Origin of the sequence: Oceanihabitans sediminis, assembly GCF_003337215.1 — a bacterium.
GTDB classification, from domain to species: domain Bacteria; phylum Bacteroidota; class Bacteroidia; order Flavobacteriales; family Flavobacteriaceae; genus Oceanihabitans; species Oceanihabitans sediminis.
Map to the genome: position 1 here is coordinate 173,015 of NZ_QPIG01000002.1, position 115,343 is coordinate 288,357.

At 33.1% G+C, this 115,343-nt stretch carries 120 protein-coding genes (2 of these 120 running past the window's edge); 43 read left to right on the plus strand and 77 right to left on the minus strand.

Annotated elements, in window-relative coordinates:
- A protein-coding gene (gene aroB / locus DU428_RS06515) for a 3-dehydroquinate synthase (RefSeq protein ID WP_113966113.1) crosses the window boundary here: on the plus strand, nt 1–30 show its 3' portion. 1,038 nt of this gene lie to the left of the window's left edge; the window shows 30 of its 1,068 coding nt (coding positions 1,039–1,068); its start codon lies off the left edge, out of view; it ends in the stop codon at nt 28–30.
- A gap of 134 nt (nt 31–164) precedes the next feature.
- Nucleotides 165–437, plus strand: coding sequence for a hypothetical protein (locus DU428_RS06520; RefSeq protein WP_072349185.1), 273 nt, complete (start codon nt 165–167; stop codon nt 435–437).
- On the opposite strand, the gene DU428_RS06525 is transcribed toward DU428_RS06520, so the two are convergent.
- From DU428_RS06525 to DU428_RS06535, 3 genes are all read right to left on the minus strand, one after another.
- Complete coding sequence (locus DU428_RS06525) at nt 438–953, minus strand: DinB family protein (RefSeq protein WP_113966112.1); 516 nt, start codon at nt 951–953, stop codon at nt 438–440.
- Nucleotides 954–1,030: 77 nt separating this feature from the next.
- Nucleotides 1,031–1,510, minus strand: a complete 480-nt coding sequence (locus DU428_RS06530) for an Lrp/AsnC family transcriptional regulator (protein ID WP_072349189.1) — start codon at nt 1,508–1,510, stop codon at nt 1,031–1,033.
- Nucleotides 1,511–1,572: 62 nt separating this feature from the next.
- Nucleotides 1,573–2,730 (minus strand): M14 family zinc carboxypeptidase, encoded by a 1,158-nt coding sequence (locus tag DU428_RS06535; protein WP_113966111.1) that lies wholly within the window; start codon nt 2,728–2,730, stop codon nt 1,573–1,575.
- A 305-nt stretch (nt 2,731–3,035) separates the two neighbouring features.
- On the opposite strand from DU428_RS06535, the gene DU428_RS06540 reads away from it, so the two are divergent.
- Entirely contained in the window at nt 3,036–3,431 is a 396-nt protein-coding gene (locus DU428_RS06540) for a helix-turn-helix domain-containing protein (RefSeq protein ID WP_113966110.1), read from the plus strand.
- A 100-nt stretch (nt 3,432–3,531) separates the two neighbouring features.
- Complete coding sequence (locus DU428_RS06545) at nt 3,532–3,897, plus strand: DNA topoisomerase IV (RefSeq protein ID WP_072349196.1); 366 nt, start codon at nt 3,532–3,534, stop codon at nt 3,895–3,897.
- A gap of 183 nt (nt 3,898–4,080) precedes the next feature.
- Here the strand turns inward: DU428_RS06545 and DU428_RS06550 are convergent, their stop codons facing one another.
- The 5 genes from DU428_RS06550 to DU428_RS06570 form a co-directional block, all read right to left on the minus strand.
- Nucleotides 4,081–6,774, minus strand: coding sequence for a DNA gyrase/topoisomerase IV subunit A (locus tag DU428_RS06550; protein ID WP_113966109.1), 2,694 nt, complete (start codon nt 6,772–6,774; stop codon nt 4,081–4,083).
- A gap of 12 nt (nt 6,775–6,786) precedes the next feature.
- Nucleotides 6,787–7,257 carry a hypothetical protein gene (locus DU428_RS06555; protein WP_113966108.1) on the minus strand — a complete coding sequence of 157 codons (471 nt, stop codon included), beginning with the start codon at nt 7,255–7,257 and terminating at the stop codon, nt 6,787–6,789.
- 239 nt (nt 7,258–7,496) lie between these two features.
- On the minus strand, nt 7,497–9,347 hold the full coding sequence (locus DU428_RS06560) for a DNA topoisomerase IV subunit B (RefSeq protein ID WP_113966107.1): 1,851 nt from the start codon (nt 9,345–9,347) through the stop codon (nt 7,497–7,499).
- 267 nt (nt 9,348–9,614) lie between these two features.
- Nucleotides 9,615–10,709, minus strand: coding sequence for a redox-regulated ATPase YchF (ychF, locus tag DU428_RS06565; RefSeq protein ID WP_113966106.1), 1,095 nt, complete (start codon nt 10,707–10,709; stop codon nt 9,615–9,617).
- Nucleotides 10,710–10,997: 288 nt separating this feature from the next.
- Nucleotides 10,998–11,351 carry a 4Fe-4S dicluster domain-containing protein gene (locus tag DU428_RS06570; protein WP_072349206.1) on the minus strand — a complete coding sequence of 118 codons (354 nt, stop codon included), beginning with the start codon at nt 11,349–11,351 and terminating at the stop codon, nt 10,998–11,000.
- Nucleotides 11,352–11,533: 182 nt separating this feature from the next.
- Between DU428_RS06570 and DU428_RS06575 the strand changes: the two genes are divergently transcribed.
- The 8 genes from DU428_RS06575 (at nt 11,534) to DU428_RS06610 (ending at nt 19,056) form a co-directional block, all read left to right on the plus strand.
- The gene (locus tag DU428_RS06575) at nt 11,534–12,592 is read left to right on the plus strand and encodes an acyl-CoA reductase (protein ID WP_113966105.1); all 1,059 of its coding nucleotides are present in this window, start codon (nt 11,534–11,536) and stop codon (nt 12,590–12,592) included.
- 159 nt (nt 12,593–12,751) lie between these two features.
- On the plus strand, nt 12,752–13,816 hold the full coding sequence (gene serC / locus DU428_RS06580; RefSeq protein ID WP_113966104.1) for a 3-phosphoserine/phosphohydroxythreonine transaminase: 1,065 nt from the start codon (nt 12,752–12,754) through the stop codon (nt 13,814–13,816).
- A 60-nt stretch (nt 13,817–13,876) separates the two neighbouring features.
- A complete protein-coding gene (locus DU428_RS06585) occupies nt 13,877–14,839 on the plus strand; it encodes a D-2-hydroxyacid dehydrogenase (protein ID WP_113966103.1) in 963 nt (320 codons plus the stop codon).
- Nucleotides 14,840–14,970: 131 nt separating this feature from the next.
- A complete protein-coding gene (locus tag DU428_RS06590) occupies nt 14,971–15,609 on the plus strand; it encodes a DUF937 domain-containing protein (RefSeq protein ID WP_113966102.1) in 639 nt (212 codons plus the stop codon).
- Nucleotides 15,610–15,673: 64 nt separating this feature from the next.
- Nucleotides 15,674–16,105, plus strand: coding sequence for a DUF6146 family protein (locus DU428_RS06595; RefSeq protein WP_072349215.1), 432 nt, complete (start codon nt 15,674–15,676; stop codon nt 16,103–16,105).
- Between the two features lie 35 nt (nt 16,106–16,140).
- Entirely contained in the window at nt 16,141–16,446 is a 306-nt protein-coding gene (locus DU428_RS06600; RefSeq protein ID WP_113966101.1) for a DUF6787 family protein, read from the plus strand.
- Nucleotides 16,443–16,778 (plus strand): hypothetical protein, encoded by a 336-nt coding sequence (locus DU428_RS06605; RefSeq protein ID WP_072349219.1) that lies wholly within the window; start codon nt 16,443–16,445, stop codon nt 16,776–16,778. Before DU428_RS06600 ends, DU428_RS06605 begins: the two co-directional genes overlap by 4 nt.
- A 58-nt stretch (nt 16,779–16,836) precedes the next feature.
- Nucleotides 16,837–19,056, plus strand: coding sequence for a TonB-dependent receptor (locus DU428_RS06610; protein ID WP_113966100.1), 2,220 nt, complete (start codon nt 16,837–16,839; stop codon nt 19,054–19,056).
- A gap of 74 nt (nt 19,057–19,130) precedes the next feature.
- Here DU428_RS06610 and DU428_RS06615 read toward each other — a convergent pair whose 3' ends face one another.
- Nucleotides 19,131–20,273, minus strand: coding sequence for a cysteine desulfurase family protein (locus DU428_RS06615; RefSeq protein ID WP_113966099.1), 1,143 nt, complete (start codon nt 20,271–20,273; stop codon nt 19,131–19,133).
- Between the two features lie 110 nt (nt 20,274–20,383).
- On the opposite strand from DU428_RS06615, the gene DU428_RS06620 reads away from it, so the two are divergent.
- The gene (locus tag DU428_RS06620) at nt 20,384–21,307 is read left to right on the plus strand and encodes a hypothetical protein (RefSeq protein ID WP_113966098.1); all 924 of its coding nucleotides are present in this window, start codon (nt 20,384–20,386) and stop codon (nt 21,305–21,307) included.
- On the opposite strand, the gene DU428_RS06625 is transcribed toward DU428_RS06620, so the two are convergent.
- Nucleotides 21,304–21,873, minus strand: coding sequence for a KOW domain-containing RNA-binding protein (locus DU428_RS06625; protein ID WP_113966097.1), 570 nt, complete (start codon nt 21,871–21,873; stop codon nt 21,304–21,306). The two genes, DU428_RS06620 and DU428_RS06625, sit on opposite strands and share 4 nt — an antisense overlap.
- Nucleotides 21,860–22,051 carry a hypothetical protein gene (locus DU428_RS06630; RefSeq protein ID WP_072349228.1) on the minus strand — a complete coding sequence of 64 codons (192 nt, stop codon included), beginning with the start codon at nt 22,049–22,051 and terminating at the stop codon, nt 21,860–21,862. The genes DU428_RS06625 and DU428_RS06630 overlap by 14 nt, the downstream gene beginning before the upstream one ends.
- A gap of 151 nt (nt 22,052–22,202) precedes the next feature.
- On the opposite strand from DU428_RS06630, the gene DU428_RS06635 reads away from it, so the two are divergent.
- Both DU428_RS06635 and DU428_RS06640 read left to right on the plus strand, forming a co-directional pair.
- The gene (locus tag DU428_RS06635) at nt 22,203–22,484 is read left to right on the plus strand and encodes a DUF2752 domain-containing protein (RefSeq protein WP_072349230.1); all 282 of its coding nucleotides are present in this window, start codon (nt 22,203–22,205) and stop codon (nt 22,482–22,484) included.
- A gap of 25 nt (nt 22,485–22,509) precedes the next feature.
- Nucleotides 22,510–22,845 (plus strand): CCC motif membrane protein, encoded by a 336-nt coding sequence (locus DU428_RS06640; protein WP_072349232.1) that lies wholly within the window; start codon nt 22,510–22,512, stop codon nt 22,843–22,845.
- Between the two features lie 87 nt (nt 22,846–22,932).
- Here DU428_RS06640 and rocD read toward each other — a convergent pair whose 3' ends face one another.
- Entirely contained in the window at nt 22,933–24,177 is a 1,245-nt protein-coding gene (rocD, locus tag DU428_RS06645) for an ornithine--oxo-acid transaminase (protein WP_113966096.1), read from the minus strand.
- A 252-nt stretch (nt 24,178–24,429) separates the two neighbouring features.
- Between rocD and rlmD the strand changes: the two genes are divergently transcribed.
- Genes rlmD through DU428_RS06660 form a run of 3 tightly spaced genes read left to right on the plus strand, consistent with a single transcriptional unit; the run spans nt 24,430 to nt 27,102 of the window.
- Nucleotides 24,430–25,839 (plus strand): 23S rRNA (uracil(1939)-C(5))-methyltransferase RlmD, encoded by a 1,410-nt coding sequence (rlmD, locus tag DU428_RS06650; protein WP_113966095.1) that lies wholly within the window; start codon nt 24,430–24,432, stop codon nt 25,837–25,839.
- A 26-nt stretch (nt 25,840–25,865) separates the two neighbouring features.
- Nucleotides 25,866–26,405, plus strand: coding sequence for a DUF6452 family protein (locus tag DU428_RS06655; RefSeq protein ID WP_113966094.1), 540 nt, complete (start codon nt 25,866–25,868; stop codon nt 26,403–26,405).
- Entirely contained in the window at nt 26,377–27,102 is a 726-nt protein-coding gene (locus DU428_RS06660) for a DUF6048 family protein (RefSeq protein ID WP_243633458.1), read from the plus strand. Before DU428_RS06655 ends, DU428_RS06660 begins: the two co-directional genes overlap by 29 nt.
- Nucleotides 27,103–27,142: 40 nt before the next feature.
- Here DU428_RS06660 and DU428_RS06665 read toward each other — a convergent pair whose 3' ends face one another.
- On the minus strand, nt 27,143–28,309 hold the full coding sequence (locus tag DU428_RS06665) for a THUMP domain-containing class I SAM-dependent RNA methyltransferase (RefSeq protein WP_113966092.1): 1,167 nt from the start codon (nt 28,307–28,309) through the stop codon (nt 27,143–27,145).
- 58 nt (nt 28,310–28,367) lie between these two features.
- Between DU428_RS06665 and DU428_RS06670 the strand changes: the two genes are divergently transcribed.
- The 5 genes from DU428_RS06670 to DU428_RS06690 all read left to right on the plus strand — a co-directional run bounded on the left by DU428_RS06670 (nt 28,368) and on the right by DU428_RS06690 (nt 31,365).
- Nucleotides 28,368–29,099, plus strand: coding sequence for a class I SAM-dependent methyltransferase (locus tag DU428_RS06670; RefSeq protein ID WP_113966091.1), 732 nt, complete (start codon nt 28,368–28,370; stop codon nt 29,097–29,099).
- Between the two features lie 45 nt (nt 29,100–29,144).
- Entirely contained in the window at nt 29,145–29,816 is a 672-nt protein-coding gene (locus tag DU428_RS06675) for a ZIP family metal transporter (protein WP_113966090.1), read from the plus strand.
- A gap of 20 nt (nt 29,817–29,836) precedes the next feature.
- Nucleotides 29,837–30,265: a DUF4268 domain-containing protein gene (locus tag DU428_RS06680; RefSeq protein WP_072349248.1), complete on the plus strand. Its 429-nt coding sequence runs from the start codon at nt 29,837–29,839 to the stop codon at nt 30,263–30,265.
- Between the two features lie 20 nt (nt 30,266–30,285).
- Nucleotides 30,286–30,708 carry a PH domain-containing protein gene (locus DU428_RS06685; protein ID WP_072349250.1) on the plus strand — a complete coding sequence of 141 codons (423 nt, stop codon included), beginning with the start codon at nt 30,286–30,288 and terminating at the stop codon, nt 30,706–30,708.
- Nucleotides 30,709–30,798: 90 nt separating this feature from the next.
- Nucleotides 30,799–31,365, plus strand: coding sequence for a hypothetical protein (locus DU428_RS06690; RefSeq protein WP_113966089.1), 567 nt, complete (start codon nt 30,799–30,801; stop codon nt 31,363–31,365).
- 73 nt (nt 31,366–31,438) lie between these two features.
- On the opposite strand, the gene trhA is transcribed toward DU428_RS06690, so the two are convergent.
- Entirely contained in the window at nt 31,439–32,065 is a 627-nt protein-coding gene (trhA, locus tag DU428_RS06695; RefSeq protein WP_072349254.1) for a PAQR family membrane homeostasis protein TrhA, read from the minus strand.
- A gap of 6 nt (nt 32,066–32,071) precedes the next feature.
- Entirely contained in the window at nt 32,072–32,743 is a 672-nt protein-coding gene (locus DU428_RS06700; protein WP_113966088.1) for a DUF4294 domain-containing protein, read from the minus strand.
- A gap of 167 nt (nt 32,744–32,910) precedes the next feature.
- Between DU428_RS06700 and DU428_RS06705 the strand changes: the two genes are divergently transcribed.
- Nucleotides 32,911–33,999, plus strand: a complete 1,089-nt coding sequence (locus tag DU428_RS06705) for a M42 family metallopeptidase (protein WP_072349258.1) — start codon at nt 32,911–32,913, stop codon at nt 33,997–33,999.
- A 59-nt stretch (nt 34,000–34,058) separates the two neighbouring features.
- The gene (locus DU428_RS06710) at nt 34,059–34,616 is read left to right on the plus strand and encodes an NUDIX hydrolase (RefSeq protein ID WP_072349260.1); all 558 of its coding nucleotides are present in this window, start codon (nt 34,059–34,061) and stop codon (nt 34,614–34,616) included.
- Nucleotides 34,617–34,679: 63 nt separating this feature from the next.
- On the opposite strand, the gene DU428_RS06715 is transcribed toward DU428_RS06710, so the two are convergent.
- The gene (locus tag DU428_RS06715) at nt 34,680–35,585 is read right to left on the minus strand and encodes a helix-turn-helix transcriptional regulator (RefSeq protein ID WP_113966087.1); all 906 of its coding nucleotides are present in this window, start codon (nt 35,583–35,585) and stop codon (nt 34,680–34,682) included.
- A gap of 76 nt (nt 35,586–35,661) precedes the next feature.
- Here DU428_RS06715 and DU428_RS13385 point away from each other — a divergent pair, with 76 nt between their 5' ends.
- Entirely contained in the window at nt 35,662–35,814 is a 153-nt protein-coding gene (locus DU428_RS13385) for a hypothetical protein (RefSeq protein WP_165839148.1), read from the plus strand.
- A 92-nt stretch (nt 35,815–35,906) separates the two neighbouring features.
- On the opposite strand, the gene DU428_RS06720 is transcribed toward DU428_RS13385, so the two are convergent.
- The 7 genes from DU428_RS06720 to DU428_RS06745 all read right to left on the minus strand — a co-directional run bounded on the left by DU428_RS06720 (nt 35,907) and on the right by DU428_RS06745 (nt 40,920).
- Nucleotides 35,907–36,278, minus strand: coding sequence for a hypothetical protein (locus DU428_RS06720; RefSeq protein ID WP_207802363.1), 372 nt, complete (start codon nt 36,276–36,278; stop codon nt 35,907–35,909).
- A 92-nt stretch (nt 36,279–36,370) separates the two neighbouring features.
- Entirely contained in the window at nt 36,371–36,685 is a 315-nt protein-coding gene (locus DU428_RS06725; protein ID WP_113966085.1) for a hypothetical protein, read from the minus strand.
- Between the two features lie 4 nt (nt 36,686–36,689).
- Nucleotides 36,690–37,313 (minus strand): hypothetical protein, encoded by a 624-nt coding sequence (locus DU428_RS06730; protein WP_113966084.1) that lies wholly within the window; start codon nt 37,311–37,313, stop codon nt 36,690–36,692.
- Entirely contained in the window at nt 37,310–39,085 is a 1,776-nt protein-coding gene (locus tag DU428_RS06735) for a hypothetical protein (RefSeq protein ID WP_113966083.1), read from the minus strand. Before DU428_RS06735 ends, DU428_RS06730 begins: the two co-directional genes overlap by 4 nt.
- A gap of 96 nt (nt 39,086–39,181) precedes the next feature.
- The gene (locus DU428_RS06740) at nt 39,182–39,391 is read right to left on the minus strand and encodes a DUF6140 family protein (protein ID WP_113966082.1); all 210 of its coding nucleotides are present in this window, start codon (nt 39,389–39,391) and stop codon (nt 39,182–39,184) included.
- 134 nt (nt 39,392–39,525) lie between these two features.
- Complete coding sequence (locus tag DU428_RS13390) at nt 39,526–39,684, minus strand: hypothetical protein (RefSeq protein WP_165839149.1); 159 nt, start codon at nt 39,682–39,684, stop codon at nt 39,526–39,528.
- 210 nt (nt 39,685–39,894) lie between these two features.
- The gene (locus DU428_RS06745; RefSeq protein ID WP_113966081.1) at nt 39,895–40,920 is read right to left on the minus strand and encodes a helix-turn-helix transcriptional regulator; all 1,026 of its coding nucleotides are present in this window, start codon (nt 40,918–40,920) and stop codon (nt 39,895–39,897) included.
- Between the two features lie 45 nt (nt 40,921–40,965).
- Between DU428_RS06745 and DU428_RS06750 the strand changes: the two genes are divergently transcribed.
- From DU428_RS06750 to DU428_RS06770, 5 genes are read left to right on the plus strand one after another with little or no spacing between them, the layout of a single operon-like run.
- Entirely contained in the window at nt 40,966–42,222 is a 1,257-nt protein-coding gene (locus tag DU428_RS06750) for a flippase (RefSeq protein ID WP_113966080.1), read from the plus strand.
- A gap of 13 nt (nt 42,223–42,235) precedes the next feature.
- Entirely contained in the window at nt 42,236–42,919 is a 684-nt protein-coding gene (locus DU428_RS06755; RefSeq protein WP_113966079.1) for a PrsW family intramembrane metalloprotease, read from the plus strand.
- Between the two features lie 46 nt (nt 42,920–42,965).
- A complete protein-coding gene (locus DU428_RS06760; RefSeq protein ID WP_113966078.1) occupies nt 42,966–43,451 on the plus strand; it encodes an acetyl-CoA carboxylase biotin carboxyl carrier protein subunit in 486 nt (161 codons plus the stop codon).
- A 57-nt stretch (nt 43,452–43,508) separates the two neighbouring features.
- The gene (accC, locus tag DU428_RS06765) at nt 43,509–44,951 is read left to right on the plus strand and encodes an acetyl-CoA carboxylase biotin carboxylase subunit (protein ID WP_113966185.1); all 1,443 of its coding nucleotides are present in this window, start codon (nt 43,509–43,511) and stop codon (nt 44,949–44,951) included.
- Between the two features lie 59 nt (nt 44,952–45,010).
- Complete coding sequence (locus DU428_RS06770) at nt 45,011–46,552, plus strand: acyl-CoA carboxylase subunit beta (protein ID WP_113966077.1); 1,542 nt, start codon at nt 45,011–45,013, stop codon at nt 46,550–46,552.
- A 76-nt stretch (nt 46,553–46,628) separates the two neighbouring features.
- Here the strand turns inward: DU428_RS06770 and DU428_RS06775 are convergent, their stop codons facing one another.
- From DU428_RS06775 to DU428_RS06800, 6 genes are all read right to left on the minus strand, one after another.
- On the minus strand, nt 46,629–47,006 hold the full coding sequence (locus DU428_RS06775) for a hypothetical protein (protein WP_072349278.1): 378 nt from the start codon (nt 47,004–47,006) through the stop codon (nt 46,629–46,631).
- A 13-nt stretch (nt 47,007–47,019) separates the two neighbouring features.
- Nucleotides 47,020–47,421: a GreA/GreB family elongation factor gene (locus tag DU428_RS06780; protein WP_072349280.1), complete on the minus strand. Its 402-nt coding sequence runs from the start codon at nt 47,419–47,421 to the stop codon at nt 47,020–47,022.
- Nucleotides 47,422–47,442: 21 nt separating this feature from the next.
- The gene (locus tag DU428_RS06785; protein ID WP_113966076.1) at nt 47,443–48,744 is read right to left on the minus strand and encodes a Glu/Leu/Phe/Val family dehydrogenase; all 1,302 of its coding nucleotides are present in this window, start codon (nt 48,742–48,744) and stop codon (nt 47,443–47,445) included.
- 10 nt (nt 48,745–48,754) lie between these two features.
- Nucleotides 48,755–48,943, minus strand: coding sequence for a hypothetical protein (locus DU428_RS06790; protein ID WP_113966075.1), 189 nt, complete (start codon nt 48,941–48,943; stop codon nt 48,755–48,757).
- 175 nt (nt 48,944–49,118) lie between these two features.
- A complete protein-coding gene (locus DU428_RS06795) occupies nt 49,119–50,459 on the minus strand; it encodes a sigma-54-dependent transcriptional regulator (RefSeq protein WP_113966074.1) in 1,341 nt (446 codons plus the stop codon).
- 2 nt (nt 50,460–50,461) lie between these two features.
- Nucleotides 50,462–51,562: a sensor histidine kinase gene (locus DU428_RS06800; protein ID WP_072349286.1), complete on the minus strand. Its 1,101-nt coding sequence runs from the start codon at nt 51,560–51,562 to the stop codon at nt 50,462–50,464.
- Between the two features lie 110 nt (nt 51,563–51,672).
- On the opposite strand from DU428_RS06800, the gene DU428_RS06805 reads away from it, so the two are divergent.
- The gene (locus tag DU428_RS06805; RefSeq protein WP_113966073.1) at nt 51,673–52,884 is read left to right on the plus strand and encodes a multidrug effflux MFS transporter; all 1,212 of its coding nucleotides are present in this window, start codon (nt 51,673–51,675) and stop codon (nt 52,882–52,884) included.
- 91 nt (nt 52,885–52,975) lie between these two features.
- Here DU428_RS06805 and DU428_RS06810 read toward each other — a convergent pair whose 3' ends face one another.
- The 7 genes from DU428_RS06810 to DU428_RS06840 form a co-directional block, all read right to left on the minus strand.
- The gene (locus DU428_RS06810) at nt 52,976–53,737 is read right to left on the minus strand and encodes an NYN domain-containing protein (protein ID WP_072349290.1); all 762 of its coding nucleotides are present in this window, start codon (nt 53,735–53,737) and stop codon (nt 52,976–52,978) included.
- Nucleotides 53,738–53,843: 106 nt separating this feature from the next.
- Nucleotides 53,844–54,578 carry an acyl-CoA desaturase gene (locus DU428_RS06815; RefSeq protein ID WP_113966072.1) on the minus strand — a complete coding sequence of 245 codons (735 nt, stop codon included), beginning with the start codon at nt 54,576–54,578 and terminating at the stop codon, nt 53,844–53,846.
- A gap of 57 nt (nt 54,579–54,635) precedes the next feature.
- Complete coding sequence (locus DU428_RS06820; RefSeq protein ID WP_072349294.1) at nt 54,636–55,208, minus strand: Crp/Fnr family transcriptional regulator; 573 nt, start codon at nt 55,206–55,208, stop codon at nt 54,636–54,638.
- A 97-nt stretch (nt 55,209–55,305) separates the two neighbouring features.
- On the minus strand, nt 55,306–57,213 hold the full coding sequence (gene acs, locus DU428_RS06825) for an acetate--CoA ligase (RefSeq protein WP_072349296.1): 1,908 nt from the start codon (nt 57,211–57,213) through the stop codon (nt 55,306–55,308).
- A 109-nt stretch (nt 57,214–57,322) separates the two neighbouring features.
- Entirely contained in the window at nt 57,323–58,711 is a 1,389-nt protein-coding gene (locus tag DU428_RS06830; RefSeq protein WP_113966071.1) for an alanine/glycine:cation symporter family protein, read from the minus strand.
- A gap of 107 nt (nt 58,712–58,818) precedes the next feature.
- Entirely contained in the window at nt 58,819–59,772 is a 954-nt protein-coding gene (locus DU428_RS06835) for a phosphoribosylaminoimidazolesuccinocarboxamide synthase (protein WP_072349300.1), read from the minus strand.
- A 53-nt stretch (nt 59,773–59,825) separates the two neighbouring features.
- Nucleotides 59,826–60,779 (minus strand): PhoH family protein, encoded by a 954-nt coding sequence (locus DU428_RS06840; protein WP_072349302.1) that lies wholly within the window; start codon nt 60,777–60,779, stop codon nt 59,826–59,828.
- Between the two features lie 124 nt (nt 60,780–60,903).
- Between DU428_RS06840 and DU428_RS06845 the strand changes: the two genes are divergently transcribed.
- The 5 genes from DU428_RS06845 to DU428_RS06865 all read left to right on the plus strand — a co-directional run bounded on the left by DU428_RS06845 (nt 60,904) and on the right by DU428_RS06865 (nt 66,086).
- Nucleotides 60,904–61,737: an SAM hydrolase/SAM-dependent halogenase family protein gene (locus DU428_RS06845; protein ID WP_072349304.1), complete on the plus strand. Its 834-nt coding sequence runs from the start codon at nt 60,904–60,906 to the stop codon at nt 61,735–61,737.
- Between the two features lie 32 nt (nt 61,738–61,769).
- Entirely contained in the window at nt 61,770–62,066 is a 297-nt protein-coding gene (locus DU428_RS06850; RefSeq protein ID WP_072349306.1) for a putative quinol monooxygenase, read from the plus strand.
- Nucleotides 62,067–62,107: 41 nt separating this feature from the next.
- The gene (gldG, locus tag DU428_RS06855; RefSeq protein ID WP_113966070.1) at nt 62,108–64,495 is read left to right on the plus strand and encodes a gliding motility-associated ABC transporter substrate-binding protein GldG; all 2,388 of its coding nucleotides are present in this window, start codon (nt 62,108–62,110) and stop codon (nt 64,493–64,495) included.
- Nucleotides 64,496–64,623: 128 nt separating this feature from the next.
- Nucleotides 64,624–65,742: a DNA polymerase III subunit beta gene (gene dnaN, locus DU428_RS06860; RefSeq protein ID WP_113966069.1), complete on the plus strand. Its 1,119-nt coding sequence runs from the start codon at nt 64,624–64,626 to the stop codon at nt 65,740–65,742.
- 140 nt (nt 65,743–65,882) lie between these two features.
- Nucleotides 65,883–66,086, plus strand: a complete 204-nt coding sequence (locus tag DU428_RS06865; protein WP_113966068.1) for a hypothetical protein — start codon at nt 65,883–65,885, stop codon at nt 66,084–66,086.
- Nucleotides 66,087–66,180: 94 nt separating this feature from the next.
- On the opposite strand, the gene DU428_RS06870 is transcribed toward DU428_RS06865, so the two are convergent.
- The 3 genes from DU428_RS06870 to DU428_RS06880 all read right to left on the minus strand — a co-directional run bounded on the left by DU428_RS06870 (nt 66,181) and on the right by DU428_RS06880 (nt 67,582).
- Complete coding sequence (locus DU428_RS06870) at nt 66,181–66,522, minus strand: DUF4870 domain-containing protein (protein WP_113966067.1); 342 nt, start codon at nt 66,520–66,522, stop codon at nt 66,181–66,183.
- 90 nt (nt 66,523–66,612) lie between these two features.
- Nucleotides 66,613–67,026 (minus strand): DUF6691 family protein, encoded by a 414-nt coding sequence (locus DU428_RS06875; protein WP_113966066.1) that lies wholly within the window; start codon nt 67,024–67,026, stop codon nt 66,613–66,615.
- A gap of 1 nt (nt 67,027) precedes the next feature.
- Nucleotides 67,028–67,582: a YeeE/YedE family protein gene (locus tag DU428_RS06880; protein ID WP_113966065.1), complete on the minus strand. Its 555-nt coding sequence runs from the start codon at nt 67,580–67,582 to the stop codon at nt 67,028–67,030.
- Between the two features lie 234 nt (nt 67,583–67,816).
- On the opposite strand from DU428_RS06880, the gene DU428_RS06885 reads away from it, so the two are divergent.
- Complete coding sequence (locus DU428_RS06885) at nt 67,817–68,815, plus strand: metal-dependent hydrolase (RefSeq protein WP_113966064.1); 999 nt, start codon at nt 67,817–67,819, stop codon at nt 68,813–68,815.
- Between the two features lie 358 nt (nt 68,816–69,173).
- Here DU428_RS06885 and DU428_RS06890 read toward each other — a convergent pair whose 3' ends face one another.
- From DU428_RS06890 to DU428_RS06920, 7 genes are all read right to left on the minus strand, one after another.
- Nucleotides 69,174–69,752: a methyltransferase domain-containing protein gene (locus DU428_RS06890; RefSeq protein ID WP_113966063.1), complete on the minus strand. Its 579-nt coding sequence runs from the start codon at nt 69,750–69,752 to the stop codon at nt 69,174–69,176.
- Nucleotides 69,752–70,048, minus strand: a complete 297-nt coding sequence (trxA, locus tag DU428_RS06895) for a thioredoxin (RefSeq protein ID WP_113966062.1) — start codon at nt 70,046–70,048, stop codon at nt 69,752–69,754. Before trxA ends, DU428_RS06890 begins: the two co-directional genes overlap by 1 nt.
- A gap of 120 nt (nt 70,049–70,168) precedes the next feature.
- On the minus strand, nt 70,169–70,438 hold the full coding sequence (locus tag DU428_RS06900) for a heavy-metal-associated domain-containing protein (protein WP_113966061.1): 270 nt from the start codon (nt 70,436–70,438) through the stop codon (nt 70,169–70,171).
- Nucleotides 70,439–70,801 (minus strand): rhodanese-like domain-containing protein, encoded by a 363-nt coding sequence (locus tag DU428_RS06905; protein WP_113966060.1) that lies wholly within the window; start codon nt 70,799–70,801, stop codon nt 70,439–70,441.
- Nucleotides 70,802–70,924: 123 nt separating this feature from the next.
- Entirely contained in the window at nt 70,925–72,340 is a 1,416-nt protein-coding gene (locus tag DU428_RS06910) for an MBL fold metallo-hydrolase (protein ID WP_113966059.1), read from the minus strand.
- A 121-nt stretch (nt 72,341–72,461) separates the two neighbouring features.
- Entirely contained in the window at nt 72,462–73,259 is a 798-nt protein-coding gene (locus DU428_RS06915) for a sulfite exporter TauE/SafE family protein (RefSeq protein ID WP_113966058.1), read from the minus strand.
- A gap of 68 nt (nt 73,260–73,327) precedes the next feature.
- Entirely contained in the window at nt 73,328–73,960 is a 633-nt protein-coding gene (locus DU428_RS06920; RefSeq protein ID WP_113966057.1) for a Crp/Fnr family transcriptional regulator, read from the minus strand.
- A 211-nt stretch (nt 73,961–74,171) separates the two neighbouring features.
- On the opposite strand from DU428_RS06920, the gene DU428_RS06925 reads away from it, so the two are divergent.
- Nucleotides 74,172–74,831 carry an HAD family hydrolase gene (locus DU428_RS06925; RefSeq protein WP_113966056.1) on the plus strand — a complete coding sequence of 220 codons (660 nt, stop codon included), beginning with the start codon at nt 74,172–74,174 and terminating at the stop codon, nt 74,829–74,831.
- Nucleotides 74,832–75,067: 236 nt separating this feature from the next.
- On the opposite strand, the gene DU428_RS06930 is transcribed toward DU428_RS06925, so the two are convergent.
- From DU428_RS06930 to mnmE, 26 genes are all read right to left on the minus strand, one after another.
- Nucleotides 75,068–75,505 (minus strand): heavy-metal-associated domain-containing protein, encoded by a 438-nt coding sequence (locus DU428_RS06930; RefSeq protein ID WP_113966055.1) that lies wholly within the window; start codon nt 75,503–75,505, stop codon nt 75,068–75,070.
- A gap of 34 nt (nt 75,506–75,539) precedes the next feature.
- Nucleotides 75,540–77,273 (minus strand): efflux RND transporter periplasmic adaptor subunit, encoded by a 1,734-nt coding sequence (locus DU428_RS06935; protein WP_113966054.1) that lies wholly within the window; start codon nt 77,271–77,273, stop codon nt 75,540–75,542.
- A complete protein-coding gene (locus tag DU428_RS06940) occupies nt 77,263–77,754 on the minus strand; it encodes a DUF305 domain-containing protein (RefSeq protein ID WP_113966053.1) in 492 nt (163 codons plus the stop codon). The genes DU428_RS06935 and DU428_RS06940 overlap by 11 nt, the downstream gene beginning before the upstream one ends.
- A 12-nt stretch (nt 77,755–77,766) precedes the next feature.
- The gene (locus DU428_RS06945) at nt 77,767–80,484 is read right to left on the minus strand and encodes a heavy metal translocating P-type ATPase (RefSeq protein WP_113966052.1); all 2,718 of its coding nucleotides are present in this window, start codon (nt 80,482–80,484) and stop codon (nt 77,767–77,769) included.
- 83 nt (nt 80,485–80,567) lie between these two features.
- Nucleotides 80,568–81,797 carry a TolC family protein gene (locus tag DU428_RS06950; RefSeq protein WP_113966051.1) on the minus strand — a complete coding sequence of 410 codons (1,230 nt, stop codon included), beginning with the start codon at nt 81,795–81,797 and terminating at the stop codon, nt 80,568–80,570.
- A complete protein-coding gene (locus DU428_RS06955) occupies nt 81,794–85,534 on the minus strand; it encodes an efflux RND transporter permease subunit (protein WP_113966050.1) in 3,741 nt (1,246 codons plus the stop codon). The genes DU428_RS06950 and DU428_RS06955 overlap by 4 nt, the downstream gene beginning before the upstream one ends.
- A gap of 107 nt (nt 85,535–85,641) precedes the next feature.
- Nucleotides 85,642–86,055 carry an HYC_CC_PP family protein gene (locus DU428_RS06960; RefSeq protein ID WP_110475319.1) on the minus strand — a complete coding sequence of 138 codons (414 nt, stop codon included), beginning with the start codon at nt 86,053–86,055 and terminating at the stop codon, nt 85,642–85,644.
- 253 nt (nt 86,056–86,308) lie between these two features.
- Nucleotides 86,309–86,950 (minus strand): DUF6266 family protein, encoded by a 642-nt coding sequence (locus tag DU428_RS06965; RefSeq protein WP_072349409.1) that lies wholly within the window; start codon nt 86,948–86,950, stop codon nt 86,309–86,311.
- Nucleotides 86,951–87,038: 88 nt separating this feature from the next.
- Nucleotides 87,039–87,512: a DUF6943 family protein gene (locus DU428_RS06970; RefSeq protein ID WP_113966049.1), complete on the minus strand. Its 474-nt coding sequence runs from the start codon at nt 87,510–87,512 to the stop codon at nt 87,039–87,041.
- Between the two features lie 1,039 nt (nt 87,513–88,551).
- The gene (locus DU428_RS06975) at nt 88,552–90,498 is read right to left on the minus strand and encodes a heavy metal translocating P-type ATPase (protein WP_113966048.1); all 1,947 of its coding nucleotides are present in this window, start codon (nt 90,496–90,498) and stop codon (nt 88,552–88,554) included.
- Nucleotides 90,495–90,857, minus strand: a complete 363-nt coding sequence (locus DU428_RS06980) for a DUF3703 domain-containing protein (RefSeq protein WP_113966184.1) — start codon at nt 90,855–90,857, stop codon at nt 90,495–90,497. The genes DU428_RS06975 and DU428_RS06980 overlap by 4 nt, the downstream gene beginning before the upstream one ends.
- Nucleotides 90,858–90,913: 56 nt before the next feature.
- Nucleotides 90,914–91,327: a Fur family transcriptional regulator gene (locus tag DU428_RS06985; RefSeq protein ID WP_113966047.1), complete on the minus strand. Its 414-nt coding sequence runs from the start codon at nt 91,325–91,327 to the stop codon at nt 90,914–90,916.
- A gap of 20 nt (nt 91,328–91,347) precedes the next feature.
- Complete coding sequence (locus DU428_RS06990; protein WP_113966046.1) at nt 91,348–91,677, minus strand: P-II family nitrogen regulator; 330 nt, start codon at nt 91,675–91,677, stop codon at nt 91,348–91,350.
- A gap of 107 nt (nt 91,678–91,784) precedes the next feature.
- Nucleotides 91,785–92,993 (minus strand): efflux RND transporter periplasmic adaptor subunit, encoded by a 1,209-nt coding sequence (locus DU428_RS06995; protein ID WP_113966183.1) that lies wholly within the window; start codon nt 92,991–92,993, stop codon nt 91,785–91,787.
- A 16-nt stretch (nt 92,994–93,009) separates the two neighbouring features.
- A complete protein-coding gene (locus DU428_RS07000) occupies nt 93,010–97,425 on the minus strand; it encodes a CusA/CzcA family heavy metal efflux RND transporter (protein ID WP_113966045.1) in 4,416 nt (1,471 codons plus the stop codon).
- A 118-nt stretch (nt 97,426–97,543) separates the two neighbouring features.
- A complete protein-coding gene (locus DU428_RS07005) occupies nt 97,544–97,939 on the minus strand; it encodes a hypothetical protein (protein ID WP_243633460.1) in 396 nt (131 codons plus the stop codon).
- 62 nt (nt 97,940–98,001) lie between these two features.
- Nucleotides 98,002–100,065 carry a Piwi domain-containing protein gene (locus DU428_RS07010; protein WP_113966043.1) on the minus strand — a complete coding sequence of 688 codons (2,064 nt, stop codon included), beginning with the start codon at nt 100,063–100,065 and terminating at the stop codon, nt 98,002–98,004.
- 20 nt (nt 100,066–100,085) lie between these two features.
- Nucleotides 100,086–100,379, minus strand: coding sequence for a helix-turn-helix domain-containing protein (locus DU428_RS07015; protein ID WP_113966042.1), 294 nt, complete (start codon nt 100,377–100,379; stop codon nt 100,086–100,088).
- 163 nt (nt 100,380–100,542) lie between these two features.
- Complete coding sequence (locus DU428_RS07020) at nt 100,543–102,282, minus strand: DUF3987 domain-containing protein (RefSeq protein ID WP_113966041.1); 1,740 nt, start codon at nt 102,280–102,282, stop codon at nt 100,543–100,545.
- On the minus strand, nt 102,279–103,187 hold the full coding sequence (locus DU428_RS07025; RefSeq protein WP_113966040.1) for a BT4734/BF3469 family protein: 909 nt from the start codon (nt 103,185–103,187) through the stop codon (nt 102,279–102,281). The genes DU428_RS07020 and DU428_RS07025 overlap by 4 nt, the downstream gene beginning before the upstream one ends.
- Nucleotides 103,174–103,470, minus strand: coding sequence for a helix-turn-helix domain-containing protein (locus tag DU428_RS07030; protein ID WP_113966039.1), 297 nt, complete (start codon nt 103,468–103,470; stop codon nt 103,174–103,176). Before DU428_RS07030 ends, DU428_RS07025 begins: the two co-directional genes overlap by 14 nt.
- Nucleotides 103,467–103,769, minus strand: coding sequence for a helix-turn-helix domain-containing protein (locus tag DU428_RS07035; protein ID WP_113966038.1), 303 nt, complete (start codon nt 103,767–103,769; stop codon nt 103,467–103,469). Before DU428_RS07035 ends, DU428_RS07030 begins: the two co-directional genes overlap by 4 nt.
- A 156-nt stretch (nt 103,770–103,925) precedes the next feature.
- Nucleotides 103,926–104,873, minus strand: a complete 948-nt coding sequence (locus tag DU428_RS07040) for a DUF6617 family protein (RefSeq protein ID WP_113966037.1) — start codon at nt 104,871–104,873, stop codon at nt 103,926–103,928.
- Nucleotides 104,873–105,967: a site-specific integrase gene (locus tag DU428_RS07045; RefSeq protein ID WP_113966036.1), complete on the minus strand. Its 1,095-nt coding sequence runs from the start codon at nt 105,965–105,967 to the stop codon at nt 104,873–104,875. The genes DU428_RS07040 and DU428_RS07045 overlap by 1 nt, the downstream gene beginning before the upstream one ends.
- 6 nt (nt 105,968–105,973) lie before the next feature.
- Nucleotides 105,974–106,393, minus strand: a complete 420-nt coding sequence (locus tag DU428_RS07050) for a helix-turn-helix domain-containing protein (protein WP_243633461.1) — start codon at nt 106,391–106,393, stop codon at nt 105,974–105,976.
- Nucleotides 106,394–106,547: 154 nt separating this feature from the next.
- Nucleotides 106,548–107,936 carry a tRNA uridine-5-carboxymethylaminomethyl(34) synthesis GTPase MnmE gene (mnmE, locus tag DU428_RS07055; RefSeq protein WP_113966035.1) on the minus strand — a complete coding sequence of 463 codons (1,389 nt, stop codon included), beginning with the start codon at nt 107,934–107,936 and terminating at the stop codon, nt 106,548–106,550.
- Nucleotides 107,937–108,033: 97 nt separating this feature from the next.
- On the opposite strand from mnmE, the gene DU428_RS07060 reads away from it, so the two are divergent.
- On the plus strand, nt 108,034–109,158 hold the full coding sequence (locus DU428_RS07060) for a TlpA disulfide reductase family protein (RefSeq protein ID WP_113966034.1): 1,125 nt from the start codon (nt 108,034–108,036) through the stop codon (nt 109,156–109,158).
- A gap of 56 nt (nt 109,159–109,214) precedes the next feature.
- On the opposite strand, the gene DU428_RS07065 is transcribed toward DU428_RS07060, so the two are convergent.
- Nucleotides 109,215–109,865, minus strand: coding sequence for a rhomboid family intramembrane serine protease (locus DU428_RS07065; RefSeq protein ID WP_072349431.1), 651 nt, complete (start codon nt 109,863–109,865; stop codon nt 109,215–109,217).
- Between the two features lie 63 nt (nt 109,866–109,928).
- On the opposite strand from DU428_RS07065, the gene DU428_RS07070 reads away from it, so the two are divergent.
- Entirely contained in the window at nt 109,929–110,819 is an 891-nt protein-coding gene (locus tag DU428_RS07070; RefSeq protein ID WP_072349432.1) for a lysophospholipid acyltransferase family protein, read from the plus strand.
- 43 nt (nt 110,820–110,862) lie between these two features.
- Here the strand turns inward: DU428_RS07070 and DU428_RS07075 are convergent, their stop codons facing one another.
- Nucleotides 110,863–111,147: a hypothetical protein gene (locus DU428_RS07075; protein WP_113966033.1), complete on the minus strand. Its 285-nt coding sequence runs from the start codon at nt 111,145–111,147 to the stop codon at nt 110,863–110,865.
- An 88-nt stretch (nt 111,148–111,235) separates the two neighbouring features.
- Nucleotides 111,236–111,832, minus strand: coding sequence for a GTP cyclohydrolase I FolE (gene folE / locus DU428_RS07080; protein WP_072349434.1), 597 nt, complete (start codon nt 111,830–111,832; stop codon nt 111,236–111,238).
- A gap of 185 nt (nt 111,833–112,017) precedes the next feature.
- Here folE and DU428_RS07085 point away from each other — a divergent pair, with 185 nt between their 5' ends.
- Nucleotides 112,018–112,680, plus strand: a complete 663-nt coding sequence (locus DU428_RS07085) for an ABC transporter ATP-binding protein (RefSeq protein ID WP_072349435.1) — start codon at nt 112,018–112,020, stop codon at nt 112,678–112,680.
- Between the two features lie 17 nt (nt 112,681–112,697).
- Nucleotides 112,698–113,471 carry a TIGR02757 family protein gene (locus tag DU428_RS07090; RefSeq protein ID WP_072349436.1) on the plus strand — a complete coding sequence of 258 codons (774 nt, stop codon included), beginning with the start codon at nt 112,698–112,700 and terminating at the stop codon, nt 113,469–113,471.
- A 6-nt stretch (nt 113,472–113,477) separates the two neighbouring features.
- On the opposite strand, the gene DU428_RS07095 is transcribed toward DU428_RS07090, so the two are convergent.
- Together DU428_RS07095 and DU428_RS07100 are read right to left on the minus strand one after the other, a co-directional pair.
- Nucleotides 113,478–113,810, minus strand: a complete 333-nt coding sequence (locus DU428_RS07095) for a DUF6799 domain-containing protein (protein ID WP_072349437.1) — start codon at nt 113,808–113,810, stop codon at nt 113,478–113,480.
- A 139-nt stretch (nt 113,811–113,949) separates the two neighbouring features.
- A protein-coding gene (locus tag DU428_RS07100) for a M61 family metallopeptidase (RefSeq protein ID WP_113966032.1) crosses the window boundary here: on the minus strand, nt 113,950–115,343 show its 3' portion. 502 nt of this gene lie beyond the right edge of the window; the window shows 1,394 of its 1,896 coding nt (coding positions 503–1,896); its start codon lies off the right edge, out of view — the gene reads right to left on this strand; the stop codon is at nt 113,950–113,952.

The window sequence follows — 115,343 nt, forward strand, 5'->3', positions numbered from 1 at the left end:
CTTGAAGCTTTCGAATTCTACGAATCATAACTCGCTGACCCAAAACACAATACATATGTATTTTTCTAAATATAACTAATAATAATCCAACAGTTTATTTAAAAATATTGTAACTTTAAATCGCTAACCTAAGATTCTTATTATTTCACCTAAACACTTTGGCTATGCGAAAACTAATTGTTGACTACAAAAAACTAACTCCTGAGGTTCTAGAGTTATTAACCGAAAAATTCCCAGATGGCTATTCGGACAGTGATATTATAGTTTTTGATAACCATAAAAATGAAACTATTGAAGCTGTTGAAGTAAAAACAGAAGACACTACTTACTTAGTAAAAGTTAGCAGCAAACTACATTATACCATGACAAACTTTGACAGTGCAGATGAAGTACTTTTAAATAACGATGGTCATATTATAATTAATGAAGAAGATTAGCTACAAATATCTTTCTGCAACAACCATACAGTGATGTTTTTCATGCCCAACAAGGATAAACCCTATCGCTCTCACTGTGATATTTACATCACTTGCTACGCCATTTTGAAACAGCATATCATCACTGAAACTTCTAAATAAACTTATTGTAGATTTTCTAACATTTACATATTCTTCTAACAAATCATCTTTGGTCCTTCTATTCGCAAAACTACAATCGGCATAATCATCCTCATTAAAACCCGGTAATACCGCTCTCTCTTTTCTCGCGAAACACAAGGCTCTATAAGCAAACACTCTTTCTGTATCTATAATATGCTGAAGCAGTTCTTTAATTGTCCATTTACCTTCAGCATAAGCGTAATCATAAACCTCATTCGGTATAGATTCAAAAAGTTCTAAAGTTTCCTTAAATCCAAACTCTAAACCTTCAAGTAAATCTAAATCTCCAGCCTTATCTATATACGTTTGATAAAATGTATGATATTCTTCTTTTTGCAGTTGTGACACCTTCATTTTGAGCGAAATTTTCAATAAATGTACAAAAAAAGCCCTCTAAAAAGGGCTTCTCAAATTATTTATGTAAGTTATGATTACATTTCATTAAATATAGAATGCATCAAACGCTTTTTATCATTTATGCTTTCTTCTAAAGAAATCATTGTTTCTGTTCTATAAATACCATCAATATCATCTAACTGAAAAATAACATCCTTAGCATGTTCTGTGTTTTTAGCTCGTATTTTACAGAAAATATTGAATTTTCCTGTAGTAATATGCGCTACAGTAACATTTGGTATTTCATTTATACGCTCTAAAACAAATTTTGTTTGTGAAGTATTTTGTAAATATATGCCCACATAAGCAATAAACGAATAACCTAACTTTTTATAATCTAATGTTATAGAAGATCCTTTTATAATACCTGCATCTTCCATCTTTTTGACTCTAACATGTACTGTTCCAGCAGAAATTAATAGTTTTTTAGCAATATCTGTAAAAGGAACTCTTGTGTTCTCAATCAACATGTCAAGAATCTGGTGATCTATTTCGTCTAACTTAAATTTAGCCATAATTATTTAATTAAATTAAATGCAAAAATAAAACATTTTCACAGATTTTAATTTAAAATAAATTAATCTTTTGTTAATTTTAATGATAATTCTTCATCATTCATTATGACTACATCATTTTGATATCCTTCAAAAACTGCTTCATTTTCAACAGTGTAAACAAAAGCTCCATTCGCTTTAATCTCTTTATGCGCATAAAAAGCATTGGTTTCTGTTAATTTTTCTACTTTCGGAATAAATTCAATTTTATCCAAAACTAAGCGCTCTTCATACTGAATAGCTATATCCACAAACCAAGAAATCCCTTCTACCCTAGCTTTTCTAATTATAATATCATAAAAAAGCTTTTGATTTTCCGGGATATCTAAATAAGAAGCGTACAAGTCGCCTGAAACAGCATTTTCCGCTATATACTTTAAAGAAATAAGCAATGACTGAAAGATATACTCTCTTGTAATTTCTCTCGCGTAATCATCCTTAAAATGACCTGCTTCAAAAAGCATTGTTGGTACATTATGCGACTGAAAAGTATCTCCCACACAATTAATATTAAAGGAGTCATCATAAACCCCAACCTGATCAGGAATTTGCTGTTGTAAATTGTTATTCATTACCGAAATAAGCTCCATCGCACGCTTTCTATTAGGAGTTATTGAGCCATTTGCATCCTGAGCAGGTGCCAAAAACGAAACTGTAGCTGATTTATTAGCTTTTCCTGCACTAAAAATAGTACGCTGACCATGTAAATTATAACAGAAATCTGGATTAAAACGCTTAAAACACTCGTTTAATACCACACTTTCTGGCTGAGTCAAATTTTGAGCATCTCTATTTAAATCTACATCATTAGCATTTAAACGTGTATATGCTTTGGCTCCATCTGGATTTAAAATCGGTATAATCTGAATAGTACATGTCTTTAAAATAGCTTGTACTTCGTCATTAGCACTTATTAAAAAGTTTAATAAATCAAAAACAGCCTTAGTAGTTGTGCTTTCATTTCCATGCATCTGAGACCACATCAACACTTTTTTTTCTCCAGATCCGATGCTTATAGAATAAATATTTTTGTGTAGCACCGACTTCCCAATCTCCAAAACCTGACACTTTAACGCCAAATTATTTAACAATGGCTCTATGTTTTCTAGAGTAATATATCTATTAAAAAGAGACTCTTCTTTATGCTCTTTAAATAATGTTTTTAAGGTTTCTATTTGCATCTCTAAATGTTGTTGGTTACAAAGGTAAACAATTGAATTTTTACATTTGTAAACAGTAAGTTTTATCATTGACGATTACATTAGTAAACAATAAACAATAATATAATTGAGAATTCTACGCTTCTCTCGCAAAACTTTAACATTCAGGGATTTACAAAACTTAATATGTTGTATTTCAGTTAGTTAAATTACTTCATGTAAAGCTTTTAATTAACACATAAACATGTATTTGATACATACTTGTGTATATTAAGTTATTATTGTTTACATTTGTAGCAATGAATTCAACTTATTAATTGTTTACAATGATAAACAACGAAGCATTTGCAAAAAGACTGCAAAAAATCATAGAATACTACGGTGAAAGCGCCTCTTCTTTTTCTGAAAAAGTAGGAGTGCAACGCTCCACTATTTCACATATACTTTCTGGAAGAAATAAACCTAGTTTGGATTTTGTAATGAAGGTCCTCTCCCAATTTCCTGAGGTAGATTTATATTGGTTGATGAATGGAAAAGGAAGTTTTCCGTCGGAAAGCAAAAAAGTAGAAAAACCAGTTTCAGTAGAAAAAAAAGAAATTTCTACTAATAAAGAAAAAATTGAAATCCCTACTTCTATTTCAAATTCTTCGAACGGAAAAAAAATTGAAAGGATTGTTATTTTTTATTCAGATGGTAGTTTTCAAAATTTTGAAAATTCATAAATTCTAATAGAAATTTCTAGAATATACAATTCTCATGACTTTTTAGAAAAAGCATAGCTATACCAGAAAAGATTCCTAATTTTGCATAAAATTTAAATACATGAGAGTTTTATTCCTTTTAGCCTTATTAAGCCTTAGTAGCTGTTACCAAGTAGAAAGAAATTGTACCGATTATAAGACCGGTTCCTTTTATAGTGAAGTTACTATTGATGATGTAGTTTACACCTCTGATTTTACTAGAACCAATGACTTACAGGTAGAAGTATATAACGGTAAAAAAGATTCTGCACAAGTACGTTGGATTAACGATTGCGAAATGATCTTTAAAACCATCAACCCGAAGAGTATGGCAGAACGTAAGGATGTGCATTTAAAAATACTTACCACTACGGATTCTACTTATACTTTTGAATATTCATACGTTGGTGAAAAAATAAAACAGAAAGGTATTGCATACAAGAGGTAACGTCAGTTTTAAAACGATTTACGGCTCCTATTTGCTTTCCTAAGCCATTGGCTTATAAAACACTAAATCATTAGTATGGTAAGCGGTATTTTGCTTTTAAGAATTTATATAATACAAAATAGGGTGTATTTTTCAACACACCCTTTTATTTTGAATTTACGTTAAAATGTAATTACCATGTTTCTAAAACAAAGTAATTTGTCCGTCTTCCCCTTTCTCATATTTATCATCAGGTGAATTAGAGGTATCATCAGACGAAGATTTAGGTGCTTCCTTTGTTTTATCTTCATTTTCAGCCTTTTCCTCTGGCTTTACATCCTCTTCATCTACTACTTCAATTTCGTTTGCAGAAGTTTCCTCTGGAGCTTCATAAGGCAAAGGGTCTAGTAGGCTTATCTGGTTTACTTTATCTTTTGTTAACTGATTACCTAAAGCTGTAATTCCTTTTATAGCAATAAACTCTTCTAGGTTTACTTCCATATTTTCTTTTCTATCCTTACCACGCTCCTTTTTAAATTCTACATCAACCATTGGAATCCAATCTGTAGAAACAATTTCTAATTGTGATTTAGGATGGTCTGAAATGAAGCTTTCTTCTTTCCCTTCAGTTTCAATCAAAAAGCGCTTTACATAGTAACGCTCTTTTTCTCCATCAAAATAAATTGCTGATATAGGCTTGTTAGGAATCCATTTTTCTAAAATGATCATATCATCATCAAAATGCGTTGTTAATTCTGGTAAAATAGTTTTCACCATTCCAGATTGATTGATTACTAGTAACCTATCTTCTCCTTTAAATTCACCAATCAATTCCCCTCTTCCGTCTACATTCAAACGTTGCACCGCATCGTCAAACCATATTTTACGAGGTTTTAGGGTAGAAACTCCTTTTTCTTTAAGCTCCACTCTTTTTATTGGGTGCTTGGTAACTCTGTTTCCTTTAGAATTTCTTCCTTTGATTAAAATTTCAGAAAAATCTAAATCCCACTTCAGTTTTTTAACACTTCCTACCTGACGTAATAAGATGGAAACTATTTCCGCTTCGCCATTTGGATTTGCTGAAAAATACCAAACAACAGAATTACTATTTCCATTGGTTAAATCGTACTCTTTATCACGTGTCATACTAGTTACAGCAAAACGTTTCACGTATGAAGGCCCGCCTTTTCCATCGCGATAAATCATATTATAAATAGTTCGCTTGTCTTTCTTTTTAAAGACTGCAACATGAATAATATCTTTTCCGATAAATATTTTGGCATCTACTTTTACAACCATCATTTTACCTGTTTTGGTAAAAACGATTATATCATCTATATCACTACAATCGCAAACATATTCATCCTTACGAAGCGAAGTTCCTATAAAGCCTTCCTCTCTATTTACGTATAGCTTTGTGTTACGAATAACTACTTTGGTTGCATCTACATCGTCAAAAACTCTAATTTCTGTTTTACGCTCTCTTCCTTCTCCATACTCTTTCTTCAAGCGTGTAAAATAAGCTACTGCATAATCAATAATATGCGCAAGATGATGCTTTACCTCTGCTATTTGCGCTTCAAGAGCATCAATTTTTTGCTGTGCTTTATCTATATCGAATTTTGAAATACGTTTAATTCGAATTTCTGTTAGACGAGTAATATCTTCTTCGGTTATAGCTCGTTTTAAATGCTTGATATGCGGCTGTAATCCTTTATCAATTGCTTGAATTACACCTTCCCAAGTTTCTTCTTCCTCAATATCACGATAAATTCTGTTTTCAATAAAAATTCGCTCTAAGGAAGCAAAATGCCATTGTTCTTGGAATTCGCCAAGTTTTATTTCTAATTCTTGCTTTAATAAGTCTACCGTATTATCTGTGCTTCGGCGTAACATTTCTGTAACACCAATAAATAACGGCTTATTGTCTTCAATAACACAACCTAGCGGTGAAATAGAAGTTTCGCAATTAGTAAACGCATATAAAGCATCGATTGTTTTGTCTGGTGAAATTCCAGAAGGAAGATGCACCAATATCTCTACATTTGCTGCAGTATTATCTTCAATTTTCTTGATCTTGATTTTCCCTTTATCATTCGCTTTAAGAATAGAATCGATTAAAGAGGAAGTGTTTGTTCCAAAAGGAATTTCTGTAATTACAAGAGTGTTTTTATCGTATTGTGAAATTTTTGCACGAACACGAACCTTCCCTCCTCGCAATCCGTCGTTATATCCTGTAACATCTGCAATTCCTGCTGTTGGAAAATCTGGCAATAAGGAGAAACGCTTTCCTTGTAAATGTTTTATAGAAGCATCAATAAGCTCTATAAAATTGTGAGGAAGAATTTTGGTTGACAAACCTACCGCAATACCTTCACCTCCTTGTGCTAATAGTAACGGGAACATTACCGGAAGGTTTACCGGCTCTTTTCGTCTTCCATCATAAGAAGCTTGCCATTCGGTAATTTTAGGATTAAACACCACATCTAATCCGAATTTAGAAATACGAGCTTCAATATAACGTGAAGCTGCAGCACTATCTCCTGTTAAGATATTACCCCAGTTTCCCTGGGTATCTATAAGTAAATCTTTCTGACCAATCTGCACCATAGCATCTGCAATACTTGCATCTCCATGTGGGTGATACTGCATGGTGTGCCCAACAATATTTGCTACTTTGTTGTAACGTCCATCATCAAGGTCTTTCATAGAGTGCATAATCCTACGTTGCACTGGTTTAAAACCATCTTCAATTGCAGGTACAGCACGTTCTAAAATCACATAAGAGGCGTAATCTAGAAACCACTCTTTATACATTCCAGTAACCCTGGTAATGGTTTCTTGTGGTTCTATCTTTTCATTTTGCTCATTTGTCAAATCGTCATTTTCTTCTATCATGAACTAGCTGTTTTATCTATTTTGTTTAATCATTTTACTTAAAGACTGTCTAATGTATTTTCGCTTTTTTCGAGAAACTAAAGTGACATTAAATCGTTCTTTATTTGTGTTTCCACGTTTGTCTTTAATAAGCAATACTAATGTAGTATAAACTCCATAATTATGAAGTTTAAATCCGGATAAATCTTTTTTATGAAACTCAACTGTGTGCTCTCTATAATTAAATCTATCTGACAGTAATAATCCCTTATTGGTAACTACTACCTTCATACCATCACTATCATATTCGAAATATTTAGCAATGGCGTGAACTATAAAAAACACAGCTCCGAAACACAAGGATATAACCAAGAAAACCACCACAGGATCATCGCTTATACCACTAAACATCCTAAACATAATAGCAGCAACAATTGCCAAAAGCGCAAGTACAAAATAAACCGAAATGATTAAATTTTTTACGTTGTTATTATTGGTTCTCATTTTATAATTTATTTATAAAAAACTAGCCTAGATCTCTAGTTTGCTTCTTGCATTTCAATTGCTTCTGATAAACTTAAGTACTCATCACACTAAGTATCAATGCAAATCTCTATATATTCATCCTTATCATTGGAATTATTCAAATTTCAAAAGTAATTCTAAGCTTCTCTAAATCTACTTTATACCTATACATATTTATGGAAACAGAACCTATATTGGATTCTTCTTTATATAATATCCTATTCTATAATATCTAATTCAACTTTAAGGTTATCTATAATAAACTCTTGTCTTGTTGGTGTATTTTTACCCATATAGAAACTTAACAATTCTTCAATAGACATGTCTTTATCAAGCATTACAGGGTCTAAACGAATATCTTGACCAATAAAATGCACAAATTCGTCTGGAGAAATCTCACCAAGTCCTTTAAATCGAGTAATTTCAGGTTTAGGTTTTAATTTTTCTATAGCTGCTTTTCTTTCTTCTTCCGAATAACAGTAAATAGTTTCCTTTTTATTTCGAACTCTAAATAGTGGGGTTTGTAAAATATACAAATGCCCTTCTTTTATAATTTCAGGAAAAAACTGCAAGAAGAAGGTTATTAATAATAATCGAATATGCATACCATCTACATCGGCATCGGTAGCAATAACAATATTATTATAACGCAAATCTTCTATTGATTCTTCTATATTTAAAGCTGCTTGCAGAAGGTTAAATTCTTCGTTTTCATAAACGATTTTTTTGGATAAGCCATAACAGTTTAATGGTTTTCCTTTTAAACTAAATACTGCTTGTGTATTTACATCACGTGATTTTGTAATACTACCAGAAGCCGAATCCCCCTCGGTAATAAACAGGGTACTTTCTAGGTTTCTTTCATTTTTAATATCACCAAAATGCACTCGACAGTCACGAAGTTTTTTATTGTGTAAACTCGCTTTCTTAGCTCTGTCTTTTGCCAGCTTACGAATTCCAGACAATTCTTTACGTTCTCGTTCTGCTTGAAGAATTTTACGCTGAATACTATCTGCTACATCTGTATTTTTATGTAAGAAGTTATCTAACTGCGTCTTTAGGAAATCGTTAATATAGGTTCTTACCGTTGGAAGATCACCTCCCATATCTGTTGAACCTAATTTGGTTTTTGTCTGACTCTCAAAAACCGGTTCCATTACTTTAATAGCAATAGCTGAAACTACAGATTTTCTAATATCTGAAGCGTCGTAATTCTTTCCAAAATGTTCTCTTAAGGTTTTCACTAATGCTTCTCTAAAAGCCGCTAGGTGCGTTCCTCCTTGAGTGGTGTTTTGTCCGTTAACAAACGAATGATATTCTTCACTATACTGTGTTTTACTATGTGTTAACGCAACTTCAATATCGTCTCCTCGCAAATGAATTATCGGGTAAGCCATATCAGACTCGTTGATATTTTCCGCCAGTAAATCCTTTAACCCGTTTTCACTGTAGAATTTTTCTCCGTTATAAACTATTGTTAACCCTGGATTTAGGTACACATAGTTTTTAAGCATCTTTTCTACATACTCGCTACGATACTTATAATTTTTGAAGATTCCTTCGTCTGGTACGAAAGAAACTTTTGTTCCTTTTCGTCTTGAAGTATCTTCTAAAAGTTCTTGATTTATTAAGTTTCCTTGCTCAAATTCCGCGGAAGCGCTTTTACTATCTCTTGTAGATTCTACTCTAAAGTAAGAAGACAAAGCGTTTACTGCTTTTGTACCAACCCCATTTAAACCTACAGATTTTTTGAAGGCTTTAGAGTCGTACTTACCTCCGGTATTCATTTTAGAAACTACATCTACGACTTTTCCTAAAGGAATACCACGACCGTAATCGCGTACAATCACTTTATTTCCGTGAGTAGAGATTTCAATGGTTTTACCCGCTCCCATCACATACTCATCGATAGAGTTGTCTAAGACTTCCTTTAGAAGAATGTATATTCCATCATCTGGTGAAGATCCATCACCAAGTTTACCAATATACATTCCTGGTCGCATACGGATATGTTCTTTCCAGTCTAATGAGCGTATATTATCTTCGGTATATTTGGTTTCTTGAGACATAAAATAAATAGAGGTTGTGATAAGACGCTAATATAAGACATAACTGCAAAAAATAAAACACAACTAGCAAAGTAATTAACAATAAAAAATTAGTTGTTACGCACAACAATTACTTTTGGTTAGTTTTACTTCTTTTATTTCTAGATTATTTAAATCTGCAGCTAATTTCATTGCGATCTATAATGAGATAATATAAAAAAACCTTCTCTAAAGTGTAGAGAAGGTTTTTGTTTGTTTTAATTTTCTAAAACTAGATTTTCATAAATGTTATACGTTGAATAAGAAATGCATAATATCGCCATCCTTAACAACGTAGTTCTTTCCTTCTACACGCATCTTACCAGCTTCTTTCACTTTAGCTTCACTACCATAAGTAATAAAATCTTCATAAGCTATAACTTCTGCTCTAATGAATCCTTTTTCAAAATCTGTATGAATAACTCCAGCTGCTTGTGGTCCAGTTGCTCCTACATTAATTGTCCAAGCTCTCACCTCTTTCACTCCTGCAGTAAAGTATGTTTGTTGGTTTAATAATTTATAAGCAGATCTAATTAGTTTTGCAGATCCAGCCTCGTCTAAACCAATATCCTGAAGAAACATTTGTCTTTCTTCGTAATCATCTAATTCATTGATATCTGCTTCAGTACCAACTGCAAGCACTAAAACTTCAGCATTTTCGTCTTTTACAGCCTCTCTTACCTGATCTACATAAGCATTTCCGCTTACTGCAGAACCTTCATCCACATTACAAACATACATAACCGGCTTATCTGTAATTAACTGACTAGGCTTTACAAATTCTAAATAAACCTCTTCACTAAACTCGATGGCACGAACAGAAATTCCTGCTTCTAGGTTTTGTTTTATTTTTAGTAAAACAGCTTCTTCTTTCTGTGCTTCTTTGTTTCCTGTTTTTGCAGCTCTTTTTACTTTATCTAACTTTTTGTCTACAGTTTCTAAGTCTTTTAACTGTAGCTCCATATCGATAGTTTCCTTATCTCTAATAGGGTTTACATTTCCATCAACATGCACAATATTATCATTATCAAAACAACGTAAAACATGTAAAATAGCATCTGTTTCTCTAATATTTGCTAGGAATTGATTCCCTAAACCTTCACCTTTACTTGCTCCTTTTACTAATCCAGCGATATCTACAATCTCTACAGTTGCAGGTAAAACTCTTTCTGGTTTCACTAAGCTTTCTAATTTTTCTAACCTTGGGTCTGGAACGTTTACCACTCCAATATTAGGTTCTATGGTACAAAACGGAAAGTTTGCACTTTGCGCTTTAGCATTAGATAAACAATTAAATAATGTTGATTTTCCAACATTTGGTAATCCTACAATTCCTGCTTTCATATTTCAATCCCGAACCTTTTTATAAAAAAGGTAGCTAATGGGCTTTTTAAGTTATACTTAATTCCTGCTTTCGCAAGAATCTATTTTAATAAGTTGAATTATTTTTCAAGCTGCAAATGTAGTTAATTCCTTGAAAAGTTTGAATATGCTTTTCGGAAATTGTTAACTATACTATTTTCTTTATTTAAACAGCAGCTTTATTTGTAAACAATAAGAATCAACTAACTTCATCCCATAAAAAAATCCCAAGTAAAAACTTGGGATTTTATATACTTTTATAACCAGAGGCTAGTCTTCCGGGTGCATAAATTTTTGTTTTGCCAGTAATGTTTCATCCGACTCTACATGATTATCATCAGGAACACAACAGTCTACAGGACATACAGCTGCACATTGAGGTTCTTCGTGAAAACCAACACATTCTGTACATTTATCTGGAACTATATAGTAAATTTCATCACTTATTGGTTCCTGAGCTTCCTCTGCATCTACTTCCTTTCCGTTGTTTAAAACTATTTTTCCGCTTAAACTTGTTCCATCTTTATATCTCCAATCATCAGCACCTTCATAAATTGCTGTATTAGGACATTCTGGCTCACAAGCTCCACAGTTTATACATTCGTCTGTTATTATAATTGCCATAGCTTATTTCTATTTGAATATTTTGAAAATTAGAAAGGTGACTAAATCACTTAACTTTTAAAGAAACCATTCGTGTTTTTTGAAAAGCTTTTAATAAAATTTTGCTTAAAAAAATTTGGTTCATTTCATTTTTCTAACTTTGTGCAAAAATAAAGCCAAAAGTTTTCATAACCAAATAGAAGATGAATTTAGATCAAAGAATTAATGCATTTGTAAAATTAGGAAATTTCCTTAGTCAGTTTACTTCTGAAGGTATTCAGAAAAAAGACAATATAGAACACAACGATTTGTTTTTTGATGTTTTTAATAGCCAAATAAAACTTGCTCAAGAACACAATGGATGGTTTACCAAAAATAATATTTTATTCACTTTAGAGAACTGGTCTAAATCCCTAGAAAACAAAAATCTTACGGAGTGGTTATTAAAGTATAACTTTAACAATGTTAACTCTCAAAAAGTTGCTATTGTTATGGCTGGAAATATACCTTTGGTAGGTTTTCACGACTTTCTTTCTGTATTAATTTCCGGGCATGAAGTTTTAGTAAAACAATCTAGTAACGACAAACATTTACTTCCTATTTTGGCTAAATACTTAGAACATGTAGAACCAGGATTTAAAGGAAAAATCACCTTTACAGAAGGTAAACTTGAAAATTTCGATGCCGTGATTGCTACTGGTAGCGACAATACAGCTCGTTATTTTGAATATTATTTTAAGAATAAACCTTCGGTAATTAGAAAAAACCGTAATTCTGTTGCCATTCTTACCGGAAAAGAAACTGAAGAACAACTTAAAGCTTTATCTGAAGATATTTTTAGATACTATGGCTTAGGATGCAGAAATGTTTCTAAACTGTATGTTCCTAAAGAATATAATTTTGAAGCCTTTTTTAAAGCAATGTATCATTGGAACCCAATTATAAACGAAAACAAATACGCTAACAATTACGACTACAATAAAGCAGTTTATTTAATGAGTGAGTTTGACATGTTAGAAAATGGTTTTTTAATGATTAAAGAAGATACTAGTTTCTCCTCTCCTATTGCTACTGTTTTTTACGAATATTACGAGAACCAAGATGAGCTAAAAAAACTAATAGACACTAACGCAGAAAACATTCAATGTGTTGTTGCAGATGGATTTAGCAAAGAAGAAGTTCCTTTCGGAAAAACCCAACACCCGCAACTTCATGATTATGCAGATGGTGTGGATACCATTGAATTTTTGTTAAAAATTTAGTTGATAATTTATGATTTTATTCATGAATTTCCTTTTAAAAATAACCACCTTTGTAAACTAAATTTAAATACAAATTTCCAAGGAATTGGATCTCATACATATATAAAAGTTTGTTTGAAAAACACATCAAACTACAAAGAATACAATAAACAATTTTAGATGAAAAAACATAATTTTAGCGCAGGACCATGTATTTTACCACAAGAGGTATTTCAAAAAGCTTCTGAAGCTGTAATAGAATATAATAACGAAGGACTTTCTTTATTAGAAATATCACACAGAAGTAAATCTTTTGTAGATATCATGGAAAAAGCAAGATACTTAGCACTAGAACTTTTAGGTCTTGAAGGTAAAGGCTATAAAGCTTTATTTTTACAAGGAGGAGCTAGCACACAGTTTTTAATGGTAGCACTAAACCTTTTAGAAAAAAGAGCAGCTTACTTAAATACAGGTACTTGGAGCGACAAGGCTATTAAAGAAGCTAAAATTTACGATGACATTTTAGAAGTTGCATCATCTAAAGACGCAGGTTATAATTATATACCAAAAGGTTTCGAAATACCAAGTGACCATGATTATTTTCACTGTACTTCAAACAACACTATTTATGGTACACAAATGAAATCTTTTCCTAAGTCTCCTATTCCTGTTGCTTGCGACATGAGTAGCGATATATTCTCTAGACAACTAGATTTCACGCAATTCGACATAATTTACGCCGGAGCTCAAAAAAATATTGGTCCAGCAGGAACTACACTTGTCGTTGTTAAAGAAGATGTTCTAGGGAAAGTTTCTCGTAAGATCCCTTCTATGATGGATTATAAAGTACATATTAGCAAAAGCAGTATGTTTAATACGCCACCTGTATTTTCAATATATACTTCTATGCTAAACTTAGAATGGTTGAAAAACCTTGGAGGAATTAAAGCAATTGAAGAAATTAACGAAATGAAAGCTCGTGTAATGTATTCTGAAATTGACTTAAACCCTTTATTTAAAGGATATGCTGCAAAAGAAGATCGTTCAAATATGAATGCTACATTTAACTTGATTAATGAAGATTTAAAAGAAACTTTTGAAACCATGCTTAAAGAAGCAGGGATTAGTGGTTTAAGTGGTCATAGAAGCGTTGGAGGTTACAGAGCATCTATGTATAACGCAATGCCTCTAGATAGCGTAAAAGCACTTGTAGAAGTTATGAGTGAATTAGAACTGAAAGCATAAAATTAAAATTTATAATTAATTAAAATTTTCGCTTTAGCGGAAAAAATAAATTTACTTTTCATGATAGTATTAGCAAATGATGGAATTTCTCAAAGCGGAATTCAAGCATTAGAAAAAGCAGGTTTTCAAGTACTAACTACTACAGTAGCACAAGAGCAACTTGCCAACTACATTAATAAAAATAACGTAAACGTTTTATTAGTAAGAAGCGCTACAACCGTACGCAAAGAAGTAATTGATGCTTGCCCTACCCTTAAAGTTATTGGTCGTGGTGGTGTTGGAATGGATAATATAGATGTAGAGTACGCAAAGAGCAAAAATATTCACGTAATAAATACGCCTGCAGCTTCATCACAATCTGTTGCAGAGCTTGTATTTGCACACCTTTTTGGCGGAGTTCGTTTTTTACATGATTCAAACAGAAACATGCCTTTAGATGGCGACACGCGTTTTAAAGCACTTAAAAAGAATTACGCCAATGGAATGGAATTACGAGGAAAAACCCTAGGTATTGTTGGTTTTGGACGTATTGGACAAGAAGTTGCTAAAATTGCTTTAGGTGTAGGAATGAAAGTTGTTGCTTGCGATAAACTTATAGAAAATGCAGAAATCAAAGTAAGCTTTTTCGATGGACAATCTGTGAGTTTTAAAATTACAACACAGTCTATAGACGAAGTTTTCAAACAATCAGATTTCATTTCATTACATATTCCTGCTCAAAAGGATTATATCATAGGCAAAGAACAATTTGAAAAAATGAAAGACGGTGTTGGTATCGTAAACGCAGCACGTGGTGGTGTTATCAACGAAGTTCACCTTGTTGACGCTCTAGAATCTGGTAAAGTTTCATTTGCTGGTTTAGACACTTTTGAAAACGAACCTACTCCTGCAATTCAAGTTTTAATGAATGGACGCGTTTCTTTAACTCCGCATATCGGAGCTGCTACCCAAGAAGCTCAAAATAGAATTGGTGTTGAATTAGCAGAACAAATAAAAAGTTTACTTTTTACCGATAAAAACTAACCGTTTATAGATAGAATTTTAAAACTTTAAAGTTTCAAAGTCTTAACTCATACGTTAAGGCTTTTTTTGTGTAAATTAGAACTAAATCTTATTTTAAATAAGATTCGTATTAATTTAAATTTTTAATAAAAATGTCAGGAATTTTAGACTTATTAAACAGTGATCTAGGAAAAACTATTATTAGTGGAGTATCTGGATCTACAGGAACAGATCAAAACAAAACAAGTAGCGTATTAACAATGGCTCTGCCTGTTTTAATGAAAGCTATGGAACGTAATGCTGCATCTCCTCAAGGAGCCGAAGGATTAATGGGAGCACTTAGCAATAAACATGACGGAAGTATTTTAGATAATCTTGGCGGATTATTTAGTGGTGGTGTTAATGAAGAAGTCGTAAATGATGGTGATAAAATCTTAAATCATGTACTAGGAAGCAAAAAACAAGGAGTAGAAAAAATCATTGGTCAAAAATCAGGACTAGATGCAGATTCTGTTGCTAATATACTAAAAGTTGCTGCTCCTATTTTAATGGGTGTTGTAGGAAAACAAGCGAAACAAAATAACGTAAGTAGCGGTGCTGATTTAAGCGGACTACTAGGTGGTTTATTAGGTGGTAGCAACGCAAAAGAAGAACAAAGTTTCCTAGAGAAAATATTAGATGCAGACGGTGATGGTAGTATTATTGACGATGTTGCTGGAATGGTTCTTGGTAAAGCAGATAAAAAAGGAGGAATTGGCGGAATGCTAGGAAATCTTTTTGGAGGAAAATAATCTCCCTCTTTATATTTTAACAGAAATGCCAAACAAATGTTTGGCATTTTTTGTATTTTAGGATATGAAATCTATTTTTTATTACATATTAATTTTTTGCGCTCTTGCTGCTTGTAATACAACAAAAAACAAATCTGTTACAGAAGAAAAGCAACCTGTTACCGTTAATGATACCATTAAAATTAATAATGAAGAATTAGAGTACGAAGTAATTACAATAGAATCAGGTTTTAGTAATTGGCTTGCTTCACAAGCAAAACCAGAAGGCTTCTATTCTCAACATTATTTAGAAAGCAAAAACGTACTTTATGTTAACGAATGGAATGCACGTGTTTTAAATCCTAATAAATACGATCCTAACTTATATGAAATGCAAATCAACTATAATCGGAATGTAGATTATGGTTATGACGTTAACTATAAACTCTACAACTATTTCATTTACTTCCAATTAAAGTACAAACAACAATTATCCGGATTTATTCCTCAAAATTAAACTGTGTTATGTATTTTTGCAGAGAAATATAAAACATGGAAAAGTTAAAAAAACGTTGGGGAATTGATTCAAATAAGCAAGTAATTATAATCTTGTTTGTTTTTGCAGTTACAGGTTCTACAGCTTCTTTTATTGGGAAACCAATTTTGGCTTTTTTAGATATAACTCCCGAAACCCTAAACACTATATTATATTGGGTGATTAGAATCGTTATGCTATTTGTTATGTACCAATTCTTATTGATTTTCTTCGGATGGCTTTTTGGGCAATTCAACTTTTTCTGGAACTTTGAGAAAAAAATGCTTACTAGAATAGGTCTAGGTAGGTTTTTAAAAGAATGAATCTAGAAAAATCACATATTATTTTTAAAGTATTAACGGTAATTCTCGTAATAACCATCCTTACTCCTAGCCTAGTAAAGTTTGGTCATGTTTTCGAAAATCACCAACACGATTTCTGTGTAGATAATCTAGAGCAAACACATTTACATAGCTTAGATATAGATTGTGAATTTTATAAATTTAAAATAAACAATCCTTTTACTATCAATACAATAGCTTATGATTTAGTTTCTATTGAAAACAATCATAAAGTTTATACTTCACAATATCAATTCATTTCCGATTTTCAACGCCTACCATTTGCGTTGCGTGGTCCTCCACGATTAGTTTAATACTTAGAAACCTAAGCAGAAAATATTTCAGCAAAAATTCACATTAAACTAATTAAAAATGAAACAATTCATAAACGTATTGTTGCTATTTCTAGCAACAAACCTTACTGCACAAAATAATATCGAAGGCGTGGTATTTGATAGCCAAACAAACGAAAGCATAGCATATGCAAACATCTTTATACCTCAATTAGAAAAAGGAACCACCACCAACGATGATGGAGAGTTTATTATCAAGAATTTACCTTCTGGAAACTATAAGATTTTAATATCCTATATTGGTTTTGAAACTTTTTCAAAGACCGTAAATATCCCATTAAAAGAAAATTTACAAATCGCTTTAATTCCTTCATTTATTGAAATGAAAGAAGTTATTATCTCTACCCCTTTTCACAAATTACAAAGTGAAAACGTAATGAAAGTAGAGCAACGAAAAATTTCAGACTTAAAAGCAAAAGGAGCAATCAATCTAGCAGAAGGAATCACTAATATACCAGGTGTTGCAGGTGTTTCAACAGGAATAAGCATTTCTAAACCAGTAATTCGCGGACTAAGTTCCAATCGTGTATTAGTTTACACACAAGGAATTAGATTAGAAAACCAACAATTTGGCGATGAACACGGACTAGGAATTAACGACGCTGGAATTGAAAGTGTAGAAGTTATAAAAGGTCCTGCCTCTTTACTTTATGGTAGCGACGCACTTGGAGGGGTTTTATACATTAATCCAGAGCGATTTGCACTAGAAAATGAAAACGAAACCAATGTAAATCTACAGTATTTCTCAAATACCGAAGGTCTAAGCACCAATGTAGGATACAAAACCTCTGGTGAACAATTTAAGTTCTTAATTAGAGGTAGCTTTGCAGAACACGCAGACTATAATACCGATAGTTACAGAGTTACAAACACTCGTTTTAATGAAAAAGATTTAAAAGCAGCACTAGGATATCAATCTTTACAATTCAAAACCGAATTACGATATAACCTTAATGCTTCAAAATTAGGAATTCCTGAAGAAATTGGTGTTCAGAATTTAAATAAGTCTCCTTTACTTCCATATCAAAGCATTCATAATCATATTTTCAGTTCTAAATCTAAATTTTATTTTGAAGATTCTAGCTTAGATGTGGATTTAGGTTTTACCTATAATGATAGAAAAGAATTTGAAGAGCACCATCACCACCATGGGGAGCATCATGAAGAAGAAGCGCATGAGGAAGAGGAAGTTTTAGATCCTGCATTACAAATGAAGCTTAAAACTTTTAATTACGATATAAAATACCACTTGCCTGTTCTTGGCAAATTTGAAACTATCGTAGGTGTTCAAGGAATGCATCAGGTAAATTCTAATTATGGTGAAGAACAATTAATCCCGAATGCTACTACAAATGATTTTGGTGTTTTAGCAACATCGCATATTCATTTTGAAAAAGCGGATATTCAACTTGGTGCTAGATTTGACACACGCAGCTTAAAGGTTGTTGGAGGTTTAGAAAAAGATTTTACTAGTTTTAATGGGGCATTAGGTATAAAAACTAATCTTGCTAATAATCTAGTCGCTAGACTAAATTTAGCAACCGGATTTAGAGCTCCTAACCTTGCTGAGCTAACTTCCTATGGTTCTCATGAAGGAACCAACCGTTTTGAAATTGGAAATGAAAACCTTCTAAACGAACAAAATTTCCAAACAGACTTAGCTATAGAATATAAAACAGATCATTTAGAAATTTTTGCTAATGGTTTTTATAATGTAATTAATGATTATATCTATCTTTCTCCTAATGGTGAAATAATAAACGATAATCCTGTTTATTTATATCTTCAAGAGGATGCAACTTTATATGGTGGAGAAGTTGGTATACATATTCACCCACATCCTTTAGATTGGTTACATTTTGAGAGTAGTTTTGAAACGGTTACAGGAAATAGAAGCAATAATGAGTTTTTACCTTTAATTCCAGCAAACAAATTTAAAAACACACTACGAGCAGAGTTTCATTTAGAATCGGTAAAAAAAGGATTTGCTTTTGTAAGTTTAAACACTACTTTAAAACAAAATAATATAAGTGATTTTGAAACTAACACTTCTGGATACAACCTACTGAGTGCAGGATTTGGTGGAGAGTTAAAACTATTTAAGAATTCTTTACACCTTCAGGTTACTGGAAACAACCTAACCAACAAGAAGTATATAAATCATTTATCAAGACTAAAATCTGATGGTATTTATGATATTGGAAGAAATATTAGTGTATCTGTAAGCTATACTTTATAATACATTAGAAACTTCAGAATAAAAAACTCCTCTTAAATAAGAGGAGTTTTTTTGTTATTATGTAAGAGTGTCAATTATACAAACTCCTTTAAAACATCTATAACATAGTCAATCTCTTCTTTGGTATTAAATTTAGAGAAAGAAAAACGAATAGAAGGTTTTTGTAAATCTTCATCGCTTAAAATCTGTGCTAAAACGTGTGAACCTTTTCCGCTTCCACTTTGACAAGCAGAACCTTTTGAACAAGCAATTCCTTTTAAATCCAATTGAAATTGAAGCGTTAAGGCTTTTTCAGCACTCATTGGTAAACATACATTTAATAAAGTATATGTACTCATAGTAGTGTCTTCGCAGTTACCGTTGTATTTTACTTCAGGAATAGCTTCCTTTAAAGTTGCTTTAAAATAATCTTTTAATCCTTGCACATAAGCACGTTCTTCTTCAAGATTATTATAAGCCATCATAAAAGCTGTTTCCAACCCTTTTATATTATGCACAGGCTCTGTTCCTGCTCTATAACCACGTTCTTGAGAACCTCCAAAAATAAGTGGCTTAAAGTTGCTGTTTTTACGAATATATGCAAAACCAACTCCTTTTGGTCCGTGGAATTTATGAGCTGCAGCAGTCATAAAATCTATTGGAGTTTCTTCTACATTCCAAGAAAAATGCCCAATAGATTGTACCGTATCACTATGGAAAAGCGCATTGTTTGCCTGACATAAATCGGCTACTTTTTGAACATCTAAAATATTCCCTATTTCATTATTAACGTGCATTAAACTTACTAGTTTACGCTCGTCGTTAGCTTTAAGCAAACGCTCTAAATCTTCATAATCTGGAGTTCCGCAATCTTTAAGCTTTACATATTCAACAACAATATTATATTCGTTTCTTAATTCTTCTACCGTATGTAAAACAGCGTGATGCTCTATAGGTGAAGTAATAATCGTCGATACGTTTCCATCTCTAACAGCACAACGTAAAATCATATTATCTGCCTCTGTTCCTCCAGAAGTAAAAATAATTTCTTGTGGTTGCGCGTGTAATACTTTAGCTATATTTTTTCTTGCAGTCTCGATTATAGTTTTAGACGCTCGTCCAAAAGCGTGTGTAGATGATGGGTTTCCGTAATTTTCTGCAAGAACTTTTTGCATATCTTTAATTACTTCGTCTCGTACTTGCGTGGTTGCAGCACTATCAAAATAAACAGTTTTCATATATAATTTGGTGTATTAGGAGCACAAAAATAGTGTATTTAAAATTATTTAGAAGAAGCTTCGCTATAAGTTTATTAAATCTCTTATTTTTGTTTCAAAATTAGCATTTTATGAAAAGGTTATTATATATATTTTTATCTGTTTCTTTATTCTCATCTTGTGATGACGGAGATATTATTACCGAAGAATTAGATTTTGGAGATACTTTTAATGCTTGTGGTGAGCTAGTTTTTTATAAAACAAAAGAAAGCCCAGCAGAATCTCTTTCATTAAAAATTACTTCTTCCTCTTTAACTTTAGAAGATTTATTAGCATTAGATGCGAATGGAAACTTAGTTACTACCGAAGAAACTTTCACTATCAACGGAACCACAAACCAATTTAACTACAGAAGATACAATACAACACCAACTAACTTCTTTTGTAACGATGTGCCTTCTTCCGATATTATTATTACTAATGATGACGAAAGTACTAGCGGTACAGCGAAAGTGAATATCTTTTTATTAGAAGATGATAACGATGGTATACCTGCAGAATTAGAAGATATAAATGGCAACGGTGATCTTACAGATGATGATACAGATGGAGACGGAATACCAAACTATTTAGATGAAGATGATGATGGCGATAACGTGCTTACAAGATTAGAATTAGACACCGAAAATTTAGATGGTGATGACAACCCGTTTACAAATCCATTAGATACCGATGGTGACGGAATTCCTAATTATTTAGATAATGATGATGATGGAGATGGCGTTTTAACAATAAATGAAGAAAATGCTTCGCAAGACCAAGATCCTTCAAACGATTTTACTAATCCGGCAATTCCAGATTATTTAAATCCTTTGGTAAATACAACGGTTCCTGCTACAGCTTACAGAGATCATACTATTAAGCAGTTTTTCAAAGTAACATTAGAGTTATTTAGCTTAACACTATCAACAATAACTTATGATTATTTAGATTTTGGGACTTTAGAAGATGCTAGCCTAAATAAAACAAGAGTGGAAGAAATTCCTTTTCCTTAGGATTTTACGTTTTGATAGATATAAACTTCTGTAGCTCCTAAACCATATTTTTGATAATTGGCTGCGTAAAACTTCACTGGATACCTTCCAAATAGGTATTCTAATTCTAGTTTTAAAACACCTTCACCTACACCGTGAATAAAAACAACTTTCTGAATACGCTTTTTAATAGCAAATTCAAGTTGTCTTCTAGCTGTATCTAACTGTAAGGTAAGCATGTCGTGACTACTCATTCCCTTATAAGAATCTGTAAGTTGATGAATATGCAAATCGATTTCCATGGTAGGTTCATAACGCTCTTTAGCTTTTCTTTTATTAGCAGCGGCTAGAGCATGTCTGGATTTTGCTTCCTTTTCTGAAATAATAGATCGCACAGAAGCATCTTGAAAAACATTCCTATCTAAATCGGAAGCATCACCTATAAGTATGAGTTCCTTTTTATGAAAATCTAAATCAAAACCGTCTTCGGTTTTAATAGTTATATTATCTCCTGAAATAGCTGTGATTTTACCAGAAAAATCTTCATCTAAAACCTGAACCTTATCTCCTATCTTAAAATGTATCATGATCTTCTTTTTCTTTTTTACTAGGAATAGTGCTAGAAATTCGAAACAATCCAAACATTAAAATCACAATTCCTACAACCAATATTATGGTGTTTTGCTCCTCCTCTGCTTGCGCATAAATAGCGATAACTGAGCCAATAATTATTAAAAGGAAGTTTATGTATTTATTGAAAACCATTTAATTGTCGTTCTATTTTTATAGCTTTCGAAATTAGTCAATAAAAACAAAAAAATAATTATTTCGTAGAAAAAATAGTTTTATAAAATTTAAAAGCTAATGAAATTGCTTTGGCTTTTTATACATTTGTTTTTCAATAAAAAAGAAAAATATGTCTTCATTTGAAGCTTATATGCTTCCTTGTTTAAACAAAAAGATATTCGGAATAGACTGTCCGGGCTGTGGCATGCAGCGTTCTGTGTCTTTACTTATTCAAGGAGATGTTAACGGAGCATACAATATGTACCCTGCTATATTTACAATAATCATCATGCTTATAATTCTTGTATTGCATATTAAATACAAGTTTAAAAACGGACACAAAGTACTTTTAGCCTTCTTTTTTCTTAATCTCTTTATTATTACATTTAACTATATTAACAAATTCATTTAAAACTACTAACTAAAAACAATTATCAATGGAAAAACAAAACTTACCTAATTCTACACTTATTCTAGTATTCGGAATATTATCTATCGTAACCTGCTGGTGTTACGGTTTTATAGGTTTAATTTTAGGAATTATAGCCATAGTTTTAGCAAGTAAATCTGCAAAACTATACCAAGCGGAACCTGATTTATATTCTGGCTATGGAAATGTACAAGCAGGAAAAATAATGGCTTTTATTGGTATTATTTTATCTGTAGCAACAATCGTAGGAATGATCATGGTTATGAACATGATAGGATGGGATGCTTTACAAGACCCAGAACTTATGCAGCAAAAACTAGAGGAATTACAACAAAATAAATAGAAATAGTTTCAAAGTAAAAAAGCGACTGCACTCTATAAGTGACAGCCGCTTTTTTTATGTTTCAATTTAAAGTTTTACGATAGTAAACTATGCTTCAAATTGCTTTAGTGTTTTAACAATAATAGAAACACAATCTAATAATTGCTCTTCAGTCATTACTAAAGGTGGTGCAAAACGAATAATATTTCCGTGCGTAGGCTTCGCTAATAATCCGTTGTCACGTAAAGCTAAACAGATATTCCAAGCTGTTTCACTTTCTTCGTCATCGTTAATTACAATAGCATTTAATAAACCTTTACCTCTAACTAGAGAAACTAAATCACTAGTTTCAATATATTTATTTAATTCGCCTCTAAAAAGCTTTCCTAATTTTTCTGCATTTTCTGCTAGTTTTTCATCTCTAACAACTTCTAAAGCTGCAATTGCAACTGCTGCTGCTATTGGGTTACCACCAAAAGTAGATCCGTGATTACCTGGAGTAATAACCTTCATGATATCATCATTAGCTAAAACTGCAGAAACAGGATATGCTCCACCACTTAATGCTTTACCAAGAATTAATAAATCTGGTTTTACATTTTCATGATCTACAGCTAATAATTGACCGGTTCTTGCAATACCAGTTTGTACTTCATCTGCAATAAATAACACATTGTATTTTTCACATAAAGCTTTTGCTTTAGTTAAGTAACCTTCACTCGGCACATAAACTCCGGCCTCTCCTTGGATAGGCTCTGCTAAGAATCCTGCAATATTCGGATTGCTTTTTAATTCTGCTTCTAATGCTTCTAAATTATCATATTCTATCTTAATGAATCCTTTTGTATAAGGTCCAAAGTTTTTTCTTGCAACAGGATCGTTAGAAAAAGAGATGATAGTTGTAGTTCTTCCGTGGAAGTTATTTTCACAAACAACTATTTCTGCTTCATTTTCATCAATTCCTTTAACTTCATAAGCCCATTTTCTACAGATTTTTAAAGCCGTTTCAACAGCTTCAGCTCCTGTATTCATTGGTAATAACTTATCAAATCCGAAAAATTCGCAAGCAAACTTTTCATATTTCCCAAGCATATCGTTATAAAAAGCTCTAGAAGTAAGAGTTAATGTTTTTGCCTGGCTTACCATGGCATCTACAATTTTTGGGTGACAGTGACCTTGGTTTACTGCTGAATATGCAGAAAGGAAATCGTAATATTTTTTTCCTTCAACGTCCCATACATACACACCTTCTCCTTTACTTAAAACTACAGGAAGTGGGTGGTAATTATGCGCTCCATACTTATTTTCTAAATCTATTGCTTGTTGTGATGTTAATTGGTCTAAAACAGCCATTTTATAATATATTTTTAATGTTTATGCCCAAGAATTTGAGCGTTAAAATAACCATTCCTCTTCTACCTTTATCTTTTCGAAGCTATATTGAAGTTGCGATTCGAAAACTCAGCGTGGGAAAGAAATCATCCCTAAAAGGCTTGCAAATTACTAAATAATAGTTGCTTTTTAAAATATTTCTATTTCAATTTAGTTTGAAAAAATCACAAATCAATATTCGTAAATCGTAAATCCTTTGCTTACTTTTGCAGTATGTCAAGAAGAAACAAAAAACAAGTTTTCACTAATGTGGAAGTTATAGATGCAGCTGCCAAAGGTAAAACGGTAGCTAAAGCACCAGACGGAAAAGTAATTTTCTTACCAAATGCTGTTCCTGGTGATGTAGTAGATGTACAAACATTTAAAAAGCGTAAAGCCTACTACGAGGGTAAGGCTACGGTTTTTCATAAACTATCTGATAAACGTACAGTACCTGCCTGCGAGCATTTTGGTACTTGCGGTGGTTGTAAGTGGCAAGATATGGCCTACGAGCATCAATTGTTTTATAAACAAAAAGAAGTGCTTAACAACCTAACTAGAATTGGTCATATAGAATTACCTGAGGTTACTCCTATTTTAGGTTCTGCAGAACAGTATTTCTACAGAAACAAAATGGAATTCTCTTTTAGTGATTCTCGTTGGTTAACTATAGAAGAAGTACAATCTGACAAAGATTTAGGAGACAGAAATGCGCTAGGATTTCATATTCCAGGAATGTGGGATAAAATCCTTGACATTAAAAAATGCCATTTACAAGCAGATCCTTCAAACGCAATTCGAAATGCGGTAAAAAAGTTTGCTCTAGATAATGATATGGAATTCTTTAATACAAGAAACCAAACCGGCTTACTGCGTACCTTAATGATTAGAACTTCTTCTACTGGAGATATTATGGTTGTGGTTCAGTTTTTTAAAGATGATAAAGAAAAACGTGAGTTATTATTAAATTTCCTTTCGGAAGAATTTCATCAAATATCTTCATTACAATATATCATCAACGAAAAAGCAAACGATACCATTTACGATCAAGAAGTAATTTGCTATAAAGGAGAAGATCATATTTTTGAAGAAATGGAAGGCTTGAAATTTAAAATCAATGCCAAATCTTTCTATCAAACAAACTCTGCTCAAGCATACGAATTATATAAAATAACACGCGACTTTGCTGGTTTAACAGGAAATGAATTAGTGTACGATTTATATACGGGAACCGGAACTATTGCACAATTTGTTGCTAAAAAAGCAAAAAAAGTTGTTGGTGTTGAAGCTGTGCCAGATGCTATTCTTGCAGCTAAAGAAAATGCAGAATTAAATAAAATTGATAATGTTTCGTTTTTTGTTGGGGACATGAAAAATGTTTTCAACGAAAGTTTTATTGCTACCCATGGTAAACCAGATGTGATTATTACAGATCCGCCACGTGATGGGATGCATAAAGATGTTGTTAATCAAATTATCAATATTGCTCCAGATAAAATAGTTTATGTAAGTTGCAATAGCGCAACCCAGGCTAGAGATTTAGAAATATTAGATGAAATGTATAAAGTTACCAAACTACAGCCAGTAGATATGTTTCCACAAACATTTCATGTAGAAAATGTTGTTCTTTTAGAAAAACGTTAAATTCCCGCTTTCGCGGAAAATCAAATATGAGAAAACCATTTATAATCATTCCTATTCTCCTTCTTTTTGTAGCTCTTACAAGCTGTGAGAAGGATGATATTTGTCCGGGAGACTCCTCTACTACTGCAAGATTGTATATAAATTTTTACAGTAGTACGAATCCTGAAAATCCTAAAAACGTTTTTAAGTTTCGTGTACAAGGAATTGGTAATGATCAAGTTTTAGCTGATTATAATGCGGTTACTTCTAACAAGGTTTACTTACCATTAAAAACCACCGAAAATCAGACACAGTTTAGATTACATAATGATTATGCGGTAAACAATAATGGAACTCCTGAAGATACTTCCGATGATTATATCACCGGAAATGAAGACATAATCACCATTTCTTATAATACGAAGTTAGAATATGTTTCTAAAGCTTGTGGTTATAAAACCGTTTTTGAAAATGTAACTATTACGGTAGAAGATGATGGCGACAAATGGATTAATTATATACTAAGTACTACAGATAACGAACCAATTAGCGATGAAAATGAAGCACACTTCAATCTTTTCCATTAAGTTATTCGCTTTATTGATGCTTCTTTGTGTATCTGTACAGGCACAAAATAACAGTATCAAACAGAATAAAAAAGACTCTTTAAAACAAGTTCAAAAGTACGGACTTCGTCTTGGAGGGGATATAAGTAAACTAATAAGAACAGCTATAGAAGATGATTATAAAGGTTTTGAGATTATGGGTGACTTCCGACTTTCAAAACGAATATATCTTGCTGGAGAATTAGGAACCGAAGAAAAAACACTAGGAAACGACTATATAAATGCCACAGCTACTGGATCGTATTTTAAAGCTGGAGTAGATTATAATTCTTATACCAATTGGTACGGAATGCACAATATGATTTACGGAGGTTTACGTGTTGGAGCAAGTACTTTTAGTCAAACTAGAAATAGTTATACGGTTTATACTCAAAATCAATATTGGGAACCACAATTTACTTCTAACGAAGCAGAAAAATTTAGTGGATTAACAGCTCTTTGGGCAGAGTTAATTATTGGAGTTAAAGCGGAAGTTCTTCCTAACTTATATCTAGGATTAAACGCGCAACTAAAGAGTTTAATTAGTCAAGACCAACCAGATAATTTCGAAAACTTATACATTCCTGGCTATAACAAAACCTATGATGGTAGTAAGTTTGGAGTTGGGTACAGCTATAATATCTCTTATCTTATTCCTTTATTTAAAAAAGGGAAGTAACTATTGTGAGAATATAAAAACTAGTAATGGATAAAGAATATTATTCCTTACCCATATACTTTGCTTTCTTGCTTCCTTCGTAAATTTCATATTTAACCAAACGAGCTTCAAGCTTTGCGTTAAATACTTTTATTTTTCTTGAAGGGCGTAAACCAACAAACTTTAAAGCTTCTAAATTAGAAGTAATTAACCAAGCTTCTGTTCCTGGGTAGCCTTGTTTTAAGGTATCCCCTATATTTTTATAGAAATCTTCCACATCTAAATTCTCTAAACGCTCTCCGTATGGCGGATTAAAAACCATATGCAGTTTTTCGTTTCCTCCCTTTTGAGTTTTAAAGAAATCTTCGTGTTTTATTGTGGCAAATTCATCTAAATGGGCATTTTTTAAATTCTCTTTTGCTTTTGCTACTGCACTCGGTGATTTATCGAAGCCTAATAGTCTATGATGAAAATCTCTGGTTTTACTTAATAGAGATTCTTCAATTTTTTCAAAAAGTTCTACATCCCAATCTTGCCATCTTTCAAAAGCAAATTCTTTACGCATTAAGTTTGGCGGAATATTACATGCAATCATAGCTGCTTCGACTAGCATCGTTCCAGATCCACACATTGGGTCCATAAAATCTGTTTGTCCATCCCAACCAGACATCATAATCAGTCCGGCTGCAAGAACTTCGTTAATTGGTGCAATATTGGTAGCAGATTTGTATCCACGTCTGTGAAGCGATTCTCCAGAAGTATCTAAAGAAATCGTACACATTTGTCTATCTATATGCACATTCACCTTTAAATCAGGAAAACGTAAATCGATATTAGGTCTTTCACCCGCAGTATCTCTAAATTTATCTACAATAGCATCTTTGGTTTTTAATGCGATGTATTTAGAATGTGTAAATTGAGTTGAATGCACAGTAGCATCAATCGCTAAAGTCCCCGATGGCTTTAGGTATTGCGACCAATCCATTTTATAAACCTGTTTATACAGATCCTCTTCATTGGCTATTCTAAAAGTTTTTATTGGCTTTAAAATCTTAATTGCCGTACGTAAAGCTAAATTCACTTTATACATAAAACCTTTATCTCCAACAAAAGTAACGTTACGCACACCTTTTTTTACCTGTTGTGCGCCAAGTTGCGTTAACTCCTTTGCTAATAAATCTTCAAAGCCAAATAATGTTTTGGCTAGCATTTTAAAATTATTCTCCATGTTTTACTTCAAATAGATTGCAAAAATAGATTATTTTTGTCCTGATATATAACAATACATGATAAAAAGCAAAAAAGAATGGTTCGCCTCTTGGTTTGACTCACCATTTTACCATATTCTATATAAAGACAGAGATTATGCCGAAGCGCAACTCTTCATGGATAATTTAACCAATTATCTTAACCTTCCGGAAGGTGGAAAAATATTAGACCTTGCCTGCGGTAAAGGTAGACACTCTATTTACTTAAACTCTGTAGGTTTCGATGTAACTGGTGTAGATTTATCTGAAAATAGTATAGCGCACGCAAAGAAATTTGAAAACGAAACGCTTCATTTTGAGGTACATGACATGTGTAAGCCATACTCGCAACAATTTGATGCAGTTTTTAACCTTTTTACAAGTTTTGGCTACTTTAAAAATGAAGAAGATAATCTAAAAACTATTGAAGCAATAAAATCTAACCTAAACGAATACGGTTTTGGTGTTATAGATTTTATGAATAGTGAATACGTGATAGATAATCTTGTTCCTGAAGATGTAAAAGTCGTAGATGGAATTGCTTTCCACCAAAAAAGAAGAGTACAAGACGGTTATATTATTAAAGACATTTCTTTTTCGGTAGACGATGAAGATTATAGCTTTCAAGAACGTGTAAGAGGTTTTACCCTGGCGGAATTTGAAGAACTTTTTGAAAAAGCCGGAGTGTACTTATTAGATGTTTTTGGCGATTATAAATTAGGAAAGTTTCATGCAAACAAGAGTGAACGTCTAATCATGATTTTTAAATAGTCGTTTTTTAGCATCGACATAAAATTATTCAGCTATTAAATTTTTATGCAAAATATAATACTTCCAATTCTAAGTGTATTTTTAGGTTATGCAATTGTAATGGTCTTAAAACCATCACAAAGAAAAAACCTAAAACTACTACTAGCATTTAGTGGTGCTTTCCTCCTATCTATAACCGTATTTAACTTTTTACCGGAAGTATACGAACATAAAGGCAAATCTGTAGGATTGTTTATTATGATTGGTATTCTACTACAAATTGTATTAGAATTTTTCTCTAAAGGTGCAGAACATGGTCATATTCACTTAGATAAAAACGCTACTGAATTCCCATGGTTATTATTTATAAGTTTAAGTATTCACAGTGTTTTAGAAGGAATACCTATACATAATCACACAAGTTTACTTTTAGGAATCATCATTCATAAGTTACCTGTGGCAATCATATTATGCACCTTCTTTTTTGCTTCAAAATTACCTAAAGCTAAAATTGCGTTTTTCTTAATTCTGTTTGCTTTAATGACACCTTTTGGCGTTTTATTATCAGAGAATTTTCAGAGTATACAAAACTATTATTATGAAATTTCAGCAATTGTAATTGGTATCTTTTTACATATTTCAACTACTATTTTATTTGAAAGTAATGAAGACCATAAATTCAACATAACCAAACTATTAACTATAGTTGTTGCTATTGCTATTGCTTATTTTGTATAGAAAAAACTTAGAATAACACTATGTTCAGTAAAGAAGAATCTAGACGACTTAAACAAGAATTTTGGACCAGCTTCGGGAAGTCATTTCCTAGAAAATGGATTTTATACAATACCAAAATGAAAGGCTTTAGCTTCAAATTTCATTTTGACACAAAAAAAGCTTTAGTTGCTTTAGATATTGAAGATGATCTTGAAAACAGAATAACCTATTGGGAAAAGCTTGAATCTTTAAAATCTATTTTACACAACGATTATTTACCTGAAGCTATTTTTGAAGAAACGTATTTTCTTGAAAACGGAAAGGAAATTTCTAGGATTTATATTCCATTAGAGCAAAAGGTTTCTATTCATAATAAAAACACCTGGCAGGAAGTAATGGTTTTCTTTAATACGAACATGCAGTTATTTGAAGCTTTTTTCGAAGAATATAAAGATATTATAAAAGGTTAATTTTAATACTTTCGATGTGTATGAAAACGTATAAAGCCAATAAAAAAGGGTTTGTCCTATATTTAATAATAGGATTTCTGTTATTGCCTTTAATAGTTTTTCTTTTAGATAGAAATATTTTCATTGAAAAACCTTTCACCATCATCCCATTAATTCTTCCATTAGCATTATTCCTATGGGTATATGTAGACACTTCTTATACAATAGATAAAGGTGTACTAAAATATCGATCTGCTTTTTTAAAAGGAAGTATAGATATTTCTTCTATAGTTGATATAACCAAAGGAAAAACCATGTGGGTAGGCTTGAAACCAGCTCTAACTACAAAAGGTTTAATCATTAAACACAGTAAGTATGATGAAATTTATATTGCTCCTAAAGATAACGAGGAATTAATTGCAGACATACTTAAAATAAATCCGAATATTAAAATAATAGCTTAATTGCTACAGGATTGCCTTTTCAGTTGAAGTATATCTTATTTTTTGTATGTTTAGCTCCTTTATAAACATACAATTTTAAAAACTTAATATATGAAAACATTACTTTGTATAATACTATTATTGCCTTTTACTTTTTTTTCACAAGAACAGACAAGTTCTGAAAAATTCTGGGAACAACTTCAAGCACATTGTGGCAAAGCTTATGAAGGTGAAATCACAGCTGGTGGCGTTGCAGGAGATGGCTTTACAGGAAAGAAATTAGTAATGCACGTACGTGCCTGTGACACTAATGATATTCGAATTCCGTTTTTTGTAGGAGAAGATAAATCACGTACTTGGGTTTTACACTTAAATGAGGAAAAAATCATAAGTTTAAAACATGATCACCGTCACGAAGATGGTTCTGAAGAAGAAATCACCCAATACGGTGGAACAAATTCAAACGTAGGTTTGGCTAACTTGCAAATGTTTCCAGCAGATCCGCATACTTCTAACCTAATACCTGCTGCTTCAACCAACCTTTGGTGGTTTACTATAGATGAAAAAAACTTCACATATAACCTACGCCGTATAGGAAGTGAACGAGTTTTTTCTGTTCGTTTTGATTTAACCAATGAAATTGAAACACCTAGCGCTCCTTGGGGAACGGAAGAGTAAATTCTAAATAAAATATATCCAAATAATAATCTACCCTTAAGAAATTCTTAAGGGTATTTTTTATTTTCACCTTTTAGATGATATAGAAGAATACCATAAAAAAATGAAAAATAGCACCTGCCAAAACAAAGAAATGCCAGATTACGTGGTTGTATGGAATTTTATCATTTGCATAAAAAATAATCCCTCCCGTATAAGCCAATCCACCAGCAAATAGCAGTAAAATTCCGTTACTATCCAATAACTCGTTAAGTTCACTAAAGTCAAAAACTATCAACCAACCCATAACGAGGTATAATATCACTGAAAAAGCTTCAAACTTCCCTGTGAAGAATACTTTTAAAATCACACCAAAAGCTGCTATTCCCCAAACTATCCAAAAGAGTTCCCAACCAAAACTATCCCGTAAAGTGATAAGCAGAACAGGCGTGTAAGTTCCTGCAATTAACAGGTAGATACTAATATGGTCTATGATTCTAAAATAGTGTTTTCTTTTTTCATTTTGTACCCAATGATACAAGGTAGAAGCTGTAAATAAAATGAGTATAGAAATACCATAAACAATAACACTAAATTGGCTCCATTCTGTCTTATTGCTATTAAAATAGATTAGCAAAAATAAGCCGGCAACCCCTAAAACAGAACCTATACCATGCGATATAGCATTTAGTTTTTCTTCAAAAGCTGTTTGAACTCGCATTAGTTATTAGTTTTTTGTTGAGGACCATTTATCTGTTAATTCATAAAAATTGAAATATACAGCAGGTTCTTGAGGTTCTAAAACACCATTTTGAAAATTACGTTGTAAAATATCTTCTATATAATAATCTTCTTTTACATTTTCTGGGTCGAATTCTCTTTTTAAAGAAATATTAAACAAGCTCGCGGTACTGTTAAACCAAAAGGCTCTCCAGCCGCTTCGTAACTCTTTTATTAAATCAAAAGTAGTTGTTCCTGTTTGTCTATGAATTAGTTTTACTAGTATTTGCCCTTCGGTTCTTGTTAATTTTTTTAATTCATCTGAAAATTCTTCTTCAATATATCTTTGAACCCGTCTAGCGTATTTTCGTTTTAAGCTTTTACGTTGAATAGCATCCATTCGCTCTTGCATGGTCTGTAGTCGCTCTGCAGCTAATTTCGCATAAGGGTACACTTTGATGGTTTTTCGCCTTAATATTAGGTACTCTTTATTTTCTGCGTAGCTTTCAAAAGAAAGTTTATTCAATAGCATCACTTCTTCTAAATCTATAGAAGATCTTGCAATAGAATCTCCTTCAATGATAATATAATCATAGTCGGTTGAATCCTGCACAACTTCTTTCTTTTGAGCAAAAAACAACATAGGAAAAAGTAAAAATAAAGCTAGTAGTTTTTTCATTTTGACATTCCATTCATGGTCCAAAAATCACTTCGGTAAACGGAAATATTTTATTTAATAAGTTTCGTACTAAAATCGTTCCAAATTATATCTCAAAATTAATAATTTACACTGCTTAAACTCTTAAAATCCTATTAATATTATTATTTTAGTAAAAAATTTAAAACATGGCAAAAAAGAGCATACTCAACAAAAAATCACTAGACTTTTTAGAAAAATATTTGAATAATGCATCTCCTACTGGTTATGAATGGGAAGGACAGAAAATTTGGATGGAATACCTAAAGCCTTATGTAGATGAATTTATTACAGACACTTATGGTTCTGCTGTTGGTGTTATTAATCCGGAAGCAAAGTATAAAGTTGTTATTGAAGGACATGCAGACGAAATTTCGTGGTATGTAAACTATATTAGTGATGACGGACTGATTTATGTTATTAGAAACGGGGGTTCAGATCACCAAATTGCACCAAGTAAGGTTGTAAATATTCATACTAAAAACGGAATCGTAAAAGGTGTTTTTGGATGGCCAGCAATTCATACAAGAAATAAGGCTAAAGAAGAAGCGCCAAAACCAGATAATATTTTTATTGACTGTGGATGCACCACAAAAGAAGAAGTTGAAAAACTTGGTGTGCATGTTGGTTGTGTAATCACTTACCCAGATGAGTTCCATATTCTAAACGAAGACAAATTTGTTTGTCGCGCATTAGATAACAGAATGGGAGGATTTATGATTGCAGAAGTAGCGCGCTTACTTAAGGAAAATAAAAAGGAACTTCCTTTTGGGTTATATATTACCAACTCTGTACAAGAGGAAATTGGCTTACGTGGTGCCGAAATGATTACGCAAACCATCAAACCTAATGTTGCAATTGTAACAGATGTAACGCATGATACCACTACTCCAATGATCGACAAAAAGAAAGAAGGTCATTTAGAGTTAGGTAAAGGTCCTGTTATTGCATACGCACCAGCAGTACAACAAAAATTACGTGATTTAATCACAGAAACTGCAGAGGAAAAGAAAATTCCGTTTCAACGATCTGCCTTATCTAGAGCAACGGGAACAGATACAGATGCTTTTGCATATAGCAATGGTGGTGTAGCTTCTGCGTTAATTTCATTACCTTTACGTTACATGCATACCACTGTAGAAATGGTGCATAGAGACGATGTAGAAAATGTTATTAAAATGATTTACGAAACATTACTTAAAATTGAAGAAGGCGAAACATTCTCCTATTTTAAATAATTCGTAAACCGATATACAAACAAATAATTACAGAGCCTCTTTTTAGAGGCTCTTTTACTATGGAAGAAGAACTTATAGATATTGTAACAAAGGAAGGAAAACCTACCGGTAAAACAGCTTTAAAATCTGAAATACACCGTAAAGGTTATTATCATAATACGGCACATGTTTGGTTTTATACTTCAAAGGGAGAAGTGCTTTTGGCACAAAGAGCAGCCACAAAAGCTATTTATCCATTATTATGGGATGTATCGGTTGCTGGTCATGTAGATGCAGGTGAAACAGTAGAAGAAGCAGCAATACGAGAAACAAAAGAAGAAATAGGATTGACTATTACGGAAAAAGATTTATATAAAATTGGTGTATTCGAATGTTTCCAGTCTTACCCAAACGGTATGGTAGATAATGAGTTTCATCATACCTTTCTAGCAGAATTAAAGGTACCTATAGAAAACTTAAAACCCCAACCTGGTGAGGTTGAGGCCTTAGAGCTAGTCACAGTTGAAGCCTATAAGCCCCTCTTGGCCAATAGCTATACCAATTCTTATTTTGTGGCTTCAAACCGTGATTATTACGAGTTGGTTATCAAAGAAGTTTATAAAAAACTTTCTTGCTGATTTTAACACTGCGAAAATACTTGCAAGATGGACAAAATGTGTCTGTTTGAAAAAATGTTATATTTATTTTTGATATAAATTATTTGCTTGTTGAAGTTCTTGTTTAATATCCTGTCTAACAAACTCAGGCTCTAGGACTTCCACAAATTTTCCGTATTTTAAGATTTGTTGTTTTAATTCAAAATTATAGCTTACAAATAAACTAATGGTATAAAAACCATCTATACTATTATCTAAATCTTCTTTTTGTGTGTGATGCAACTTTAGAGATTCTAAATATCGTTTCTGACTAATATCAAAACGCAAAACTATTTTGGTAGGCTCATAATCGCTAAAGTTTAGACCAACGGTATGGTAGAACTTTTCATTTGCTTGTTCCGTTTTATTTTTAAAAGGTTTGTTGTTTAGTACTTCTAAATTATCTATTCTATCTAAACCATAAACCCTAAATTCATTATCAACCTCCCCTACTACATACCACCTATTCTGATATTCTTTTAGTAAATGCGGTTTTACAGTATGTACCTTAGGAGCTTCTCTTTCTATATGGTAGAAACTGCTATGATGGAAACGAATTTCTTTTTTAAATTTTATAGCGTCTAGAATTATATCGAAGTAGCTAAAGTTTTTAACTAAACTAGTATCATCAAGAGACAGGTATTTATGTGTGTCCTTTTCTAATGTGATAGTTTTATTTAAAATATTGGAAAAAGCAATACGTTTAAATAGATTAGTTAACATGGTAAAGGCTTCTGAATCTTCTATATCTAATTTATAGCCTTTTGTTTTAACGTTGTGAATTTTAAAACCAATGTCAACTAAAAACTTATAATCTCTATTTAGGGAGGAGGATGAAAAACTAAGTCCCTTTTTCTTTAATTCCGATTCAAGTTGTGCGGAAGTTACTAAACCTTCCGCTTTTTCTAGTAACTCTAAAAACACTAAATATCTTCTAATATCTTTACTCATAATTATATTTTTTAATTTCCCACTATTCGGGAAAGTTAGTAAATAACTTTGTTTTGAACAATAAAAACAATGTATTATGGATTTACAGAAATCACAATTGGACCAGTTAAGTCGTTTATTACAAAGTAGTATGACCACTTCAAAAGAAATATCAGATATCTCTGGAGAAGACAAAATAACGGTAACATTACTTACTGTTGGATGTACTTTAGCGGTTGCAGGTTTATAACGTTCTTTAAATAGTTAACATAAAACTTGAAGAAAATAAAACTAAAAAAACCAGAGCTCTCACTCTGGTTTTTTTATAGTTTTTGGAAAGGACTACCTCCTTGACATTATTTCTTTAACCTTTTTTTGAATGCCTTTATCTGCATTAACAAGTGCGTTTTTCGTTAATGTTTCATTAATATTATAATTTAAAACATTACAAGGATTAGCTAGCCAATTTTCCATTCTCATTTTACCTTTGGACTGGTTGATTGTTCGTAAAGTGACTGCAACATTTTCGGGGCAGTTTACCACTTCTGCTATTTCAGCATTGCTTAATTGATCTCGATAGGTCATAAACACCTCTTCAGAGGAGCGTATATGCTCATAATCATATCTATCACCTCCACGTAAGGTTTCTCCGGTATAACAGTCTGTATAGAGTGCTACGCCATCACCACCCCTCACCAAAGCTTCTTGATGCATTTGTGCTTTGACTTTGGTGAAGAGTAACTCTATTTCTGTGCGGTGATATGGGCGGGTTGGATTAATTTTCTTTAATATTTGAATAATTGATGTTAATCATCAAATCCTCTAATCTGTTTAAACAATTCTATATTATAACGTTTTACACGGTTTTTTAAATGTAATGCATGACAAATCGGCTTATACCAAACGAAAGTAAAGATTAGAAATAAAAAACTTTCTGGTATGAAAAAACCTCCAAAAATTAAAACCACAAACAAATAATAATTATACTTATAAAGACGAAGCCTTAAATCCTCAAAACTATGATGGACTTTCTCATAATTTCTATAATTCGTTTTATCTTTCCCTAATAAATAGCCTTTCCATGCAGCTTTCATTGTTAATCCAAAATTTTCTTTATCCATAATTTTATAATATCAAGTCGCCACCATTAAGAAAGTCATCAATTTCTTGTTCTAGACTATCATTGTAGTTTTTGGCATTGGGGTTTATTAATTTTGCAGCTTTACTTAGTCCATCAAGACTATTATCAGACAAGGCTTCATTTACTTCTTTATGATTTGCCTTATTTAATTCAATATTCCTTTTTAAATCTTCAGCATAATTTAAAATTTTCTCTGCTAATTGATCAATATTTAACTGATTATGCTTTTTAAGTGCTTTAGTTTCTTGATTGATATTAAACACTTTTAGCTCTACTCGCAATGTCTCTAAACCTATTTTTGCTAAATCCTTTTTAAATTTATTTGCTTTATCTGAATCCATACCTTTAGGTAAAGGCAATCCTGACAAATATGTTTCTATCTTTGATATTATTTTAGCTTCTGCATTTGGATCTTCGTTTAAATATACATTAAATACATTTTCTAGTTTAGAAGACACGTTATGAAGTTTACCATTTTCAAATTCTGTTTCAAAATCTGTATAAGCAGAAATAACACTTTTTGATAATTCAGCTCTAGTTTGTAAGTCTTTCACAACTATTTTAATCTCTTCACCAACCTTATTAAGTTCTTTATTTGTTATATTCATACCACCGCTTTTTTCTGTAAATCACTTTCTAGTTCTACCTCTAAAACTCCTCTACTAGCATTAATAATTTTTTTAACGACTGTTAAAAGTTTAATCATTTCTTCATCTGTAAAAGGAGATTTTTCATATTCTGATTTAATCACTTCAGAATTTGAACTAATTTTCTGGTTAATTGAATTTAGCTCATTTTCACACTTTAAAATTTCATTATTTATCGATTCGCGACGAGGGGCCTCTTCTTTTTGTAGACCTTGTAAATAGTGATAGTCTTCTACTACTGGCTTACAGTAAGTACTCCATTGTTGAAAAGTTTCATTATATATTTTACCTGACCTTCCGAAGGTCAATATATCTATTAATATGAACGGTTTTTTAGGCTTTAAAGAACTGACCAACTCATATTCTTCTTTTTTAAAATCTAAAATCTCCCCAAGTCGTATTTCTTCTTCTTTAGAATATTCTATATTGCTTTTAAAATCTATAATTTTTTGTTCTAAAAACCTTTTTCTTTCAAATAGCTCGTTATTTTCAGTTTTAGCTCCATTTATAATGGGATTTTGCATAATTCTATCATAAAATGGCTTTAAGTCAGATACTATTGTTTTCGAATTTCCTTCAATAAAGCTTTGGTAATTGGGCAGTAGAGAATCAGTTAGTTTAGAATAAACTTTACCCAATCGAAAAATATCTGCAACAATACGTTCATTATCTTCGGTCATTTTTAACTTAAGAATCTCTACATCTCGTTTAATAGTTGCTACAACCTCTTTCGATTTATTTCTTGTTTCGATACCTCCTAAAATCGCTGCTGTTCCAGCTGCAATTGCTACTTGAACTCCTGCTCCAATAAGGTCTCCTTTATTCAAGTCCCTTTTTCTTGAAGTTGAACTTAATTTTTTCCATACCTCACTAGATTCACTAGCGATGGAGTTCCCAAAATTATTTAAAGCTCTATCTGCAGCATCTAAAAACTCTTGATGTTCTTCATTAATTTTGTTATAACTTAAATTTAATTCTTCCCAAGAATTTTCAAAATCCAACCACTCAATTTGAGTAAAATCAAATAATTCAGGATATTGTTGTTTTGCACGGCTTCCTAATAAGTCAATCAATAACTGAATAACGTCTTCTCTTTCGCTTTTTAGTTCGTTACGTAGAATATGGAAATCATTTGCTAGGTTCAGTATAACGTTTTTTATTTTGTCATATTCCCATATCATCATTTCATATCCAGACAATACATCTTGAGCATATTTTTTAGCATTATCAGCATTACCTATACCTAGAAACACTTTTTTAAATTCTAGGTTTTGGGTTTTAACCAGTGTAGTTTCTATTTTAGACTTAGCGTTTTTACTGTCTATCTCTGTAGAATTTGCTTTCAGTAAATTAACTTTAGTCGTTAAAATACTATTTTCATTTTCAGAAAACTGAGAAACATGATTTGATGGATATAAACGATGAGGATTGTATACGGAATCATTTCCAATATTCGCTTTAATTGTCTTTACTATAGCTTCTTGAACTATCCCTATGCTCATTTCATAACTTAACCTTACTAATTGATTAAATTCAATAGAGTCGGCTAAATTCAGGTTTTCATGTTTTCTGTTTAGTATGCTTACTAATTCTCGCCTTGAAATTCTTAATGGCTCATTAGTTATTGGATGCTTGTTAGCAAAATTTTCTCTTGCGATTTTCCCTATTGATGCAGCTATTTCTTCATTAGAATAATTGTTAGAAAATCTTGTTGTTACTTCAAATTCATTCATAGGTTTTAGATTATTTAGTTGTCAAACAGTTTTATTTAACCAAGAATCATTTAACCCCAGAAACGGTCTTACTGTATTGACAAATATTCATTAATATTATACTTCTCTATAATCTAGATATCCTAAGTTCAAATATCCCTCTGGTTTTAAATCTATACCGTGAACTCTAATAAATGCCTTATGAATTTTATCAACCTCATCAAATGGGTTTGACCACATACTACTTACCTGTACAGATAACCCCGCGTCTACATATTCTCCTTGAACATTCATTGATCGTTTAGTTTTAATTTCAAATGTTGCCATAATTTTCTCTTATTTAGTTTTATTTAGTTTATATATAAAAATATTTTATCGTAATTAAGTTAAACTCGATAATTTCAGTTAAAATATCTGCCTTAATTCTTTTCTATTTATTATTAATCGAATGTCAATAAAAATTAACCACACACCAAATCCTCTTCCGAAATCATTTTCCATTTATGGAAACTTAACTCCGAATCGTTTTCAGAAACGTTACAAGTGGTACTGGTATTTAATTGTGAGGAGAGCGTATCGTTTTTTTGAATACCGCATTTTTCACACTTATAGGTAGCCATAGGTTTAATTAATTTTTGGGACTTTTACTTTATAAAGTTCAAATCTACACATCAAAGAGACAAAATGTGTCCGTTTAAAAATCTGTTAAAATATTTATTATAACAATAATGCAAATATAAAAGGTAGTATTCCCAAATAGCGGGAATTTAAATTTGAAGAAATAAAATGGGCTTATAGTAGTATACTATTATCTAAGGGAAAGATTTACATTAATTATAATAAGCTAGCATACTTTCTATATGTTCTTTTACATAATCTTTAATATGGAGAGGGCTCACAACCTTGACCCAAAGATTATATTTCAAAACCTCCATTAAAAACTCATAATTAGGTTCTACAAAAATCTTTATCTCTCCCCATATATCGGGGTTGTCATAGTCTAAAGACTCTGTGTCTAATTGTTTAGGCTGAACAACAACCTGCTGAGAATGGTGCATTGGATTACTCTCCAAATACTTGAAGTGGTGGTTTGCAACTTGAATATGAATCCACTCTGGTTTTATGTTCGCTTTTAATATCCCTATTACATTTTTAAAATGTGTTTTAGGATGGAAAGCAATTGGCTTTTTAGCTTTATGCTTACTAACAGTCAAGGATTTAATACGTTTATCTAAACAAAACTCATAAATTCCGTACTTGGTATTATGAGCTATTAAATACCATGCTTTATTTACTTCCTTAATGTGTAATGGTTGAAAAAAACCTTCAATGGTTTCAAAACCATTATCATCATACCATCCACTATAAGATATTTCTACCAAAATCTGTTGTTCTATGGCTTGAATTAAGGGTACTAAATCTACGTTCGGACTTAAAGAACTTCTAGCAGTAGTAACATGTTCTTTCCAGGAATGTGCATGATGCTGTAATAAGTACAGTTCTGTTTTTTCATACACCTCTTTTAAAGCATCACTTAATTCGTATTCCTCTAGATGATAGCCATAATTACGCTTATGTAAAATAACCGTTTTATAGTACGATTTTATCTTGTTTAAATCTCGCTTAATCGTTTTTTGAGAAAACTGATTTAACTTTTCATAAAGCGGATCATCAATATTATCTGCTCGTAATTGATCTAAAGCTCTTTGTAAATCTTCTAAAGGAACATATCCGTTTTTTTCTATTCCATAAACTTTTGGATTAGAAACAATTCGTAATATATAGTAACGACGAAGAAACTCTGGAGTCATAGTATGCTTGAAAAAAAACGAAAGTAATAATAATCTTTCAAACATCTAAAAGGATTCTGTTTTTATATATTTGAAAATTAAACAATATTCATGGCATCGGTTTTCAGTAAAAAAGATTTTATTGCAACAAATTGGTTTACACTTGAAAAAATCATTCAGCTGATTGTTGGTGCATTTATAATTCCTAAAATTTTTAGCTCACTTGGCACTGTAGATATAGGGAAACTGAAATTCGTAGAGTCGGTACTAGGAATGCTTACTCCCCTATTCTTTCTTGGATTATCTGCTATTTGCATCAGAGAAATTGTATTTAAACCCAAACAAAGTCAAAAAATATTAGCAACTGCTTTTTATCTTCGCTTAATAAGTTGGCTAGTCATTTTCACTGGGGTTGTTATCTATTTTAATATCGTTAAAGAAAGCCCATTAACAAGCCTATACCTTATAATTGCTTTCAGCTATTTGTTTAAATTAACAGATGTTTTTGAATATTATTTACTTGCGAAAAAATGGACGAAAATCATTTTTATTAGTAAAATCACCAGTCTAAGTATTATTGTTTCTCTACAGTATTACGGCGTCATAAAACAACTAGATGTTTACTATTTTGCGAAGTTGATAATTTTAGATTTTCTGCTGCAAGGATTGATTTATATTTTCATTTTAAAATATAAAAAGAAATTCACTTTTAAAGAATGGAAGTTCTCCTGGCCTCTTGGAAAATCTTTACTCAAAATGTCTTTTCCGTTATTGTTATCTAATGGAATAATTATGTTTTACATCACTATTGATGAGCTTTTTTTAAAATATTATATAGGCGACCACGCAAATGGCATATTCGCCACGGTACAGTTTCTTGTTATAGGTCTAAGTTGGAATATAGGATTTTCTATTATTAATGCATTATATCCTTCTTTGGCAGAATCTTATATAGATGACGAAAAATCCTACTTTCATAAAATGAAAAAACTCACTATAATTATGTGTGGAGTTGGACTTTTCATTGGCTTGTTTTATACTTTTTTCGGAAATAGCATTCTAGATGCTTTTTTTACCGAAAGCTATTCTGATGCAAAGACACCTTTATTGATTTTCTGCTGGGCTCCACTAATTATCTTTCTAGGAATGATTTACGAAAAACACCTTATCAATTCTAACGATATTCAAAAAAACGTATACAGATTCGTATCAGGTTGTGTTTCTAATATTCTTCTATGCTATTTATTAATTCCTGTTTTACAGGTTACCGGAGCTGCAATTGCCGTATTAGCAAGCCATTTTATCACCAATATTGTTTATATATTTTTAGATAATAAAAGTAGAAAAGAACTATTATCCTTTTTTTAATTATTTTTGAATTATGAAGTTACTCTCACTAGCCATAGCTCCTGTATTTTTAATCATTTTATACATTTACTACAAGGACAAATACGACAAAGAACCTAAACGCCTATTACTATTTAGTTTTTTACTTGGCGCCATAATTAGCGTTATTGTAACAACTATCCTATATATTATAACAGATTACACCTTCCCTATTCCCATTGCTGGAAACACTAGCGTTCTTCAAATATTTATAAAAGCTTTTTTAATAGTTGGTTTTATTGAAGAATTCAGCAAATACATAATCGTAAGATACTATGCGCAAACCAAAAAAGAGTTTAATGAGCGTTTTGACGGAATTGTATATGCCGTAATGGTTTCTATGGGTTTTGCTGCAACCGAAAACATCATGTATGTGCTTGAAGGCGGTTATGAAGTAGCACTTTTAAGAGCTTTTACTGCCATTCCCGCTCATGCAAGTTTTGGTGTACTAATGGGATATTTCATGGGGAAAGCCAAGTTTTCAAACAACAGAGTAGCTCTTAATTTACTAGGCCTTTTCCTAGCGATTGTATTTCATGGGGCTTACGACTTTTTCCTATTCTTAGAGTTTATTCCTGGTATTTGGGTTGGTGCATTTATTTCCCTATTTATTGGCTTATACCTTTCTAATAAGGCTATAAAAAAACATTCCAACAACTCTAGATTCAAAGTCTCTTAGATTTTAAAACTTATAATAATTATATTTACGCTTTAATACATAAATAATGACGAATAACTATAAAGTAAGTGTCAATAATGCAGAAGCATTAGAGATCTCTTCCGAAGAAGTTTCAAAGCTAGATGCTATCAAAATCGCAGCATCTAAGTTTCATATACTTCAAGACAATATTTCCTATAAAGCTGAAATAACAGAAGCTAATTTCAACAACAAAACATATCAAGTAAAAGTAAACAACAACACCTATAATGTTGCTATTTTTAATGAATTAGATTCCCTTATTAAAGAAATGGGATTTGAGATTGGAACTGCTAAAAAGGTAAACGAAATTAAAGCTCCTATGCCTGGCTTAATCCTAGAGATTAATGTAAAAGTTGGGCAAGAAGTAAAAGAAGACGATGCGCTTTTAATTTTAGAAGCAATGAAAATGGAAAACGTTTTAAGCTCTCCTAGAGATGGGATTATAAAATCTATTTCTGTTTCTAAAAACGACACGGTAGATAAAGGCGAATTATTAATTGAATTTGAATAAGATTTCCGTTTTCACGGAATGAAATGATAAATAAACACCTGCCTAGCGGGAATGATTATGAAAAAAATATTAGTAGCAAACCGAGGAGAAATTGCAATTCGAGTAATGAAAACTGCAAAGAAAATGGGTATTAAAACCGTTGCTGTTTTCTCTACTGCAGACCGAAATGCTCCTCATGTAAAATATGCAGACGAAGCTGTTTTAATTGGTGAAGCACCTTCCAACCAATCCTATTTATTAGGAGACAAAATTATTGAAGTAGCAAAAAGCTTAAACGTAGATGCTATTCATCCAGGTTACGGATTCCTTTCAGAAAATGCAGATTTCGCAGAAGCTTGCGAAAAAAACAACATTACTTTTATTGGACCAAAATCTAAAGCCATTAAAATCATGGGGTCTAAGCTTGCAGCAAAAGAAGCTGTTAAAGCCTACGATATTCCTATGGTTCCTGGAACAGACGAAGCTATTACAGATATAGCTGCAGCACAAAAAATAGCCAAAGAAATTGGTTTCCCTATTCTTATAAAAGCTTCTGCCGGTGGTGGTGGAAAAGGAATGCGTGTAGTAGAAAAAGAAGCCGATTTCACCTCACAAATGGACCGTGCAATAAGTGAGGCTGTAAATGCTTTTGGTGACGGATCGGTTTTTATCGAAAAATACGTTGCCTCTCCTAGACATATAGAAATTCAAGTAATGGCAGACGCGCATGGAAATGTGATTCATTTATTTGAACGTGAATGTAGCATACAGCGTCGTCATCAAAAAGTAGTTGAAGAAGCTCCTTCGGCAGTATTAACGCCAGAACTGCGTAACAAAATGGGAGAAGCTGCAATCAAAGTAGCAAAATCTTGTGATTACCTTGGCGCAGGAACAGTTGAGTTTCTATTAGACGATGATAAAAATTTCTACTTCCTTGAAATGAATACGCGTTTACAAGTAGAGCACCCTGTTACCGAATTAATAACCAACACCGATTTAGTTGAATTGCAAATTCGTGTAGCAAGAGGGGAAGAACTTTCATTAAAACAAGAGGATCTTAAAATTGAAGGACATGCAGTAGAACTACGTGTTTATGCTGAAGACCCTTTAAACGACTTCTTACCTAGCGTTGGAAACCTAGAGGTTTATAAACTGCCAGTTGGTGAAAACATTAGAGTAGATAATGGTTTTGAAGAAGGCATGGATATTCCAATTTATTATGATCCAATGCTTGCAAAATTAATCACCTACGGGAAAACAAGAGCCGAAGCTATTCAATTGATGCAACAAGCAATAAGAGAGTATCAAGTTGAAGGAATTCAAACCACACTTCCTTTTGGAGATTTTGTCTGTGAACACGAAGCTTTTCGTTCAGGGAATTTCGACACCCATTTTGTTAAAAAATACTATTCCCCAGAAGCATTAAAAAGCAAACAAGAGGAAGAAGCTAAAATAGCAGCTCTAATTGCCGTAAAGCAATACTTAGAAGATCAGAAATTATTAAGAGTTCCTACCAATTAATTAGAATTACTTAATAAGTAGCAATTTCAATTTAACAATAGCCATACAAGAAAAAATATATGGAATCCAAAATAAAAAATCTTAACGAAAAACTTGCTAAAGCCTATTTAGGTGGTGGTCAAGCACGAATAGACAAACAACACGAAAAGAAAAAACTAACCGCAAGAGAGCGTGTTATGTATTTACTTGATGAAGGTTCGTTTGAAGAAATTGGCGCTTTAGTTACACATAGAACAAAAGAATTTGGCATGGAAAGTCAGAAGTTTTATGGTGATGGAGTCGTTACAGGATATGGTACAGTAAACGGAAGATTAACTTATGTTTTTGCGCAAGACTTCACCGTTTTTGGTGGTTCTTTATCAGAAACACATGCAGAAAAAATCTGTAAGGTTATGGATTTAGCGCTTAAAGTTGGAGCGCCAATCGTAGGCCTAAATGATTCTGGTGGAGCAAGAATTCAAGAAGGAGTTCGTTCTCTAGGTGGTTATGCCGATATTTTCTATAAAAACGTACAATCCTCAGGGGTTATTCCACAGATATCTGCAATTATGGGACCTTGTGCTGGAGGAGCAGTTTACTCTCCTGCAATGACCGATTTTACCATGATGGTAGAAGATACTAGTTATATGTTTGTAACTGGTCCTAACGTAGTTAAAACGGTTACAAATGAGGAAGTAACTAGCGAAGAACTTGGTGGGGCTAGTACGCACTCTACAAAATCTGGAGTAGCACATATCACCTCTTCTAACGATGTTGAATGTTTAGAAGATATTAAAAGACTTCTAAGTTACTTACCACAAAATAATACAGAGACTCCAGAATTACTTCCTTACGAACTAGAAGATGAAGTAAGAGATAGTCTTTCAAACATTGTTCCTGATAATGCCAATAAACCTTATGATATGCATTCGGTAATTGCAGGAATTATTGATGCGGATTCTTTTTACGAAATTCATAAGGATTATGCTGAAAATATTATTGTTGGTTTCGCTCGTTTAGGCGGAAGAAGTGTCGGTATTGTAGCCAACCAACCAATGTTTTTAGCTGGAGTTTTAGATGTAAACAGCTCTAAAAAAGCGGCTAGATTTGTTCGTTTTTGTGATGCTTTTAATATTCCACTACTTACTCTTGAAGATGTTCCAGGTTTCTTACCAGGAACAGACCAAGAATGGAACGGAATTATCGTTCATGGTGCGAAATTACTTTACGCATTTAGTGAAGCTACGGTGCCAAGAATTACGGTAATTACACGTAAAGCTTATGGTGGAGCTTATGATGTAATGAACTCAAAGCATATTGGTTCGGATATGAACTTTGCTTGGCCAAGTGCAGAAATTGCAGTTATGGGAGCTAAAGGTGCTGCGGAAATTATCTTTAAGAAAGAAATTAATGCTGCAGAAGATAAAGAAGCTAAATGGAAAGAAAAGGAAGCAGAATATGCCAATTTATTTGCTAATCCGTATAGTGCTGCTGAAAGAGGGTTTATTGATGAAGTTATCTTACCAAAAGATACCAGACGTAAGCTAATAAAAGCTTTTGCTATGCTTGAAAATAAAGAAGTGGAAAGACCAAAGCGTAAGCATGGTAATATTCCTCTTTAATTTTTTAAAATTAAATACTATTAAAAAAGCCAAAACGATATGTTTTGGCTTTTTTATTGTAGTTGGTTAAAACAGATTATTTAAGTACTTCTGTATAAAATTCTGTTTTAAGTGCTCTAAAATTCTTCACTGTTTCAGCATATATTTTTCTATAATCTTCATGCTTATTGATATAGAATAAATCACATTCAAAATCTTCACATTCCTTATAGTTTACCATCGTTCCTTTATATTTAATAAAATCATTTAGAACGTTTTTGTTTTTAGCTGTCATTTCTGCAAACTTTTCTCCAAAAGTTTCATTTTTAACAACTTTAGATGCTATTTGAGCTAATTTATCACTTTCATCAATACTAAATTCTATATCAGAAATCCATAAAGCTAACTCTTCAGCACTTCTTTTTTGAATTATTTCTTCATCTGTATCATGATCAAAAAAATTATTTGAATCCATAATTAAAATATTTTTAGTTTACTTGTTGTGTTTGTTTTACTTCTTTTATTTCTAAAGCTTTTGTTCCACCAGGGAAATCCCAATCAATTACATCTCCTTTTGCATAACCAATTATAGCTAAGCCCATTGGCGAAAGTACGGAAACTTTTTTATTTGCAAAATCATTTTCTGTTGGAGACACTAAGGTAAAAGAATTTTCCCATCCGTCACTAGTTCCTACAATCACTTCGGTATTGAACCTAATAACGTCTGTTGGTAACTCTGCTTCATCTAATATAATAGCACTTTCTAATTCATTTTTCAATCTTGTAATAGATTGTTTTCTAGAGGAAGCTTTTTCACTATCGGATAAAGCAAGCAGTTGTTTTAAAATAACATACTCCTTTTTCTCTAATACTATACTACCATATCTCATTTGAAATAAATTTTATAATTATCATGGGAATATCCCTCTTTGTATGTATGCTTTTTCTATTCGCTCAATTGCTATAAAATAAGCTGCAGATCGAAAATCAATTTTCTTGTCTTCAGATTTTGCTAAAACTCTTTTAAAAGCGTCTTTTATCTTTTTATCAATTTTAGCTAATACTTCTTCTAACTCCCAAATTTCTCCGTTTCTGTTTTGTAGCCATTCAAAATAACTACCAATTACTCCACCTGAATTACATAAAATATCTGGAATAATTGTAACTCCCTTTTCTAGTAATATTTTTTCAGCCTCAACTGTTGTTGGTCCGTTAGCACCTTCAGCAATTAATGAAGCTTTGATTTTATGTGCATTGTTTTTTGTTATTTGACTACCTAAAGCAGCTGGAATACAAATGTCGCAATCTAAAGTGAAGAAATCTTCTTTTTTAACAGAAGAAGATCCAGGGAAGTCTAAAATACTTCCATTATTGTTTAAGGTGTATTTAAATAAATCTTCAACTGAAAGTCCTTCGGTGTTTTGTATAGCACCAAAAGCATCTTGTACTGCTACCATTTTAGCTCCTTCTTTTTCTAAGAAGTGCGCAGCCCAATAACCTACATTTCCAAAACCTTGAACAATAAACTTTTTATCTTTTAGAGGAATGTTTTTGTTTTCTGCCCAATATTTTATGGTTAAAAATACTCCAAACCCTGTTGCTCTATCTCTACCTTCTAAACCTCCAGACCCAACTGGCTTACCAGTTACAACATGTTGGTTTTTAGAACGCTCTGATGGTGCTTTTGTAGACATATAAGTATCTGCAATCCACGCCATAGTTTGTGCGTTGGTATTCACATCTGGAGCAGGAATATCATGTTCTGGCCCAATATTTTCACCTAAAGCATAAGCAAAACGTCTTGTAATTCTTTCTAATTCTGTATTAGAATATTTAGAAGGATCAATTTGGATTCCTCCTTTAGCTCCACCGTAAGGCAAACCAGCTAAGGAAGTTTTCCAGGTCATCCACATTGCCAAAGCTTTAACAGAATCTATATCAATAGTAGGGTGATAACGCAAACCTCCTTTATAAGGTCCTAAAGCGTTGTTATGTTGTACCCTGTAACCTTTAAAGATCTCTACGTCTCCATTATCCATACGAACTGGAAAATGAATAATTAATTCATTATTAGTGACTGCTAGTATTTTTTTAATGTTCGGATTTAAGCCAACCATATTTGCTGCTACTTCAAATTGTTCCATAACATTTGATAGCATGCCTTGTTTTTGCTTTGGTTGCTCTTTCTTTTTTAAATCTTTTGTTAATGTCATTTTCTTTTGTTTAGAGAATTTCTTTTGCAGTTTGGTACCCTAAGATACCTTTTTCTGTGTTTATATCATAATCTATATTACTATTAGATACTTTTTGATATTCACTACACGACCATATAAAGTTTTTGTTTTCAGTTAAACTACAATCGGTAATAAACGTACAACTATTGCAAATGCTGCTTTCTAAAGCACTATTCATATTTATTATTTTAAATATCCTGAATATATAGCAACAGTTATGCCATCTAATAGTAAAAAAACTAAACCCAAAACAACATTATGTTATTCAACTAGTTATAACAATCAATTAAAGATTCAAAATTTATAAAACCGTGGCAATACACCACAGGTGAGTAAAATTACCACAGTAGTTTTTATGTGTATTTTTTAATTTTTTCGGTAAGCGTTTTTCTGTCTATTTGTAGAATTTTTGCAGCCTTTGTTTTGTTATTGTTTGTTGCTTCTAAAACCTTTAAAATATGATTTTTCTCTATAATTTTTAAAGGTAATAATTCGGACTGCTCATTTTCAGGAAAATCAATATTGTATTTTAATTGTTCTGGCAAATCACCTATAGTAACCTGCTTGTCGCACATGATTACAGCACGTTGAATGGTGTTTTCTAGCTCTCTAATGTTACCTGGCCACTCATAACGTTCTAATGCATCTACAGCTTCTTGGGTAATACTGATAAGATTGTCTTTAAATTCTACTCCATATTTAAGTAAGAATTTTTTAGTCAATAGCAGAATATCTTCCTTACGATGCCTCAGTGGTGGTACTTCAAATTCTACTACCGTTAAACGATAATAAAGATCTTCTCTAAATCTACCGGATGCAATCAAATCTTTTAAATTTAGATTGGTAGCTGCAATAACACGCACATCAATAGGTTCTACTTTTTGAGAACCTACCCGAACCACTTCTTTTTCTTGTAAAACACGAAGTAAACGTAATTGCGTAGCCAGAGAAGCATTACCTATTTCGTCTAGAAAAATAGTTCCTTTATTAGCCGCTTGAAAGAATCCGTCTCGTTTTTCATCGGCTCCGGTAAAAGCCCCTTTCGCATAACCAAACAACTCCGATTCTAATAAATTTTCTGGAATAGCCCCACAATTCACCGCAATAAAAGGAGCTGTTCTGTATTTCCCCATATAGTGAATAGAACGCGCTACAAGTTCTTTTCCTGTACCGCTTTCTCCTGTTACAAAAACCGTTGCTTTATTATCTTTAACACGATTAATAACGTCTATTACCTTTTTAATTGCTTTAGACTGGCCAATAATTTCACCATAAGTAGCTTCTTCTACTTTTTTGGTGGCAAGCACCGGACTTTTCTTTGGCTTATTTACTAATGCATTTGAAACAGCATTTTTTAATTCTTCTTTAGTAAAAGGCTTTGTTACATATTCTATAGCCCCAGATTTCATTGCGCCTAAAGCTCCGTCAATTGAAGGATACCCCGTAACGACTAACTTTGGAATTTTTGGGAAATGGTCGGAAACATATTTAACCAATTCTAAACCATCTACACCAGGCATTTTTAAATCTGTAATAAGCAAATCTATAGTCTTATCTTGTAGAATAGCAATAGCTTCCTTTACAGAAACAGCCTTATAAGTATGATAGTTTAGTGCTTGTAAATGGCGTTGAATTAGTTCTAGAATATGAACATCATCATCTACAATTAATATATTTTCACGATTAAGTTCCATGCTTATTTTTTAGGAAATTTTATAGTAAAGGTAGTTCCTTTTGGAGTATTCGGACTGTGTTCAATGGTTCCTTTATGGCTTTTAACAATTCCGTGAACAACACTCAAACCTAAGCCAGAGCCCTCTCCTACTTGTTTGGTTGTAAAAAATGGGTTGAATATATTTTCGCTTTTTGAAACATCAATACCTTCTCCTTCATCACTAATTTCAATAATAATATTTTTAATATTCTGTCTTACATTCACCGTGATAGTACCATTTTCAGGTGAAAAATGAATGGCATTGATTATTAAATTGAAAATTACTTGGGTTAACTGAATACTATCTACACGATACGGAATATCTTCTTCTAAAATTTGAACCTTACAATCTATATGTTTTGAAATGAAATTTGGTTTTAAAAGACTAATCGCATCCTTAATGATTGGAACAATATTGGTTTGTTTCATTTGATGCGGCATTTCACAAGAAAAAAACATTAATTTCTTAACCACTTCTCGTGAGTAAATTGCGCTATTGGTTATTTTCTCTAAGTCACTAGTAGCATCTTTATTATCTGCAAATTGATCTTTCAGTAATTCAGAATAACCTAGAATATTTGCTAAAGGCGTATTAAGTTCATGGGCAATTCCTGCAGTAATCTCACCTAAAATAGATAGTCTATCTACACGCTCCATTTGCCGTTTTGCCATTAATTCCTTTTCGATAATTTGCTTGCGTTCAAACAAATTCCCTATTTCTGAAGCAACTTTTTGAATAAGTCGTTTCTCTTCATTTAAAAAATCATTAGAAGTATATTTATCTTCAGAATATCCAACTTTTATAGAGCCTATAGGAATATTGAAAGCCTTAATAGCCGATAAAAGAAACACCTTGTTTACAGGTTCTTCTCCTTCTCTAAAAATCTCTTTATTTAATAATATTTCTACCGAAGCATCTTCTGGGTACCTTACCGCCTTTTGCAAGCTATTTGCTATAACTTGTATGGTAGGACTTAGGTTTTCTAGATTACTATTTGCGATAAATGAACTTACAGCATAAAGGCACTTTAGTTCTTTAATACGTTCTTTTAGTTTTTCTTCAGCAGAAATTAATGCTTTCATTTTATAAGTTTACCTAACAAAAATACACATTTAAATTAGCTATATAAATATTAACAATGTATTATAGTTTTCTTATTATTTACTTTTAACATTTAAAGTACATTTGCAAAATGCAAAATCAGTCAGTAAAATTTGAATTTATTGCCTTAATGGCTTCCCTAATGTCTATTGTAGCATTGGCCATTGATGCAATTTTACCCGCAATAACTTCTATTGGTATAGCGATTAATAGTCATGATAGCACCAATAACCAATTGCTAGTTACTATGATTTTCTTAGGCTTAGGATTTGGTCAGTTACTTTTTGGCCCCTTATCGGATAGCTTTGGAAGAAAACCAATTGTATATATAGGAATTAGCATTTTTACCGTTGCTAGTATCATTTGCGTACTATCACCTAGTTTGGAGTGGATGGTTTTTGGTAGAGTACTACAAGGCATAGGATTGGCTGCACCTAGAACAATTGCTATTGCTATTATTAGAGATATGTATAAAGGAGATTATATGGCGAAAATCATGTCTTTTGTTACCACCTTCTTTATTCTGGTACCTGTTATTGCTCCGCTTATGGGGAAATTTATTTTGAACCACTATAATTGGAAAGGTATTTTTTATGTGCAACTACTTATATCTCTTATTGTAACCATATGGTTTTGGCGAAGACAGCCAGAAACACAAAAGCCTGAACACAAAATAAAGTTTAGTAGACATGTTTTTACAGATGGCTTAAAAGAATTATTGAAACATAAAGAAACCATTGGTTTTACAATTATTTCCGGATTTATATCTGGGGCTTTTATTGTGTATTTAAGTGCTTCACAAATCATATTTGAAAAACAGTACAATTTGGTTGAAGAATTTCCTTTTATTTTTGCTGGACTTGCAGCTGGTGTTGGACTTTCTACTTTCTTAAACGGAAGTTTTGTGATGCGATTAGGTATGTGGCGATTATCCTTTTTAGCAATCATTATATTCAGTTTAAATGCCTTTCTTTATGTGCTTTTATTTTGGAATAGTGCTAACCCTGTTTTGCCGGTTTTATTGTTTTTTATGGCTATTCAGTTTTTTACTATAGGCTTTATCTTCGGAAATATTAGAGCTATTGCCATGGAGCCTATTGGACATGTGGCGGGTATTGGAGCAGCAATCACAGGCTTTGTTTCTACAATCATGGCCGTTCCTATTGCTAATTTTATTGGAAGCTTTGTCAAAGAAACAGCACTTCCGTTATTTATTGGATTTACCATATTTGGTCTGCTATCCCTTTCTATCTTTATTTATTTGAAACGTAGCGTACAAGTTACCTCAGAGCAACTTGCTTAAACTTCTATAAAAAAATAAATACTGAGATATTTTAGAGAGGAAAAAACCTCAACAAATACCTCAGCATAAATTGTAATTTTTAGATAGTGAATTACCTTTTCTTTCCTTTAGGTTTTACTTCTTTAATTCTAACATAAATAAGCTTTGTTCTTCCTTTTGAACCTTCGCGTCTTTCTATTTCAAAGTTCGGAATAGATTTAATTAATGGTGTTAATTTTTGGTAACCATAGTTTCTAGAATCGAAATTAGGTTGTTTCTTTTGAAGCAATCCACCAACATCTCCTAAAAATGCCCATCCGTCATCATCTGCTACATCTTCAATGGTAGTAGCTATAAAACGAATTTCTTTCGGCGTAATCTTATCTACATTGTCTTTGCCTTTCTTAGAGGTATCCACCGATTCTGATTCGTTTTCGGAATCTTGTTGTTTTAATATTTCTATATAAATAAACTTATCGCAAGCAACAATAAATGGGTTTGGAGTTTTCTTTTCACCAATACCATACACTTTCATACCAGCTTCACGTAAACGGGTAGCTAAACGAGTAAAATCGCTATCACTAGAAACCAAACAGAAACCATCTACCTTCTCGGAATACAGAATATCCATTGCATCTATAATCATAGCAGAGTCAGTAGCATTTTTTCCTGTAGTATAACCATATTGCTGTATAGGAGTAATGGCATTTTCAAGAAGCATATTTTTCCATTTTGACAAATGTGGCTTGGTCCAATCTCCGTAAATTCTTTTAATAGTTGGGTTACCATATTTAGCAATTTCCTCCATCATTTCTTTCACATAAGCCGACGGAATATTATCTCCATCAATAAGTACTGCTAATTTTATATCCATAAATTTTAATCGTATTTTTTTATCGCTTAAATATAATTGCTTTAAATGGAAAAACCACTCTAAATAGAATGGTTTTTATATAATCTGTTGCTTTTTGGTGTATTTTCTATGCAATTGTCTTTTTTAATTTTATAAAGTTTACTTTATCTAAAACCACCATGATTAGATAAGTAAAATCAATTTCAAACCAACGCACTCCGAAATTTGCTCTTCCACTATGTGAGTGATGGTTATTATGATACCCCTCACCCATCATTAAAATATCAATTGGTAAAAGGTTTTTAGAAGTATCTTTAACTTCAAAATTTCTATATCCGTAAATATGTCCGAACCAGTTTATAATAACTCCGTGAATTGGAGCCATAAAAAAGGCTACCGGCAAAAATAGCCAATGCCACCAAGCAGTTGCAAAAAACACAAAAAACAGTGTATATAATGCTGCCCAAGCAAGTCTTGATACTCTAGAACTAGCAAACTTGTCGAAAGACTCCCATTGCGGAACATTTTTCGTGAATTTATCTGCTACTTCGATACGTTTTTGATTGATATCCTGATAAATGTTTTTGGTACGCCACATCATCGAAAATAGGTTAGCGTCATACTTTGGAGAATGTGGATCTTTTTCTGTATCTGCATAAGCATGATGCATTCTGTGCATCACTCCGTATCCATAAGCGCTTAAATAATTTGAACCTTGTGTAATCCAAGTTAAAACAAAACAAACACGCTCTGAAAACTTAGACATGGTAAAGGATTGGTGTGCTGCGTAACGATGCAAAAAGAAGGTTTGAAAGAATAAACCCGAATACCATAAAATAATGGTAAAAATAATAATACTCATAACTTTTAATTAAATGTAAAGGTAAGAATACCCTACTCCAATTAAAATGAACCTAAGTTAAGAAATTCGCTTTCTAATTCTACTTAAAGCCTGTGGTGTTACACCTATATAAGAGGCAATATATTTTAGAGGAATTTCTTTGATAAGATGTGGTCTTTCTGTGAATAGTTTTAGGTAACGTTCTTCTGCTGTTTCGTTTAAAAGAGATTGTTCTCTTTTTGATTTTATTAGGAATAACCTTTCGGAAGACAAACGGCCAATTACATTTCCAATAAAACTCTTGGCGTATACTTCCTGCAAGTCTTCATAAGAAATACTCCACATAGATAAATCGGTAAGTGCTTCAATTTGATATAAAGATGGTTTTCTAGTTAAAAACGAATCGTAAGCACTAATAAATTCTTTTTCGAAACAAAATCCGAAGATGATTTCTTTATCCTTTTCTTCCTTAGGAATTAGGAAACGTGCAACACCATATTCAATAAAAGAAATATAATTCTCTACTTCACCTAATGCTACTAGATTTTCTCTTTTCTGAAACTTTCTTCTAATTAATTTAGAAGAAAACAACTCCCAGTCTTCTTCACTAAGCGGGATGGTTTCTTCTATATATTCTCTAATGTTTATCATAGCTAAATATTCGACACAAATAACGTGTTTAAATCTATTTTAAGAAAAAAAACACCCAAATAAATGAGTGCTTTTTTTAAGTATTTCATGCTATGCATTATAAGGATTTATCCATGATATCTTGAACTACTTCCGGATTAAGAAGTGTACTTGTATCTCCTAAATTACTTGTATCTTTTTCGGCTATTTTACGTAAAATTCTACGCATAATTTTTCCGCTTCTAGTTTTTGGCAAGCCATTAGTAAATTGAATCTTATCTAACTTTGCTATTGGACCAATTCTATCGGCTATTAACTGATTGATTTCATTTCTAAGGTTATCGTGCATTCTGCTTTCACCTGCATCTTTTAAAGTAATATATCCATATAAGGCACTTCCTTTAATAGGATGTGGAAAACCAACAATTGCACTTTCTGCAACTGCCGGATGTTCGTTTACTGCATCTTCAATTGGAGCAGTTCCTAAATTATGTCCAGATACAATGATAACATCATCAACTCTTCCTGTTATTCTATAATAACCTACCTCATCTCTTAAGGCTCCATCTCCGGTAAAATACATGTTTTCATAAGTAGAAAAATAGGTATCTTTATATCGCTGATGATTTCCCCAAATAGTTCTTGCTATACTTGGCCATGGGAATTTTATACACATACGTCCTTCAACTTGTCTTCCTTTTAACTCTTCACCTTTTTCATTCATAATACAAGGTTGAATTCCTATAAAAGGTAAGGTTGCATAGGTTGGTTTGGTTGGTGTTACATACGGAATTGGTGTGATCATGATTCCTCCTGTTTCTGTCTGCCACCAAGAATCTATAATCGGACTCTTATTCTTTCCTACATTATCATTATACCAATGCCAAGCTTCTTCATTTATTGGCTCTCCTACACTTCCTAAAACCTTAAGAGAAGATAGATCGTATTTTTCTACTAACTCTACTCCTTGTTTCGCTAATGCACGAATAGCTGTTGGTGCTGTATAAAATTGATTAACCTTATGCTTATCTACTATATCCCAAAAACGACCAAAGTCTGGATAACTAGGAACACCTTCATATAATACTGTAGTAGCTCCATTTGCCAAAGGACCATAGACAATATAACTATGCCCTGTAATCCAGCCGATATCTGCGGTACACCAATAGACATCGTTTTCTCTATATTGAAAAGCATTTTTGAAGGTATAAGCCGTATAAACCATATATCCAGCAATGGTATGCACCATCCCTTTTGGCTTTCCGGTAGAACCGGAAGTATATAGAATAAATAAAGGGTCTTCTGCATCCATCACTTCTGCAGCACATTCATTTGAAGCGGCATCTAATAAAGGCTGAAGCCATTTATCTCGGCCTTCTTTCATTGTTATATCGGAGTTAATTCGCTTTGCTACTAAAACTGTATTTATTCCCGGGCAAGACTCTAAGGCTTCGTCTACAATTCCTTTTAAATCGATAGTCTTTGCTCCACGATAAGAACCATCTGCAGTGATAAGCATTTTACAATCACTATCATTTATTCTTGTAGCTAATGCTTTAGAAGAAAACCCTGCAAAAACTACAGAGTGAATAGCCCCTATTCTAGCACATGCTAAAATGGAAATAGCTAATTCCGGAATCATAGGTACATAAATACATACACGATCTCCTTTTTTAATTCCGTGGTCTTTTAAAACATTTGCAAATTGGTTAACTCGATGATATAGTTGTTTATAAGTAATATGTTCCGCTCCTTCTTCCGGATTATTGGGTTCAAAAAGAATAGCTGTTTTATCCCCTCTTGTTGCTAGATGTCTATCTATACAGTTTTCGGTGATATTTAACTTTGCTCCTTCAAACCATTTAATTTCTGGTTTAGAAAAATCCCATTCTAAAACTTTATCCCATTTTTTTCTCCATAGAAAATGTTCTTCTGCTATTTCTTCCCAAAAAGCTTCAGGCTCTCTAACCGATTTTCTATAAACTTGATAATATTCTTCTAAGTGTTTTATATGGTAATTACTCATTTTTTTTGGTTTTCAGGGTTGGTTTTTAGTATTCAGTATTTAATCTGAAAAATAATTTTATATAAATTTAAAAAATATCTATTAAAGGAAAAAAGTAATTAAGTGCTACTTACTTTCTAATTTTAGAATCTTTTAATCTTCTAAAATAGGCTTTTGCTTCTACTAGTACTTTTGGAGCTAATATTAAAGTTGCAGTCATTGTAGGAATTGCCATTAAAGCGAAAACGCCATCAATTAAATTAATCATTAAGGCTAAAGAAGTTGTTGCTCCTAAAATGATACTTAGAATATAGAAATAGTTATAATAGTGTTTGTTTTTATCTCCCACTAAAAAGGACAAACACTTACCTCCGTAATAAGCATAAGAAAATAAAGAAGAAACACTAAACACAACAATACATAGTAGTAATAAGTATCTACCAAACTCCGGCATTGCTGCACCAAAGGCATTAGCGGTTAAACTCACCCCATTTGCTTCGGTGGTTTGCCAAACTCCTGTTACTAAAATCGCTAGTGCTGTTAGTGTACAAACTACCAAAGTATCTATTGCAGGTCCTAACATAGCAACTAAACCTTCACGAATAGGCTCATTGGTTTTTGCTGCTCCGTGTGCTAATGGAGCGGTACCAATACCTGCTTCGTTTGAAAAAGCCCCACGACGAATTCCAAGAATAATTAACCCTCCTAATACTCCCCCTAAAAAGGAATCTCCTGTATAGTTTTCTGCAGCAAAAGCATCAGTAAAAATCAATTTGAAATACGTTGGTACCACTTCCGCGTTAACAAATAATATAAAAAGGACCAAACCGAAATACAGTAATACCATGCTTGGTACTAACTTAGAAGCAACTTTACTTATTCGGTTTAAACCACCTAAAATAACAATGGAAGTTATACTTACTAAAATAATACCTATAATAAGATTGGAAGTAAAGTTTACTAATACGCCGTTAGGTTTTAAAACAATATCATTAATAGCTTGTGTTAATTGATTTACATTAAAAACAGGCAAAGCACCTATTAATCCACAAAGACTAAAGAAAATAGCTAGTGGTTTCCATTTCTTACCAAGACCTTCCATAATAAAATACATAGGTCCGCCCTGCGTGTTTCCTGCGCTATCTTTTCCTCTATACATAATTGCTAAACTAGAGGTAAAGAATTTTGTAGACATACCTATAATGGCACTCACCCACATCCAAAAAACTGCTCCTGGTCCGCCAATAGAAATTGCAACCGCAACTCCTGCGATATTTCCCATTCCTATGGTAGAAGACAAAGCAGTTGTTAAGGCTTGAAAATGGGAAATTTCTCCCTCGTCTTCTTTATTGTCGTACTTCCCACGAAGCACTTGTAATGCATGTCCTAAATATCTAAAAGGTAAAAATCTGGAATATACTAGGAGAAAGAAACCTCCGCCAATAAGTAAAATTAGTAATGGTAAGCCCCAAACTAAGGAAGCAAAATCTTCAACTAAAGCATTTATTTTATCGTACATGCAATTCTGTATTTAGATTTTAAATATACTTATTATCTAAATAGTCTGCCGTAGATATTATAAAAAAAAAAGACCTTACTTGTTGGAGTAAGGTCTTTTTGTTGGTTTTAGCTTAAGTAGCCTAAAACATTTTTTTCAATTCTATCTTGAATATTGCTGACATCTGCTTTCACAAACTTCTCACCCATGATTTTCTCATAAAGCTCGATATATCTTTCGGAAACAGATTCTATATAAGCATCACTCATTTCAGGAACGGTTTGTCCTTCTAAACCTTGGAAGTTATTAGAAATTAACCACTGTCTTACAAACTCTTTTGAAAGTTGTTTTTGAGCTTCTCCTTTATCTTGACGTTCTTGGTAACCCTCTGCATAAAAATAACGAGAAGAATCTGGTGTATGAATTTCATCTATTAAAACGATTTTTCCGTCTTTTGTTTTTCCGAATTCATATTTAGTATCTACAAGAATTAATCCTCTTGAAGCTGCAATTTCTGAACCTCTTTGAAAAAGCTTTCTGGTATAATCTTCTAATACGATATAATCTTCTTCAGAAACAATTCCTTTTTTAAGAATATCTTCTCTTGAGATATCTTCATCATGATCTCCCATTTCTGCTTTGGTAGCTGGAGTGATTATTGGCTCTGAAAACTTATCATTTTCTTTCATTCCTTCTGGCATAGCAATACCACAAAGCAAACGTTTTCCTGCTTTATATTCTCTAGCTGCATGACCAGACATATAACCACGAATTACCATTTCTACTTTAAATGGCTCACATAAGTACCCTACTGCCACATTAGGATCTGGAGTAGCAGTTAACCAGTTTGGCACTAAATCTTCGGTTGCTTTCATCATACTTGTAGCAATCTGATTAAGGATTTGTCCTTTAAAAGGAATTCCTTTTGGCATAACCACATCAAATGCTGAAAGTCTATCGGTTGCAATCATTACTAATTGCTCGTCGTTTATATTATAAACTTCTCTAACCTTTCCTTTATATACATTTTTTTGTTTTGGAAAGTTAAAATTGGTGTCTGTAATGGTGTTGTTTTTGGTCACGGATTTAGTGATTTTATAATTTATGTTATACGAGTCTGATTATTACTTCTGTGTTAATCGTTGTTTTCAATGCTTTTATAAGCTTCAATAACCTTTTTAACTAATTTATGACGAATCACATCCTTATCATCTAAAAATATGACGCCAATTCCTTCTACATTTTTTAATATAAGTAAAGCTTCTTTTAGTCCAGAAATAGTTCTTCTTGGTAAATCTATTTGTCCAGGATCACCAGTTAAAAGGAACTTCGCATTTTTACCCATTCTTGTTAAAAACATTTTCATTTGTGCATGAGTAGTATTCTGTCCTTCGTCTAAAATAACAAAAGCATTATCTAAAGTTCTTCCACGCATAAAAGCTAATGGTGCAATTTGAATGGTTCCGTTTTCAATATACTGACTAAGCTTTTCTGCAGGTATCATATCACGCAAAGCATCATACAACGGCTGCATATAAGGATCTAACTTTTCTTTTAAATCTCCTGGTAGGAAACCTAAGTTCTCCCCTGCTTCTACAGCAGGACGGGTTAAAATAATTCGCTTAACTTCTTTATTCTTTAATGCTCTAACGGCCAATGCTACTCCGGTATAGGTTTTTCCTGTTCCTGCCGGACCTATAGCAAAAACCATATCGTTTTTACGCATAAGCTCCACCATTTTACGTTGGTTTGCTGTTTGCGCTTTTATTAGTTTACCGTTTACACCGTGAACAATTACTTGAGAGCTTTCCTTACTTGTTAGGTAATCTTCTTTACTTACGCTAGTTAAAACACGTTCAATTATATTTTCATCTAACTTATTATACTTGCCAAACTGCTCCATAAGCATGTTAAGCCTTTTATCAAATTCTTCTAGTATTTCGTCATCTCCGTAGGCCTTTATTTTATTGCCTCTTGCAACGATTTTTAGTTTCGGAAAATACTTACTAATAAGTTCTATATTGGCGTTTTGTGCTCCAAAAAATTCTTTAGGAGAAACATCTTCCAATTCAAGTGTTAATTCATTCAAAAGCGGTTCGATTTAATTATAGTAATCTGTTTCATTTTTATTAGATTTGTTTTCCAATAAAAAGTCTAAACAAAATTACACAATTTTAAGATGTAATTTGGTAAAAAACTATCAACAATAATTTATGGCTATAATCACTTTAACGACAGACTTTGGCGAAAAGGATCACTTTGTTGGCGCTATAAAGGGCGCTTTTTATACAGAACTACCTGAAGTTAGGATTGTTGATATCTCTCATTCTGTTTCTCCTTTTAATATTCCAGAGGCGGCATATATTATTCAAAATGCCTATAGCAATTTTCCAAAAGGCACTATTCACCTTATTGGAATTGATTCGGAATTGAATCCAGAAAACAAACATATTGCCATGAAATTAGACGGGCATTATTTTGTTTGTGCTAACAACGGAATCCTTAGTATGATTTGTGCAGAGATTTCTCCTGAAAAAATTGTAGAAATAAATATACACGATAAAATAGTTACCAGTTTCACAGTACTAGATGTGTTTGTAAAAGTTGCAGCCCACCTAGCGCGTGGAGGAACTTTAGAGGTAATTGGTAAAACTATTGATGGAATTAAGCCAATATCCAATCTGCATCCGTTTATAAATGAAGAACAGACGCAAATTATTGGAAGTATTATTTATATAGATAACTACGGAAACATTATTACAAATATTAAAAAGTCTTTCTTTGAAAAAACGCAGAGAGGAAGAAAGTTTGAAATATTTGCAAGAAACTCCAAGTTTAAGACCATTTACAAAAAATATAGTGATATTGTAGATTTTAGTAAACCTAAAGAAGAAAGACAAGACGAAGGTCGTGCATTAGTAGTGTTTAATTCTGCCAATTACCTAGAAATTGCTATTTATAAAAGTAATACTGGTACGGTAGGTAGTGCATCCACTCTATTAGGCTTACAACTTATGGATACGGTAACCGTGAATTTTGAAAATTAGCCAATAATCTAAAAACCCTTTATTAAAACATCATGTTTGTACGAATTGTAAAATTGAGTTTTGAACCTTCTAAAATTGAAACATTTTTAGAGAACTTTCACGAAAACAAAGAACATATACGAAACTTTGAAGGCTGTCGTTTTTTAGAATTATACCAAGATAAAAACCAAGACAATATATTTTTTACGTATAGCTATTGGGAAAAAGAATCGGATTTAGAAAATTATAGACATTCGGAATTATTTAAAAAAGTATGGGCCAACACAAAACCTTTATTCAATGGGAAACCAGAAGCATGGAGTGTTGATAAATTAGAGAGTTTACAGTAGAGCTGTTTCAGAAAAATAAAAACATTTAAAACAAAATATAAATGCTAGCCATTTTAAAAAAGGAAATAAATTCATTCTTCGCTTCACCAATAGGTTATTTGGTTATTGCTGTTTTTTTAGTTTTAAACGGGTTGTTCCTATGGCTATTTAAAGGCGAATTTAATATTCTAGATAATGGTTTTGCTGACTTGTCATCCTTCTTTTTATTAGCACCTTGGATTCTTATTTTTCTTATTCCTGCCGTAACAATGCGCAGCTTTAGTGATGAGAAAAAACAAGGAACACTCGAGCTTTTAGTTACTAAACCAATAAGTCATTTAAAAATTGTACTTGGTAAATATTTTGGGGCATTTATCCTAATCTTATTAGCCCTTTTACCTACCCTACTTTATGTTTATACAGTTCACCAGCTTGGTAATCCTCTAGGAAACTTAGATGTTGGTAGCACCCTAGGTTCTTACTTTGGGTTATTGTTTTTAGTTGCTGCTTATACGGCAATTGGTTTGTTTGCTTCAAGTATAACAGATAATCAAATTGTTGCATTTATAACAGCAGTATTGCTATGTTTTATTTTCTATATAGGCTTTCAAGGAGTAGCAGAATTAATGTCTACTAGCTTTATAGAGCAACTAGGAATGAGCGCTCATTACAATAGTATGAGTCGTGGTGTAATAGATACAAGAGATATATTTTACTTCTTAAGTCTTACGGTGTTCTTTCTATATATTACAACACAAAACATTCAGGTTAAAATACTTCAAAAAAGAGATTATCTAAACTTCTTATTACTTCCTTTAGGTCTTTTAGTCTTAAATATATTCGGAGCTAAACATATTTATGAGCGTTTTGACTTAACCGAAGACAAGCGTTATACCATTAATGAAGCTGCTCTTCAAATTATAGACAAAGTAGATTCTCCTATTATTATTGATGTCTTTTTAGAAGGAGAAGGATTTCCTACGGAATTTAGACGACTACAATCGGAAACCAAACAACTTTTAGAAGAGTTTCAAGCACAAAATAGAAACATACAATTCAATTTTATAAACCCTATTGAAGACGAAGCTACTCGCGATCGTAATATGCAGCAATTAAACGACAGAGGTTTAATTCCTATGCAATTAACGGTTCAAGAAAGTGGTAAATCTAGTCAAGAGGTTATATTTCCTTGGGCATTAGCTAGCCATAATGATGTAACGGTAAAAATTCCTTTGGTTAAAAATAAAATTGGCGCTACACAACAAGAATTAGTCACCAATTCTGTACAACATTTAGAATATGCTTTTGCTGATGGCTTCAGTAAACTTATAAATCCTAAACGCAGAAAAGTTGCTATTCTTCGTGGAAACAATCAACTAGAAGACAGATATATTTTCGACTTTGTAAAAACTATTGGCGATTATTATTTTATTGCCCCATTCACCTTAGATAGTGTTGCTAGCAATGCACAAAAAACTAGTAAAGCTTTAAATGAATTTGATTTAATCATTTCAGCAAAACCAACAGAAGCATTTTCTGAAAACGAAAAATATGTTTTAGATCAGTATACCATGAATGGCGGAAAAAGTCTTTGGTTGCTAGATAATGTTGCTATTGAAAAAGATAGTTTATACAACCCTTCCGGTAAAAGCGTTGCAATCCCGAGAGATTTAAACCTTACGGACTTCTTTTTCCAGTACGGTGCACGTATCAATCCGGTTTTGGTTAACGACCTCTACTCTGCTCCTATCACTTTGGCTTCTGGTGATGGTAGTCAGGCACAATTTCAACATTTACCTTGGTATTATTCTCCTTTGGTAAACTCTGAAAACAAACACGCAATTACAAACAATCTTAACCTAGTTAAGTTTGATTTTTCGAATCAAATTGACACCCTAAAAAACAAGGTAGATAAAACGATTCTACTACAAAGTTCTGTGCTTACAAAATTAGACGGAACTCCGAGAGAAGTAAGCTTAGAGATGACGCAACAAGAGCCAAATCCACAAGCATACAACAAAGGTAAGCAAACACTTGCCGTTTTATTAGAAGGAAAGTTTAAATCGGTTTACGAAAAGCGAATCAAACCTTTTTCTCTTGAAAACGACAAGGAACTGAGCGAGCCTACCAAGATGATTATAATTGCAGATGGAGATATTATTAAAAATGATGTTGGTAGAAATGGCCCACAAGAGCTCGGATTTGATAAATGGACCGGACAGACCTATGGCAACAAAGAATTCCTTTTAAATGCTGTAAACTACCTTTTAGACGATGATGGACTTATAAACATTCGAACAAAAGAAATTGCAGTTGCATTTTTAGATCATAAAAAAGTTGCAGAAGAAAAAACCAAGTGGCAAATTGTAAACATTCTCTTACCACTAGTTTTATTAGGGCTTTTCGGGTTTTTATTTAATTTCATCCGAAAGAAAAAGTATGCAAGATAAGCAAAGAAACAAGCTGAAATTTAGTAATTTTCACACAGGAAGTTGTTAATAAGTTTGTTTCCATTTTAAACTGTTAAACAATATATTTGTATCTATTCAATATTGAAACGAATTAACGTATTAAATAAATGAAATTCATAGTATCAAGTACCTATTTACTGAAACAATTACAAGTTCTTGGAGGTGTAATCAATAACTCTAATACTTTACCTATTTTAGATAATTTCTTATTTGAGTTAAAACAAAATCAACTTATAGTTTCAGCTAGTGATCTAGAAACAACTATGTCTGCAAAATTAGATGTAGAAAGTGACAACGAAGGAAGCATTGCGGTTCCTGCTCGTTTACTTTTAGACACTTTAAAGACTTTTCCTGAGCAACCTTTAACTTTTGTTGTTGAAGATAATAACACGATAGAAATTAGCTCTAACCACGGTAAATACGCCTTAGCGTATGCAGATGGAGCAGAGTTTCCAAAAGCAGTGGAGTTAGACGATCCAAGTGCAACTACTATCTCAGGTGAAATCTTAGCAACAGCTATTAGCAAAACAATCTTTGCAGCTGGTAACGATGATTTACGTCCGGTAATGAGTGGTGTATTCTTTCAGTTCTCTACAGAAGGTTTAACTTTTGTAGCTACAGATGCACACAAACTAGTAAAATACACTCGCGAAGATGTACAAGCTAGTCAAGTTTCAGAATTCATTATGCCTAAGAAACCTTTAAATCTTTTAAAAGGAATTTTAGCAACTAGTGATGATGATGTGAAAATTGAATACAATGAATCTAATGCAAAATTCACTTTTGAAAATGCTGAATTAGTATGTAGATTGATTGATGGAAAATATCCTAACTACGAGGCAGTAATTCCTAAGGAGAATCCTAATAAACTTACAATAGACAGAACGCAGTTTTTAAACTCTGTTCGCCGTGTTAGTATTTTCTCTAACAAAACAACACACCAAATTCGTTTAAAAATTGCTGGTGCAGAATTAAATATTTCTGCTGAAGATATTGATTACTCAAACAAAGCAGAAGAGCGTTTAACTTGTGATTACCAAGGAGACGATATGCAAATAGGTTTTAACTCTCGTTTCTTAACAGAAATGTTAAACAACCTTACATCTGATGAAGTTCAATTAGAAATGAGTTTACCTAACAGAGCTGGTATCTTAACTCCTATTGATGGATTAGATGCTGGAGAACAAGTTACCATGCTTGTAATGCCTGTGATGTTGAATAGCTAATTCTTATACATAAATTAAACTCAGTTAGCTGAGAAAATTATATAAAAAACACTCATCAAATGATGAGTGTTTTTTTGTTTTATTTCCTATCAAATGTTTTTTAAGTATCTTTAAGATAACTAACTAAAAACCAAGAGATAATGAACAAGTCAATTAAAACAGTTTTATTAGTAGTCGGCGTAGCATTATTAGGCTATGGTATCTACACAATGATTGCTCCAGAAGCTTCTATAAGTATTGGTGAGTTTGGAATTGAAGCTCAAGACAACACTAATGCATATATTACTATTGCACTCGGTATCGTGGCATTAATAGCTAGTGTTTTTGTAGGTAAAAAAGCATAAACAGAAATACCACTACAACTTATTGCATAAGCTTGTATAAAATATAAAAGGCTCACCATTAAGTGAGCCTTTTTTATTTGCTTTTATCATTGTATTAACTAATAAAATTAATAGAAAGTGGATAGTTTATTTGTTTGCCATTACTTGCGTTAATAGCATTAATAATTGGCATAACTAAAGCTAATATAGCTACTAAGCCAAGAAGTATAAAGCCTAAACCAAATAGAAGTATCAAAGGAATACTTATTATAGAGTACAAAATGATACTAATTTGGAAATTTAAAATTGCTTTTCCTTGCTCATCCATCTGCTCTACTGTATCCTTTTGTGTAATCCAAATAATTAATGGCACAATAAGTCCACCAAAACCAGTAAGATGGGTTAACAATTGTGATAAATGCGTAATAACTAGCAGTTGATTGTCTGTTCGTTTCATTGTTTGATAATTTGATTTCTTGATTAATGATTTTACACTAAATAAGACGCAAAAGATCTAAGAAAGTTACATTATTACACTGAAAACTAATTAATGTGGCAACTTACTCCTAACAAGTCCGTATAAAAAAGTACCAAAAACAGCTGCAAGAAAAACTATTATCACCGGCAGATACCCTGCTCCAATAAGTACAAATATTGGTCCCGGACAAGCTCCTACTAAAGCCCAGCCTAACCCGAAAATAATTCCTCCTGCTAAATATCTTGTAATAGATTTCTCTTTTGGAGCAATAGTAATGGCTTCACCAGAAAATGTTTTGATATTAAAACGCTTAATTAGGTTAACAAACAATATTCCGAATGCTAAAGCTGTCCCCATAATACCATACATGTGGAAAGATTCAAATCTGAACATTTCATAAATACGAAACCAAGATGCTGCTTCCGACTTATACATGATAATTCCGAAACAAAAACCTACTATAATAAATGCTAACTTCTTCATATTAAAAAATTAAAGGGTATAATAAATGAACCATAATAAGACCTCCAATAAAAAATCCAACTACAGCGATTAATGATGGTAATTGCAGATTGCTTAATCCTGAAATAGCGTGACCTGAAGTACAACCACCAGCATAACGTGCTCCAAAACCTACAAGAATTCCTCCTATAATTAAAATGGCAAGTGTTTTTATATTACTTAAAGATTCTAAAGAAAATAACTCTACAGGAACGTATTGGTTATTTGCTGAAATATTTAAATCTTGTAAGGAAGCTACAGTAGCTTCGCTAATTAAAGGCATTTCACCATTAGATAGATAATGAGATGCAAAATAACCACCAAGCATAGCTCCAACTACAATAAGAAGGTTCCAAATATCATTTCGCCAATTAAATCTAAAAAAGTCACTTGCTTTTCCTGCTCCACAAGCAGCACAAAAGGTTCTTAGGTTTGAAGACATTCCAAACTTTTTACCCATAAGCAAAAGAATAAGCATGGTAAATGCTATTAAAAAGCCCGAAACATACCAAGGCCAAGGTTGAGAGATTAATTCCATAAAATTCATTTTAAATAAAAACGTGATATTATTAATTTTAATACAGCAAAAATATAGCAATTATAAACGACAAACTGTAACAAAGGTTACTTAAGGTTTTATAGAATCTGTGCCACGGAGAAATCGTAAAGTTTATCCGTGGCAAGGAACTTGTATATTTAATAAATCTGTCTAGGTTTATATCTTAAAGTATTTTATGTTGTTTCGCTAACTTGGCTTATTTTCGCAAAATATATGGATTCACTTACTCAAATAGTATTAGGAGCAGCTGTTGGAGAGGCTGTTTTAGGAAAGAAAGTTGGAAACAAGGCAATGCTTTATGGAGCTATTGCAGGGACTATTCCTGATTTAGATGTACTTGCTTCACATTTTACCGATACGGTTTCTGCGCTTGCAATACATCGTGGATTTACACATTCCATTGTCTTTTCTGTGCTTTTTGCTCCTTTTTTCGGTTGGCTGGTTTCCCGATATGAAAGTTATAAGGATATTAAAGGCTGGGCGTGGCTCTTTTTCTGGGCATTTATTACACATCCTATTTTAGATGCACATACTACTTGGGGTACACAATTATTTTGGCCTTTTGACTTAAGACTTGCTTTCAAAACTATATTTGTAATTGACCCACTTTATACCTTACCTTTTCTAGTATTCTTAATTCTTGCAATGGTTCAAAAACGAACCTCTGCAAAACGTCGTTTATACAACAAATTAGGATTGATTATAAGTTCCTCTTACTTACTTCTTACTTTCCTATTTAAATGGATAGCATATAATGAATTTGAAGCTGCATTAACAAACCAAAATATAGATTATATACAATTAGACACAAGACCTTCGGCCTTAAACACCATGCTTTGGAGCGCTAACGTTGAAACGGAAAATGCTTATTTATTAGGAAATTACTCGTTTTTTGACACCAAGCCTATCTCGTTTGAAACTTACCCTAAAAACCATGAGTTTTTAGGCGATCTTGCTAAAGATGAAAAAGTACAAAGAATGATTGCTATTTCTGAAGGTTGGTATATAATATCAAAGGAAGATGACAGTCTTTATTTTAGCGATTTACGTTTCGGACTTTTAAGTATGGAACCAAATTCTCAGAATTTTGTGTTTAAATACAAAATAGAAAAAGATGCTTCCGGCAAAGTGCAATTTACAGAAAAACCGAAAGACAAACGTGATGGTAAAAAACTACTTTCAGAATTATGGATTCGTATAAAAGGGAATTAGATTTTTTGTTTTTACAATATACTAGACTAAATAAAAAGGAGCGCATTTAAAAATGCGCTCCTTTTTATATTACAATTACGACAAGCAATAATCTTATAAACTACCTTTCTTTAGGTTCGTCTTTATCTCTATCACTCGTGGTCATAAATTTAATTAAGATACCCACAAGTGTTAAACAAACTAGCCCGAAAATAGCTATCATTATTACGCCATTGTTCCAATTATATAATGCGATACTTTGAGAAATCATAGTTTAAAAGTTTTAGTCTATTAGTTAATTATTGTAAACATACTAAATACTTTTAACCGAAAATATGACATTTGTCAGTTGATAAATAAACTAAAAATTATGAATCTGCTACTTTTGAAGTATCATAAACAATTCTTTTCCAGATCTTGCTTCTATAGAATTATAAGATTCTTCCATAGTATTAATTTGAAAATAAGGCTGAAAATAATTTAAATACTCCTCCTTAGAACCTCCAAAAGGCGGATGCGAATCGTTTAATGGAATCTTAAAAAGTAACCCTACTAGTTTACCATTTTCGCTTAATAATTCATGAGTCTTAACCGCATAAGCAGGTCTTAAACTCGGATTTAAAGCACAGAAGAAAGTCTGTTCTATTATCAAATCGAAAGTAAGATCTAGATTAAAAAAATTATCGTGAATTAAATGAGATTTAGGATAATCTGGAATTCTATTTTGAATATTATTAAGCGCTGTTTTAGATACATCTACAACATACACGTTTTTAAATCCTTTTTCATGAAGGTATTCGGCTTCATAGCTATTTCCTCCTCCAGGAATTAAAATCTTTATCTCCTTATTGGTTAATTGATCAATATATGCTTTTAGGGGTGGCGAAACTTGACCTAGGTCCCAACCAATTTCGTTTGTTTTATACCTATTATCCCAATATTCTTCGTTTAATTCCATTAATAAGGAGCTGTAATTACATTCATTAAATCGTTTTTCTGAAGCATACCAGATTGCCTCCACACTTGTTTTCCATCTTTAAAAAGCATAAAAGTTGGCACTCCTTTCACTTGATATTTTGCTGCTAATTCCTGGTTTTTATCTACATCAATTTTAATGATAGAAACTCTATCGCCTAAAGTTTCTTTAATTTCTGATAAAACAGGACTCATCATTTTACATGGTCCGCACCAAGTAGCAAAAAAGTCTACTAATACGGGTTTATCTTGGTTTATTATTTCTGAAAATTTACTCATAACTTTAATTTTTTATTTACTAAAAGTTTATTTCTTTATGTGAACTTCAGTTTTTTCATGACACTCCACACATTGCATTCTATATCATATAGAATACTTCAATAAATTCTTTTTATTCTTTTAATTGGAAAACTTTCCGGTTGCACAACTCACAAAAGATTTTGCTTTGGAAGTTAAACTGTTTTCTTCTTCTACAGAAGGATAGCCTATACGCTTCAATTTATCTTTAACTGCAATTGCATCTGTTTCATCTTGAAAAGTAAAAGTCACTTTATTTGTTTCTACATCTATTTCTATATCTGATACATTAGAAAGTTCTGATAGTTTATTTGTGATTGTGCTTGCACATCCACCACATTTTAAGTTTTGTACTATGATGCTAGTTTTCATTTATTTATTATAATTTAAAATTCCGCCTTCTAGATCGTATATTTCTGTAAAGCCCATTTCTTCTAACTGTTTGGAAGTTTTATTGCTTCGGTTTCCACTTCTACAATAAAGATAAACAGGTGCTTCTTTATTCAACTTATTTAGTTTTTCTGTTAAGTCTTCAGAGTAATAATCGATATTCACTGCTCCTTCAATGTGACCTTCAGCAAATTCTTCAGGAGTTCTGACATCTATTAATTGTACCTCATTATTTTCTATTTGGGATTTAAAAGCTTCTTTAGAAAGAACTTTTGTTACATCATTTTGTGCATTACAAGCAATAAATAGTATAGTAAAAACGGAAAAGATTAGTGATTTTTTCATGTTAATATGTTTATTATATAAAATTAATCAATTTGTATAAAACAGATAGTAACCTATGTTACACAAAAAAGCGCGATTTACAATGATGCAATCGCGCTTTTAACTTAAAATTATTATTTAAATCTATTTTAATGTTGATGGGCAAACAAAATTGGTTCTTGGAATATTTGTTTTTTTAATTGCTCCATATCCTCCAGCAACATCTATTAAATTATGAATCCCTCTGCTTTTTAAAATAGAAGCAGCTATTACAGAGCGATAACCTCCTGCACAATGTACATAGAATGGTTTATCTTCTGGGAATTCACTTAAATGGCTGTTAATTGTGTCTAATGCTGTATGTTTTGCTCCTTCTACATGTTCGGAAGTAAACTCACCATCTTTTCTAACATCAAAAACAACGTCTTTATTTTCTTCGTAAACTTTTTCAAATTCTTCCGCTGAAATAGATGTTAAGGAATCGTACTCCTTCCCTGCTTCTTTCCAAGCTTCAAAACTTCCTTCTAGGTATCCTAAAACATTATCAAACCCTACACGAGAAAGTCTAGTTATCACTTCTTCTTCTCTATCTTTTGGCGCTACGATTAAAATTGGCTGACTAACATCTGCTATTAGAGCTCCAACCCATGGAGCAAAGCCTCCGTCTATACCAATAAAAATTGAACGAGGTATATGTCCTTTTACAAACTCCGATTGATGACGTACATCTAAAACAATTGCTTCTGTTTCGTTTGCTGCTGCTTCAAATGCATCTGGAGATAAAGGGTTTTGTGATTTTGTCATTACCTTATCGAAGCTTTCATAACCTTCAATATTCATCATAACATTTTGCGGGAAATATGCTGGTGGTGCCGATAACCCATCTAATAATTCAGCAATAAACTCTTCTTTAGTCATATCTGCACGTAAGGCGTAATTCACCTTTTTCTGATTTCCTAAAGTATCTGTTGTTTCTTTACTCATATTCTTACCACAAGCAGAACCTGCACCGTGATTAGGATACACAATTAAATCATCGCTTAATGGCATGATTTTATTTCGTAGCGAATCGTATAAATATCCTGCTAATTTTTCTTGTGTTAAATCTGCTGCAACTTTTTGAGCTAAATCTGGTCTACCTACATCACCAATAAACAAGGTATCTCCTGTTACTATACCGTGTTCTTTTCCGTTTTCATCTATTAAAAGATAAGTAGTACTTTCCATGGTATGACCTGGAGTGTGTATCACTTTTACTTTGTAATCTCCAATTTCAAAAACTTGTCCATCTTCTGCTATTAAAGCTTCGTATGAAGGGTTTGCTGTTGGACCGAAAACTATTTGAGCGCCAGTTTTTTCTTTTAAATCTAAATGTCCAGAAACAAAATCTGCGTGAAAATGCGTTTCAAAAATATATTTAATTTTTGCATTGTCTTTCTTCGCTCTATCCATATAAGGTTGTACTTCTCTTAAAGGATCTATGATTGCTGCTTCTCCATTACTTTCAATATAATACGCTGCATGTGCTAAGCAACCTGTGTAAATTTGTTCTATTTTCATTTTAATTCTGTTTTAAATTTGATAAAATGTTTTAGCCTTTCGGTTATATGCATTTTATATTTATTTCTTCAAAAATAACACTTTTTATATTCTTAATATGTGACAATTGTTACATTTGACATTAAGTTAACTCTTTTAAAATAATGTATATAGCCATTATTAATACAAACCAACCAAAACCTTTTTTTAGTTTTTTTCCTTCAATAAATTTGTTTAGATAAATTCCTAAAAATATTCCTACTACAGATATAGAGGTGAAGCTTAATAAAAAGATCCAATCGATATCTAGAGTTTCAACATCTCCTATAAATCCAATTAAAGATTTTATTGCTATGATTAATAAGGAAGTTGCCACCGCTTTTTTCATAGGAAGCTTTGCCAATAAAACCAAAGCCGGAATGATTAAAAAGCCTCCTCCTGCTCCTACGATACCTGTTAGTATTCCTACTACAAATCCTTCAATAACAATTAATGGATAATTGTACTGAATGATAGTTTCTTCACAAGAATCCTTTCTATTATTCTTTATCATAGAAATGGAAGCTATTAGCATAACAATTGCAAAAAAGAGCATGATTGCAATATTCTTTGTCACCAAAAAGTTTCCTATAGAAAATAATTCTTCTGGAATTGCAGGGACAATAAATTTCCTGGTAATATAAACTGCTATAAATGCAGGTACTGCAAAAACAATAGCTGTTCTAAAATCTACTAAACCTTTTTGAATGTTTCTAATTGCTCCTACTAATGCCGAAATACCTACAACAAATAAAGAATAAGCAGTTGCTGTTACAGGGTTAACAAACATTAAGTACACTAATATTGGTACGGTTAGTATAGAGCCTCCACCTCCTATAAGTCCTAATACGACTCCTATTAACAATGCTCCTAAATAACCTAGTATTTGCTGTAATTCCATATGTATGAGTTAGTAATTTTCAAAACTAACGGAAGATTCTGTTTTTATCAGTAACATTAGTTACAGTTCTATAAATCTATTACTTTAATATTATTTCGTTGTAATTGTATTTTACCTTCAATCTCTAAAGTTTTTAACAATCTAGAAATCACCACTCTTGAGGTGTGTAAATCTCTAGCAATTTGCTGGTGTGTTACATAAATTACATCGTTATGGTTTACCATAGCTTTATCTTTAAGATATTTAAACAAGCGTTCATCCATCTTTAAAAAAGCAATTGTATCAATAGCTTCTAGTAATTCTGTCATTCTGCTATGGTAACTTTGTAATACAAATTGTTGCCAAGATTTATATTTTGCTAGCCATTCTTCCATTTTTTCAACTGGAATCATAATTAGCTTTGTATCGGTTTCAGCAATAGCTCTAATTTCACTTTTAGCGCTTCCTAAACAACAAGATAAAGTCATTGCACAAGTATCGCCTTGTTCTATAAAATATAGAATAAGTTCGTCTCCTTCTTCGTCTTCTCTTAATATTTTGATGGCTCCACTAACTAAAAGCGGCATAGATTTTATATAATCGCCAATTTCTATTAATTGAGCGCCTTCAGGAATATCTTTAACGACTCCTACTTTGTTTATTTCTTGAATTAGTTCGTCTTCGAACAAATAACCGTAATGTTGTTGTAAATCTTCTAACATAATAACAATTAACTAAGACAAAGTTATAGAATTAACTTTACACTAGTCTTATATTTATTTATTCAGAATTTAATTTGCTAGTAACACTATAAAAGTCAATAGTTTTAGAAATAGAATTAACAAAATTCTAAGCCTCTAATAAACTTTATGGAACAAAAATTAATATGCAATTTACATTAGTTTAGTACCTTGCATAAAAATTGAAAATATTATGTTGAAAGCTGTTTTGTTTGATATGGATGGGGTTATTGTAGATACCGAACCTCTACATTACAAAGCTTATTATGCTATGTTTAAGGATTTTAATTTAGAGGTAACCGATGAAATGTACCAAGCATTTACTGGGAAATCTACTATTAATATTTGTAAAAACCTTTGTGCTTACTTTAATTTAGAAGCAGATCCGAAGGAGTTAGTGGAAAGAAAACGTTTTCATTTTAAAGACCTGTTTTTTAATGACCCTAGCTTGACTTTAATTTCTGGGGTTTTAGATCTAATAAAAGATTATTACAACAATGGACTTACTTTGGTTTTAGCGTCTTCGGCTTCTATGACTACCATAAATAATGTTTTTACGAAATTTGATTTAGACCAATATTTTGTAGCTAAATTAAGTGGTGCCGATTTAAAAGCTTCAAAACCGCATCCGGAAATATTTATTAATGCTGCGGAAGCTTCCGGATTTGATAGAAGCGAATGCATTGTAATTGAAGATTCTACAAACGGAATAAAAGCGGCATACGATGCTGGAATTTATTGTATTGGCTACGATAGTTTTCATTCTAAAAATCAAGATTATTCTTTAGCGAACAAAGTAGTGAGTGATTTTAAGGAAATACATTATAACAAAATCCAACACCTGTTTTTATAAAAAGAAACTCTAAACATCTTATAACGGGAGTGAAAATTTATTTCTTACTCCCGTTTTTTTTAGATAACTACTCATCGGTTTTATCTAGTTCCTTTACTTTAATCTCCTGCCTATTTGATATTTATACAAATCTTTAGCATCTTCTATTTATTGTAAACGTTCTACATTCCTTCAGAATAAAACAAAAAAAAGAGCCCTTTAAAAGGACTCTTTTTTATTATCGAATGAATATTTAATTAATGTACTTCAGCTTTTACTTCACCTGACTGATTCATTTGCATGTCATGGTCGTATTTACAACATCCAGGTAAATTTTCGTATGCAGCTAAGTCACCTGCTACTTTTTCAGTATCATATCCTGAAGCAGCAATAGCATTGTGAATAGACATCACATCTGTTTTAGTTTCATCAAATGATACATCAATTTTCTTTTTGTCTACATCCCAATTTGCTTCCGCTACACCTTCTACGCTGTTTGCTGCTTTTTCAATAGTTGTTTTACACATACCGCAGTTTCCTCTTACTCCAAAAGAAATCTCAGCCGCAGCTACTTCTTTTGTTACTTCAGACGTTACTTCTGTTACTGTTGTTTCAACTTCTTTTTTGGCTTCATCTTTACAACTTGTTAAGCCCATTGCAGCTATTACCGCTACACTTAAAATTACTCTCTTCATGTTTAAATATTTAATTATTAATAATTGGTTTTACTTATTCTATTACTTGTTTTACTTCACCACATCGCAACATAGCGTCGCCAAAATACGGATTTAAAACTTTTTCTTCCTTACTCAACCAATAAGCCCCTGTATCATTATCAACCATTGGGCAGTATTGATGATAGACCTTTTCATTTATACCGAATACTTCAATAGCATTGGTTAAATGTGTTGAAAGGCTTTTAAAACTTCTTCTTTGATCGGCTATTTCACTTGTGTTTGAAATGGATGTCGCAGAATTTTTTATTTCCTTTTCAAGAACCATCCAATGCTCGTGTGCTTCCTTATCTTTTACCAATTTCATATCTACTTTTGATAAATGGCTTAATAACTTTTTCGCTTCCTCTGCACTGTTATTGGTGTCATCTTTTACCAAGGCATCTTTTAGTTGATTATAATCGTTAAAAACTGCTTTTAATTGATTCTGAAAGTCTTTTGAAACGGTAACTCTTTCGTTTAAATTGAAGTGCGCTTCTTTGGATTCATTTTTATCTGATTTATGATTCATCATAGACTTTTTACCTTGTAATTGAGCTGCTGCATCTACAGTAAATGTTCCATTCGTAACAATTTCATCGCCATTTTCTAATCCGTCTACAACCTGATAATTTTCACCCATTTTAGAACCTAAGGTAATTTCACGCATTTCGAAAACAGTTTCGTTGGGATCCGGTTTTAAATACACCAATGAACGCTCTCCAGTCCATAACACAGCCGTCGACGGAATAGTCAGCACTTCTTTAGTGTTTGAAGCAACGCCTTTTATTTTACCCGAAACAAACATGCCTGGCTTAAACAAATTATCCTTATTACTCAACACCACTCTTAGAGTTACCGTACGTGTTTTCGTATTTAAAGTTGGATCTATAAAATCTACTTTTCCTGTGAATTCTTTATTAGGATACGCGTTTGTTACGACAGAAACCTCTTGCCCTTTCTTTAGTAATTCAATTTGATTTTCATAAACATCAAAATTCGCCCAAACAGTAGACAGATTAGCGATTTTAAGCAATGGCTGACCTTGCTTTACATAATCCCCTTGCTCGATAAGTTTTTCAGTCACAGTTCCTGAAACCGTAGCATAAATAGGCACGTTTTCTTGCACTTTTCCTGAAGATTCTATCTGACTGATTTGATTCTCTGAAAGCTTCCAAAGTTTTAGTTTATTACGAACCGCTTTATACAAAGCAGGCTGTGATTCTTTTAAAGAGGAAGCAGTAAGCAACTCTTGTTGTGCTGCATATAATTCAGGAGAATAAATAGTAGCCAACAACTGACCTCTACGCACCTCTTCTCCTGTGAAACTCACATTCAATCGTTCTATACGTCCTGAAAAATAACTCACTTGCACAGCGTTAGCTTCTTCGTTTTCTACAATTTTTCCAGATAATTTAATGGCATTATCTTCAGCTTCACCACTGCCTACAACAGATGTTTGCACATTAGCCAAAGCCATTGCATTATCTGTTAGTTTGAATTGATCGGCAGCCAAGCCATCTGCTCCTGCTTCGGCTGGTATTAAGTCCATTCCGCAAATAGGACAATCGCCAAATTCTGGCTGCATAATTTGAGGATGCATAGAACAAGTCCACATTTGATTTGATTCTGCAACAGCATCATGGTTATGCTCATTCTCGGTATGAGATGAACCGCCAAATAAGAACCATCCTAATAGAATTCCTATAGCTAACAAACCTATGTATATAACTACTTTATTATTTTTCATTTTCCAATCGTTTTATCATGATTTTCATTTCTTCAATTTCTTTTCTTTGAGCTTCAATAATAGCATCTGCTAATTTTCTAACCTCTGGATCTTTAATGTCAGCCCGCTCACTAGTTAATATGGCAATGGAGTGATGTGGAATCATCCCTTTTAACCACAACAAATCACCAACAACAGGTGCTTGAACTCTCACCAACCCTAAAGCTCCAATAAATAGCAGTAAGCTCCCAACTAGTATCCCAATATTCTTTTTTTTATTTGTATACATATTCCGCATAAAGAACCACATAATTACCGCCATCGTAGAAATCCCTAAGCACACCATATAAAATCGTGTCATACTAAAATAGACATGATCAATCGCATAGGTATTTAAGTACATCGTTATATACATAACTATAAATGAACACCCTAACATTAGGAAGAACTTAGTGTAGCTCCCCATGCCTTTCTTTTCTGTATTATGTTCTTGTGAATTCATACTGTTATGGTTTTAAATGTTAATAGTTCTTAATCTTAAAGCATTAGCAATTACCGAAACCGAGCTAAAACTCATTGCTAAAGCTGCAATCATTGGGGATAATAACAATCCGAAAACAGGAAATAAAACACCTGCAGCAACGGGCACACCTAAAGTGTTATAGACTAATGCAAAAAATAAGTTTTGTTTGATGTTTTTCATCACACCGTGACTTAAATTCTTCGCTTTTACGATGCCATTTAAATCACCTTTTACAAGCGTAATTTCTGCACTTTCTATAGCGACATCTGTCCCCGTTCCCATAGCTATTCCGACGTCACTTTTCGCCAATGCAGGCGCATCGTTAATCCCGTCACCTGCCATAGCAACTACTTTTCCTTCGTTCTGTAATTTCTCTACCACCTTTAACTTGTCTTCAGGTAACATACTGGCTTTGAAATCGGCAAGATGTAATTCAGAAGCAACGGCTTGAGCGGTATCATGATTATCACCTGTAAGCATAATCACAGCAATACCTTTATCTTGAAGTTCTTTAATTGCCTTCGCACTAGTTGCTTTAATTTTATCGCCAATAACCACATAACCAACAACCATTTTGTCTACGGCTAAATAAGACACCGTCTTTCCTTGTTTTTGATAGGTTTTAGCTTCAGCCTCCATTTCAGACGAGATGGCAGCATTCGCATACTTCATCATTTCTGGGTTTCCTAAAGCTGTGGTTTTACCATTCACTTTACCTTCAACACCTTTACCAGTAACCGCACTAAAAGCCTCTGATTTTAATACTTCCGTTTTCTTTTCCTTTCCGAATTTTACCGTAGCTTCAGCTAAAGGGTGTTCAGAATTACTATTTAAAGACACTATATATTGAAGCACTTGCTCTTCGGTATAATCGGTCCCAAAAGCACCAACTTTTTCAACGGTTGGTCGTCCTTCTGTTATCGTTCCAGTTTTATCAATAATAAGGGTATCTACTTTATCCAATTTCTCTAAAGCTTCCGCATTTTTAATCAGCACTCCATTTTGAGCACCCTTTCCAACACCAACCATAACAGACATGGGCGTTGCTAATCCTAAAGCGCAAGGACAAGCAATAATTAACACCGCAATGGCATTAACAAAGGCATAAACATAAACAGGTTCTGGTCCCCAAATAGCCCAAACCCCAAAGGTTATTAGAGAAATCAAGACTACGGCAGGCACAAAATAACCCGATACTCTATCCGCTAGATTCTGAATTGGCGCACGACTTCTACTCGCATCATTCACCATATGAATAATTTGAGACAGTAAGGTGTCGCTACCTACTTTTTCAGCTTTCATAAGAAACACCTGATTCCCATTTATAGTTCCACTACTCACCTTATCACCTTCCACTTTATTTACAGGAATTGGCTCTCCAGTAATCATCGATTCATCAATAGTCGTTTCACCTTCAGTTATAGAACCATCTACAGGAATTTTATCTCCTGGTTTTACTTTAAGAATATCGCCCAATTCTATTTTATCGATACTCACCTCAACATCTTCACCATGAACAACTTTGGTTGCCTTATTAGGTGCTAGTTTTAACAACTCTTTTACTGCCGAATTGGTTTTACTATGGGCACGAGCTTCCAAAAGCTGACCTAAAAGCACCAAGGTTAAAATAACCGTTGCCGCTTCAAAATACACGTGAACAGCTCCTGATTCTGATACAAATTGCTCCGGAAAAATTCCAGGAAACAACATGCCAAATACACTAAACAGCCACGAAGCTCCTGCTCCAATTCCAATCAGTGTAAACATGTTTAGATTCCATGTTTTGATACTTCTATAAGCACGTTCAAAGAACATCCATGTGGCATAAAACACCACTGGAATAGATAATGCAAACTGAATCCAGTTCCAGTTTTGTTGCTCCATAATATCGTACAGCGGATTATTTGGAACCATCTCACTCATAGCTATAATGAAAATTGGTAGTGTGAATGCAAAAGCAATCCAAAACTTTTTCAGCAGCTTATTGTAGGTCTTTTCTTCAGAAGATAAATCGGCTTGCATGGGCACTAAATCCATTCCGCAAATAGGACAAGCTCCTGCTTCGTCTTCAACTATTTCAGGATGCATTGGGCAGGTCCATTGTTCGGAATTGATTGCTGACAAGTTTTGTTCTTCCACCAAATCCATTCCACATACCGGACAATCGCCAGGCTTGTCATAGGTTTTATCACCTTCACAATGCATCGGACAATAAAATGTACCGGTTCCTTCTCCCTTTGGTTTTGCCGCTTTTTCTTCGTGCTTAGGTTGTTCTCCTGGATGGTGAATACTATAACTCCCGCCATCTTTTTTTAAGGCCTCTTGAAAAGTTTCTAAAGGAATATGAGATGCCATTTTAATAAGCGCTTCCTTCTTTTCTAAATTCACCGTTGCTTTTAAAACACCTTCCACTTCGGAAAGCGTTTTTTCAACGTGACTCCGGCAACCATTGCAGGTCATTCCGTGTATCTTATACGTATGTAGCATAGCGCCTTCATTTAGCTTGTGAATGGAATAGGTGTCTCCTTCCTTTTTTAAAGCCTCTTGAAAAGTCTCCAAAGGAATATGAGATGCCATTTCAATAACAGCTTCCTTCTTTTCTAAATTCACCGTTGCTTTTGAAACACCTTCCACTTCGGAAAGCGTTTTTTCAACGTGACTCCGGCAACCATTGCAGGTCATTCCGTGTATATGATATGTGTGTTTCATAATTGTTATGTTATAGGCCTAACAGGTTTTAAACACCTGTTAGGTCAGTTATTCATTTTAAAGCTAATCATAAAATGCAACAATTAATTCGTCACATAATTTATGAAGGCCGATTGCACAAAATAATTTTTTACGGATTCCATTTGATTCATTTGAAACTTCAATTGCAATTCTTGAATGTCTAAAACATCATTAAAATCAATTGTTCCTGTTTCGTAATTTTTAATTAGAATTTCTTCGGCATCTTCTGCGCGTTTTAAGTTTTGAACTTGCGTATCAAAAGAAATTCGCGATTGATTACGTTGAGAAATGGCTTTCGCTAATTCGGACTTCAACATATTCAATCGTTCAGCTTTTTGCGATTGAATTTCTTGTTTTCGCAAATCGTTTTGAATGGTCTGCGATTTATACTTTTTATTAAAGATAGGAATTGATACTGAAACCATTGGCATGACCATATCCTTATAAGAACTTGTAATCATCGGACTGTTTTCTTGATTGATATATTCCACTCCGAAACCAATCATTGGTCCTCCCTCTTTTTTATTCAGTAATTCTGACTGATTTACCGATTCATACAACTTGTCGTATTTAAGTAACTCCGGATTAACCTGTAAGCTATCGTAGCTATAATAGCTATCGTCTTGCGGAATTTCTAAAGTAGACAGCACAGACACCTTGCTATCATAATCTCGATTCAGTAAACTATTTAAAGCCGCTTGTAAGCCTTCGGATTTCTGAGTCAACACTTCTTTTTGTTCTTGTAACTCGTTTTGTCTAATCTGAAGTTTTAAAACATCTACTGCCGATGCCTTCCCGACTTCTAATGAGGTTAATGCAATCTGCTCATAGGATTGCAAAAGGCTAATATTCTTTTCTAAAACCTTTTGTTTGGCGTCAATTTCATAAAGCTGATAATACAATTGCGAAACTGACAGCGCTAACTTTCGTTTCGCTATAGTTATTTCTATGTACTGTGCATCGGCCATAGAAGAGGCATAATTTTCTCGTGCCGTAATAGTTCCAAACCAAGGCAACATTTGCATTACCGATACTCTAAAACGTTCCATTGGCATGTTCATTTCTGGTGATACCGCCATGAAACCGAAATTAAATTCGGTATTTGGAATACTATTGACTTCGTTAACTTTCTCTGAAGCAATTTTATGCTGAAAATCGATTTTTTGAATTTCAGGATTGTTTTCTAAAGCTTCGTTAATTAACACGCCTAAATCTTGTGAATTTCCTTTTAAAACAAAGAAAAAAGAAAGAGATATAAGGACGACTTTTATATATGATTTTATATTTTTCATTTAGATATTCTTTTAAGTTTAGCTTCCGCTCTCCAGCTATACAGCACAGGTACAACAAACAGAGTTATTAGCGCGATAAGCATTCCTCCGAAACTTGGAATAGCCATTGGTATCATAATATCACTTCCGCGTCCTGTTGAGGTTAATACTGGTAGTAATGCCAAAATGGTTGTAGCTGTTGTCATTAAACATGGTCTGATACGTTTTTCTCCTGCTTCTACAATCGATGCTCTAATTTCTTTCTTGGTATCAGGTGAATTTCTATCGAAAGTTTGCGTTAAATACGTTGCCATAACCACACCATCATCGGTAGCAATTCCGAAAAGTGCAATAAACCCAACCCAAACAGCCACACTTAAATTAATGGCGTGCATTTGGAATAAATCTCGCAGGTTTTCACCAAAGAAATTGAAGTTTAAAAACCAGTCTTGACCATAGAGCCAAATCATAATAAATCCGCCACCAAATGCCACAGCAATTCCCGTAAATACCATTAATGAGGTGGTTACCGAACGGAATTGGAAGTACAGAATTAAAAATATAATGGCTAAAGCTAAAGGAACCACAACCGATAGTGTTTTTTCTGCACGCAGCTGATTTTCATAGGTTCCAGTAAACTCATAACTAATTCCTTTTGGCACGATTAACTTTCCGGATTTAATATGCTCTTGAATCAACGCTTGCGCACTTTCAACCACATTAACTTCAGCGAAACCTTCTAATTTGTCAAACAATACATATCCTACTAAGAAGGTGTCTTCACTTTTAATTACTTGCGGACCTTGCTCATAACGAATACTTGCTAATTCACTTAAAGGCACTGGATTTCCTTTTTCAACAGGAATATAAATTTGCTCTAAATCGGAAGGGTTTCCTCGTAATTCTCTTGGGTAACGTACACGTACTCCGTAACGCTCTCTACCTTCGACCGTTTGGGTAAGCGACATGCCACCAACAGCGACTTTTAAAACCTCCTGCACATCGGCAATAGAAATTCCGTAACGCGCAATTTTCTCTCTATCAATATCAATCAACAAATACGGTTTACCAACAATCCTATCGGCAAAAACAGCTTCTTGTTTTACACCTTCGGCATGTTTAAGAATATCTTCTAATTGCACTCCAAAAGCTTCAATCTGTTTTAAATCTTGACCTTTTACTTTTATTCCCATTGGTGCTCGCATTCCTGTTTGAAGCATTACCAATCGGGTTTCAATAGGTTGCAATCTAGGTGCAGATGTTACTCCTGGTAATTTAGTTACTCTTACAATTTCATCCCAAATATCATCAGGTGATTTTATTTCTGGTCGCCAATTTCGGAAGAATTCACCATCCTTATCTGGAATGAGTTGCGCGTTCGTGATTTTGGTTGAAGTGGAATTGATTACCGATTTGTTGATGTTTTCATTTGAACTTTCAACTAAATTTTCATTATAAACCAATCGTCCATCTTTCAATTCAAACAATCCATCATCATTCACTTTATAACGCTGACGTTCGTTATCTTCATTCAGCATATATTCTGGCTTATACTGAATAATATTCTCGTACATAGATAGTGGGGCTGGATCTAAAGCAGACTCTGTTCTACCGGCTTTTCCAACCACCGTTTCGATTTCTGGAATACTAGCAACTGCCATGTCTAATTGTTGTAGCACACGTTTGTTTTCTTCCACTCCAGAATGCGGCATGGATGTCGGCATTAGTAAAAAGGAACCTTCATTTAATGATGGCATAAACTCTTTACCTGTGTTTTTCATAATGAAGAATCCTGCCACAATAATTGCGGTTGGAACAGATAAAAACAATACTTTATTATCTAAACACCATCTCAAAATCCGAGTATAGAATTTGATAAATAATGAAAATGCACCTAATAGTCCGAAGCAAATGACTCCAACAAAAATCAGGTTCCAGAAGATGCTTTTATCGACACCCAACGGTCTCCAATATTCCGCTAAAAGAAAGACGATAGCAGATGCTGAAATAACAATATTAATCAGGTTTGCTCGTTTTGCATCAACAATATCTTGAAGTTTTAAAATACCTGTAACTCCAAATGCTATTAAAACAATCCCCAACCAATAGCCATAGAAAAGCCCAGCTATTCCCGCGAGGATTAAAGCTGTGTTTAAAATATAGCTGAAACTCTTTTTAATACTTTTTCTTCTGAATAAAAATGCTGCAAACGGCGGAATTAAGAATAAAGCCACAAGTATGGAAGCCGTTAAAGCAAAAGTCTTTGTAAATGCTAATGGTCGGAATAATTTTCCTTCGGCACCAATCATCGTAAATACAGGAATGAAACTAATAATAGTGGTCATTACTGCGGTTACGATAGCTCCAGAAACTTCTGCTGTGGCATTATAAACGACAGTATTTATAGACTCTTTACCGTCATCATCATCGAGATGTCGAATAATGTTTTCGGATAATATCACCCCCACATCAACCATAGTACCAATAGCAATGGCAATACCTGATAAAGCAACAATATTGGCGTCGACATTAAAGAGTTTCATGGCTATAAATACCATGAGCACCGCAACAGGTAGCAGTCCGGAAATTAAAATGGAAGCACGCAGATTGAACACCATGATGATAATCACCAAAATGGTAATTAAAATCTCCAAGGTTAGCGCTTCGTTTAAGGTTCCTAAAGTTTCTTGAATCAGCTCGGAGCGATCATAAAAAGGAACAACGGTTAGCTGAGACGTTCTGCCGTCGGCTAAAACTTTAGAAGGTAATCCTGTACTTAACTCACTAATTTTTTCTTTAACGTTATTAATGACTTCCATTGGGTTGGCTCCATAACGTGCCACTACAACCCCACCAACGACCTCAGCACCTTCTTTATCTAAGATCCCTCTTCGTGCTTCAGGACCTAAAGCTACTTTAGCAATATCTTTAATTCGAATAGATTTGTAATCTTCCGAAGTCACCACAGCATTTTCAATGTCTGATACAGACTTTACATAGCCTAAACCACGGACTAAATATTCGGCTTGATTAATTTCTAAAGTTTGAGCTCCAATATCTTTATTACTATCCTTGACTGCTTTTACCACTTGGTTTAAACCAATATTGTATTGACGCATCAATTCGGGGTTCACATCAATTTGATATTCCTGGACGTAACCACCAATAGACGCTACTTCAGAAACACCACTTGCAGATGACAAGGCATATTTCACATAGTAATCTTGAATGCTTCGCAGTTCGTGTAGATCCCAACCACCAGTTACATTTCCATTTTCGTCACGACCTTCTAAGGTGTACCAATAGATTTGCCCTAAACCGGTTGCATCTGGACCTAATGTTGGCATAACACCGTCTGGCAGCAATCCGCTAGGTAGGGAATTCAGTTTTTCTAAAATCCGACTACGACTCCAATAGAATTCTACATCCTCTTCAAAAATAATATAGATGCTAGAAAACCCAAACATAGACGAGCTACGAATGGTTTTTACCCCTGGAATTCCAAGCAAGGTTGTAGTTAAAGGATAGGTAATTTGGTCCTCAATATCTTGAGGTGAAATGCCATCCCATTTGGTGAATACAATTTGTTGGTTTTCACCAATATCCGGAATAGCATCTACGGCTACAGGATTGCTTGGTAAAAATCCAGTATCCCAATTAGAAGGTGCGTTTACTGTTCCCCAACCTATAAAAAGGACAAGTAATAATACGGCTACGAGTTTATTCTCTATTAGAAATTTAATGCTTTTATTCAGCATGAGTTTTGATTATTAAACAGTTAGACATTGGCGTATAGAAAACACCGAATACAAGAAATCATCCTAATGAATTGAATCACTGGATAACACAGTCTATTGTTTAAAAATCAAATTAAGTAAGTCTCGTCAAGTTTGAAGATCTCTTTGGCGACGAGGGGTGGTTTATAGGCCTCGAAAGACGTTTTCTTTTTATCAACACTTTCAAAAAGGTTGATATAGCTGTATACAAATGAAGCTATAAAAACTTGTTGCTCAAGCGTGATTTGCTCCGCATGAAGTTGTAATTCATCTTGACCGTCTACAACAACCTGCTCATCACTACAACAGTTCTTTTTAGTAACAGAACAACCTTCCGTTAACGGGTTCTCCATGTCCATACCACAAGTTTTAACTTGTTGGAAAATAGCTGTATCCATTAATGTGTCTCCACAAAAATGCATATCAATAGTAAATGACATTGTAGAGAATAACACTACAATCGCCATGGACAAAGACACTATTTTATGGATTAGTTGTTTCATATAAGTAACAAAGATAGGGAATTTTAATATTACTTGATTTTGTTTAACAGTAATTTAGATAATATAGGTTATTTCCCGATACAATATGTAATTTACCTTATATTTATTGGGGTTAGAGCATTTGGGCAACAAATAGGATACAAAAAACACCTAAAAAGGATAAATTAAAGACAATTATTAATAAATTCAATTACGAATATAGCATAAAAAAACCACTCATAAAGAGTGGTTTCATACATAAAAACATCAACCGTTAATTAGCTGTTCCAGAGCCTAAATAAACGCTGTTTGACACTGTATTACCTTCAGCAGTAATAAATGCCATAAAAAGCTCGACTGTATCACCTGCATAGGTACTTGGAATTGTAATGATTTGAGATCCTACAGTTCTATCAGCACCATCAAGAATATACATTGATTCCTTTTTACTTGGATTGTAAACTAAAATCATTGCTTTATCAGTTGCATTTGCATTACCTTCAGCAGAGTTATCATCCCAAGTAAATTCTACTTGTCCCGCAGTTGCTAAATCTGTTGCAGGGTTCAATGCTCCAGATAGATTACCTCTACTTAATAAAGCTAAAGAATAATCTACAGTAAAGTTTGGTGCAGCTCCTGTAATCGCATTATTCAATACATAAGACATTGCTGCATTAAACTCTGTTTTTTGCACCGCATAAGATTTATACCCTTTCTTGATAAAACCTAAATTCGGTTGAAGATACTCCAAAGTAACAGTAAACTTGTTTCTTTGGTTAACTTGTCCTTCTGTTCGTGGATTTGCCACACTTGAAGGTTTAATTCTCAAATAGTCAATACCTTTCCAAGAAGCACCAACTACGTTTCCTACTTTACCCGATACACCGCCCAGGATTCCTTGTGAAATAACACCCATTGTATATAAAATTTAAAATTAATACTTGTTCGAAGTTGGTTCGGACTTGGTACGGTCTTTAACCAACACAAGTAATATATGGCAAATACTATGCTAATAGATTGATTTGGTTTTTGTTGCCCTTTGTTGCCCGATTTTGCTTTTTAGAAAATAGATTTTGTATGTATGACACCTTTAAATCTGCCATTTTTGAAATTACTTTTTGAAGTTGAGCTTCTTTTTTACAAATTGCTGACACTATATTAATATGCTTTTGTAACTCAAATTCATCATTTAACAACGAGGTGTAACTGTTTTTTAAGGTGTTTCGGCAATCATCTATTGAGATAAACGGAATAACACTCCCTTTTAAATAATAAGCATAAAAACCGCCTATTTGCAACATCATTGATAAATGGTAAAGGGTTTGTTTTTCTTCTTCGGTTGATGTAGATACCACAAAACAATTAGGACAAGGATTTATTAAAGGCTTTCCGCTGTTTTGCCCTTTGTTTAGGATAAAAAAATGAGGGTTTGAGTAAGTTCTTCCGATTTGGTGTGTTTTTAGTTCAAAAGTTGACATAGCTATCCAATTTAAAATTGCTTCGCTACGCTTCGCACCATTAATTTTTTAAAAGAAAAACAATAAAAAAAGAAAGCCTAATGCTCTTGTGGCGTGGATAAGGCTGTCAAGGTTTTTGGATAAAAGTTTTTTGAGATTAATTGTTTAATGATTGTGAAAAATGCTTTTGAAAAAAGTTTTATTCAAAACCCGTAGGGCTTGACCTTTATAGCCTTGCGCGTTGGCAGAAGGAAGCCACATATATTTGCTACCTTTTTTTATTATTTTTTTTGTTCAACTTAATTCACTTTTTGGGGCATAAACTCTTAAAAAAATAGGTTGTTTTCAATTTGAGCGTGGGATGAAGCGTTTGTATGGGTAGCGTTTTAAATAGTTGTTTGATAAAACAGCATTTAAACAAGCTACTTATACAGGACTTTTAGGCAATAGCTTTTTGTTTTTTTGAGGTACGATAAAAAGCAATATGCTATGTCGTATTACTGCATTTTCTTAACCTATTTTTTTATAACCGCTGACTTGGGTGGTGGGGAAAAGTGGACTTTTATATTTGTTAACGAAATGAAACAAACAAAGACTTGAGGTAAGGAATACTTGGACTTAACGATGGTTTTGTGCAGTTTGAATGAGATAACCAATATAATACTAAACTTAATCAATCTTTTAAATTTGCTATTGTTTAATGCTTGTTCAAAATATGGTTATATGTTCGGATGTGAGCGTTGGAATAGCGGATATTTTACATAATACCAGTTATAGCGACAAAAATATAATAAAACGCCGTAGGCTACCTTTGAAAGGATTTTTGCTCCTATAACTTGTATTATGTAAACATAGCTTGGGGTAGTTTTTGGTGTGAGGGATGGCAACAGCTCTTTGCTTTTTTATTGTACTACTTTTAAAATATAATAGCAAATAAAATAAGCAATGTGCTGTGTGAGGGTTGGCAACCAAAAACTACAAGTGCGGTGGATAGCGGAACAAAACAAAAGACAGAGGATTTTGAGGTACGAAAAAACTGGGTTTTGGGTTGTGGGGACAATTACCAACTCATTCGTTGTAATCTAACTGCATTTAAAATTGCTAATAATGCTACGCCTACATCTGCAAAAACTGCTTCCCACATTGTGGCTAAACCACCTGCTCCTAATATCAAGACAATAACTTTAACTCCAAACGCTAAAATGATATTTTGCCAAACAATTTTTCTTGTAGAACGACTTATTTTAATGGCTCTAACTACTTTTGAAGGCTGGTCGGTTTGAATGATAACGTCTGCTGTTTCAATAGCTACATCACTACCTAAACCACCCATTGCAATACCAACGTTACTTGCTGCTAAAACAGGTGCATCGTTAATACCATCACCTATAAAGGCTATTTTGTTTTCAGGATTTTTCTTTAAAATTTCAACTTCGTTTAATTTATCTTCTGGAAGTAAACCACCTTTAGCATTTTCGATATTCAACTCTTTAGCGACTTGTTGCGTGATGGAATCTTTATCACCGGAAAGCATCATAATATTTTTAATGCCTACTTTGTGTAATGCTGTAATAGTTTCTTTTGCATCTTCCTTTAATTCATCTGCTATGACTACATAACCTGCAAATTGATTATCGATTGCAACTAATACTATCGATTCTACAATAGATTCCGTTTCAGATGGAACATTTATATTATTCGCAGTCATTAAGGCTTTATTTCCTACTAAAACTGTTTTACCATTAACAACGCCTTTTAAACCTTTACCTGCAATTTCAGAAACGTCTTGTGCTTTAAAATCTTCTCCTTCAGCTTTGTACTCTAAAATGGCTTTAGCAATTGGATGCGTGGATTGTTCTTCCAACGCCATTAAGTATTGCATAAATTCGGTTTCATTCCAACCAATTGCTTTTACTTCTTTGATTTTAAAAACACCTTTGGTAACGGTTCCTGTTTTGTCCATTACCAAAGTATTTATTTTGGTCATAGCATCTAAAAATGAAGCACCTTTAAATAATATTCCATTTTTTGAAGCTGCTCCCAATCCACCGAAATATCCTAATGGAATTGAAATCACTAACGCACAAGGACAAGATATTACCAAGAAAATTAATGCTCTGTATAACCAATCTCTAAACACATAATCATCTACAAAAAAGTAAGGTATAAAAGTAACACCAATAGCTAAAAACACTACAATTGGTGTGTAGATACGAGCAAACTGTCTGATGAATAATTCTGTTTTAGATTTACGTGCTGTTGCATTTTGAACCAAGTCTAATATTCTCGCAATAGAACTGTCTTCAAACTTATTGGTTACCTCAACTTCAATAACGCTTTCCAAATTAATACTACCCGCGTAAACCTTTGCTTCTTTTTGAATGGAATCTGGTTTGCTTTCTCCTGTTAACGCAGCTGTATTTAAAGATGCTTTTTCGGATAATAAAATGCCATCCAATGGAATTTTTTCACCTACACGAATTTGAATTTTCTCTCCAATATTGACAACTTCAGGCGAAACACTTTTATAATCTCCCTCACGAAATACATTGGCTTCTTTAGGTCTAACATCTAATAATGCTTTTATATTTCCTTTTGCACGATTTACAGCAGCACTTTGAAATAATTCGCCTACTGCATAAAATAGCATTACTGCAACACCTTCGGGATATTCACCAATAACAAATGCACCAATGGTTGCTATAGACATTAAAAAGAACTCTGTAAAAACATCACCTTTTTTAATACTAATCCAACCCTCTTTTACAACAGGAAACCCTACAGGAAGATATGCAATACCATACCAAGCAATACGAATCCAATCCTTAAAGAATGAAACATCAAAATAATCTAAACCTATACCAATGATAAGCATTGTAAAACTTATTATTGCAGGCACGTAGGTTTTGAATGCACTTCCATTACCGTGATTATGACCATCATTATGCGTGTGTTGCACTTCTGAATTTGGTTTTAAATCTCTTAAATTGACTTTCTTTTTTTTCATTTAATATCTAATAATTTTTCAATGTCATTGGGAATAGGCATTCGTTTTAATGGTGGCACGTTTGCTCCACCAGTATTACCAAGTGGAACGTGATTTATAAATGATTTCCAGCCACCCACAAGCAACCTAATTATTTGACCTATTACTTCTTTCGTATCTTTTTGTATAAATCCAAACTTTAGCATAAGCCAATGTGAATAGGTATGTTCTATAGGATAAGATTGTCCTATTATATGACTACGTTCTAAATGATACCAAGCATTACCAAACTGCTTATTTTCTAAACAGAAACTGTATTGTTTTAATTCTTGGTTATACGCCTGTTTTAGATGTTTAGGTATTTTAGTATTAAACTTCATATCCTCTAATTTTGGATAAATGTACTTTAATAGTAAGTGCAATGGAAGTGCAATAATTAGACACTACACTTATCGCAAATACCTTTTACCACCAAATTTACATTCTCTGACACAAAACCATCTGGCACTTTTATTTGAGGTATTTTATGTTCTGTTAAGCAAATGGTTTCATTGCAATTATTACAATGAAAATGTAAATGCAAATCGTTTTTAATATCACAATTACATCCCTCTTCGCATAACGCATATTTTGTTATCCCTGTGCCATCGTCTATTTGATGGACTATTCCTTTATCTTCAAATGTTTTAATAGTTCTGTATAAGGTAGTTCTATCTGCTTTTTCAAAAGCATTTTCAATGTCACTTAATGTTACTGCTATTTCTTTTTCTGCAAGAAACTTATATATAAGCAAACGCATTGCCGTAGGGCGAACCCTTTTGTCTTCTAAAAATTTTTCTATTTCAGTCATTAACTTGTGATTTTAACCATCTATTTCCCTATGGATTCTCCCGTTTTAATGTGAAAGGCATCTTCTATATTTGCGATATAAATAATCCCGTCTCCTGGTTCTTCCGTTTTACCATTTCTTAGAATTGTTTCAATTGCGGCTTGGGCTTCCTCATTTTGACAAACCAGTTCCAGCTTGACCACTGGACTATCTGTCACGTGAAAATCCAGCGACGGTCTTGCGCCTTTTGCCTTGAACGCTCCCGTGCCTTCTGCTTGTGACAGGGTCATACTTTTAAAACCACTATCAGCAAGAGCTTCAATTACCCTTTGGATCCGGTTCGGTTTTATAAATGCTTTTATTTCCTTCATTTTTTTAAATTTTTAATCGATTTTGAACCGAGCCTGTTTTTTAATTTTTAACTAACTTATTAAGACGATAAACAAACCCGGAATCAAAATCTTTGATGGTGATTGAATTAATGTGCGTGTTCCAGTTCGCCTTTAACCATTTCCGAAGACAGGTTATAAGCTCCGTTTATGACCACTTTGGCATCCTTTGAAACTTCGGCAGGAAGATTGACTTCAACAAAGCCTAAATCAGTAATACCAACCGTTACGGGTATCATTTTGAATTTCATTTTGCCCGCTTCCATTTCTTCGTCTTCATCCAAAATGAAAATGAAGGATTGCTCGCCTTCTTTTATGATAGCAGCTTCAGGAATAGCGAAACCTTTTTTCTCGCCCTGCACTATGCGCCCTTCCACATACATTCCCGGCAATAGGTTTTTATCCTTGTTTTCAATATCCGCCAAGACTTCCAAAGCCTTTGGGTCGGTGTTAAAGGTTTTACCAACAGACCGAACGGTGGCTTTAAGCAAATTGTCCGGGTGGGAGGCCGTGGAAAAATATATTTGTTGCCCTTTCTCTATTTGGTATATGTCCTTTTCATATACTTTAAAATTGACGTAAATTTTTGAGTTATCGCTTATTGAGAACATTTTGGATTGTGCGCCCACATAATCGCCCAAACTTATATTTACTTCTGCCACGTATCCACTTATTGGCGTGGTAATGGGAACAGCGGAATATATTTGACCTTCCGCCACTTTGTCGGGATTAATGCCCAACAGTTTCAATTGGGAACGCAACCCATTGACACTGGATGTGGTGGAACGAAATTTTGACTGCGCCATCTGAAATTCCTTGCCAGAAGAAACGCCTTTATCATAAAGGGTCTGCTTGCGTTCAAAATCCTGTTTCAAAAAGACCAGTTCGTCATTTTTTTCCTGAAATTCCTGTTGCATTGCAATGATATCGGGATGCTCAATATATGCCAATACCTGTCCTTTACTTACATTATCTCCAGGTACTACCTTAATGGAACTCACATTTCCACCAACAAACGGACTGATGTTCGCCTTATCCTGTGGAAAAAGTTCCAGCGTTCCTGTTACCTTAATGTTGTTTCCTAAAGTTCGTTCCTCCAGAGTTTTCGTTTTTAAACCGATGTTTTCGGCCTGTTGCTTTGTAAGTTCCACAACTCCTTCTTCCTCGTCGTGGCCTTCGCCGTGCGCATCTTCCCCAACCTCCGCTTCGTTATGCCCGAGTTCAGATTTTGGGGCATCGTTACAACTCATAAACATAAGTGTAAATAATACGGTACTTACTAATAGTATATTCTTCATTTTTCTCTTTTTATGATTATAGATTACCCAATTGATATTGTACCTCAATAGACTGTTGGTTATACTGATTGAGGTATTGTAAATGGTTTTGTTTGATACGGATGGCACTGTTTAGAATTGTAATGTAATTAACGTAATCAATTTCGCCTTCCTTGGATGCCAACTGTGCCGTGGCTATCTGTTCCTCTGCCAATAGCAGTGCGCCTTCTTTATAATATTGCAAGGTCTTCTTAGTTTTTTCGAGGGATTGGAGCAATTGCGAAACACGGCTTTCCGTAACTTCTTTTTGTTCCAAATATTGATATTCTGCCATCATTGCGTCTGCCTTAGCTGACTTGACTCTTGCCTTTTGCGGAAAAAACCATAGTGGAATGCTAATGCCTGCCTGAAAAGTATTGAAGCCTGACACTTCATCTACAACTTGTCTGCCATACGATAAACTAAATTTAGGTAGAAATTGGGATTTTTCGACACCCACGTTTGCCTTGCTTACTTCGGCATTTTGCAAGGCATATTGCAACATTGGATTATTTGCCACTGAAGTTGAATCTAATGTAGCCATAAAATCCAATGGCTCGTAAACGCCATCAACCGTCTCGATGTTTTCATCGGTTCCCAAATATTGCTTTAAGGCACGTTTGGCGATTTCAATATCATCGAAAGCTTGTTGTTTTAATACTTGTATCTGCTGAAATTCGGAAGAGGCTGCAATAAACTCCAACTTGCCTGTTTCTCCTGTGTCATACCTAAGTTGGGCAGCGTTCTTAAAATTGGCATAAGTACTGTCCAATTGGTCAGCAAAACGCAACTGTGCCTTGTAATAATTAATTTGGTCATACGCCTGCATCACATTACGCACCAACTGTTGTTCACTTGCCACAAAAAACTTTTCTCCCAAGGCAATACGTTCTTTGTAAAATTTCGATTTTGAAAACCCGGAAAGCAAATCAATATTTCCCTGTTGCACACCAACGGTTGTTTGAACTCCAGGAAGATTATTGCCATATTCTTCCTTGCCTGTAAAAACTTCGGTGCTGCCAAGGTCAAAACTGGTGCCTTTCATCGCCTTTTCCCGTTCAATAAATGCCTGACTTTCCTTGAGCGTAGGATAATTCTGTTTTGCCATAGCAATGGCCTCATCAATGGTCAAGGTCTTTGGAATTGTACCATCTTGACTATTGTCTTGGGCAAATGAAGTTCCAGAAGCCATCAAACCTCCAACCATCAATAATACCGTTATAATGTTTGTTGACCTGTTGACATAGCTTATATCCCCCTTTGTATTGTTTCGTTCCTTTCTCGATTCCAGCCAATAGTAAAGAATAGGAATAACCACCAAGGTCAAAAATGTTGCCGTAAGCATTCCTCCAATGACTACTGTTGCCAATGGTCGCTGTACTTCTGCACCACCAGAGGTGGAAACCGCCATTGGGATAAAGCCCATAATTGTGGTAATGGCAGTCAATAAAATGGGACGTAAACGTTCGTGCGTAGCTTCGTATATACGTTTTTTTAAATCTGTCATTCCACTTTCTTTTAGTTCATTGAATTTGTTTATGAGTATCAGACCGTTTAAAACCGCTACTCCAAAGAGTACGATAAACCCGACCCCTGCCGAAATACTGAAAGGCATTCCACGGATCAACAAAATGAAAACCCCGCCTATTGCCGCCAAAGGCACTGCCATATAAATCATCAAAGCCTGTGAAAATGAATTTAAAGCGAAATAAAGCAGGATAAATATTGTTAGTAGAACGATGGGCACTACTATCATCAATCGGTCTGATGCACGTTGCAGGTTTTCAAATGATCCTCCATAAGTGACGTAATAACCTGGTGGCAGTTCCACTTCCGTTTCCAGTTTTTGCTGAATTTCCTCGACCATCGATTTTACATCGCGTCCACGAACATTTACACCCACAGATATACGACGCATAGTGTTGTCTCTTGAAATTTGCATTGGCCCAGCTTTATAACTGATATCCGCAACTTCCTTTAGAGGCACTTGAGCACCGTTCGGCAGGTCTATGTAAAGGTTTTTTAAGCTATTGATGTCTTGCCTAAAGTCCTCTGCCAACCTGATAACCACATCAAAACGCTTTTCGCCTTCAAAAATCACACCTGCCTTTTCGCCTGCAAAGGCGGCACTTACATAATCATTCAATTTATCCACGGTTACACCGTATTGTGCCATTTTTGCGCGGTTATACACCACTGTCATTTGTGGCAAACCGCTTGTAGCCTCTACGTTAAGGTCTGCTGCACCCGGTACTTCACGTATTACCGCTGCGATTTCCTGTACCTTATCTGCCAACACATCCAAATCTTCTCCGTACAATTTGATTGCCACGTCCTCACGAACTCCAGTTAGCAACTCATTAAAACGAAGTTCCACGGGCTGGGTAAATACAAAATTGACACCGGGAACAACCGAAATCTTTTCTTGTATTTTTTCAATGAGTTCTTCTTTGCTGTCGGCGGAAGTCCATTTGCTTTTATCTTTTTCAAGAATAATGTAACTATCCGCAATGTCCATTGGCATCGGGTCGGTTGGGATTTCGGCTACCCCGATTCTTGAAACTACAGTTTTAACTTCAGGAAATTCATTTATTAGATTTTCGAGTTTCTTTGAAGCCTCGATGGTCTCTGTAAGACTGCTCCCCGGTTTTATTAATGCTTGAAACGCAATATCGCCCTCATCAAATTTCGGGATAAATTCAGCTCCCATATTTTTGAATACAAATCCTGCAATCAATAGCAAGGCAACCGCACCTATTACGACCCCTGCTTTAAAACGAAGTGAAAAATTCAGTATGGGCAGATACACGCGATTCAAAAGGCCCATAATTTTATCGCTTATCCTATCCATCCGATTTTCAAATCTGGCAAACCAACTATTTTGGTTTTTGGCAGGTTTTAAAAATAATGACGACATCATTGGCACATAGGTAAGACAAAGGATGATAGCGCCTAAAACTGCAAATCCAAAGGTAAAGGCCATTGGGCGGAACATTTTTCCTTCCACACCTGTCAAGAACAAAATAGGTGTAAAAACAATGAGAACGATTAGTTGACCGAAAAAGGCAGAATTCATCATTTTACTAGAAGAATCATAGGCTATTTCATCCATCTCGGATTGTCCCATAATTGCATTGGATTTCTTCATCCGTTGATGAATGTGAAAAACCGTTCCCTCCACTATAATTACCGCGCCGTCAACAATAATTCCAAAATCAATTGCACCCAAGGACATTAAATTTGCCCAAATACCAAATTGCTTCATCAAAATAAATGCGAACAATAAACACAAGGGGATTATCGAAGCTGCTATCAAACCGCCACGGAAGCTACCTAAAAGGAGTACCAAAACGAATATTACGATGAGTGCCCCTTCAATTAGATTTGTTTTAACGGTACTTGTGGTTCTCTCAATCAGTTCGCTTTGGCTTAAAAATGTATCGATATACACGCCTTCAGGCAAGGATTTTTGGATTTCGGCTATACGCTTTTCAACATTTTCTATAACGTTACTTGGGTTCTGTCCTTTCAACATTAATATTTGGCCACCCACAGATTCGTGACCATCCTGGGTAAATGCACCATAACGCACTTGGTTACCGTAACCCACTTTTTCGGCAACGTCCCTTACCAAAACAGGGCTTCCATTTTGAGTGGTCACAACGGTGTTTTCCAAATCGGCGATACTTCGTGCCAGCCCTTCCCCACGGATAAAATTGGCTTGGTGGTTTTTTTCAATATAAGCTCCACCCGTATTGGCATTGTTCACTTTAAGGGCTTCAAAGACCTGGTGCATTGTGATGCCAAAACTTTTTAGTTTAGCAGGATTAAGAGCGACTTCATATTGTTTTACATAGCCTCCAAAAGCATTTACTTCAACAACTCCCGGGACTAACGCCATCTGGCGTTTCACGATCCAGTCTTGAATGGTGCGCAGTTCCATTGCGTCATATTTTTCTTCGTACCCTTCTTTAACCTTTAAGGTATATTGCAATATTTCGCCCAAGCCCGTGGTAATGGGCGCCATAAAAGGCGTGCCAAAACCTTCAGGGATTTCTTCCGCAACTGCGGTTAATTTTTCTTGTACCAACTGTCGTGGCAGGTAGGTTCCTGCTTCGTCTTTAAAAACAATGGTTACCACGGACAGTCCAAAACGAGAGATCGAACGCAGTTCGATAACGTCTGGAAGATTTGCCATTGCCAATTCTACGGGAAAGGTTACAAATTGCTCAATATCCTCCGTTCCCAAATTAGGGGCAGTTGTTATAACTTGAACTTGATTGTTGGTAATATCAGGCACGGAACCCAAATTTATAGTGGCCATTGAGTATATGCCTGTGCCAATAAGCACCACTATAAATAGCCCAATAATAAATTTATTATTAATGGAAAATGAAATGATTTTATTAATCATAAATATGTATTAATTCAGTTGAAAATTTACGGTGCGAATGGGTGCAACGCATTTATAAAGCAATGCTTACTTTGAGAAGCATCACGTTAGGATATAGCTATCCTTAAAAAAAACTGAATTATACTTGAGGGGGTTGGAAGAGGGATTCCAGATATCTGGAAGAGAAGTTAACTGTATATAAATTGAACGGCTCTTTATCTTCAAACTTTGGTCGATTGATTAGGGCCGGATTGTTGTTCGCAATAAATAACACTAAAGGATGACAACATTGATTATGAGAATGAACGGGTGTATTCTCCTCATCTGGGTTATTATGATGCCCTTCATCTTTTGCATTATTGTCAATGTAATCTTCAACTACATATTCAAGGAAAGAGTCGCCAAAAACTTTATGGTTTTGATAATGGGTAATGATATTTGAGATATCTTTTATTGGCCCACAAAAATCCATATCAAGGCTAATTCCCTGAAAAAAGAATAAAATTGACATTGATATGGAAAAGAATATTTTCATAAAGTTTCACAAAGATACAAATTATTGAATGCAATGGTTGTGCAAAGAAAAAAGGCTTCGGATTATAAAAACCATAAGGTTTCTTGACCAAAAGGTGGTATTTCCTTGCTTTCAAAACGAGGTGCTATTTCTGCAACCATTTCAGGATATTTAATTGTTATTGGTACGTTTTGTTGACGTAAGGATTTCCAATATAGCCTACTAAATTGATACACTTGCTCTATTAGCTTTCTAATCATTTTACTATCATTTAAAGCCTCTGGTGTAGGACTTGATATTTTAAGTTTTATTGGAAATGAATAACTTGAATGACTTGGGTATTTTACAGTATTGTTATACCTCAAATTATTAAAGAGTAAATATTTATATTCTCCTTTAGGGCCAATATTTATATATGTGCCACTCATTGGAATTAACTCACCATTCCAATTTTGGTCAAAAGCAATAATATCTTGTGATTTAGTTTTATTAATATTAAGAACAAAAAGAGGACAAGGCAATTGAAGTTTATCCATCATTTCTAAAACAGGTTGTATTTCTTCATCCTTCATATCCTTATAAAAGTGAATCACTATTTTTTCGGGTGACTTATTCGTTGGAACATATTGCCAAATAGCATCACTTAAAGCATTGCCTAATTGTTTAACATCTGATTTACTGAAATAATGAAATTCATTAAACCTTCCATTATTTTTAAAACTGAATGCACTTGCTACATAACGAATGTTTTCTTCGGTATTTTTAAAAGCACCAACACCAATTACCAATTCATTTTTTGGTTTTACATTAAGTTGCCAAGGTGTACCATCTAATTTTGCTAATAAGGCTAATGATATATTGGTTAAATCGTAAATAAATTTATGTTGGTTTCTTCTAAATCTATCAAACTCTATTACTTGAGATATTATTCTTTTATATAATAGCTGTTCTTTAACCTTGTAATACACTAACTTTTTTTCAAGATTAGGTTCGTGCTTGTTAAAAGGGCTTAAATAAATAGCAACGTAATTAATGTTAGGGTCTGATTTAAAGTCTTTTATACCTTGTGAAATTTGAGGTAATGGATTTTCTAAATCATCAAATACTATATTGACATCATTATCGAAATGTGCTAAAACACCTGCATAAATGTTTAAACCTTTATACCAACTTGTACCATCTTCCAATAATTTTTGCAATGCTTCTACTTCTTTAGCATAACTTGTATGATGTATAAAGAAGAAATGCACATTATCTAACTGACAAGGATTTAAAGGTTTTAAGTTCTTAAAATCTATTTTGGGATTTCTACCAACACCATTTTGGAACAATAAATCATTACTTTCATCAGTTACTTCACCAATGCGATTTATTTCTACTGGCAGGTAATCATCATTATTTACAGGGATAACTTTCTTAAATTCATCACTTAAAATGAAATGTTGAATAAACTTATCAATTTTGTTTTTGTACCCAATATATTTATTGGAATCATCTTTGGGTTCTGGTTTAATTTTAAACGCATTACGTAAATCGTTATTCAAAATGGCAAAAGCCTTTGTGTTATCATCAATAAATTCCTTTTCCTTATGATATTTTAATAACCTCATTTTATATACAACTTTATTAAGATTTGTTGTTGAGGTATGTTTTATAATTTCAGAAATAGGTTTTTTAAACACTTTAGCCATACCATCATAAGAAATAACTAACTCACCATATTCACTAACTTCTTTAATTTGTACTTTGACCGTAAACTTATAATACTGCGCGAAACTTTTATTTTGATATGATCTATTACCAATCCAAATTTGATTATCATTCACAAAGTTTTGACCAACAAGTTTTTTAATGCTATTAAAGAATTTTTTGATACGCCAATTATAATAGTGTTTAATTAAGTCGGTTGGTTGTTCCTTTAGATTGAGTGATAAGGGATGATAGCCTTCTTTTTCGTAAATAAACGATGTGTATATGAAATCAGGGTTTTCTTCTTTTATACCAGGAAACAATTCTTCAATATTGGTTGGAAACTTTGTTTTATAGAGCTTTTGAGCATTACCAATTTTCTCTTTACTTAAATAAAAAGTTATTGGTTTGTCTGGTAAATCAAACGTTATGATATTGAAATAAAGTTCCTGACTCATAATACTTGGGTTTATTAATTCTACTTCTTGCTCAATCTATTAATTTTTTGTTCTACAATTTTGAGGATTTCCGTACTGTTCTTTTCATCTTTTAACATAAAGACAATTTTATCTGCCATCCAGAATTGAAGCAATTCATTTTTATTTTGTTTTAATACTTTGGCTAATGCTTCAGCTTGTTCTTTACGAGCCATACGAGTACCACGTTCAATTTTACTTAAAAGTGCCGTATCAATATTCATTTGAGAAGCAACTTCTCTTAATAATAATTGCTTTTCTTCTCGTATTTCTCTGATGTATTCTCCAAACGTCATTTTGGGGATATTTTGACTTGTCAATATTTGTCTAATGTAAGAAAAAGAAAATAAGAACTAACAAAAAGATATTAACAATTATAAACAGGAAATGAGGAAGTTAAGGATTTGAGGATATAAAGTATTTTTATAAATCCTCGTTTCCTTAAAATCCTCAAAATCCTTATTGTGCTTTTGTGGGATTTGTATAATTGTTATGTGCTTCCCTATGTATTAGACCAGCATCAACAAATTTAGTAATATAGCCTTCTGCTGTTTTATGAGGAATCTTGTTTTTGTCGGCTATATTTAGGTAATCTTGTCTTGAAAATTGATAAGGTAGTGCTTCTAAAAAACGTTCTTTACGATTGGCTCTTTTTACTTCTTTTTGTTCGATAGGTAAATCGTTAAACACCTTACTACTGTGCTTTACTAATACGCTTATCATTTCCAATGTATTTTCAAAATCTATATCCTCACAATATCTTACTTGGTTTACATCACCATCTTCCATAATGCGAAATACAGAAAACAACATTATAATTCTAAATGCTATTAACCCCAAACGTCTAACAGTTGCTATATAGTCATCGGGTTGAAGATTTAGATATTTGGTTTGTAGTTTTTCAAAAAATACATTGAATTTTTGTTGTTGCTCTGTTGTTAGCCTTACTTCAATAGGTCGGTTGTTTTTTAAAGTTTTATATAGCTCAAAAAATTCCTTTCCTAATTGGTCGTAGTATTCATCTAAACCATTTGCTATGCCTGTTTGAAAAACGTTTTTCCAAGTCGGTTTGATATTCATATAATAAAACATAAAACGACTAAACAACCCATTTTCAGCACTTGGAACCAACGCTTGAATTTGCTTTGGTGTACCTGATAGGACTGTTGATAAGCAAGGTCTTTCAATATCAACATATTCTCTATCTGTTCTTCGATAATAACTAATGGTTTCGTGGTGGAATGCTTTACGAAAACCATCTGAATAATTACCGTAATCACTTTTAAAGGCTTGTGCTAAAGTATCTCCTTCGGTTTCAAAAATTAACCCTCTACCTTCATTATCCGATATTAATTGATAAACACCTGTTACACTATTATTAGCAGGGATAAACAACATTCTTTCAGGTGGTTTATTTGGTTTCTCCATTGTTTCACTTTTACCCTTATTCATATTATAAGTTGCCATTTCAACTTGATGTTGTTGTTTTAGGATTTTGGATTGTTCACGTTGTTGTTTGTGAACAGGATTTACCAAATTTTTAATTTGGTTTAATCTTCCTTTTCCTGCTGAAGCTGGTGCAGTAACAAATAAATACAAATTGCTAAATACTTTACTTTGGTCATACACACCAAATAGTTTTGGAAAACAGGCACTAAATGCTGTTAATGCTCCCAACAATAAAATATCACGTTCTTCATTACTGCTTGAAGGTTGTATTACTTGTTGCAAAAATGTTGGAATATTGTTGTAAACTGTTGTTGGTATTGTTGGCAATGGTTGTTTTACTTCTTCTGACTGTTGCAACACTTCAACAACTTGTTGTTGCTGTTGTGGTTTAATACCAACTTGATGTAAATGGTGGTATAAAGTACCAATGCTTATACCGTGTCCTTTTGCTTGTAAGCATTTATTATACTGTTCGTCGCATTCTTTATGGTCGTAACCTGAATAATTTCTACTTATTCTATGGTAGTAATCACGTCCAGCTTCTCCGTATTCTTCTGAAACTGCAAATCCAATATCACGCCATTTTTCATACGTATCTGTAATGTCTATACCTGATTGTTCTAATGCGCTGACATATGATTCAATATCATTTGCAACAACTGTTGTTGGGTTGTTGTTGATTGGTTTTTTAGGTACTTCTTTTTGCTCTGGAACAGCTAACCAATCTTTTGGGTTAAATATTTTTGTCATAATTTCTGATGTCTTTTATGTAGGTATGCCAATGGATCGTGGGATAAAAAACACGCTCTGGAAATGTCTTTACCTGATTGGTCTACCTCAATGTTATATGTTTGCTTTATGTAATTGGCCACCGCAATAAAATATTCATTGTGTGACACTTGGGATAAATCGATTCTAATTATCCATTTTAAGCCTTCTCCTGAAGGTGATGTAAACAACAATTCGGTTTCGAAATATTCATCGTTTAATAATTGTTGTTTTAGTTCTTCAAGATTTTCTAAATGGTCAAAATCGATTGTCAATAATGATGAGTGTTCAATTAAACTATCATCATTTCGTTTAGAAAACACACCTGAAAATGTTACATAATCAAAATGATTTGCTTTAAATTTTCGTGCTTCTTTTGGGTCTTTAATCGCTCTAAATTGCTCTGTGATACTTTTATACTTATCGCTTGTAATACGCTCCAATATTTGATGTAATCGTACTTTTTCAGTTGGAAACACATTTCTAATTGGTGCTTTGTAAAAACTGCTGTAAGCATACCAAGTATCATCGGGTTCATCTAACCAGGATAATTCATCTTCTTTTTTAACTTCAAAATTTAGATGCAGTACCTCATTGATTTTTAGTAACAATTCTTCTTCATTAATGATTTTAAAATGATAGGATGCGAAATCGAATACATCACCTTTAAAATCGGTTAGTTCTGTATCATAATGTATTGCCTTATTATCTACAACATTAATTTGTAATGTTGATTTACCACCGTTAAAAGGGTTACGGGTTATCCCGCAGTCCCTTCCTTTTACGGAAAGGACTGTTGTTTCAGGATAATACTGCCTTAATACATAGGCATAGATATTTAACCCATAATGCGTTTTCTTTAAAATGCTTTCTTTACTTATTTCCATCGCATTTAAAATTTGGGTTATAATAATTGCTTTGTAATAGTTCCTCTATATCTGATACCTTGTAATAAAATTTACCTTGTATCTTACTATATGGAATCGTACCATTTGTTCGGAACGTTTGTAATGTACGTTGGCTAATATGTAGCGTTTGCATTACGTCCTGATTATCAATCCACGTATCTTTTAAGCATTCTGCTCTCGATGCTCTTATTAATTCGATACGTGCTTTTATATCCTTAATCTCTTGTGAGAGTGCCAAGAGTAAATCGATTATTTCAGTCATAACTTTACCTTTCCTTTTTTGATTAAGTAATTAGCTGCCTGTTGCTCGATTTCGTCTTGGGAATCCATACGGTTACGCAATAACCATTGGTCTAATTCCTGACGTTGGAAATAGATTTTTTTACCATTCGGTTTATAGTGTGGAATGGCTCCCGTACTTGTAAGTTTATACAAGTGCGATTGTGATAGTTCTAAATACTGGCAAGTTTCATTGAAATTCAATACTTGCTTTTGCAACGTTTGTTGTTCTTGTAACAACTTTTCGATGCGTTCTAATTTTTCGATGATTGTAATGTCCATCTTTTATTGTTATTTGAATAAATGAGGACATCAGGCCTAATGTCATCCTTGGTTATCAAGGACAATACAAAGGTTGAAAATTGGCTATCTAATTTTAGTAAGAGTGTAAAATGAGGGTAAGACAACAGTAAGATTTCTTACTAATCTTACTGTTTTTTATTGCAGTTGTTGGATGATTCTATCTATTACTTCCTTTTCTTTAGGATTATGAACCTTATTTTTATACAGATTATTAGCCTTTAAAGGCGTACCTGTTTTGGTGATAAATTTACCAGAACGTTCAATTGAAGTAGGATTGAAACTATTAAAAAAAGGTTTTAGCTTTTTTACCACATAACTAAACTGTGTGGTTTCGCATTGAAGGTAAATTTGGAAATCTATTACTCTAAAATCTTTAGATAACAACAATTTTTGCAATTGCTCAACCGTTGAACGATTATCTAACAAATCAATTTTAAGGTTTAATTGCTTTAGTACAGTTAATAAGGTTGAGGTGTCTTTGTTTTTATATCCAAATGAGGTTTTGGGTTTTGCTGTAGCTCTCGGTTCTTTTTTAATAACTATTTCTTTAATGTTCGTTTTTACTATCTGATTAATATTAAAGGTAGTGTCATTAAAATATTTTTCCGCTATTTCTAAAATTGTGAATTTTGAATCTTCTGAAAACTGACCATATTGTTCTTGCAGTTCAGCATATAATCGGATTACAGATACTTTTAAGTAATTGATGATATAATTGTCGTCAATATTAAAATCTGCTGTTATCGCTCTATTATTTATATAATTTGCGATGTCATTTAAGTACTTATCAAACTTGTTAAGAAGAATAGTAAAACTGTATTTATTTTCTGGAACTGTAGCATTTTCAGGAAATTCCTTTACAAATGATACTACTGTCCTTTCTGTTTCATTAAATATCAGCTTATGGTAGTATTCTTTTTTAGCATTTAAAGGCTTTTTAAAGTTTACTTTAAAAACCGCGTTATTAGCTTTTGGATTCAGTTTGAAATCAGACAATAAGTGCTTAAAATCCTTTTCCTTTCTATTATCTCTATGTAAGCCATTGGTTATAGAAACCAAACTTGAAAATATACTTCCTTTCATTATAAATCTAGTTGAATACGGTTGGCAGCTTCTTTCTTTTTATCATCAATTACTTTCGCATAAATTTGTGTAGTTCTAAGCTCTTTATGCCCTAATAATTTTGATACTGTATAAATATCTGTTCCTAAAGTTAATTGTAATGTTGCATACGTATGACGCGCACAATGGAAGGTAATTTCTTTTTGGATACCTGCCCTTAACATCCATTGTTGTAATTTCAAGTTAGACCAAGCACTATAATTTAAGCCTTTAAATACTTTTTCTTTAGGCTCCCCTTTTTCTCCTAACAACTCTCTGGCTTGATCTGATATTGGTAGGGTTTCAACTCCTTTGGTTTTCTTCTGTCTGAATCGGATATAATATCCCATTTCTTTAGAGTGTTGAATTTCTGACCAAGTCAGTTTTTCTATATCTGACCAACGTAATCCAGTTAAGGCTGATAGAATGAATGCCGTTTTTAAAATTGGTAGTTCACAATCTGTATTTACCGCTTGTTGTAGTTCATCTAGTGTTAGAAACTCTCGTTGAGGTTCGCCTTGCTTGAATCCATCAATTCCTTTAGCTGGATTTTCTTTTAAAATACCATCAGCAACAGCTTGTTTTAATGCTGCATTAAACTTTCCATAATATGAGTATTTGGTGTTTTGTGATAGTTTCTTTCCTGCTCTGGATGTAGCTTTTGTATCTAAATAATTTTTAAAATTTTGAACAAATACTCTATCTACATCATTAAAACTTGTATCGGCTGGAGAGAAGATTTTTAAATGTTTGAGCATACTATTCCAACTCCCATAATTACCGGAACTTGTATTTTTCTTTTCTGCTAAAGCTGATACATAGGAAATGAAATTGCCTTTTAACTTCTCTAAATCTTGAAATCCATAAATACCGGTCTGCATTTCTAGCTGTCTTTGAGCACATATTGCTTCCGCTAGTTGTTTTGTTTTCTTGTTTGCCTCTCTTTCTGTTTTTGTTTTTGGATTTGGCGTTAGGTACAGACGTAAATATTCGGTCTTACGATTTCCTTTGTGATAGTAGTCTAAGTAAAGACTTATTTTATTATTCTTTTTGCGTTGCCTTAATGTTACTTTCATAATGTGCTAATTAAAAAGGTTCTCTATTTGCCATCTTGCAAGAATTCGTTTTCTACCAAAGGGCACCGCTTTTAATCGCCCTTGTTTAATCATTCTTTGAATGGTCCATCTACTAACACCAATCAATTGAGAAGCTTCCGTAACACTTAAAAAGTCTTTATTGTGTACAGCATTAAGATCAGGATTAGAAACAACTTCATGTTGTTTCTTCATGTCCTGGGTAAGCGTGGCTTGAATTTTTTGGTTACGCTTACGTGCTTTGTATGCCTTTTTAGCACAAGTATCTCCACAGTACTTTGTTACTGTGGTTCGTGCTACAAAAGCATTACCGCAATGCATACAAGTTTTAGGAATATATAAATTACTGCTCATAAATGGTGCTTTATGTAGCGTCATGGTGCAACATGGGGCAATATGGTGCATCATTTCGCCCATCTTATTGCCAACGGATTTTGGGCAACAAAATCACATATTTGGCAACAGATGAGCAACAAATTTAGAACATAAAAGGCAAATATCCAATAAGAAAGAATATATAAACCCTTGAATAACAAGCAACAAAGAAAGAAGTGAAGGGTGTTTATTTCCCGATACAGAAATTAGCAAAAATATTCCCTAGTAAATCATCACTTGTAATTTCTCCGGTGATTTCTCCAAAGTGATATAAAGCCTGTCTTATATCTATTGCCAATAAATCTCCGGATAAATCAGATTCTAGTCCGTATTTAACTTTAGAAACTTCTTCAAAAGCCTTTTGTAAGGCGTCATAATGTCTAGAGTTGGTAACAATCGTTTCGTTGTTTCGTAAAGCGCCAGTATTAACAAAACCTAGCAATTTATCTTTTAACTCTTCTACTCCTGTTCCTGACTTGGCAGATAACAAATGAAGGTTTTCAATAGAAGTATTAAGGTTTTTGCTATCTGATTCAGATAGCTTATCCACCTTATTCGCTATGATTACTAATGGTTTTAACGGATATTTATTCTTTATTCTTTCGATTTCAACAATAAATTTTTCGCTATTTGTTATGAATTTCTCTGCATCAAACAAATAAACAACTACTTGTGCTTGTTCTATTTTCTCAAAAGTCTTTTTAATACCAATACTTTCAACTACATCTTTCGTATCTCTAATTCCTGCGGTATCAATAAACCTAAATCCCATTCCGCCAATTACTATCTCGTCTTCAATAGTATCTCTTGTAGTACCTGCTATATCGCTTACAATGGCTCTTTCTTCATTCAAAAGCGCATTAAGCAAGGTGGATTTACCTACGTTTGGTTCTCCTACAATTGCAACAGGAATTCCGTTTTTAATAACATTTCCGACAGAAAAACTATCTATTAATCGTTTTAAAACAAAGATGATTCTATCTACCAAAGCTTTAAATTGGGTTCTATCTGCAAACTCAACGTCCTCTTCTGCAAAATCTAATTCTAGTTCAATTAATGAAGCAAAATTTAAAAGTTCTTCACGAAGTTTCGCTATTTCACTTGAAAAACCACCACGCATTTGTTGCATGGCAATTTGGTGTGAAGCTTCATTATCACTTGCAATTAAATCTGCTACAGCTTCTGCCTGACTAAGATCTAATTTTCCGTTTAAAAATGCGCGTAGCGTAAATTCTCCAGCGTTTGCCATTCTGCAGCCATTACGTAAAAACAATTGTAAAATTTCTTGCTGAATAAATACAGAACCATGACAAGAAATTTCAACTACGTCTTCACCTGTATAGGAATTTGGATTTTTAAATACAGAAACTAATACTTCATCTAAAGTCTTATTTCCGTCCTTTATATGCCCCAATAAAATGGTATGGGTTTTTTGTTTGGTCAAGTCTTTATTGTGAATAGACTGAAAAAACTTCGAGCAAATAGAAATTGCTTCTGGGCCAGAAAGTCGTATAACAGCTATTGCCCCTGCTCCAGAAGGTGTCGCTAATGCAATTATAGTATCATTTAATATCATAGTACAAAAGTAAGCAATTGTTAAATTAAAACTAACATAATTGCTTTTTGAAATTAAATAGAGATTAACCCCTTATATTTGTTCAAAAATTAAATTTATGCAACGTATTTTATACTTTTTATGTATTTCAATTATTCTAACTTCTTGTGCACAAAATAATCTAGATGGATATTTAGTGAGCGGAAAATTAGACAAAGTAAAAAACAACGAACTTGTTCAGATAGTTAGATCTGAAGGTAGAACGACAGTTGTTTTAGACTCGACAAGAATTACAAATAGTACTTTTGAATTTAAAGGAAAGATTGATAACCCAGATATGTATTTTATAGCTATAGAAGGAATACCTGGCGGCCTACCATTTATACTTGAAAACGAAAAGATAGATTTAACTATTTACACAGATAGTGTTTATGCTTCTGTTATTGATGGCGGAAAAGAAAATAAGTTATTGAGCGATTATCAAGATTATGCTAAAAACTTACGTACTAAAACCTCTAAAATTGATGAAGCATTTAGATTAGCTTACCAAAACCAAGACTCGGTTAAAATGGCTAGTTTACGTACAGATTATGAAAACTTAATGAAAGAAGGTCTAGCTAATGACATACAATTTGTTTCTACAAATACCGATGCTGTTTTATCAGGATTTATTCTTGAAAGTGCAACAATGAACAACAAAATGGAGTTTGCACAAATTGAAGATTTATACAACAGTCTTGACGATAATATAAAAAACGCTAGAACTGGTAAAGCTGTTTCTAAATATTTAAATGAAAATAGAAATACTGCGATAGGAAGTATAGCACCTAACTTTACTGCTCCTTCTCCAGAAGGTGAAGCTATTACTTTAAATGATATTAAAGGAAAAGTTACTATCATAGATTTTTGGGCTGCTTGGTGTGGACCATGTAGGAGAGAAAACCCTAACGTAGTAGAGGTATATAAAAAATACCATGATAAAGGATTAGAAATTATTGGTGTTTCTTTAGATGGAACTCCACAACAAAAGGATGCAAAACAAGCATGGATAGATGCTATTGAACAAGATAACTTAACTTGGCATCAAGTTTCTAACTTAAAATATTTTAATGACCCTATTGCAAGAGAATATAATATCAATGCAATTCCTGCTACTTTCATTATAGATGAAGACGGGAAGATTATAGCTAAAAATTTAAGAGGCCCTGCTTTAGAACAAAAAATATCAGAATTACTAGATTAGTAAGCATCTGATTACATATAAAAAAGCCTTCTAAAATTAGAAGGCTTTTTTTATGTTTAAATTTTCCCCATTCGTTTTAAAACGAATAATAAAACAATTGGAATTGCTAATAAACCTATCATTAAAAGATTCTCTTGAAACAGCCAATTAGCTAAAAACAAGGTTATAACATAACCACCAATAGCGCCGCCAAAATGTGCATCGTGGCCAATATTGTCGGCTTTATTTTTCATTCCGTAAATAGAATATAATAAATAACCTATTCCGAAAATATAAGCAGGAATTGGTATTGGAATAAAAAACATGTACAAGCTCATTTCCGGACGCAATAAAATAGCAGAATATAATATTCCTGTTACTGCTCCACTCGCTCCTACCGCACTATAGTGATATTCATTTTTATGAAAATACAAAGACAATAAACTTCCAAGAATTAAACTTCCCACATACACTAGCACAAAACCTAGTGATCCTATATATTGAATAACAACATCAGCAAAAAAGAAAAGCGTTAACATATTAAATATTAGGTGCTGCGTATCTACATGCAAAAAACCCGAACTAAACATCCTAAATTGCTCCCCTCGCTTAATTCCTCCAATATTGAATTTATACTTTTCAAAGAAACTATAATCGCCAAAGCCTTTGTATGAGATTAATACATTTGCTACTATAATTACTATTGTTACAATACTTAAATTGCCCATATATTTTTAAAGTTTTGAGTCAAATATAACATATATTTGTTCTTGCAAAACTAAAATTATTTCATGCAGTTTCTTGTTTACATTATAATTTATCCACTTTTATGGGTAATCTCCATTCTTCCGTTTAGATTATTATATGCTATTTCAGACTTCTTGTTTGTGGTTGTTTATTATATCATTGGTTACAGAAAAAAGACGGTTACTTACAACTTAAAGCTTGTGTTTCCAGAGAAATCTGATAGTGAAATTAAAGATATTCAGAAAAAATTCTATGCTCACTTATGTGATATGATATTAGAATCTATTAAATCACTAACAATTTCTGAAGAAGAAATGATAAAGAGATTTAAACTTCTAAACGTTGAAGAAATACATAAGCTAGAAGTGTTAAATAAAAACATCGTTTTACAATGTGGACATTATGGTAATTTTGAGTGGATTTTTATCCTTCAAAAATTCGTAAACCATAAAGGGTATGGAGTATACAAGCGCTTAGCGAATAAATACTTTGATAAATTAATTAAAAGAAAAAGAGCGAAGTATAATACAGAGCTTATAACCACCAAAGAAACTATTCAAACATTATTGCATTCTAAAGCTAAAGGAGAGTTGTCTATTAGCGGATTTATCTCGGATCAATCACCTAAAAAAGATAAGGCTTACTATTGGAATGAATTTTTAGGCATCAAGGTTCCAATTCATACCGGAGCAGAAATGCTTGCAAAAAAACTAGATAGCGCGGTAGTTTTCTTTGCTGTAAAAAAAATAAAACGAGGATATTACGAAACTACCTTCCAAACAATTGCCGTTAATCCGTTGGAATATAAAAACTACGAGTTAACAGATAGATATTTAAAACTTGTAGAAGAACAAATTTATGAAGCTCCTGAATATTATTTATGGACCCATAAACGATTCAAACATAAAGATGAAGTTCCTGCTGAATTTCAATAGTTAATAGACAAAAAACTCATCTTAAATCAGAGGAGCTTTTTTATTAATCAGCATCAATATCTATTATGGTTTCCTCGGTTTTTCCTTTAAATACATATACATAAAACCACATTATTGTAAACGAAGGTATAAAGTCTAAACCAGGAATTATTTCTTCAATAAAAGCAAAAATACCAGCGTATTTTCCTTTGTCTCCCTTATATAGTCTTGTCATAATATATCCTGAAATTGGTGCCCAAACAATATCTATAAAAGGTATCATTCCTACAGCATCTAACAAGATACTTAAAGCTAATATTTTATATTTTTTCTTAGATTGTGAATTCATAGTAATTTTTTATCAAACATATTAATACAAAAAAAGTGCCAACATTAGTAGGCACTTAATAAGTATAAACATTTTACTAATTGTTACACTAAGAGAGCTTCTGCCCTATTAGGTTTAAAAATTCGTTTCTAGTTTCAATCTTTTCAAATTGTCCTCTAAAACCAGAAGTTGTAGTTACTGAATTTTGTTTTTGTACTCCACGCATCATCATACACATATGCGAAGCTTCAATAACAACCGCTACTCCTTCAGGTTTCAACGTATCATTAATACAGTCTAAAATTTGATGGGTTAATCGTTCCTGCACCTGTAAACGCCTTGCAAAAATATCTACGATTCTTGGCAACTTACTCAAGCCAACAATTTGTCCGTTAGGAATATATGCAATATGTGCTTTTCCGAAAAAAGGTAAAATATGATGCTCACATAATGAATACAACTCAATATCTTTAACAATAACCATATCTTTATAATCCTCTTTAAACATTGCTCCTCGAAGCACTTCTGCAGGATCTTGATGGTAACCCTGAGTAAGAAACTGCATGGCTTTTGCTGCACGTTCTGGAGTTTTAACCAAGCCTTCGCGCTTTGTGTCTTCACCTAAATCTTCAATGATACTTTTGTATTGTTGTTTAATATCTTCGGTTACTTGAATATTATATTCTTCAAATTGTTTGTATGGCATCTTTTCTAAATTTACTGCATAAAAATACGGAAAAATAAATAAGTGAACGGCAATAAAGAACTAAATGAAACGAATATACTATACGTTAATTTCTTTCAAACTACTTGCTAATTACAAATCTAAAAACATATAAAGTTGCTGATTTAAGCATAAAGTATTACTTTCATTGTTTGATTTAAAAATGCATGATTCAAGCTAAAAACATACATAAATATTACGACGATTTACACGTTTTAAAAGGTGTAGATTTACACATAAAAAAAGGAGAAGTAGTTTCAATTGTAGGAGCTTCGGGAGCAGGAAAAACTACTCTTTTACAAATCTTAGGAACCTTAGATAAGGCTTCGAAAAAAGAAAAGACTGTATTTAAAATCAAGGATACAGATATTACCAATTTAAACGATAAAGCACTCGCTAAATTCAGAAATGAAAATATCGGTTTTATCTTTCAGTTTCATCAATTACTACCTGAATTTACAGCATTAGAAAATGTTTGTATTCCTGCCTTTATAAAGGGAACAAAACCTTCGGAAGCGGAAAAACGCGCAAAAGAACTTTTAGATTTTTTAGGACTTTCGCATAGATATAAGCACAAACCCAATGAACTTTCTGGAGGAGAGCAACAACGTGTCGCTGTAGCTAGAGCTTTAGTTAATAATCCGGATTTAATTTTTGCAGACGAACCTTCCGGAAACCTAGATAGTAGCTCTGCTGAAAACCTTCACAACCTGTTTTTTAAACTACGTGATGAATTCGGACAAACCTTTGTAATTGTAACACATAACGAAGAGTTAGCCGATATGGCCGATAGAAAACTAACAATGGTTGATGGGAAGATTGTGGTGTAAAAGTGAATTCTATACCTATGAAAAAACTAAACCAAAAAGACTTAAAAGAATTTCTTGATAGCAAGGTAGAACAATACAATAATGTAAGGTTTATAGATAGTGACCCTATTCAAATACCTCATGAGTTCTCTAAAAAAGAAGATATAGAAATCGCTAGTTTTTTAACTGCAACAATAGCTTGGGGAAATAGAAAAAGCATTATCAATAATGCGAAGCGAATGATGCAATTATTAGATCACGCACCTTATGATTTTATTATAAACCACCATGAAACTGATTTAGAGAAATTAGAAGGTTTTGTTCATAGAACTTTTAATGATCAAGATTTCATGCAGTTTGTACGCAGCTTAAAACATATATACACAAAACATAATGGATTAGAAACTGTCTTTGTAAAGCATGCTGAAGAAAATTCACTTCAAAAATCAATTCATCACTTTAAAAAAGTCTTTTTTGAAATAGAACATTTACAAAGAACACAAAAACATGTAAGCGATCCTTTGAAAAATTCTGCAGCGAAAAGAATAAATATGTTTTTACGTTGGCTAATTAGAAAGGATAATGCCGGAGTAGATTTTGGTATTTGGAATAATCTCTCCCCTACGCAACTATCTTGCCCCTTAGATGTTCACTCTAGTAATGTAGCTAGAAAGCTTGGTTTATTAAACAGAAAGCAAAATGATGCTAAAGCTTTATTAGAGTTAGATACTTCCTTACGTAAACTGGATGCCAATGACCCTGTAAAATATGATTTTGCATTATTTGGCCTAGGCGTTTTTGAAGGGTTTTAAATTATTTTACCTTTTGAGCTTTTTATATTGTTTTAATAACGATTGATTCAGCTTTTCTTGACTTTCATAAAGTTTTCCACTAAAACCTATGCATTGCCCATCTTTTAATCGGGCTTCCGATTTATTAGAAAGCATATAACTTCCATCTGGATTTACAATAGTACCGTTGTTTAATTCTTTAGCCTCTTCTAATTGAATAATTTTTCCATCTACTTGCGCAAAAACTTTTCCATCTAACAAAATACAATAATTAGCATCTTCAATTTTATTTTTATCCTGAGAATAAAGGCTTCCTATAGATAAGAAAGCAAAAAGCATTAGTAATAAAATATTTTTCATAACAAATAGAATTAATGAGTATTAAAGATATAACTTTTTTCCTTTTGTTTTATTGCTTTAACAGAAGCATAACAAAAAAAACGGGTGAAGAACCTATTATTCTTCAGCCGATTGATAAAGTTATTCCGTTATCTAATTACTATCCTTTTAACCAGACTTTACGTAAAGCATTTTGTGCTTCGGTAGCATTCGGACTTGCTTGTAATTTTTTTCCATTGGCAAAAGATGGAGTAAGTGTAGTTTTAATACCCACTTCTTCACCATTTCTATCTAAAACCACATGAATTTCTTGTCCTGCTTGCCATACATACATAGTACTTATAACTTGTTGAGCAGTATTCATATTTAGTTCTACTCCGTCAACAGACTTTAGCACATCCCCTGGCTTCACTCCATTGTCATTCCAAAAGCTATTGTTTACAACAGCTGGCGAAAATGCTATTTCTAATGTCTGCATATTTGGTACAAAAATAAATTCGCCATCATTTTGAATATAGTTAGTTTCCACTTGGCCATCAATAAAACCTAATCCAACTTTAGCAAAGAACTTATTATAATCTATTGGTGTTGTACCTTCTACGTGCGTTTTTAAAAATTCTCCAATCGAAGGGTAAGTCATTGCAGTAATTTCTTCTATAAGAGTATCATCATTAAACGGCTTGTTTTTTCCGTATTTAGTAGAAAGTTCTTTCATTAGAGAAAGCATACTTCTATTTCCATCACTTTCCTCTCTCATTAAAATATCGATACACATTCCAATTAAAGCTCCTTTTAAATACACATTATAATACTGTGAAGCATAAGGCTCGTCTAAAACATTTTCACTCATTACCGTGAAACTCATGGTGTCATCTAGATTGGCAGCAGTTCTTATTTTATCTAAAACCGAAGCATAGAATTCATCTTCACTCATTAAACCTTCATATACTTGAAAATGTTGCGCAAAATATTCTGTCACCCCTTCGTACATCCATAAATGCTTAGAAAAAGTTGGTTGGTGATAATCAAAATAATGAACATCATCACTATGTACACTTAATGGTGTTACAATATGAAAAAACTCATGCGCAACAACATCTATCATACTTTTATCCAAATCTGGTTTTGAAGAATCTTCTGGAAGCACTACAACAGTAGAGGTATGATGCTCTAAAGCTCCGAAACCTTTAGGAGATTCTGGTCCGCCATCACTTAAATATAAGAATATATCATAACGAGGTGTGCTATCAATATCTCCTAAATATCTTTTTTGCGCTTGCATCATTTTATACATTGTTTCTTTTAATGAAGCAGCAGAATGTACATTGTTAGGGGAATAAACGCTTAATACAACTTTTATATCTTCTACTTGAAATTCTTCCACATCCAACTCTCCGTAAAACATTGGATTATCTGTTATATCAAAGTAACGTGGAGCAAAATAGCTCGTGGTAACAGCACTTCCATCATCACTTGTTTTTGTTCCTACCTCTTGAATTGCCGATGAACGAACAAAACTTGCTGGCGCTGTAACATCTAATTTATACTGTGCGT

What these genes read in the sequence shown, in the direction of transcription:
- DU428_RS06520 (WP_072349185.1), top strand. Translation starts at nt 165, where the DNA reads ATGCGAAAACTAATTGTTGACTACAAAAAACTAACTCCTGAGGTTCTA.
- DU428_RS06525 (WP_113966112.1), bottom strand. Translation starts at nt 953, where the DNA reads ATGAAGGTGTCACAACTGCAAAAAGAAGAATATCATACATTTTATCAA.
- DU428_RS06530 (WP_072349189.1), bottom strand. Translation starts at nt 1,510, where the DNA reads ATGGCTAAATTTAAGTTAGACGAAATAGATCACCAGATTCTTGACATG.
- DU428_RS06535 (WP_113966111.1), bottom strand. Translation starts at nt 2,730, where the DNA reads ATGCAAATAGAAACCTTAAAAACATTATTTAAAGAGCATAAAGAAGAG.
- DU428_RS06540 (WP_113966110.1), top strand. Translation starts at nt 3,036, where the DNA reads ATGATAAACAACGAAGCATTTGCAAAAAGACTGCAAAAAATCATAGAA.
- DU428_RS06545 (WP_072349196.1), top strand. Translation starts at nt 3,532, where the DNA reads ATGAGAGTTTTATTCCTTTTAGCCTTATTAAGCCTTAGTAGCTGTTAC.
- DU428_RS06550 (WP_113966109.1), bottom strand. Translation starts at nt 6,774, where the DNA reads ATGATAGAAGAAAATGACGATTTGACAAATGAGCAAAATGAAAAGATA.
- DU428_RS06555 (WP_113966108.1), bottom strand. Translation starts at nt 7,257, where the DNA reads ATGAGAACCAATAATAACAACGTAAAAAATTTAATCATTTCGGTTTAT.
- DU428_RS06560 (WP_113966107.1), bottom strand. Translation starts at nt 9,347, where the DNA reads ATGTCTCAAGAAACCAAATATACCGAAGATAATATACGCTCATTAGAC.
- ychF (WP_113966106.1), bottom strand. Translation starts at nt 10,709, where the DNA reads ATGAAAGCAGGAATTGTAGGATTACCAAATGTTGGAAAATCAACATTA.
- DU428_RS06570 (WP_072349206.1), bottom strand. Translation starts at nt 11,351, where the DNA reads ATGGCAATTATAATAACAGACGAATGTATAAACTGTGGAGCTTGTGAG.
- DU428_RS06575 (WP_113966105.1), top strand. Translation starts at nt 11,534, where the DNA reads ATGAATTTAGATCAAAGAATTAATGCATTTGTAAAATTAGGAAATTTC.
- serC (WP_113966104.1), top strand. Translation starts at nt 12,752, where the DNA reads ATGAAAAAACATAATTTTAGCGCAGGACCATGTATTTTACCACAAGAG.
- DU428_RS06585 (WP_113966103.1), top strand. Translation starts at nt 13,877, where the DNA reads ATGATAGTATTAGCAAATGATGGAATTTCTCAAAGCGGAATTCAAGCA.
- DU428_RS06590 (WP_113966102.1), top strand. Translation starts at nt 14,971, where the DNA reads ATGTCAGGAATTTTAGACTTATTAAACAGTGATCTAGGAAAAACTATT.
- DU428_RS06595 (WP_072349215.1), top strand. Translation starts at nt 15,674, where the DNA reads ATGAAATCTATTTTTTATTACATATTAATTTTTTGCGCTCTTGCTGCT.
- DU428_RS06600 (WP_113966101.1), top strand. Translation starts at nt 16,141, where the DNA reads ATGGAAAAGTTAAAAAAACGTTGGGGAATTGATTCAAATAAGCAAGTA.
- DU428_RS06605 (WP_072349219.1), top strand. Translation starts at nt 16,443, where the DNA reads ATGAATCTAGAAAAATCACATATTATTTTTAAAGTATTAACGGTAATT.
- DU428_RS06610 (WP_113966100.1), top strand. Translation starts at nt 16,837, where the DNA reads ATGAAACAATTCATAAACGTATTGTTGCTATTTCTAGCAACAAACCTT.
- DU428_RS06615 (WP_113966099.1), bottom strand. Translation starts at nt 20,273, where the DNA reads ATGAAAACTGTTTATTTTGATAGTGCTGCAACCACGCAAGTACGAGAC.
- DU428_RS06620 (WP_113966098.1), top strand. Translation starts at nt 20,384, where the DNA reads ATGAAAAGGTTATTATATATATTTTTATCTGTTTCTTTATTCTCATCT.
- DU428_RS06625 (WP_113966097.1), bottom strand. Translation starts at nt 21,873, where the DNA reads ATGATACATTTTAAGATAGGAGATAAGGTTCAGGTTTTAGATGAAGAT.
- DU428_RS06630 (WP_072349228.1), bottom strand. Translation starts at nt 22,051, where the DNA reads ATGGTTTTCAATAAATACATAAACTTCCTTTTAATAATTATTGGCTCA.
- DU428_RS06635 (WP_072349230.1), top strand. Translation starts at nt 22,203, where the DNA reads ATGTCTTCATTTGAAGCTTATATGCTTCCTTGTTTAAACAAAAAGATA.
- DU428_RS06640 (WP_072349232.1), top strand. Translation starts at nt 22,510, where the DNA reads ATGGAAAAACAAAACTTACCTAATTCTACACTTATTCTAGTATTCGGA.
- rocD (WP_113966096.1), bottom strand. Translation starts at nt 24,177, where the DNA reads ATGGCTGTTTTAGACCAATTAACATCACAACAAGCAATAGATTTAGAA.
- rlmD (WP_113966095.1), top strand. Translation starts at nt 24,430, where the DNA reads ATGTCAAGAAGAAACAAAAAACAAGTTTTCACTAATGTGGAAGTTATA.
- DU428_RS06655 (WP_113966094.1), top strand. Translation starts at nt 25,866, where the DNA reads ATGAGAAAACCATTTATAATCATTCCTATTCTCCTTCTTTTTGTAGCT.
- DU428_RS06660 (WP_243633458.1), top strand. Translation starts at nt 26,377, where the DNA reads ATGAAGCACACTTCAATCTTTTCCATTAAGTTATTCGCTTTATTGATG.
- DU428_RS06665 (WP_113966092.1), bottom strand. Translation starts at nt 28,309, where the DNA reads ATGGAGAATAATTTTAAAATGCTAGCCAAAACATTATTTGGCTTTGAA.
- DU428_RS06670 (WP_113966091.1), top strand. Translation starts at nt 28,368, where the DNA reads ATGATAAAAAGCAAAAAAGAATGGTTCGCCTCTTGGTTTGACTCACCA.
- DU428_RS06675 (WP_113966090.1), top strand. Translation starts at nt 29,145, where the DNA reads ATGCAAAATATAATACTTCCAATTCTAAGTGTATTTTTAGGTTATGCA.
- DU428_RS06680 (WP_072349248.1), top strand. Translation starts at nt 29,837, where the DNA reads ATGTTCAGTAAAGAAGAATCTAGACGACTTAAACAAGAATTTTGGACC.
- DU428_RS06685 (WP_072349250.1), top strand. Translation starts at nt 30,286, where the DNA reads ATGAAAACGTATAAAGCCAATAAAAAAGGGTTTGTCCTATATTTAATA.
- DU428_RS06690 (WP_113966089.1), top strand. Translation starts at nt 30,799, where the DNA reads ATGAAAACATTACTTTGTATAATACTATTATTGCCTTTTACTTTTTTT.
- trhA (WP_072349254.1), bottom strand. Translation starts at nt 32,065, where the DNA reads ATGCGAGTTCAAACAGCTTTTGAAGAAAAACTAAATGCTATATCGCAT.
- DU428_RS06700 (WP_113966088.1), bottom strand. Translation starts at nt 32,743, where the DNA reads ATGAAAAAACTACTAGCTTTATTTTTACTTTTTCCTATGTTGTTTTTT.
- DU428_RS06705 (WP_072349258.1), top strand. Translation starts at nt 32,911, where the DNA reads ATGGCAAAAAAGAGCATACTCAACAAAAAATCACTAGACTTTTTAGAA.
- DU428_RS06710 (WP_072349260.1), top strand. Translation starts at nt 34,059, where the DNA reads ATGGAAGAAGAACTTATAGATATTGTAACAAAGGAAGGAAAACCTACC.
- DU428_RS06715 (WP_113966087.1), bottom strand. Translation starts at nt 35,585, where the DNA reads ATGAGTAAAGATATTAGAAGATATTTAGTGTTTTTAGAGTTACTAGAA.
- DU428_RS13385 (WP_165839148.1), top strand. Translation starts at nt 35,662, where the DNA reads ATGGATTTACAGAAATCACAATTGGACCAGTTAAGTCGTTTATTACAA.
- DU428_RS06720 (WP_207802363.1), bottom strand. Translation starts at nt 36,278, where the DNA reads ATGCATCAAGAAGCTTTGGTGAGGGGTGGTGATGGCGTAGCACTCTAT.
- DU428_RS06725 (WP_113966085.1), bottom strand. Translation starts at nt 36,685, where the DNA reads ATGGATAAAGAAAATTTTGGATTAACAATGAAAGCTGCATGGAAAGGC.
- DU428_RS06730 (WP_113966084.1), bottom strand. Translation starts at nt 37,313, where the DNA reads ATGAATATAACAAATAAAGAACTTAATAAGGTTGGTGAAGAGATTAAA.
- DU428_RS06735 (WP_113966083.1), bottom strand. Translation starts at nt 39,085, where the DNA reads ATGAATGAATTTGAAGTAACAACAAGATTTTCTAACAATTATTCTAAT.
- DU428_RS06740 (WP_113966082.1), bottom strand. Translation starts at nt 39,391, where the DNA reads ATGGCAACATTTGAAATTAAAACTAAACGATCAATGAATGTTCAAGGA.
- DU428_RS13390 (WP_165839149.1), bottom strand. Translation starts at nt 39,684, where the DNA reads ATGGCTACCTATAAGTGTGAAAAATGCGGTATTCAAAAAAACGATACG.
- DU428_RS06745 (WP_113966081.1), bottom strand. Translation starts at nt 40,920, where the DNA reads ATGTTTGAAAGATTATTATTACTTTCGTTTTTTTTCAAGCATACTATG.
- DU428_RS06750 (WP_113966080.1), top strand. Translation starts at nt 40,966, where the DNA reads ATGGCATCGGTTTTCAGTAAAAAAGATTTTATTGCAACAAATTGGTTT.
- DU428_RS06755 (WP_113966079.1), top strand. Translation starts at nt 42,236, where the DNA reads ATGAAGTTACTCTCACTAGCCATAGCTCCTGTATTTTTAATCATTTTA.
- DU428_RS06760 (WP_113966078.1), top strand. Translation starts at nt 42,966, where the DNA reads ATGACGAATAACTATAAAGTAAGTGTCAATAATGCAGAAGCATTAGAG.
- accC (WP_113966185.1), top strand. Translation starts at nt 43,509, where the DNA reads ATGAAAAAAATATTAGTAGCAAACCGAGGAGAAATTGCAATTCGAGTA.
- DU428_RS06770 (WP_113966077.1), top strand. Translation starts at nt 45,011, where the DNA reads ATGGAATCCAAAATAAAAAATCTTAACGAAAAACTTGCTAAAGCCTAT.
- DU428_RS06775 (WP_072349278.1), bottom strand. Translation starts at nt 47,006, where the DNA reads ATGGATTCAAATAATTTTTTTGATCATGATACAGATGAAGAAATAATT.
- DU428_RS06780 (WP_072349280.1), bottom strand. Translation starts at nt 47,421, where the DNA reads ATGAGATATGGTAGTATAGTATTAGAGAAAAAGGAGTATGTTATTTTA.
- DU428_RS06785 (WP_113966076.1), bottom strand. Translation starts at nt 48,744, where the DNA reads ATGACATTAACAAAAGATTTAAAAAAGAAAGAGCAACCAAAGCAAAAA.
- DU428_RS06790 (WP_113966075.1), bottom strand. Translation starts at nt 48,943, where the DNA reads ATGAATAGTGCTTTAGAAAGCAGCATTTGCAATAGTTGTACGTTTATT.
- DU428_RS06795 (WP_113966074.1), bottom strand. Translation starts at nt 50,459, where the DNA reads ATGGAACTTAATCGTGAAAATATATTAATTGTAGATGATGATGTTCAT.
- DU428_RS06800 (WP_072349286.1), bottom strand. Translation starts at nt 51,562, where the DNA reads ATGAAAGCATTAATTTCTGCTGAAGAAAAACTAAAAGAACGTATTAAA.
- DU428_RS06805 (WP_113966073.1), top strand. Translation starts at nt 51,673, where the DNA reads ATGCAAAATCAGTCAGTAAAATTTGAATTTATTGCCTTAATGGCTTCC.
- DU428_RS06810 (WP_072349290.1), bottom strand. Translation starts at nt 53,737, where the DNA reads ATGGATATAAAATTAGCAGTACTTATTGATGGAGATAATATTCCGTCG.
- DU428_RS06815 (WP_113966072.1), bottom strand. Translation starts at nt 54,578, where the DNA reads ATGAGTATTATTATTTTTACCATTATTTTATGGTATTCGGGTTTATTC.
- DU428_RS06820 (WP_072349294.1), bottom strand. Translation starts at nt 55,208, where the DNA reads ATGATAAACATTAGAGAATATATAGAAGAAACCATCCCGCTTAGTGAA.
- acs (WP_072349296.1), bottom strand. Translation starts at nt 57,213, where the DNA reads ATGAGTAATTACCATATAAAACACTTAGAAGAATATTATCAAGTTTAT.
- DU428_RS06830 (WP_113966071.1), bottom strand. Translation starts at nt 58,711, where the DNA reads ATGTACGATAAAATAAATGCTTTAGTTGAAGATTTTGCTTCCTTAGTT.
- DU428_RS06845 (WP_072349304.1), top strand. Translation starts at nt 60,904, where the DNA reads ATGGCTATAATCACTTTAACGACAGACTTTGGCGAAAAGGATCACTTT.
- DU428_RS06850 (WP_072349306.1), top strand. Translation starts at nt 61,770, where the DNA reads ATGTTTGTACGAATTGTAAAATTGAGTTTTGAACCTTCTAAAATTGAA.
- gldG (WP_113966070.1), top strand. Translation starts at nt 62,108, where the DNA reads ATGCTAGCCATTTTAAAAAAGGAAATAAATTCATTCTTCGCTTCACCA.
- dnaN (WP_113966069.1), top strand. Translation starts at nt 64,624, where the DNA reads ATGAAATTCATAGTATCAAGTACCTATTTACTGAAACAATTACAAGTT.
- DU428_RS06865 (WP_113966068.1), top strand. Translation starts at nt 65,883, where the DNA reads ATGAACAAGTCAATTAAAACAGTTTTATTAGTAGTCGGCGTAGCATTA.
- DU428_RS06870 (WP_113966067.1), bottom strand. Translation starts at nt 66,522, where the DNA reads ATGAAACGAACAGACAATCAACTGCTAGTTATTACGCATTTATCACAA.
- DU428_RS06875 (WP_113966066.1), bottom strand. Translation starts at nt 67,026, where the DNA reads ATGAAGAAGTTAGCATTTATTATAGTAGGTTTTTGTTTCGGAATTATC.
- DU428_RS06880 (WP_113966065.1), bottom strand. Translation starts at nt 67,582, where the DNA reads ATGGAATTAATCTCTCAACCTTGGCCTTGGTATGTTTCGGGCTTTTTA.
- DU428_RS06885 (WP_113966064.1), top strand. Translation starts at nt 67,817, where the DNA reads ATGGATTCACTTACTCAAATAGTATTAGGAGCAGCTGTTGGAGAGGCT.
- DU428_RS06890 (WP_113966063.1), bottom strand. Translation starts at nt 69,752, where the DNA reads ATGGAATTAAACGAAGAATATTGGGATAATAGGTATAAAACAAACGAA.
- trxA (WP_113966062.1), bottom strand. Translation starts at nt 70,048, where the DNA reads ATGAGTAAATTTTCAGAAATAATAAACCAAGATAAACCCGTATTAGTA.
- DU428_RS06900 (WP_113966061.1), bottom strand. Translation starts at nt 70,438, where the DNA reads ATGAAAACTAGCATCATAGTACAAAACTTAAAATGTGGTGGATGTGCA.
- DU428_RS06905 (WP_113966060.1), bottom strand. Translation starts at nt 70,801, where the DNA reads ATGAAAAAATCACTAATCTTTTCCGTTTTTACTATACTATTTATTGCT.
- DU428_RS06910 (WP_113966059.1), bottom strand. Translation starts at nt 72,340, where the DNA reads ATGAAAATAGAACAAATTTACACAGGTTGCTTAGCACATGCAGCGTAT.
- DU428_RS06915 (WP_113966058.1), bottom strand. Translation starts at nt 73,259, where the DNA reads ATGGAATTACAGCAAATACTAGGTTATTTAGGAGCATTGTTAATAGGA.
- DU428_RS06920 (WP_113966057.1), bottom strand. Translation starts at nt 73,960, where the DNA reads ATGTTAGAAGATTTACAACAACATTACGGTTATTTGTTCGAAGACGAA.
- DU428_RS06925 (WP_113966056.1), top strand. Translation starts at nt 74,172, where the DNA reads ATGTTGAAAGCTGTTTTGTTTGATATGGATGGGGTTATTGTAGATACC.
- DU428_RS06930 (WP_113966055.1), bottom strand. Translation starts at nt 75,505, where the DNA reads ATGAAGAGAGTAATTTTAAGTGTAGCGGTAATAGCTGCAATGGGCTTA.
- DU428_RS06935 (WP_113966054.1), bottom strand. Translation starts at nt 77,273, where the DNA reads ATGAAAAATAATAAAGTAGTTATATACATAGGTTTGTTAGCTATAGGA.
- DU428_RS06940 (WP_113966053.1), bottom strand. Translation starts at nt 77,754, where the DNA reads ATGAATTCACAAGAACATAATACAGAAAAGAAAGGCATGGGGAGCTAC.
- DU428_RS06945 (WP_113966052.1), bottom strand. Translation starts at nt 80,484, where the DNA reads ATGAAACACACATATCATATACACGGAATGACCTGCAATGGTTGCCGG.
- DU428_RS06950 (WP_113966051.1), bottom strand. Translation starts at nt 81,797, where the DNA reads ATGAAAAATATAAAATCATATATAAAAGTCGTCCTTATATCTCTTTCT.
- DU428_RS06955 (WP_113966050.1), bottom strand. Translation starts at nt 85,534, where the DNA reads ATGCTGAATAAAAGCATTAAATTTCTAATAGAGAATAAACTCGTAGCC.
- DU428_RS06960 (WP_110475319.1), bottom strand. Translation starts at nt 86,055, where the DNA reads ATGAAACAACTAATCCATAAAATAGTGTCTTTGTCCATGGCGATTGTA.
- DU428_RS06965 (WP_072349409.1), bottom strand. Translation starts at nt 86,950, where the DNA reads ATGGGTGTTATTTCACAAGGAATCCTGGGCGGTGTATCGGGTAAAGTA.
- DU428_RS06970 (WP_113966049.1), bottom strand. Translation starts at nt 87,512, where the DNA reads ATGTCAACTTTTGAACTAAAAACACACCAAATCGGAAGAACTTACTCA.
- DU428_RS06975 (WP_113966048.1), bottom strand. Translation starts at nt 90,498, where the DNA reads ATGAAAAAAAAGAAAGTCAATTTAAGAGATTTAAAACCAAATTCAGAA.
- DU428_RS06980 (WP_113966184.1), bottom strand. Translation starts at nt 90,857, where the DNA reads ATGAAGTTTAATACTAAAATACCTAAACATCTAAAACAGGCGTATAAC.
- DU428_RS06985 (WP_113966047.1), bottom strand. Translation starts at nt 91,327, where the DNA reads ATGACTGAAATAGAAAAATTTTTAGAAGACAAAAGGGTTCGCCCTACG.
- DU428_RS06990 (WP_113966046.1), bottom strand. Translation starts at nt 91,677, where the DNA reads ATGAAGGAAATAAAAGCATTTATAAAACCGAACCGGATCCAAAGGGTA.
- DU428_RS06995 (WP_113966183.1), bottom strand. Translation starts at nt 92,993, where the DNA reads ATGAAGAATATACTATTAGTAAGTACCGTATTATTTACACTTATGTTT.
- DU428_RS07000 (WP_113966045.1), bottom strand. Translation starts at nt 97,425, where the DNA reads ATGATTAATAAAATCATTTCATTTTCCATTAATAATAAATTTATTATT.
- DU428_RS07005 (WP_243633460.1), bottom strand. Translation starts at nt 97,939, where the DNA reads ATGAAAATATTCTTTTCCATATCAATGTCAATTTTATTCTTTTTTCAG.
- DU428_RS07010 (WP_113966043.1), bottom strand. Translation starts at nt 100,065, where the DNA reads ATGAGTCAGGAACTTTATTTCAATATCATAACGTTTGATTTACCAGAC.
- DU428_RS07015 (WP_113966042.1), bottom strand. Translation starts at nt 100,379, where the DNA reads ATGACGTTTGGAGAATACATCAGAGAAATACGAGAAGAAAAGCAATTA.
- DU428_RS07020 (WP_113966041.1), bottom strand. Translation starts at nt 102,282, where the DNA reads ATGACAAAAATATTTAACCCAAAAGATTGGTTAGCTGTTCCAGAGCAA.
- DU428_RS07025 (WP_113966040.1), bottom strand. Translation starts at nt 103,187, where the DNA reads ATGGAAATAAGTAAAGAAAGCATTTTAAAGAAAACGCATTATGGGTTA.
- DU428_RS07030 (WP_113966039.1), bottom strand. Translation starts at nt 103,470, where the DNA reads ATGACTGAAATAATCGATTTACTCTTGGCACTCTCACAAGAGATTAAG.
- DU428_RS07035 (WP_113966038.1), bottom strand. Translation starts at nt 103,769, where the DNA reads ATGGACATTACAATCATCGAAAAATTAGAACGCATCGAAAAGTTGTTA.
- DU428_RS07040 (WP_113966037.1), bottom strand. Translation starts at nt 104,873, where the DNA reads ATGAAAGGAAGTATATTTTCAAGTTTGGTTTCTATAACCAATGGCTTA.
- DU428_RS07045 (WP_113966036.1), bottom strand. Translation starts at nt 105,967, where the DNA reads ATGAAAGTAACATTAAGGCAACGCAAAAAGAATAATAAAATAAGTCTT.
- DU428_RS07050 (WP_243633461.1), bottom strand. Translation starts at nt 106,393, where the DNA reads ATGATGCACCATATTGCCCCATGTTGCACCATGACGCTACATAAAGCA.
- mnmE (WP_113966035.1), bottom strand. Translation starts at nt 107,936, where the DNA reads ATGATATTAAATGATACTATAATTGCATTAGCGACACCTTCTGGAGCA.
- DU428_RS07060 (WP_113966034.1), top strand. Translation starts at nt 108,034, where the DNA reads ATGCAACGTATTTTATACTTTTTATGTATTTCAATTATTCTAACTTCT.
- DU428_RS07065 (WP_072349431.1), bottom strand. Translation starts at nt 109,865, where the DNA reads ATGGGCAATTTAAGTATTGTAACAATAGTAATTATAGTAGCAAATGTA.
- DU428_RS07070 (WP_072349432.1), top strand. Translation starts at nt 109,929, where the DNA reads ATGCAGTTTCTTGTTTACATTATAATTTATCCACTTTTATGGGTAATC.
- DU428_RS07075 (WP_113966033.1), bottom strand. Translation starts at nt 111,147, where the DNA reads ATGAATTCACAATCTAAGAAAAAATATAAAATATTAGCTTTAAGTATC.
- folE (WP_072349434.1), bottom strand. Translation starts at nt 111,832, where the DNA reads ATGCCATACAAACAATTTGAAGAATATAATATTCAAGTAACCGAAGAT.
- DU428_RS07085 (WP_072349435.1), top strand. Translation starts at nt 112,018, where the DNA reads ATGATTCAAGCTAAAAACATACATAAATATTACGACGATTTACACGTT.
- DU428_RS07090 (WP_072349436.1), top strand. Translation starts at nt 112,698, where the DNA reads ATGAAAAAACTAAACCAAAAAGACTTAAAAGAATTTCTTGATAGCAAG.
- DU428_RS07095 (WP_072349437.1), bottom strand. Translation starts at nt 113,810, where the DNA reads ATGAAAAATATTTTATTACTAATGCTTTTTGCTTTCTTATCTATAGGA.